113 protein-coding genes and 5 tRNA genes (2 of these 118 cut by a window edge) are annotated in these 113,215 nt (G+C 55.2%); 18 read left to right on the top strand and 100 right to left on the bottom strand.

Annotated elements, in window-relative coordinates; translation table 11 throughout:
* Positions 1–972: the 5' portion of a 4-alpha-glucanotransferase gene (gene malQ, locus CFB04_RS09230; RefSeq protein ID WP_088534998.1), read on the bottom strand. It extends 594 nt beyond the left edge of the window; 972 of the gene's 1,566 nt are visible here — the first part of the coding sequence; its start codon is at positions 970–972; its stop codon lies off the left edge, out of view.
* Between the two features lie 65 nt (positions 973–1,037).
* On the opposite strand from malQ, the gene CFB04_RS18085 reads away from it, so the two are divergent.
* Positions 1,038–1,202 (top strand): hypothetical protein, encoded by a 165-nt coding sequence (locus CFB04_RS18085; RefSeq protein WP_088534999.1) that lies wholly within the window; start codon positions 1,038–1,040, stop codon positions 1,200–1,202.
* Here CFB04_RS18085 and ftsH read toward each other — a convergent pair.
* The 5 genes from ftsH to CFB04_RS09260 form a co-directional block, all read right to left on the bottom strand.
* Entirely contained in the window at positions 1,196–3,046 is a 1,851-nt protein-coding gene (ftsH, locus tag CFB04_RS09240) for an ATP-dependent zinc metalloprotease FtsH (protein WP_088535000.1), read from the bottom strand. The genes CFB04_RS18085 and ftsH overlap by 7 nt on opposite strands.
* A 62-nt stretch (positions 3,047–3,108) precedes the next feature.
* Complete coding sequence (gene cas6, locus CFB04_RS09245; protein WP_088535001.1) at positions 3,109–4,029, bottom strand: CRISPR system precrRNA processing endoribonuclease RAMP protein Cas6; 921 nt, start codon at positions 4,027–4,029, stop codon at positions 3,109–3,111.
* A 63-nt stretch (positions 4,030–4,092) separates the two neighbouring features.
* Positions 4,093–4,833: a succinate dehydrogenase/fumarate reductase iron-sulfur subunit gene (locus tag CFB04_RS09250; RefSeq protein ID WP_088535002.1), complete on the bottom strand. Its 741-nt coding sequence runs from the start codon at positions 4,831–4,833 to the stop codon at positions 4,093–4,095.
* A complete protein-coding gene (locus tag CFB04_RS09255) occupies positions 4,833–6,749 on the bottom strand; it encodes a fumarate reductase/succinate dehydrogenase flavoprotein subunit (RefSeq protein ID WP_088535003.1) in 1,917 nt (638 codons plus the stop codon). The genes CFB04_RS09250 and CFB04_RS09255 overlap by 1 nt, the downstream gene beginning before the upstream one ends.
* A gap of 9 nt (positions 6,750–6,758) precedes the next feature.
* Positions 6,759–7,424, bottom strand: a complete 666-nt coding sequence (locus tag CFB04_RS09260; RefSeq protein ID WP_088535004.1) for a succinate dehydrogenase cytochrome b subunit — start codon at positions 7,422–7,424, stop codon at positions 6,759–6,761.
* A 408-nt stretch (positions 7,425–7,832) separates the two neighbouring features.
* Here CFB04_RS09260 and tgt point away from each other — a divergent pair, with 408 nt between their 5' ends.
* Positions 7,833–8,948 (top strand): tRNA guanosine(34) transglycosylase Tgt, encoded by a 1,116-nt coding sequence (gene tgt, locus CFB04_RS09265; protein WP_088535005.1) that lies wholly within the window; start codon positions 7,833–7,835, stop codon positions 8,946–8,948.
* 29 nt (positions 8,949–8,977) lie between these two features.
* Positions 8,978–9,763 (top strand): nucleoside triphosphate pyrophosphohydrolase, encoded by a 786-nt coding sequence (gene mazG / locus CFB04_RS09270; protein ID WP_231934146.1) that lies wholly within the window; start codon positions 8,978–8,980, stop codon positions 9,761–9,763.
* Between the two features lie 103 nt (positions 9,764–9,866).
* Here mazG and rplQ read toward each other — a convergent pair whose 3' ends face one another.
* From rplQ to truA, 54 genes are all read right to left on the bottom strand, one after another.
* Positions 9,867–10,421, bottom strand: coding sequence for a 50S ribosomal protein L17 (rplQ, locus tag CFB04_RS09275; RefSeq protein WP_088535007.1), 555 nt, complete (start codon positions 10,419–10,421; stop codon positions 9,867–9,869).
* Between the two features lie 32 nt (positions 10,422–10,453).
* A complete protein-coding gene (locus tag CFB04_RS09280) occupies positions 10,454–11,476 on the bottom strand; it encodes a DNA-directed RNA polymerase subunit alpha (protein ID WP_088535008.1) in 1,023 nt (340 codons plus the stop codon).
* A gap of 32 nt (positions 11,477–11,508) precedes the next feature.
* Positions 11,509–12,135: a 30S ribosomal protein S4 gene (gene rpsD / locus CFB04_RS09285; RefSeq protein WP_088535009.1), complete on the bottom strand. Its 627-nt coding sequence runs from the start codon at positions 12,133–12,135 to the stop codon at positions 11,509–11,511.
* A gap of 32 nt (positions 12,136–12,167) precedes the next feature.
* Positions 12,168–12,563: a 30S ribosomal protein S11 gene (rpsK, locus tag CFB04_RS09290; protein ID WP_088535010.1), complete on the bottom strand. Its 396-nt coding sequence runs from the start codon at positions 12,561–12,563 to the stop codon at positions 12,168–12,170.
* Between the two features lie 22 nt (positions 12,564–12,585).
* Positions 12,586–12,954: a 30S ribosomal protein S13 gene (rpsM, locus tag CFB04_RS09295; protein ID WP_088535011.1), complete on the bottom strand. Its 369-nt coding sequence runs from the start codon at positions 12,952–12,954 to the stop codon at positions 12,586–12,588.
* Positions 12,955–12,978: 24 nt separating this feature from the next.
* The gene (gene rpmJ / locus CFB04_RS09300) at positions 12,979–13,092 is read right to left on the bottom strand and encodes a 50S ribosomal protein L36 (protein ID WP_088535012.1); all 114 of its coding nucleotides are present in this window, start codon (positions 13,090–13,092) and stop codon (positions 12,979–12,981) included.
* A gap of 22 nt (positions 13,093–13,114) precedes the next feature.
* Positions 13,115–13,861, bottom strand: a complete 747-nt coding sequence (map, locus tag CFB04_RS09305) for a type I methionyl aminopeptidase (protein WP_088535013.1) — start codon at positions 13,859–13,861, stop codon at positions 13,115–13,117.
* Entirely contained in the window at positions 13,858–14,520 is a 663-nt protein-coding gene (locus CFB04_RS09310; RefSeq protein ID WP_088535014.1) for an adenylate kinase, read from the bottom strand. The genes map and CFB04_RS09310 overlap by 4 nt, the downstream gene beginning before the upstream one ends.
* Positions 14,520–15,827: a preprotein translocase subunit SecY gene (secY, locus tag CFB04_RS09315; RefSeq protein ID WP_088535015.1), complete on the bottom strand. Its 1,308-nt coding sequence runs from the start codon at positions 15,825–15,827 to the stop codon at positions 14,520–14,522. The genes CFB04_RS09310 and secY overlap by 1 nt, the downstream gene beginning before the upstream one ends.
* Position 15,828: 1 nt before the next feature.
* Complete coding sequence (gene rplO, locus CFB04_RS09320) at positions 15,829–16,269, bottom strand: 50S ribosomal protein L15 (RefSeq protein ID WP_088535016.1); 441 nt, start codon at positions 16,267–16,269, stop codon at positions 15,829–15,831.
* Positions 16,270–16,289: 20 nt separating this feature from the next.
* The gene (gene rpmD, locus CFB04_RS09325) at positions 16,290–16,466 is read right to left on the bottom strand and encodes a 50S ribosomal protein L30 (RefSeq protein WP_088535017.1); all 177 of its coding nucleotides are present in this window, start codon (positions 16,464–16,466) and stop codon (positions 16,290–16,292) included.
* Positions 16,467–16,496: 30 nt separating this feature from the next.
* A complete protein-coding gene (rpsE, locus tag CFB04_RS09330; protein WP_088535018.1) occupies positions 16,497–16,985 on the bottom strand; it encodes a 30S ribosomal protein S5 in 489 nt (162 codons plus the stop codon).
* Between the two features lie 18 nt (positions 16,986–17,003).
* Positions 17,004–17,372, bottom strand: a complete 369-nt coding sequence (gene rplR / locus CFB04_RS09335; RefSeq protein ID WP_088535019.1) for a 50S ribosomal protein L18 — start codon at positions 17,370–17,372, stop codon at positions 17,004–17,006.
* A 20-nt stretch (positions 17,373–17,392) separates the two neighbouring features.
* The gene (rplF, locus tag CFB04_RS09340) at positions 17,393–17,932 is read right to left on the bottom strand and encodes a 50S ribosomal protein L6 (RefSeq protein WP_088535020.1); all 540 of its coding nucleotides are present in this window, start codon (positions 17,930–17,932) and stop codon (positions 17,393–17,395) included.
* A 25-nt stretch (positions 17,933–17,957) separates the two neighbouring features.
* A complete protein-coding gene (gene rpsH / locus CFB04_RS09345; protein WP_088535021.1) occupies positions 17,958–18,356 on the bottom strand; it encodes a 30S ribosomal protein S8 in 399 nt (132 codons plus the stop codon).
* A 29-nt stretch (positions 18,357–18,385) separates the two neighbouring features.
* Entirely contained in the window at positions 18,386–18,571 is a 186-nt protein-coding gene (locus CFB04_RS09350) for a type Z 30S ribosomal protein S14 (RefSeq protein ID WP_088535022.1), read from the bottom strand.
* A gap of 17 nt (positions 18,572–18,588) precedes the next feature.
* A complete protein-coding gene (gene rplE, locus CFB04_RS09355; RefSeq protein ID WP_088535023.1) occupies positions 18,589–19,128 on the bottom strand; it encodes a 50S ribosomal protein L5 in 540 nt (179 codons plus the stop codon).
* Between the two features lie 13 nt (positions 19,129–19,141).
* Complete coding sequence (gene rplX / locus CFB04_RS09360; protein ID WP_088535024.1) at positions 19,142–19,468, bottom strand: 50S ribosomal protein L24; 327 nt, start codon at positions 19,466–19,468, stop codon at positions 19,142–19,144.
* Between the two features lie 20 nt (positions 19,469–19,488).
* Positions 19,489–19,857 carry a 50S ribosomal protein L14 gene (gene rplN, locus CFB04_RS09365; RefSeq protein WP_088535025.1) on the bottom strand — a complete coding sequence of 123 codons (369 nt, stop codon included), beginning with the start codon at positions 19,855–19,857 and terminating at the stop codon, positions 19,489–19,491.
* A 26-nt stretch (positions 19,858–19,883) separates the two neighbouring features.
* The gene (rpsQ, locus tag CFB04_RS09370) at positions 19,884–20,129 is read right to left on the bottom strand and encodes a 30S ribosomal protein S17 (protein ID WP_088535026.1); all 246 of its coding nucleotides are present in this window, start codon (positions 20,127–20,129) and stop codon (positions 19,884–19,886) included.
* Between the two features lie 10 nt (positions 20,130–20,139).
* Entirely contained in the window at positions 20,140–20,328 is a 189-nt protein-coding gene (rpmC, locus tag CFB04_RS09375) for a 50S ribosomal protein L29 (protein WP_088535027.1), read from the bottom strand.
* Entirely contained in the window at positions 20,315–20,740 is a 426-nt protein-coding gene (rplP, locus tag CFB04_RS09380; protein ID WP_088535028.1) for a 50S ribosomal protein L16, read from the bottom strand. Before rplP ends, rpmC begins: the two co-directional genes overlap by 14 nt.
* A 19-nt stretch (positions 20,741–20,759) precedes the next feature.
* Positions 20,760–21,395: a 30S ribosomal protein S3 gene (rpsC, locus tag CFB04_RS09385; protein ID WP_088535029.1), complete on the bottom strand. Its 636-nt coding sequence runs from the start codon at positions 21,393–21,395 to the stop codon at positions 20,760–20,762.
* 24 nt (positions 21,396–21,419) lie between these two features.
* Positions 21,420–21,752, bottom strand: coding sequence for a 50S ribosomal protein L22 (gene rplV, locus CFB04_RS09390; RefSeq protein WP_088535030.1), 333 nt, complete (start codon positions 21,750–21,752; stop codon positions 21,420–21,422).
* Between the two features lie 28 nt (positions 21,753–21,780).
* Positions 21,781–22,062, bottom strand: coding sequence for a 30S ribosomal protein S19 (gene rpsS, locus CFB04_RS09395; RefSeq protein WP_088535031.1), 282 nt, complete (start codon positions 22,060–22,062; stop codon positions 21,781–21,783).
* 25 nt (positions 22,063–22,087) lie between these two features.
* Positions 22,088–22,912 carry a 50S ribosomal protein L2 gene (gene rplB, locus CFB04_RS09400; RefSeq protein WP_088535032.1) on the bottom strand — a complete coding sequence of 275 codons (825 nt, stop codon included), beginning with the start codon at positions 22,910–22,912 and terminating at the stop codon, positions 22,088–22,090.
* A 20-nt stretch (positions 22,913–22,932) separates the two neighbouring features.
* Positions 22,933–23,217, bottom strand: a complete 285-nt coding sequence (locus CFB04_RS09405; RefSeq protein WP_088535033.1) for a 50S ribosomal protein L23 — start codon at positions 23,215–23,217, stop codon at positions 22,933–22,935.
* A complete protein-coding gene (gene rplD, locus CFB04_RS09410) occupies positions 23,214–23,837 on the bottom strand; it encodes a 50S ribosomal protein L4 (protein WP_088535034.1) in 624 nt (207 codons plus the stop codon). Before rplD ends, CFB04_RS09405 begins: the two co-directional genes overlap by 4 nt.
* Positions 23,838–23,863: 26 nt before the next feature.
* Positions 23,864–24,493, bottom strand: coding sequence for a 50S ribosomal protein L3 (rplC, locus tag CFB04_RS09415; RefSeq protein ID WP_088535035.1), 630 nt, complete (start codon positions 24,491–24,493; stop codon positions 23,864–23,866).
* A gap of 29 nt (positions 24,494–24,522) precedes the next feature.
* Positions 24,523–24,831, bottom strand: a complete 309-nt coding sequence (rpsJ, locus tag CFB04_RS09420) for a 30S ribosomal protein S10 (RefSeq protein ID WP_088535036.1) — start codon at positions 24,829–24,831, stop codon at positions 24,523–24,525.
* 56 nt (positions 24,832–24,887) lie between these two features.
* A complete protein-coding gene (gene tuf / locus CFB04_RS09425; RefSeq protein ID WP_088535037.1) occupies positions 24,888–26,078 on the bottom strand; it encodes an elongation factor Tu in 1,191 nt (396 codons plus the stop codon).
* Between the two features lie 27 nt (positions 26,079–26,105).
* Positions 26,106–28,181, bottom strand: coding sequence for an elongation factor G (gene fusA / locus CFB04_RS09430; RefSeq protein ID WP_088535038.1), 2,076 nt, complete (start codon positions 28,179–28,181; stop codon positions 26,106–26,108).
* A gap of 30 nt (positions 28,182–28,211) precedes the next feature.
* Positions 28,212–28,682, bottom strand: coding sequence for a 30S ribosomal protein S7 (gene rpsG / locus CFB04_RS09435; protein ID WP_088535039.1), 471 nt, complete (start codon positions 28,680–28,682; stop codon positions 28,212–28,214).
* A gap of 20 nt (positions 28,683–28,702) precedes the next feature.
* Positions 28,703–29,074 carry a 30S ribosomal protein S12 gene (rpsL, locus tag CFB04_RS09440; RefSeq protein ID WP_088535040.1) on the bottom strand — a complete coding sequence of 124 codons (372 nt, stop codon included), beginning with the start codon at positions 29,072–29,074 and terminating at the stop codon, positions 28,703–28,705.
* A gap of 140 nt (positions 29,075–29,214) precedes the next feature.
* Positions 29,215–33,357, bottom strand: a complete 4,143-nt coding sequence (gene rpoC, locus CFB04_RS09445) for a DNA-directed RNA polymerase subunit beta' (protein WP_088535041.1) — start codon at positions 33,355–33,357, stop codon at positions 29,215–29,217.
* A gap of 80 nt (positions 33,358–33,437) precedes the next feature.
* Positions 33,438–37,550: a DNA-directed RNA polymerase subunit beta gene (gene rpoB, locus CFB04_RS09450; RefSeq protein WP_088535042.1), complete on the bottom strand. Its 4,113-nt coding sequence runs from the start codon at positions 37,548–37,550 to the stop codon at positions 33,438–33,440.
* Positions 37,551–37,709: 159 nt separating this feature from the next.
* On the bottom strand, positions 37,710–38,093 hold the full coding sequence (gene rplL / locus CFB04_RS09455; protein WP_088535043.1) for a 50S ribosomal protein L7/L12: 384 nt from the start codon (positions 38,091–38,093) through the stop codon (positions 37,710–37,712).
* A gap of 58 nt (positions 38,094–38,151) precedes the next feature.
* Positions 38,152–38,676 (bottom strand): 50S ribosomal protein L10, encoded by a 525-nt coding sequence (gene rplJ / locus CFB04_RS09460; protein ID WP_088535044.1) that lies wholly within the window; start codon positions 38,674–38,676, stop codon positions 38,152–38,154.
* A 217-nt stretch (positions 38,677–38,893) separates the two neighbouring features.
* Positions 38,894–39,595 carry a 50S ribosomal protein L1 gene (rplA, locus tag CFB04_RS09465; protein WP_088535045.1) on the bottom strand — a complete coding sequence of 234 codons (702 nt, stop codon included), beginning with the start codon at positions 39,593–39,595 and terminating at the stop codon, positions 38,894–38,896.
* 20 nt (positions 39,596–39,615) lie between these two features.
* Positions 39,616–40,038, bottom strand: a complete 423-nt coding sequence (gene rplK / locus CFB04_RS09470) for a 50S ribosomal protein L11 (protein WP_088535046.1) — start codon at positions 40,036–40,038, stop codon at positions 39,616–39,618.
* Positions 40,039–40,114: 76 nt separating this feature from the next.
* A complete protein-coding gene (gene nusG / locus CFB04_RS09475; protein ID WP_088535047.1) occupies positions 40,115–40,642 on the bottom strand; it encodes a transcription termination/antitermination protein NusG in 528 nt (175 codons plus the stop codon).
* Between the two features lie 11 nt (positions 40,643–40,653).
* A complete protein-coding gene (secE, locus tag CFB04_RS09480) occupies positions 40,654–40,839 on the bottom strand; it encodes a preprotein translocase subunit SecE (protein ID WP_088535048.1) in 186 nt (61 codons plus the stop codon).
* 32 nt (positions 40,840–40,871) lie between these two features.
* Positions 40,872–40,948 (bottom strand) — tRNA-Trp (locus CFB04_RS09485).
* A 37-nt stretch (positions 40,949–40,985) separates the two neighbouring features.
* Positions 40,986–41,135, bottom strand: a complete 150-nt coding sequence (gene rpmG, locus CFB04_RS09490) for a 50S ribosomal protein L33 (RefSeq protein ID WP_088535049.1) — start codon at positions 41,133–41,135, stop codon at positions 40,986–40,988.
* A gap of 71 nt (positions 41,136–41,206) precedes the next feature.
* Positions 41,207–42,397 carry an elongation factor Tu gene (gene tuf, locus CFB04_RS09495; RefSeq protein ID WP_088535050.1) on the bottom strand — a complete coding sequence of 397 codons (1,191 nt, stop codon included), beginning with the start codon at positions 42,395–42,397 and terminating at the stop codon, positions 41,207–41,209.
* Between the two features lie 72 nt (positions 42,398–42,469).
* A tRNA-Thr gene (locus CFB04_RS09500) sits at positions 42,470–42,545 on the bottom strand.
* Between the two features lie 12 nt (positions 42,546–42,557).
* Positions 42,558–42,634 (bottom strand) — tRNA-Gly (locus CFB04_RS09505).
* A 111-nt stretch (positions 42,635–42,745) separates the two neighbouring features.
* Positions 42,746–42,831: transfer RNA gene (locus tag CFB04_RS09510), tRNA-Tyr, on the bottom strand.
* Positions 42,832–42,877: 46 nt separating this feature from the next.
* A tRNA-Thr gene (locus CFB04_RS09515) sits at positions 42,878–42,953 on the bottom strand.
* 91 nt (positions 42,954–43,044) lie between these two features.
* A complete protein-coding gene (locus tag CFB04_RS09520; RefSeq protein ID WP_088536765.1) occupies positions 43,045–44,901 on the bottom strand; it encodes a YgiQ family radical SAM protein in 1,857 nt (618 codons plus the stop codon).
* A 144-nt stretch (positions 44,902–45,045) separates the two neighbouring features.
* Positions 45,046–46,086, bottom strand: a complete 1,041-nt coding sequence (gene argC, locus CFB04_RS09525) for an N-acetyl-gamma-glutamyl-phosphate reductase (protein WP_088535051.1) — start codon at positions 46,084–46,086, stop codon at positions 45,046–45,048.
* Between the two features lie 249 nt (positions 46,087–46,335).
* The gene (gene rpsI / locus CFB04_RS09530) at positions 46,336–46,728 is read right to left on the bottom strand and encodes a 30S ribosomal protein S9 (protein ID WP_088535052.1); all 393 of its coding nucleotides are present in this window, start codon (positions 46,726–46,728) and stop codon (positions 46,336–46,338) included.
* A 33-nt stretch (positions 46,729–46,761) separates the two neighbouring features.
* On the bottom strand, positions 46,762–47,190 hold the full coding sequence (gene rplM / locus CFB04_RS09535; protein WP_088535053.1) for a 50S ribosomal protein L13: 429 nt from the start codon (positions 47,188–47,190) through the stop codon (positions 46,762–46,764).
* Between the two features lie 63 nt (positions 47,191–47,253).
* Positions 47,254–48,015, bottom strand: a complete 762-nt coding sequence (gene truA, locus CFB04_RS09540; protein ID WP_088536766.1) for a tRNA pseudouridine(38-40) synthase TruA — start codon at positions 48,013–48,015, stop codon at positions 47,254–47,256.
* 129 nt (positions 48,016–48,144) lie between these two features.
* On the opposite strand from truA, the gene CFB04_RS09545 reads away from it, so the two are divergent.
* On the top strand, positions 48,145–48,516 hold the full coding sequence (locus tag CFB04_RS09545) for a hypothetical protein (protein ID WP_088535054.1): 372 nt from the start codon (positions 48,145–48,147) through the stop codon (positions 48,514–48,516).
* Positions 48,517–48,558: 42 nt separating this feature from the next.
* Here CFB04_RS09545 and CFB04_RS09550 read toward each other — a convergent pair whose 3' ends face one another.
* Together CFB04_RS09550 and CFB04_RS09555 are read right to left on the bottom strand one after the other, a co-directional pair.
* Positions 48,559–48,900 (bottom strand): transcriptional regulator, encoded by a 342-nt coding sequence (locus tag CFB04_RS09550; protein ID WP_088535055.1) that lies wholly within the window; start codon positions 48,898–48,900, stop codon positions 48,559–48,561.
* Between the two features lies 1 nt (position 48,901).
* Complete coding sequence (locus CFB04_RS09555) at positions 48,902–49,183, bottom strand: DUF6516 family protein (protein WP_088535056.1); 282 nt, start codon at positions 49,181–49,183, stop codon at positions 48,902–48,904.
* A 321-nt stretch (positions 49,184–49,504) separates the two neighbouring features.
* Between CFB04_RS09555 and CFB04_RS18225 the strand changes: the two genes are divergently transcribed.
* Complete coding sequence (locus tag CFB04_RS18225) at positions 49,505–49,654, top strand: type II toxin-antitoxin system RelE/ParE family toxin (RefSeq protein ID WP_197692504.1); 150 nt, start codon at positions 49,505–49,507, stop codon at positions 49,652–49,654.
* An 11-nt stretch (positions 49,655–49,665) separates the two neighbouring features.
* Here the strand turns inward: CFB04_RS18225 and CFB04_RS09565 are convergent, their stop codons facing one another.
* Positions 49,666–52,272, bottom strand: a complete 2,607-nt coding sequence (locus tag CFB04_RS09565; RefSeq protein WP_088535057.1) for a DEAD/DEAH box helicase — start codon at positions 52,270–52,272, stop codon at positions 49,666–49,668.
* Positions 52,269–54,671 (bottom strand): site-specific DNA-methyltransferase, encoded by a 2,403-nt coding sequence (locus CFB04_RS09570; protein ID WP_088535058.1) that lies wholly within the window; start codon positions 54,669–54,671, stop codon positions 52,269–52,271. Before CFB04_RS09570 ends, CFB04_RS09565 begins: the two co-directional genes overlap by 4 nt.
* Before the next feature lie 145 nt (positions 54,672–54,816).
* On the opposite strand from CFB04_RS09570, the gene CFB04_RS09575 reads away from it, so the two are divergent.
* A complete protein-coding gene (locus CFB04_RS09575; RefSeq protein WP_088535059.1) occupies positions 54,817–55,179 on the top strand; it encodes a helix-turn-helix domain-containing protein in 363 nt (120 codons plus the stop codon).
* An 81-nt stretch (positions 55,180–55,260) separates the two neighbouring features.
* Here CFB04_RS09575 and CFB04_RS09580 read toward each other — a convergent pair whose 3' ends face one another.
* From CFB04_RS09580 to leuB, 5 genes are all read right to left on the bottom strand, one after another.
* Positions 55,261–55,854, bottom strand: a complete 594-nt coding sequence (locus tag CFB04_RS09580; RefSeq protein WP_088535060.1) for a Uma2 family endonuclease — start codon at positions 55,852–55,854, stop codon at positions 55,261–55,263.
* An 85-nt stretch (positions 55,855–55,939) separates the two neighbouring features.
* Positions 55,940–56,248, bottom strand: coding sequence for a nucleotidyltransferase family protein (locus tag CFB04_RS09585; protein ID WP_088535061.1), 309 nt, complete (start codon positions 56,246–56,248; stop codon positions 55,940–55,942).
* 113 nt (positions 56,249–56,361) lie between these two features.
* Positions 56,362–57,459 carry an aspartate-semialdehyde dehydrogenase gene (asd, locus tag CFB04_RS09590; RefSeq protein WP_088535062.1) on the bottom strand — a complete coding sequence of 366 codons (1,098 nt, stop codon included), beginning with the start codon at positions 57,457–57,459 and terminating at the stop codon, positions 56,362–56,364.
* A gap of 97 nt (positions 57,460–57,556) precedes the next feature.
* Entirely contained in the window at positions 57,557–58,576 is a 1,020-nt protein-coding gene (locus tag CFB04_RS09595) for an aspartate-semialdehyde dehydrogenase (protein WP_088535063.1), read from the bottom strand.
* A 220-nt stretch (positions 58,577–58,796) separates the two neighbouring features.
* Positions 58,797–59,888: a 3-isopropylmalate dehydrogenase gene (gene leuB, locus CFB04_RS09600; RefSeq protein ID WP_088535064.1), complete on the bottom strand. Its 1,092-nt coding sequence runs from the start codon at positions 59,886–59,888 to the stop codon at positions 58,797–58,799.
* A 172-nt stretch (positions 59,889–60,060) separates the two neighbouring features.
* Here leuB and CFB04_RS09605 point away from each other — a divergent pair, with 172 nt between their 5' ends.
* The 3 genes from CFB04_RS09605 to CFB04_RS09615 all read left to right on the top strand — a co-directional run bounded on the left by CFB04_RS09605 (position 60,061) and on the right by CFB04_RS09615 (position 61,018).
* Positions 60,061–60,309, top strand: a complete 249-nt coding sequence (locus CFB04_RS09605; RefSeq protein ID WP_088535065.1) for a ribbon-helix-helix domain-containing protein — start codon at positions 60,061–60,063, stop codon at positions 60,307–60,309.
* A complete protein-coding gene (locus CFB04_RS18230) occupies positions 60,306–60,521 on the top strand; it encodes a PIN domain-containing protein (protein ID WP_197692505.1) in 216 nt (71 codons plus the stop codon). The genes CFB04_RS09605 and CFB04_RS18230 overlap by 4 nt, the downstream gene beginning before the upstream one ends.
* Positions 60,522–60,799: 278 nt before the next feature.
* On the top strand, positions 60,800–61,018 hold the full coding sequence (locus CFB04_RS09615) for a hypothetical protein (RefSeq protein WP_197692506.1): 219 nt from the start codon (positions 60,800–60,802) through the stop codon (positions 61,016–61,018).
* Between the two features lie 331 nt (positions 61,019–61,349).
* Here the strand turns inward: CFB04_RS09615 and CFB04_RS09620 are convergent, their stop codons facing one another.
* The 4 genes from CFB04_RS09620 to CFB04_RS09635 form a co-directional block, all read right to left on the bottom strand.
* A complete protein-coding gene (locus CFB04_RS09620; protein WP_197692507.1) occupies positions 61,350–61,688 on the bottom strand; it encodes a hypothetical protein in 339 nt (112 codons plus the stop codon).
* Between the two features lie 663 nt (positions 61,689–62,351).
* Positions 62,352–62,738: a hypothetical protein gene (locus CFB04_RS17900; RefSeq protein ID WP_157698765.1), complete on the bottom strand. Its 387-nt coding sequence runs from the start codon at positions 62,736–62,738 to the stop codon at positions 62,352–62,354.
* 543 nt (positions 62,739–63,281) lie between these two features.
* On the bottom strand, positions 63,282–64,100 hold the full coding sequence (locus CFB04_RS09630) for a hypothetical protein (RefSeq protein ID WP_088535067.1): 819 nt from the start codon (positions 64,098–64,100) through the stop codon (positions 63,282–63,284).
* Between the two features lie 44 nt (positions 64,101–64,144).
* Complete coding sequence (locus tag CFB04_RS09635; protein WP_172825472.1) at positions 64,145–66,109, bottom strand: M4 family metallopeptidase; 1,965 nt, start codon at positions 66,107–66,109, stop codon at positions 64,145–64,147.
* A 570-nt stretch (positions 66,110–66,679) separates the two neighbouring features.
* Here CFB04_RS09635 and CFB04_RS09640 point away from each other — a divergent pair.
* The gene (locus tag CFB04_RS09640; protein ID WP_088535069.1) at positions 66,680–67,504 is read left to right on the top strand and encodes an IS630 family transposase; all 825 of its coding nucleotides are present in this window, start codon (positions 66,680–66,682) and stop codon (positions 67,502–67,504) included.
* A 238-nt stretch (positions 67,505–67,742) separates the two neighbouring features.
* Positions 67,743–69,143, top strand: coding sequence for an amidohydrolase family protein (locus CFB04_RS09645; RefSeq protein WP_231934147.1), 1,401 nt, complete (start codon positions 67,743–67,745; stop codon positions 69,141–69,143).
* Between the two features lie 380 nt (positions 69,144–69,523).
* Here the strand turns inward: CFB04_RS09645 and CFB04_RS09650 are convergent, their stop codons facing one another.
* From CFB04_RS09650 to CFB04_RS09665, 4 genes are read right to left on the bottom strand one after another with little or no spacing between them, the layout of a single operon-like run.
* Positions 69,524–70,381, bottom strand: coding sequence for a ChaN family lipoprotein (locus tag CFB04_RS09650; protein ID WP_157698766.1), 858 nt, complete (start codon positions 70,379–70,381; stop codon positions 69,524–69,526).
* A complete protein-coding gene (hpnI, locus tag CFB04_RS09655) occupies positions 70,378–71,520 on the bottom strand; it encodes a bacteriohopanetetrol glucosamine biosynthesis glycosyltransferase HpnI (protein WP_088535071.1) in 1,143 nt (380 codons plus the stop codon). Before hpnI ends, CFB04_RS09650 begins: the two co-directional genes overlap by 4 nt.
* Positions 71,517–72,116: a class I SAM-dependent methyltransferase gene (locus tag CFB04_RS09660; RefSeq protein ID WP_088535072.1), complete on the bottom strand. Its 600-nt coding sequence runs from the start codon at positions 72,114–72,116 to the stop codon at positions 71,517–71,519. The genes hpnI and CFB04_RS09660 overlap by 4 nt, the downstream gene beginning before the upstream one ends.
* Positions 72,117–72,126: 10 nt before the next feature.
* The gene (locus tag CFB04_RS09665) at positions 72,127–74,796 is read right to left on the bottom strand and encodes an MMPL family transporter (protein WP_369833127.1); all 2,670 of its coding nucleotides are present in this window, start codon (positions 74,794–74,796) and stop codon (positions 72,127–72,129) included.
* A gap of 303 nt (positions 74,797–75,099) precedes the next feature.
* On the opposite strand from CFB04_RS09665, the gene shc reads away from it, so the two are divergent.
* The 4 genes from shc to hpnH all read left to right on the top strand — a co-directional run bounded on the left by shc (position 75,100) and on the right by hpnH (position 81,236).
* Positions 75,100–77,139, top strand: a complete 2,040-nt coding sequence (gene shc, locus CFB04_RS09670) for a squalene--hopene cyclase (protein ID WP_088535074.1) — start codon at positions 75,100–75,102, stop codon at positions 77,137–77,139.
* A 118-nt stretch (positions 77,140–77,257) separates the two neighbouring features.
* Positions 77,258–78,241 carry a hopanoid-associated sugar epimerase gene (gene hpnA / locus CFB04_RS09675; protein ID WP_088535075.1) on the top strand — a complete coding sequence of 328 codons (984 nt, stop codon included), beginning with the start codon at positions 77,258–77,260 and terminating at the stop codon, positions 78,239–78,241.
* Positions 78,242–78,263: 22 nt separating this feature from the next.
* The gene (gene dxs / locus CFB04_RS09680) at positions 78,264–80,177 is read left to right on the top strand and encodes a 1-deoxy-D-xylulose-5-phosphate synthase (protein ID WP_088535076.1); all 1,914 of its coding nucleotides are present in this window, start codon (positions 78,264–78,266) and stop codon (positions 80,175–80,177) included.
* A gap of 60 nt (positions 80,178–80,237) precedes the next feature.
* The gene (gene hpnH, locus CFB04_RS09685) at positions 80,238–81,236 is read left to right on the top strand and encodes an adenosyl-hopene transferase HpnH (protein WP_088535077.1); all 999 of its coding nucleotides are present in this window, start codon (positions 80,238–80,240) and stop codon (positions 81,234–81,236) included.
* Between the two features lie 90 nt (positions 81,237–81,326).
* Here hpnH and CFB04_RS09690 read toward each other — a convergent pair whose 3' ends face one another.
* The 19 genes from CFB04_RS09690 to CFB04_RS09780 all read right to left on the bottom strand — a co-directional run bounded on the left by CFB04_RS09690 (position 81,327) and on the right by CFB04_RS09780 (position 109,852).
* Complete coding sequence (locus CFB04_RS09690) at positions 81,327–83,348, bottom strand: methyl-accepting chemotaxis protein (protein ID WP_088535078.1); 2,022 nt, start codon at positions 83,346–83,348, stop codon at positions 81,327–81,329.
* Positions 83,349–83,359: 11 nt separating this feature from the next.
* Entirely contained in the window at positions 83,360–84,169 is an 810-nt protein-coding gene (locus CFB04_RS09695; RefSeq protein WP_088535079.1) for a substrate-binding domain-containing protein, read from the bottom strand.
* Between the two features lie 144 nt (positions 84,170–84,313).
* Positions 84,314–86,362: a methyl-accepting chemotaxis protein gene (locus CFB04_RS09700; protein ID WP_157698767.1), complete on the bottom strand. Its 2,049-nt coding sequence runs from the start codon at positions 86,360–86,362 to the stop codon at positions 84,314–84,316.
* Positions 86,363–86,585: 223 nt separating this feature from the next.
* Positions 86,586–88,235, bottom strand: a complete 1,650-nt coding sequence (locus CFB04_RS09705) for a methyl-accepting chemotaxis protein (RefSeq protein ID WP_088535081.1) — start codon at positions 88,233–88,235, stop codon at positions 86,586–86,588.
* 427 nt (positions 88,236–88,662) lie between these two features.
* The gene (locus CFB04_RS09710; protein ID WP_172825473.1) at positions 88,663–92,214 is read right to left on the bottom strand and encodes a DUF748 domain-containing protein; all 3,552 of its coding nucleotides are present in this window, start codon (positions 92,212–92,214) and stop codon (positions 88,663–88,665) included.
* 174 nt (positions 92,215–92,388) lie between these two features.
* Positions 92,389–93,987 (bottom strand): methyl-accepting chemotaxis protein, encoded by a 1,599-nt coding sequence (locus CFB04_RS09715; RefSeq protein WP_088535083.1) that lies wholly within the window; start codon positions 93,985–93,987, stop codon positions 92,389–92,391.
* 185 nt (positions 93,988–94,172) lie between these two features.
* On the bottom strand, positions 94,173–95,894 hold the full coding sequence (locus CFB04_RS09720) for a methyl-accepting chemotaxis protein (protein WP_088535084.1): 1,722 nt from the start codon (positions 95,892–95,894) through the stop codon (positions 94,173–94,175).
* 33 nt (positions 95,895–95,927) lie between these two features.
* Entirely contained in the window at positions 95,928–96,434 is a 507-nt protein-coding gene (locus tag CFB04_RS09725; RefSeq protein WP_088535085.1) for a chemotaxis protein CheW, read from the bottom strand.
* A gap of 203 nt (positions 96,435–96,637) precedes the next feature.
* A complete protein-coding gene (locus tag CFB04_RS09730; RefSeq protein WP_088535086.1) occupies positions 96,638–98,332 on the bottom strand; it encodes a methyl-accepting chemotaxis protein in 1,695 nt (564 codons plus the stop codon).
* A gap of 62 nt (positions 98,333–98,394) precedes the next feature.
* Entirely contained in the window at positions 98,395–98,898 is a 504-nt protein-coding gene (locus CFB04_RS09735; protein WP_088535087.1) for a chemotaxis protein CheW, read from the bottom strand.
* A gap of 274 nt (positions 98,899–99,172) precedes the next feature.
* Positions 99,173–100,867, bottom strand: coding sequence for a methyl-accepting chemotaxis protein (locus CFB04_RS09740; RefSeq protein ID WP_088535088.1), 1,695 nt, complete (start codon positions 100,865–100,867; stop codon positions 99,173–99,175).
* A gap of 32 nt (positions 100,868–100,899) precedes the next feature.
* Positions 100,900–101,403, bottom strand: a complete 504-nt coding sequence (locus CFB04_RS09745; protein WP_088535089.1) for a chemotaxis protein CheW — start codon at positions 101,401–101,403, stop codon at positions 100,900–100,902.
* Positions 101,404–101,623: 220 nt separating this feature from the next.
* Positions 101,624–104,185 (bottom strand): EAL domain-containing protein, encoded by a 2,562-nt coding sequence (locus CFB04_RS09750; RefSeq protein WP_172825474.1) that lies wholly within the window; start codon positions 104,183–104,185, stop codon positions 101,624–101,626.
* Positions 104,186–104,260: 75 nt separating this feature from the next.
* Positions 104,261–104,899, bottom strand: a complete 639-nt coding sequence (locus tag CFB04_RS09755; protein ID WP_088535091.1) for a response regulator transcription factor — start codon at positions 104,897–104,899, stop codon at positions 104,261–104,263.
* A gap of 254 nt (positions 104,900–105,153) precedes the next feature.
* Positions 105,154–105,810, bottom strand: a complete 657-nt coding sequence (locus CFB04_RS09760) for a response regulator transcription factor (protein WP_088535092.1) — start codon at positions 105,808–105,810, stop codon at positions 105,154–105,156.
* Positions 105,807–107,822 (bottom strand): PAS domain-containing protein, encoded by a 2,016-nt coding sequence (locus tag CFB04_RS09765; RefSeq protein WP_088535093.1) that lies wholly within the window; start codon positions 107,820–107,822, stop codon positions 105,807–105,809. Before CFB04_RS09765 ends, CFB04_RS09760 begins: the two co-directional genes overlap by 4 nt.
* A gap of 278 nt (positions 107,823–108,100) precedes the next feature.
* A complete protein-coding gene (locus CFB04_RS09770) occupies positions 108,101–108,670 on the bottom strand; it encodes a bifunctional 2-polyprenyl-6-hydroxyphenol methylase/3-demethylubiquinol 3-O-methyltransferase UbiG (protein ID WP_088535094.1) in 570 nt (189 codons plus the stop codon).
* An 11-nt stretch (positions 108,671–108,681) separates the two neighbouring features.
* The gene (locus CFB04_RS09775; protein WP_088535095.1) at positions 108,682–109,026 is read right to left on the bottom strand and encodes a phage holin family protein; all 345 of its coding nucleotides are present in this window, start codon (positions 109,024–109,026) and stop codon (positions 108,682–108,684) included.
* A 79-nt stretch (positions 109,027–109,105) separates the two neighbouring features.
* Positions 109,106–109,852 (bottom strand): sulfite exporter TauE/SafE family protein, encoded by a 747-nt coding sequence (locus CFB04_RS09780; protein ID WP_088535096.1) that lies wholly within the window; start codon positions 109,850–109,852, stop codon positions 109,106–109,108.
* Positions 109,853–110,111: 259 nt separating this feature from the next.
* Between CFB04_RS09780 and CFB04_RS09785 the strand changes: the two genes are divergently transcribed.
* Positions 110,112–110,711, top strand: a complete 600-nt coding sequence (locus CFB04_RS09785; RefSeq protein ID WP_088536769.1) for a chemotaxis protein CheD — start codon at positions 110,112–110,114, stop codon at positions 110,709–110,711.
* Between the two features lie 130 nt (positions 110,712–110,841).
* Complete coding sequence (gene bfr / locus CFB04_RS09790; RefSeq protein WP_088535097.1) at positions 110,842–111,309, top strand: bacterioferritin; 468 nt, start codon at positions 110,842–110,844, stop codon at positions 111,307–111,309.
* 68 nt (positions 111,310–111,377) lie between these two features.
* Here the strand turns inward: bfr and CFB04_RS09795 are convergent, their stop codons facing one another.
* The 3 genes from CFB04_RS09795 to CFB04_RS09805 all read right to left on the bottom strand — a co-directional run bounded on the left by CFB04_RS09795 (position 111,378) and on the right by CFB04_RS09805 (position 112,483).
* Positions 111,378–111,578 carry a cold-shock protein gene (locus CFB04_RS09795; protein ID WP_088535098.1) on the bottom strand — a complete coding sequence of 67 codons (201 nt, stop codon included), beginning with the start codon at positions 111,576–111,578 and terminating at the stop codon, positions 111,378–111,380.
* Between the two features lie 207 nt (positions 111,579–111,785).
* Entirely contained in the window at positions 111,786–112,109 is a 324-nt protein-coding gene (locus tag CFB04_RS09800; RefSeq protein ID WP_088535099.1) for a GYD domain-containing protein, read from the bottom strand.
* Between the two features lie 80 nt (positions 112,110–112,189).
* The gene (locus tag CFB04_RS09805) at positions 112,190–112,483 is read right to left on the bottom strand and encodes a hypothetical protein (protein WP_088535100.1); all 294 of its coding nucleotides are present in this window, start codon (positions 112,481–112,483) and stop codon (positions 112,190–112,192) included.
* A gap of 123 nt (positions 112,484–112,606) precedes the next feature.
* Here CFB04_RS09805 and CFB04_RS17905 point away from each other — a divergent pair, with 123 nt between their 5' ends.
* The gene (locus CFB04_RS17905; RefSeq protein WP_157698769.1) at positions 112,607–112,843 is read left to right on the top strand and encodes a hypothetical protein; all 237 of its coding nucleotides are present in this window, start codon (positions 112,607–112,609) and stop codon (positions 112,841–112,843) included.
* A 52-nt stretch (positions 112,844–112,895) separates the two neighbouring features.
* Here the strand turns inward: CFB04_RS17905 and CFB04_RS09810 are convergent, their stop codons facing one another.
* Positions 112,896–113,215 carry the 3' portion of a YbaN family protein gene (locus CFB04_RS09810; RefSeq protein WP_088535101.1) on the bottom strand. The gene runs 91 nt beyond the window's last position, so only the last 320 of its 411 coding nucleotides appear in the window; its start codon lies off the right edge, out of view; the stop codon is at positions 112,896–112,898.

Here is a 113,215-nt window from a genome sequence, read left to right on the forward strand (position 1 = left end):
AAAACCACGAAAATGATCTATCCGAACAAGATCATAAAGTTGCAAGGAACTCCTCAGCCGCTGGATCCACCATGAATACCCATCTGCAGCAATGGCATCCCAGTCGTATACCGGATTCCCCCATAATTGTCCGGTTTCACTGAAGTAGTCCGGGGGAACCCCTGCAACTACTAGAGGAAGTCCGCGTTCATCAAGCTTGAAAATTTCACGATGAACCCAGACGTCAGCTGAGTCGTAAGCAACAAAAATAGGAATATCTCCAAAAATATCAATGCCCAGATCGTTCGCGAAGCGTTTGACCTCACGCCACTGGCGAAAGAACTGCCACTGCATGTACTTCTGAACAAGGATCGATGTTCGAAGCTTGTCGGTATATTCCGCAATGGCAGACGGCAAACGCCGAGCAATTTCCTCAGGCCAATCGCTCCAGCCTGCTCCCTCAAAATGCTCCTTCAGAGCCATGAAAAGCGCATAATCCTCGAGCCAAACATTATCCGCGCAGAAATCTTCAAAGTCTTGTAGGTGATGCGAGTCGGAAGCTTCGATAAACCGCTGAGCAGCCCTGCTCAGCAAGGGATATTTCCAGGCCGCCACAGCAGCATAGTCAACCCGATCTTCACTTGCTAACTGAGGCTGGACAGGTTCTTCGAGATCCCCATCTGCGGCAACTGAATTCAAATCTATCAGGAGCGGGTTACCCGCAAAGGCGGAATAGCATGAGTACGGCGAGTTGCCGTAAGCTGTGGGGCCTAGCGGCAGAACCTGCCAAAGCGACTGCCCTGCCTCGTGAAGGAATTTCAGAAATTTGCGGGTCTCTTCTCCGAGCGTTCCGATGCCTCCGTGTCCGGGCAGGGAAGTTGGATGCATCAGGATGCCGCTCTTTCGTTTCATCTTCATGAATACCTCTCTCTGCAGTAATCTATCCGTCTTGAAAATATTAAAGTGCTCTTGTAAGCAAAACGCCGGTCTCATCTCTCTTTGCGGAGGAAGGGAATTGTGATAATAAAAAATGAAACGACGCAGAATCAGGAGAACCTATGGAAACGGTAAAGACTGCAATGTTCGAAACGCTGATTGAAAGCGCCCAACCAGACGGAATGGGGGGATACGTTTTTACCCTCGAAGGAAAGAGCTACCATATCAAAGATACGCTTGAAATATCCAAGATTGCACAGAACCATGGCTATATCATCATCTACTGATTGGAAGCGATTATGGCGTCTACCCGTGCTCCATCGAGAGTTTCCTCCTGGAGCAGCGCTTCTGCCAGCGCATCGAGCCTTCTTCTGTTCCCCGAAATAATATCGGAGCTGCACTTTTCGGCGTTTGCAATGATTAAAGCTATTTCCTGATCTATGAGCCACGCGGTCTGCTCGGAAAATGTCTTTTCCTCAGCAAGCTTACGTCCGAGAAACGGGTGTTCCTCTCCCCGACTGAACGTCATCGCCCCGACTTTGTCGCTCATCCCCCACTGGCAAACCATTTTTTCCGCCAGGTCCGTCACCGTCTTCAGATCATTTTGTGCTCCGGTCGATAGATCACCGAGAACAAGTCGTTCGGCAACGCGTCCCCCTAGCGCGACGCTAAGTCTCTTCATCAAGTATGACTTCGAGTAATGATATCGATCGTCGTCCGGCAACTGCTGCGTCACACCCAGAGCCATACCCCGGGGAATAATCGTGACTTTGTGAACCGGATCGGTCCCAGGCAACAGCTTTGCAACCAGAGTGTGTCCAGCTTCGTGTAAAGCCGTTATACGCTTCTCCTGGTCGCTGATGAACATGCGCCGCTCTCCACCCATCAATATTTTATCCTTTGCCCTCTCCAGATGATCTGAAGTCACCTTGGGAAGATCCTCCCGTGCCGCAAGTATAGCAGCTTCATTGACTAGGTTCTCGAGTTCCGCACCAGTCATCCCCGGTGTCCCTCTTGCAATGACACTTAAGTCAACCCCCTCGTCAAGCGGTATCTTTCTGGTATGAACCTTGAGGATTTGCTCCCGGTCCCTCCAGTCGGGGCGGTCAATTACGATGTGGCGATCAAACCGTCCTGGACGAAGGAGAGCCTGATCAAGCACGTCTGGACGGTTTGTAGCCGCCAGCACCACCATTTCCTCGTGAGGATCAAAACCATCCATTTCGGAGAGAAGCTGATTGAGTGTCTGCTCCCTCTCGTCATGACCTCCACCGAATCCGGCCCCACGGCTTCTCCCGACTGCATCAAGCTCATCGATAAAGATAATGCTCGGCGCTTCTTTTCTTGCATTTGTAAACAGGTCGCGTACCCTGCTGGCCCCGACTCCAACAAACATTTCGATGAATTGAGATGCAGCTATGCTGAAAAAAGCGACTCCAGCCTCCCCGGCAACTGCCCTTGCAAGAAGGGTCTTCCCGGTCCCCGGGGGGCCGACTAAAAGTACGCCCTTTGGCACCTTACCGCCGATACGCTGAAATTTCTTAGGATTTCGGAGGTAATCCACTACCTCCTTCAACTCTTGTTTCGTATTCTCCATTCCGGCAACATCAGCGAAGGTTACGGTTATCCGTTCAGTGCTGCTGTAAAGCTTGGCACCCGATTTTGCAAAACCGCCAAGCATTGATCCGGGTCCCTGAGACCTCATACCACGCATGGCAAACCACCAGACACCAATAATGAATATCCACGGGAGGAGATAGAGAAGTATGCTGGCAATTGGAGACGTTTCTGTGGGAGTGGCTACAACATCAACCTTTTTTGCCATAAGCTCCTGCATCAACGAGGGGTCCTCCATGGCAGGCACCACGGTGACAAAAGATGTCAATTCACCTTTACCCCCTCCTTGTTGAGCGGGAATGACTGCTGTTTTGGTTTTGAACTCCCCCTTTACTGCAGTTCCCTTAAAAACAACCTTCTTCACATTATCGGCGGAGAGTTCTTGGCGGAAGCGGCTATAGCTGATTTCACCTGACTGGCCTGATGCCTGACGTGAAACGGCACTATAAAATATGTCGAAGACGACAATGAGGATTAACATCACCAACAGCGGCTTCCATATCGATTGCCCCATCTATCCCCCCAAACGCGCTCCAGATACAGTGTACCTACAATCACCTGGTTGACAATAGCAGCTCATGAAGTTGTCTTCCCGAGCCTATATGCCCCAAAACCAAATGAAGCCCCTTTTCCAAGATGAAGATATTCGCCTGCTGTCAAAAAGGGATAAAGGTCATAAAAATCTCCCACTAAGAGCCCACTACCGACAAGGCCAGAAACATTCCTATTCCATCCGCGCCACTTGAAGTCAGACTTTAGCCAGGAGACCTGCGCGCTCTGATCTGCAAGCCACCGAAAATCATAGTTTAGCTGTACACCCCCATAATAATAAGTCAGCGAACTGATGCGTCGCAGCAATGATCTCAAAAACATTGATGCATCAAGATAACGTGATATAGTACCTTTCCGTACAATCCTCAAAGGCGTTAGGAGCGTCAACCGTAAAGGGCTTTCTGGAAATATAACGTTTGCTACAAGGCCCTTAAGGCTCATCACCTGTAGATTGTCCAAGTGCCCTTCTGAAGCCGAAACAGACAGAACCGGATAACGCTCCCCCCGATACCCTGCAGTTTCAACTTTATTGATAGATGCGGCTTTTATCGATGGATGAGGTTCGAGCTGTTCGAGCATACGCTGCATGGCTCGAAGGTATACCGAACAGTCATTAATGGCGTTGCCAACGAGAGTGAGCCCGATCTCAAAGGTGATTCCCCGATTCGGTGCAGGGGGTAGAATGGGCATATCGAAAACGAAGGGAAGAGGAGGTTTCTGATGCTTTCTGACAGCCTCGACATCAGAACTGAGATCCTGAGAGAAGGCCCTGAAATAGGCGCAGTCCGACTTAACGGAACAATGACAGCAATTTTGGAAAGGGCAGCCCGAAAGGCGCCGGAATATTTCCTGGAACTGCTCGCGCATTGAGAACAAGATAAATTGATCTCCCACATTTGTGAGCAGCTCTGCCGTGAGGAACACCTTAACTAACGATAAGTCCATCCCCACCTCTAAAAAAAAAGGGCAGAGAAAAATCTCTGCCCTGATCACATGACAAAAAACGCCTTACTTGAAGATTGCTTTCTGATACTCGCGGTTGAGCTTCGCGATGAACTTTACGTTGATCCCTTTCGGGCATGCAGCTTGGCACTCATAATGATTGGTGCAATTTCCGAAACCGCATTCCTGCATTTCCTGGGTCATGCTCATAACCCGCTGTGCGGCTTCCGGCTTCCCCTGCGGCAACACTGCCAACTGAGCAACCTTAGCGCTCATGAAAAGCATCGCAGAGCCGTTGGGACACGCTGCTACGCATGCGCCACAGCCTATGCATTCTGCGGCATCCATTGCATAATCCGCATCAGGTTTGGAAATCAGCATTGCATTGCCATCAGGAACACCGCCGGTGTGGCACGAGGTGTAGCCTCCTGCTTGAATAATCTTGTCAAGGGCGCCACGGTCAACGGCGAGATCCTTGATAAGCGGAAAAGCTCTGGCCCTCCACGGCTCGATAAAGATACTGTCGCCGTCCTTGAAGGTGCGCATGTGGAGCTGGCATACAGTCGTCCTGTCCTGGCCACCGTGGGGAACCCCGTTAATGACCTGTGAGCACATCCCGCAGATCCCTTCGCGACAATCATGATCGAATGCAATCGGATCCTTACCTTGCTTGATCAGGTCCTCGTTCACCTCATCGAGCATCTCAAGGAATGATTGATCTGGGCTTACGTTGTGAGCGTCGTAGACTTCCAGTTTTCCCGGCTTGTTCGGCCCGCTTTGGCGCCATACGTGTAGTTTCAGGTTCATTATTTATAACTCCTTACCGCCAGATGGACGTTCTCGAACGTTAACGGCTCCTTGTGCAGTTCGGGTTCCGTGCCGACACCCTTGAATTCCCATGCTGCCGCATAGCAGAAGTTCTCGTCGTCGCGCTTTGCCTCTCCATCCGGCATCTGATGCTCGACACGGAAATGCCCGCCGCACGACTCATCTCGATTAAGAGCGTCGCGGGTCAACAGCTCTGCGAACTCAAGGAAGTCAGCTACGCGCCATGCATTCTCCAGCTGCTGGTTGAACTCGGCACCCGAACCTGACACTTTCACGTTCTGCCAGAATTCCTCGCGAAGCTTCGGAATCTCAGCAAGAGCCTGCTTCAGGCTGGACTCGCTCCTGGCCATGCCGACGTTGTTCCACATGATCTTCCCGAGGCTGCGGTGGAAGTCGCTGACGGTGCGCTTGCCGTTGATGGAGATCAGCTTTTTGAGCTCCGCGTTCACATTTTCCACCGACTTCTTGAACTCAGGGTTATCAGCCTTTACCTTGCCAGGAGTGATCTTCGCCAAATAGTTGGCAATGGTGTAGGGAATAACGAAATAGCCGTCGGCGAGACCCTGCATAAGTGCGCTGGCGCCGAGTCGGTTTGCACCGTGAACAGAGAAATTGGCCTCCCCGAGAACGAAAAGCCCCGGGATGTTGCTCTCGCAGTTGTAGTCTACCCAGAGGCCACCCATCGAGTAATGGGGTGCCGGGTACATGCGCATCGGGCGCTTATAGGCGTCCTCGTCGGTGATCTTCTCGTACATCTCGAAGAGATTGCCGTAGCGTTCCTTGATGGTGTGCTCGCCAACGCGCTTGATTGCGGAGGCAAAGTCGAGGTAGACACCACGGCCACCCGGACCTACACCGCGACCGTCGTCGCATTGCTCTTTAGCAGCACGGGAGGCGATGTCGCGAGGAGCAAGATTTCCGAAAGACGGGTACTTCCGCTCGAGGTAGTAGTCGCGGTCATCCTCTGCAATCTCACTCGGGTTTTTACCAAGGTCCTCTTTCTTCTTCGGTACCCAACAACGGCCATCGTTCCGGAGCGACTCGGACATAAGTGTCAGCTTCGACTGATGCTCTCCGCTCTGCGGAATGCAGGTCGGGTGGATCTGCGTGTAGCAGGGGTTGGCGAAGAACGCGCCTTTCTTGTGTGCACGCCATGCAGCGGTAACGCTGCATCCCATTGCGTTAGTGGACAGGTAGAAGACGTTGACGTATCCGCCTGTGCAGAGCACGACTGCATCCCCGACATGCGTGCGGATCTCGCCGGTAACGAGATCGCGGACAGTTATTCCCTTTGCCTCGCCGTCGACCACAACAAGGTCGAGCATCTCTGCGCGGGGGAAGAGCTTCACAGTTCCTGCCTTCACCTGGCGGGAAAGAGCAGAATAAGCGCCCAAGAGGAGCTGCTGCCCAGTTTGGCCACGGGCATAGAAGGTACGGGAGACCTGCGCGCCGCCGAAGGAGCGGTTATCTAGATAACCCGCATAGTCGCGTGCAAAAGGAACGCCCTGAGCCACGCACTGATCGATTATGTTGTTGCTCACCTGAGCGAGGCGCCAGACGTCTGCTTCACGGGCACGGAAGTCGCCCCCCTTGATGGTATCGTAGAACAGCCGGTAGATGCTGTCACCGTCGTTCGGGTAGTTCTTGGAGGCGTTGATCCCACCCTGTGCAGCAATACTGTGCGCACGGCGGGCGCTATCCTGGTAGCAGAAAGCTTCGACATTATAGCCGAGCTCGCCAAGGCTAGCAGCAGCAGCACCACCTGCCAAACCGGTTCCCACTACGAGGATCTTGTACTTCCGCTTGTTCGCGGGATTAACCAGCTTCATTTCGAAGCGGTGCTTGTCCCACGTTTTTTCGATCGGTCCTTTTGGACATTTTCCGTCGAGTATCACTATAACCCCCTAACCTTTCAGTATGCCGGCGAAGATAAAAATTGGAATTGACGAGTATCCTAAGAGGAAAATGATGGAAAGCACCTTGCCGAGTTTCTGGAATGCCGGCTGTGCCTTCTCGTTGCTCCACCCCATCGTCTGAAAGAAGCTCTGGATGCCGTGGCTGAGGTGGAAGAAAAGAACAACCATCGCCGCAACGTATATCAGGGCAATACCCCCCATCTGGAAGCTGTTGGTCACCATACGGAATACGTCGAAACGACCCTGTGCATCTACCCCTTGGATGATATCGGGAGTTACTCGAGCTGTGAAATGTAGAACATGATAGACAATAAACCCTAGAAGAAGAACACCGGTCCAAATCATGTTTTCACTAGAAAAGTTCGCCTTGATCCGGCTTTTTACAGCATAAGCGTCCGGATTGGCAGCGCTGTTCTCCAGCGTCAACTGTATCCCGAAGAATACGTGAACAGTCAGAAGGGCGAGCATCGCCAGGCGGAAAACCCAAACAAGCGGCCCAAGATCGTGGAGGTGTTTTGCGTAAGAGTTGATGCCGTCAGGCCCGATGAAGATAGAGGAGTTACCGAGCAGATGAACAATAACGAAAAGCACCATGAGCTGGCCTGTAATTGCCATCAGAATCTTACGTCCTACCGTGTGTTGAAGTAGTTGCATAATGTCATCCCTTTACTGTTATTTGCGCATTACCCACAAGGGCAATCCGTACGCCTTGAATGACTACCGTCGGTAAAAACCCTTTGGGGCACCGACTCCGGGGGGCATGGGCAGGGGGCCCGCGCCAACTGGCAAATGTTTGCATTGTCTTCACTCCTTGGGAAAGCGTTATTACTATCGGAATCAGCTTTGTTAGCCAAACAATGCTTAAACATTAGACATTTCCAATTTAGGGAATTGTATACTGTATACTAAACGTCGTTTTAGCAAAATGCAACAATAAATTGATCTTGGTTAACCATAAATATGGCTCTAGCGCGCTAGAGACGGCCAGCTCCAAAACCACTATGCTTCAGGTGACGTATATTCCGCCTGCAATTTTAGACATACAATGCTATAGTGCCTGCCATGAAATTCAAACTACTCCAGAAGGACAAAAAGACAGCCGCTCGGCGCGGAACACTGACTACACCCCATGGCACTATTGAGACGCCTATCTTCATGCCTGTAGCTACACATGCCGCCATGAAGGCAATGACCCCTGTTCAGGTAGTGGCTACAGGAGCTCAGATCATCCTCAGCAATACTTACCACCTTCACTTGCGCCCTGGCGAGTCACTCGTCAAGAAGGCTGAAGGTTTACACAAGTTTATGGGCTGGGATAAGCCAATCCTCACAGACTCAGGTGGTTTCCAGGTTTTCTCTCTACCGAACAAGCGGATCACGGAGGAAGGTGTTTTCTTTAGACATGAGGTTACGGGAGAAGAAGTTTTTCTTGATCCTGCCAGTGCAATGAAGATTCAGGAGGATTTGGGAGCAGACATCATCATGGCCTTCGACGAATGCATCCCATATCCCTGCGATCGAACCTACGCTGAGCGCTCTACACGCAAGACCATTCGTTGGGCAAAACAGTGCAAGGAATCTCATCAGAGCCAGAGCCAAGCACTATTCGGAATAATACAGGGTAGCGTCTTTGAGGACCTCCGTGTGTTGTGCGCACGGGAACTTGTAAGGCTCGATCTTCCAGGATACGCAATAGGGGGCGTAAGTGTAGGAGAAGGGCTGGAACTGTTAAAGCAGGTTGTCAGTGTCACCGCCCCCCATCTTCCTGAAGACAAACCTCGGTATCTCATGGGCGTGGGACTTCCCGAAGACATTCTGGAGAGCGTCGAACGTGGAATGGATATGTTCGACTGCGTAATTCCTACTCGATATGCCCGGAGCGCCACGCTATTCACTAACCGTGGTAGAATCAGGCTGACCAACAAAAAATACCGTCGTGATTTCTATCCCATTGACCCGAACTGCGGCTGTTACACTTGCCAAACCTTCACAAGGGCCTACCTCCACCACCTCTTCGTTGCCAATGAGGTTCTTTCCGCCATACTGGCAAGCATTCATAACGTCACCTTTTACCTTACTATGATGCAAGGCATTCGCAACGCCATCGAAGAGCAGCGCTTCTCCGAATACAAGCGTTCCTTCCTAGAGTCATATCTTGCAGGAGAGCATAAAGCGTAGAAGATGCGAAAACCTAGATGGAGTCAAGAATGAATGAAAATACAAATTTCTACCGGCTAGTTGAAATAATGAGACTTCTCCGAAGTCCCGGTGGATGCCCTTGGGATGCAGAGCAAACTCACGAGAGCCTTAAAAGGTATCTTGTCGAAGAAACTTACGAGGTGATTGAAGCGATAGATTCAGGCAATCCAGAGCAACTTAAGGAGGAGCTGGGTGACCTGATGCTTCAGCCTGTGTTTCATGCTGCCATCGCTGCAGAAAAGGACATTTTTACGATCGAGGATGTAATCGAGACAATCTGCGAAAAGCTCATTCGGCGCCACCCACACGTATTCGGTGATCTTAAGATTGGAAGCAGCGCCGCTCAGATAGAAAACTGGGAGAGGATAAAAGAAGCAGAAAAAGGAGGAGAAAAAAGGTCTGCCCTTTCAGGAGTTCCTCCCGGCCTCCCTGCCCTGCTGAAAGCGCAAAAGATATCAGAAAAAGCGGCACGTGCTGGCTTTGACTGGGATGAAACAGATCAGGTCATTGCCAAAGTACACGAGGAGCTACATGAGTTGATGGAAGCAATTTCTCAAGCGGACCATTCCATGATCGAGGCAGAACTGGGCGATCTTCTATTCGCAGTCGTAAATCTTGGAAGATTCCTTTCACTCGACCCGGAAAGTGCGTTAACGAGTACAATCAGCCGCTTCGTGCGGCGTTTTTCCTATATAGAGCAAATGCTTGAGACACGGGGCATCGACCTGAAAGAAGCATCCCTTGAAGAGATGGAGATTCTCTGGGTGGAAGCGAAGCTGGCAGAGAAAGGCTGATGATCTATAGCGTCATCATCGCGCAAGACTCCATTTTAAAGCCCATAATAAAAGAGGCTCTATCCGTATGAATAGAGCCTCTAACTGCGGGAAGCCAAGCAGGTTAATCCGCTTTAGCCTCACATTGCTCTTCAGCTTCTACAACTTTGGACACAACCTCGGGCGCCTCCGCTGTAGCCAAATCGGCGTTAGCCACAGGCTCTGCAGAAGCAACGGCAGCTTTGGCCACAGTCTCAGCTTTTTGCGTCTTGGCAGATGAAGCTTTCTTCGGCACTGGTTTTTTAGCCAGCTTTTTTTCTACCTGCTCTTCGACAAGCTCAATGATTGACAGTGGAGCGTTATCCCCCGGGCGTATGCCCAGTTTTATAATACGGGTGTATCCTCCCGGACGCTCCTTGTAACGCGGCGCAATAGTGGTAAAAAGCTTGGTGACAACTTTTTTGTCGCGGATGTAGGATGCAGCCTGGCGCATAGCGTGGAGATCCCCACGCTTCCCTAGAGTGATCATCTTTTCGGCTATTGAACGCAGCTCCTTTGCCTTCGCATCGGTCGTCGTAATCTTCTCATGGTTGAGAAACGAAGTGACCATGTTCCTGAACATGGCAACCCTGTGACTTGTGGTTCTCCCCAACCTTCTTCCCGCTTTGTTATGTTGCATGACCCCTGGTTCCTTTCTTCAGCCCTAGCGGATTATTCTTCTTCCTTGCGCTCACCGCGAATCCTGCGCATAATCTCGGGATCCGGGAAACCTTCCAGCTTCATCCCGAGAGAAAGGCCCATTTCGCCAAGGATATCTTTGATTTCGTTGAGTGACTTTCTGCCGAAATTTTGTGTCTTCAGCATTTCAGCTTCGGTGCGCGAAACCAACTCACCGATTAATTTAATGCCTGCGTTCTTGAGGCAGTTGGCAGATCGAACTGACAATTCCAATTCATCAACAGAACGGTAGAGATTCTCATTGAATTTTTCCCGTTCCTCTTCCGGCTCCGCCTCTTCGACCAGCTCGGTCTCCTCATCAAAGTTGATGAAGATTGTTAGCTGCTCTTTGAGAATTTTGGCCCCATAGGCAACAGCATCCTCCGGCCGGACGCTGCCGTCGGTCCAGACCTCCAGCGTCAGCTTGTCGTAGTCGGTTATCTGTCCCACACGAGCATTAGCCACGACGAAATTGACTTTGTGGATTGGAGAGAAAATAGAATCTATCGGGATAGTACCAACCGGAGCTTTCTCGTCGCGGTTACGGTCTGCAGGCACATACCCTTTCCCCATCTTCACGACCATCTCTACCTCAAGGTTGGCATCCTTGGAACATGTGGCTATATGATGATCGGGATTTAGTATCTCTACATTTGGGTCCGTGAGTATATCTCCAGCTTTGATAACTCCCTCACCACGATGAACTATCCTGATGATGCGCGGATCATTACCGTGCATCTTAAGCCGAACGCCTTTCAAATTAAGGATGATATCAGTTACATCCTCAGTTACTCCAGGGATGGCAGAGAATTCATGCAGCACGCCCTTTATTTTAACGGAAGTAATGGCAGCACCCTGCAAAGACGAAAGAAGAACCCTACGAAGGGAATTCCCCAGTGTAGTGCCAAATCCCCTTTCGAAAGGTTCAGCGAAAAACTTGCCGTACGTATCCGTTAACGATTCCGTCTCAGCCTGAAGTTTTTTGGGTCTGATCAGGTCGCGCCAGTTTTTATACATGTATTTCCTCCCTCAGGGGGTGTTGTCATCTGTTACTTCGAGTAGAGTTCGACGATAAGCTGCTCCTGAATCGGCATGGTGATATCTTCCCTTACCGGAAGCGCTTTGATGGAACCCCGATATGCGTCCTTTTGCAGCTCAAGCCACTGGGGAACGCCACGACGAACAACCCCTTCCAAGGACTCATTGATGGCAACAATTTTGCGACTTTTTTCCCGCAGCTCAACAACATCACCTGGACGCACGAGCATCGAAGGAATGGTGGCCTTTCTACCATTGAGGGTGAAATGACCGTGCTTCACTAGTTGGCGGGCTTCAGCGCGAGACGATGCAAAGCCGAGTCTGTAAACAATATTATCCATGCGGCGTTCAAGTAGAGACAGCAGATTCTCGCCGGTGACACCTTTCATGCGATCAGCTTCAGCAAAGTACCCGCGGAACTGCTTCTCAAGAATCCCATAGATCCGACGCACCTTCTGCTTCTCACGAAGCTGAACGCCATAATCGGTAACCTTAGCCCGTCCCTGTCCATGCTGCCCGGGGGCGTAGTTTCTACGCTTGATGGCACATTTGTCGGTGTAGCAACGCTCACCCTTCAGGAACAACTCCATGTTCTGCCTCCTGCACAACCTGCAGGAAGGTCCTGTATATTTAGCCAATTACGACCTCCTTTACTCTATGTTCCAGGGAATCAGACTCTTCTACGTTTTGGCGGACGGCAGCCGTTATGAGGGATAGGGGTAACGTCGCGGATAAATGTCACGTTGAACCCTGCTGCCTGTAATGCCCGCAACGCGGATTCACGACCAGACCCTGGCCCCTTTACGTAGACCTCAACACTGCGCATTCCATGCTCCTGGGCCTTTTTGGCACAGTCCTCGGCGGCAATCTGAGCGGCAAAGGGAGTACTCTTCCGAGAACCTTTGAATCCCTTACATCCGGAGGACGACCACGCAACGACGTTTCCGACGGGGTCGGTAATAGTGATCATCGTATTGTTGAAGGTAGCCTGAATATGCGCCACACCGGTGGGAATGTTTTTGCGCTCTTTTTTCTTTTTAACGATCTTCTTAGCCGGACTTGCCATTATTCCTCCAGGTTTCTATAAACTATTTCTTTTTACCAGCCACTGTGCGGGCCGGCCCTTTTCTGGTCCGCGCGTTGGTTTTGGTTCTCTGTCCACGTACAGGCAGACCTTTGCGATGCCGCAAACCACGATAACAACCAAGGTCCATAAGACGCTTGATATTCATCGAAATATCCCTGCGCAGGTCACCTTCAACCTTATGATTTTTATCGATGTTGTCACGAATACGCGCAACTTCGGCCTCTGTCAAATTGTCGGTCCTCGTATTATGATCGATCCCACATTCCGCAAGTATTTTCTGGGAGGTGGATCTACCAATCCCGAAGATGTAGGTAAGCGCTATCTCAACCCGCTTATTCCTTGGTAAGTCTATGCCAGCGATGCGTGCCAATGCCGTTCCTCCTGATGGTTGCTATTAACCTTGTCTCTGACTGTGTTTCGGAGTGTCGCAGATAACCCGCACGACGCCCTTGCGCTTGATGATCTTACATTTGACGCAAATCTTTTTGACTGATGCTCGTACCTTCATGACTCCCTCTCAATCCGAATATTTACAATTTCGTGAGTATCTCTGGTCCGTGCTCAGTCACGGCGACAGTATGCTCGAAATGCGCAGACAACCCACCATCACACGTAACAGCTGTCCACCCATCATCTAAAACCTTCACTTCAGAACCTTTCTCGTTAATCATAGGCTCTATCGCGAAGACCATACCAGGTTTCAGGCGAACGCCTTTTCCAGGAAGACCAAAATTAGGAATTTGCGGGCTCTCATGCAGCTCCTTCCCAATCCCGTGCCCGACAAAATCTCGAACCACAGAGAAGCCATGCGCCTCGACATAACTCTGGACGGCGTAGGATATATCGGACAGACGGTTGCCGGGTTTTGCAGCGGCTACAGCGGCGTCCAGAGACTCCTCTGTCACCTTCATGAGGAGCGTAGCCTTTTCGGTAACGTTTCCTATCGGCAATGTGATTGCCGCATCACCGTAAAAACCGTCAAAAACGACACCGAAATCTATACTCAGAATATCTCCGGAAGCCAGCAAATGATTGTTTGGCATCCCGTGAACCACTTGATCGTTTAAGGAGCAGCAAAGAGCAAAAGGATACCCACTGTACCCCTTAAAGGCAGGAATCGCCTTATGGCGCCTCGCCTCCCGCTCGGCCAGATCATTAAGCTCAAGTGTACTTATGCCAGGTTTTGCCTTTTCCCTGAGGACCTGAAGGGTCTCAGCAACTATTCTACACGGAATTTTCATCCTCTTAATCTCATCCGGAGATTTAAGAATGATCACGTGTTGCGCCCCTTGCCCTCTACTATACCCACAATCTCGCTTTGTATATCTTCTATTGAGCCCGTTCCCTGTACATTGCGCAGAAGGGACTCCTGACCGTAATAGGTTATAAGGGGTGCCGTCTGCTCCTCATACACCTCAAGCCTCTTACGTATTGTCTCTTCACGGTCGTCATCCCGCTGATAAAGCTCCCCTCCGCACTCGCCGCAACGATCGGGAACCTCAGGAGGATCGAAAGCTATATGGTACCCTTTCCCACAGGAACGACAGGTTCTTCTTCCAGTAATGCGGGAAAGCAGTTCCTCCTTATCTACAGATATTGAAATGACATGCTCGATGCTTTTCCCGGTCCGAAGAAGCACCTGCTTAAGCGCATCTGCTTGCTCAACGTTCCGAGGAAACCCGTCAAGTATAAATCCGCTAGAACAGTCCGGCTTAACGAGTCGCTCTTCAACAATGCCTATAACAACACTATCGGGGACCAGCGCGCCTTCGTCCATAAACTTTTTCGCTTGGATGCCCATAGGAGTTTGTTCTTTTACAGCGGCGCGCAGAATATCACCGGTAGATATCTGCGGAATCCCAAACCTCTTCGTCAGAATTTTAGCCTGGGTTCCCTTCCCTGCACCAGGAGGACCAAGAAGAATGCAGTTACACACTAACGCCTCCCCTTGATCTTCACGCCCTTCATAAACCCTTCATAACTACGAGTTATGAGGTGCGACTCAATCTGCGCAACCGTGTCCATCCCTACGCCTACAGCAATAAGGAGTGCAGTGCCACCGAAATAGAAGGGAAGATTGAACTTCCCAATTAAAATAGACGGCAGAACACACACCACCGATATGTAAATTGCGCCTGCAAAGGTTAACTTCGTCAAGACCCTATCAAGAAAATCCGAGGTTTCCTTGCCAGGGCGGATGCCTGGTATATAGCCACCATGCTTCTTCACATTTTCAGCTACGTCTACTGGATTAAAAGTTACAGCCGTGTAGAAGTAGCAGAAAAACACGATGAAGGCAACATAAAAAACATTGTACAGCCACGCACCAGGCGTCAAGCTCTTAGCTGCTGTCTGTACCCATGGAATGTTAATAAAATTTCCAATCGTGGCCGGAAAAGCGATGATCGAAGACGCAAAAATAGGAGGGATTACCCCCGCCATATTGACCTTCAGGGGCAGATGAGAAGTTTGAGCCCCGTAAGTTTTTAAACCTACAACACGCTTAGCGTAATGTATGGGAAGACGGCGCTGCCCACGCTCTACGAAAACTATACCTGCTACGACTGCAAACATTAGTGCCAATACGAAGAGAAGTACAAACAATGAGAGTTGCCCCGCCGAGAGAAGGCGGAAGCTGTTTCCTATAGCTGTCGGGATCCGCGCGACAATACCCGCAAAAATTATAAGGGAAATCCCGTTGCCGATACCCTTTTCGGACATCTGCTCGCCAAGCCACATGATGAATGCAGTTCCGGCAGTGAGCGTGATTACAGTCATGAGACGGAATCCCCACCCCGGATTCGGAACAACCAGCTCGCCAGCAGGGCCCCGCATGCTTTCCAGGCCAATACTGATCCCAAGCGCCTGCACAACACTAAGGACCACTGTGCCATATCTGGTGTACTGAATGATCTTCTTTCTACCACTCTCACCTTCCTTTGACAGCTTCTCAATCGCAGGGACAACAACGGTAAGAAGCTGGAAGATGATAGAAGAAGAGATGTAGGGCATAATTCCAAGCGCAAAAACGGTCAGCCGTTCAAGTGCACCGCCTGAGAACATGTCGAACAAACCGAGCAGGGTGCCCTGTGCCTGTTTGAAAAAATGGGCGAGCGCCTGTCCGTCAATGCCTGGTGTAGGTATATGACATCCTATCCTATACACTGCCAGCATGCTCAGCGAAAACAGGACCCGTTTTTTCAGCTCGGGAATCTTGACGATGTTCTGGAAGGCTTCGAGCAAACTATATCTCCTCGACGGTTCCGCCTGCGGCAGCTATCTTCTCACGGGCGGTGGCGCTGAACTTGTGAGCCTTGACTGTAAGTGCCTTAGTAAGTTCCCCTTTGGCTAGCACCTTGATTCCGTCACCGATCCTCTTTATGAGGCCGGCTTCTATGAGTGCCCCGGCATCTATCTTGCTGCCGCTCTCGAAAATGTCCAGTTGCCCCAAGTTAACGAGCGAATATTCCTTGCGGGCCAGTGGATTGAAGCCCCTTTTCGGAAGACGGCGCTGCATGGGCATTTGACCACCCTCGAACCCAGGCTTGACGCTGCCGCCGCTACGGGCTTTTTGTCCCTTATGACCCTTTGTAGCAGTCTTGCCGTGACCGGAACCAGTACCCCTGCCGATGCGTTTTCTGTTTTTAGATGCTCCTGCTGCCGGTTTAATGCTGTTGAGTTCCATTTATTTGCACCTCAAGGGGATTACTCTTCGATTTTGACCAGGTGAGATACCTTCCTGATCATTCCGCGAATCTCAGGGGTATCCTGTAATACCACTATTTTATTGAGCTTGTTGAGCCCCATGCCATTGAGGACCGCCTTCTGCTTGGGCGGTTTCCCGATGTGGCTTTTGATCAGTTTTATCTTGAATTCTGCCATTACCCGTTACTCCTTCGCATGATTCTTAAATTACTCAGCCATGCCCCGACGAGCCATAATCTCTTCCGGACTCCTCAAGCTCTTCAGACCGGCGAAAGCTGCTTTAACAACGTTATGGGGATTGTTCGACCCGAGACATTTGGCCAGAATATTATTTACGCCTGCTGATTCAAATACAGCACGCGCTGCCCCGCCGGCAATGACACCTGTACCTGCAGAGGCCGGCATCATAAGAACCTTGCCTGCTCCAAAGTGCCCTTCGATCTCGTAGGGAATAGTGTGTCCTTCGACGATAGGAACCTTGATAAGATTCTTCTTCGCCTGCTCCACCCCTTTCCTGATAGCCTCAGGGACTTCGTTAGCCTTGCCTAGTCCATAACCTACATGGCCATTACCGTCACCTACCACAACAAGAGCGGAGAAGCTGAAGCGACGCCCCCCTTTAACGACCTTGGCGACACGATTTATATGGACGACGCGGTCCGTCAGATTAAGTTCGCTGGGATTGATCTTAAGCAATTATCGCCTCCTTGTATCCTAAAAGGATAACCCTTTCTCTCGTGCGGCCTCGGCCAATGCTTTAACTCTGCCGTGGTACAGGAAGCCGTTCCTGTCGAAAACCACCGACTTAATGTCCTTGCCTAGGGCGCGCTCTGCTATGACAGCACCTACCTTGCGTGCCGCCTCAATATTGCCGGTGTACTTCAGACCGGAAGTGACTTCCTCGATAAGAGTCGATGCGGCAACGAGGGTAGCACCGGTAGTGTCATCCACAAGCTGGGCATAAATATGCCGCGCACTCTTGAAGACATTGAGCCGCGGACGATCGGATGTTCCGCGGATCTTTTTCCGGACCCTGACCTGTCGCTTGATACGGGCAGATTGTTTTTTTGCGAGAGAACTCAATGTGCTTCTCCTTGCCTTACCTATTTTTTACCGGTCTTTCCGGCTTTCCTCAGGATGGTTTCAGTGGCGTACTTAATACCCTTGCCCTTGTAGGGCTCGGGACCGCGGAAGGATCTGATTTTGGCAGCGGTTTGACCAACAAGCTCCTTATCAATGCCTTTAACCAGGATCTTGGTCATCTTATCAACTTCCACGCTGATCCCTTTAGGAAGCGGGAAGTTGATCGGATGTGAATACCCGAGGCTCAGATTAAGGACATCTCCCTTGGCTTCTGCACGGTACCCGACGCCATTGATTTCAAGAGCGGTCTCGAAACCTTTGGTTACTCCGACAATCATGTTATTGATCAGCGTCCTGGTTAGGCCATGAGCAGACCGCGATTGAATGTCGTTGCTGTTTCGCGTGACCTGAACGGAGCTATCGGAAATCTCGATGGCTACACAATCCATAACCTTGCGGGAAAGACTGCCTTTAGGACCTTCGACCTTAAACACCGAATCGTTGAATGCTATTTTAACCCCCTTGGGAACTTCAATGGGGCGTTTGCCGATCCTGGACATGCTGTTGCTCCTTCTTCCTGTATGATTACCAGACGGTGCAGATGATTTCGCCACCGACGCCGGCTTCCCGTGCTGCCTTGTCGGTAATGATCCCCTTAGAGGTCGAAAGAATCGCGACTCCCATACCGTTTTTAACACTGGGGATGGCATCGCTCTTTACATAGCGCCGCCCACCGGGCTTGCTGATCCGCTTGATCTCGGTGATGATGGAATCCTTCTCGTCGATGTACTTTAGGTAAACCCGGAGAATTCCCTGTTTCTGGTCAGCGATCACCTTATAATTCTTGATGAAACCTTCTGCTTTGAGAACTCCGGCAAGGCTTACCTTCATGTTGGACGATGGAATATCCACCTTCTGCAATTTTGCCATAACGCCGTTTCTTATGCGGGTCAGCATATCGGCAATGGGATCAGTCATCGACATCGATTAACTCCTCTTACGTGTACGTTTAATTACCAGCTTGATTTGATAACGCCGGGAATCTGCCCGTTGGATGCGAGCTTCCTCAGACAGATCCTGCACATATCAAACTTGCGGTAATATGCCCGAGGCCTGCCGCACAAGGGGCAACGGTTATATTCACGAACCTTGAACTTACTGCCTCGCTGCGCCTTGATTATCATTGATTTCTTAGCCACTGATTTCCTCCAGCCGTTTAATTCCTGAAAGGCATTCCAAGAAGTTTAAGCAAAGCCTTACCTTCTTCATCGTTTTTGGCATTGGTAACGATGGTGATGTTCATGCCCTTGATTTTATCGATTTTGTCATAGTTGATTTCCGGAAAGATCAACTGCTCCTTGATACCGAGCGAGTAGTTACCGGCACCATCGAACGCTTTGCCGGAAACCCCTTTAAAATCCCTGATGCGTGGAATTGCAACGTTGATCAGACGATCGAGGAACTCATACATCCGCTCCTTACGAAGGGTTACCATGCACCCGATGGGCATACCCTGACGCAGCTTGAAACTCGCTATGGACTTTTTTGCCTTGGTAATCACGGCTTTCTGTCCGGAAATGGCAGCCAGCTCTTCAACGGCAGAGTCTAGAATCTTGACATTCTGTATAGCTTCGCCGAGCCCCATGTTTATAACAACTTTCTCCAGTCTCGGAACCTGCATTACACTCTTGTAATTGAATTCCTTCATCAACCGGGGAACCAGTTCTGTATGATAAAGCTCCTTAAGCCTAGCCATTTACCCCTCCATCCTATTTATCGAAAGCTTCGCCGCACTTGGTGCAGACACGAGCCTTTTTACCATCCTCAAGAACGTTGATCTTTGTACGAACTGGCTTGCGGCATTTGCCGCAGTACAGCATGACGTTCGATATATGAATCGGAGCTTCCTTTTCCAGGATCCCGCCCGGCTCGTTACCACGGGCGCGGGTGTGCCGCTTGACGACATTGAGACCCTCGACGAGGACGCCGTCCTTTTTCGGGAGAATCTGTATGATTTTCCCGGATTTGTTTTTATCTTTGCCGGCTACCACCATGACGGTGTCGCCTTTTTTCACGTGCAGATTCTTGCCGAGCATCGTTGTCTCCCCGTCTATGATTAAAGTACCTCAGGGGCAAGGGAAATGATTTTCATGAATTTCTTTGCCCTGAGTTCCCTGGCTACCGGCCCGAAAATACGGGTTCCGACAGGTTCCTTCTGGTTATTGATGACGACGCCCGAGTTGTCGTCGAAACGGATATAGGAGCCATCTGGCCGGCCGATTTCCTTGGCGGTCCTGACGACGACAGCCTTTACCACATCCCCCTTCTTAACCTTAGAATTGGGGATAGCTTCCTTAACCGACGCTACAATTATGTCGCCGATGCTGGCATATTTTCTTTTTGAACCACCAAGCACCTTAATGCAAAAGAGCTTTTTGGCCCCAGAATTGTCAGCTACATCAAGTATGGTTTGCATCTGTATCATGAATAACTCCTAGCCTCTGCGGTCTTCTATATGATCTGTCTGACCTTCCAGCATTTGTCCTTGCTCAGGGGCCGTGACTCGACGATAACCACCTGATCGCCTACCTTGCACTGATTCTGCTCATCGTGCGCTTTATAGCGGGCTGACCGCTTGATGAACTTGTTGTACACGGGGTGTTTGATAATGCGGTCGACCTTCACCACTACCGTTTTATCCATCTTGTCGCTGACTACTACCCCGATCTGGGTTTTCCGATTGCCACGCTCGCTCATATCTGCCTCTCTAACCCCTCTTCTCGCGGAGTATGGTTTTCACCCGTGCTATGTCCTTGCGAATGGAAGACAGTTTAGCGCTGTTCTCCAAGCGTCCGGTATGGAGCTGGAACTTGAGATTGAAAAGTTCCTGGGTCAGGTCCTGCTCTTTCTTTTGCAGCTCGTCGCTGCCCATACTTTTAAAGTCATTCGCCTTCATAGATTTCCTTCCTCGAAACGAACTTTGTGGCGAGCGGCAGTTTGTTCGCAGCCAGTCGCAAAGCCTCGCGCGCTATCTCTTCAGACACGCCTTCCATTTCGTACAGGATCCTGCCAGGCTTGATGACACAGACCCATGAATCGGGAGAGCCCTTTCCCTTGCCCATACGAGTTTCGGCAGGCTTAGCGGTAAGCGGCTTATCAGGAAAAATACGGATCCAGATCTTGCCGCCCCTTTTTATGTAACGGGTCATCGCGATACGCGCAGCTTCGATCTGACGGGAATCCAGCCAGCAGCACTCAGTGGCCTGAAGTCCGAAGTCACCGAAAGCAAGGGAGGTACCGCGGCCTGCAGCGCCTGTCATTCTCCCTTTCATCTGCTTTCTATGTTTAACTCTCTTGGGCATTAACATCGCAAGCTTACTCCTGTTTCTATTTTTGACCGGGCAGAATCTCACCTTTATAGATGAGGACTTTAACCCCGATGATACCGTAAGTCGTCTTAGCTTCGGCAAAGCCGAAATCTATATCGGCCCGCAGGGTGTGAAGAGGTACCTGGCCTTCACGATACCATTCGGTTCGTGACATCTCGGCACCACCGAGGCGGCCTGAGCAGGTGATGCGGATTCCCTTGGCACCGAATTTGAGAGCAGACGTCACACTCTTCTTCATGGCGCGCCGGAAGGCAATCCTGCGCTCCAACTGCAGAGCTATGTTTTCCGCAACAAGTTGGGCATCCAGTTCAGGCTTCCTGACTTCCTGGATATTTAGATAAACCTCTTTGTCCGTGAGGTTTGCCAGATCCTTCTTCAGGGTCTCCACCTCCGAACCTTTCTTACCGATGATAAGGCCCGGTCGAGCAGTATAGATATTGATTTTGGCTTTATTGGCAGCCCGCTCGATTTCGATCTTGGAAACACCAGAGTTATAAAGCCTCTTTTTCAGGAAGGTCCTCAGCTTCAGATCCTCGTGAAGAAGGTTGGAATAATCAGCCTTCGCGTACCAGCGGGAATCCCATGTTTTGATGACCCCAAGCCTGAAGCTTACAGGATTAACTTTCTGACCCAAACTACACCTCCGCCGTATTCTTGTTTACTTTTCAGCCAGCACAACAGAAATGTGGCTGGTCGGTTTTCTTATCTTACTGGCCCTGCCCATCGCGCGGGGCACGAAACGCTTCAGAACCGCGCCTCCATCAACCGATATTGTCTTGACGAAAAGACGATCTACATCGGAAACCCCTTTTTGCTCGGCGTTGGCCACTGCCGAGCTCAGCAGCTTGGCAACGAGTTTCGCCGAAGGCTGGGGTGAAAAACGAAGTATGTTGAGTGCGGACTGGATCCCTTTTCCGCGTACCATGTCCACAACCAGACGGGTCTTGCGAGGGGAGAGTCGAGCGAATGATAACTTGGCGCGTGCTTCCATGCGGAAAACTCCTTTTCGGGATTACTGCTTACTTCTTCTTCAGTTTGCTTTTCTTGTCAGCACCGTGCCCGTAAAAGGTTCTTGTGGGCGCGAACTCACCTAGCTTGTGGCCAACCATGTTTTCGGTAACGAAAACCGGAATGAATTTCTTACCGTTATGAACGGCCAGCGACAGCCCGATGAAATCGGGAGTGATCGTGGAGCGTCTCGACCAGGTCTTGATGATCTTTTTCGAGTTGGGACCCTCGGCTGCCACCTTATCAGCGAGATGCCCATCGACGAATGCGCCTTTTTTAATAGAACGTGCCATCTTTACAGTCCTTTATGCAGAGGTCTTATTTTGTCCGCTTCTTGACGATGAATCGACTCGAAGTCTTGTTGGTCCTGGTCTTGTAGCCCTTCGTCGGAATACCCCAAGGTGTAACCGGATGACGACCACCGGATGTACGGCCTTCCCCACCGCCGTGAGGATGATCTACCGGGTTCATAGCAACACCGCGGACCTTCGGCCGTTTGCCGAGCCAACGGGAACGCCCCGCTTTACCAATGCTGACATTCTCGTGATCGATATTACCAACCTGGCCGATCGTCGCCATGCACTCCTGAAGGACCATTCGCACCTCTCCCGAGGGGAGTTTAACCTGTGCGTACTTTCCTTCTTTGGCCATCAACTGTGCAAACGTTCCAGCGCTGCGAGCCAATTGAGCGCCTTTTCCGATCTTAAGCTCGATGTTGTGAATGATTGTACCAAGCGGGATAGCTTTAAGCGGAAGCGAATTACCTGGCTTAATATCAGCCCCTGCGCTTGATATTACAGTGTCGCCAACCTTGAGATCGAGGGGCGCCAGAATGTAGCGCTTTTCTCCATCTACGTAATTCAGAAGAGCTATGCGTGCACTGCGATTCGGATCGTACTCAATCGAGGCCACTTTCGCCGGGATATCTTTCTTGTCGCGACGAAAATCGATGATCCTGTACTTCTGCTTGTGCCCTCCGCCGATATGGCGCGAGGTGATCCGACCGAAACTGTTTCTGCCGCCAGTCTTCTTGAGCGTAACAAGCAGTGACTTTTCGGGAGTGCTGCAGGTTATTTCCTCAAAGGTTGAACAGGTCTGGTGTCTGCGCCCAGCCGACGTCGGTTTATAACTCTTGATGGCCATTTACGAACTCCAGTACGATTTTATACTTCAAAGAAATCGACGTTGCTCCCCTCCTTGAGGGTCACATACGCTTTTTTCCAGTTTGATCGCTTTCCAACGAACTTGCCGGCACGCTTCACCTTGCCCGCGACATTGACCGTCCGCACTGCTGCTACTTCAACCTTGAAAAGCTTTTCGGCGGCCTGCTTGATCTCGATCTTATTTGCATCACGATTCACCACGAAGGCGACAACATTTTTATTGTCTTTTTCAATGGTAGACTTTTCGGTGATGAGCGGCTTCTTGATCACGTCGTAAATAATCATGGCTGTAGAACTCCTTCAACTTTACGAACGGCGTCCTGCGTGAAGATGACATTCTTGTACTTCAGTATGTCGACCACATTGAGGCCATCCGACTTGAGAACTTTCACGTCCTTGATGTTCCTGGCGGAAAGCTCAAGGTTGCGGTTCGTGCCATCGATAATGACAAGGGCTTTTGCAACAGAGAAGCTGTTTAGAACCCCAGCGAACTGCTTAGTGGATATCTCGGCCAGGTCAAGGTTATTCATGACGGTCATTCTGTTATCCTTGTACAGGAGCGAGAGCGCAGACCGCAGTGCTGCCTTGCGAGCCTTCTTGTTCATGGAAAGATCGTACACTTTGGGCCGTGGTCCGAACGCAACACCGCCACCAGGGTAGTGAGGAGCACGGATTGAACCTTGGCGCGCACCACCGGTTCCCTTCTGGCGAAAAGGCTTCTTACCACCACCCGAGACTGCAGAGCGGTTCTTAACGCACACAGTACCAGCACGTCTGTTGGCAAGCTGAACCTTGACCGCTTCATGGATCAGATACTCCCTGACGTCACCGTTAAACACGGCTTCATTCAGCTCGATCTCCCCCACCTTTTCCTTCTTTATGTCAAATACATCTATCGTAGCCATAACACGCTCCAGAGATACTCTATTTACTAAGCTTTGACGCTGTCCTTGATCAGCACGAGGGCATTGGTCCCTCCAGGAATGGCGCCTTTGATCAGCAGGAGATTATCGGCAGCATCCACCCTTACGACCTTAAGCTTCTGCACGGTTACCTGCTCGTTGCCCAATTGTCCGGGCATCTTTTTATTCTTGAAAACACGCGATGGTGTTGCAGAACAGCCAATGGAACCGGGTGCCCTGTGAAAACGGGAACCGTGAGTCGAACGCCCCCCCTTGAATCCCCACCTCTTGACGACCCCCTGAAAACCCTTACCAATACTGGTTCCGGTGACGTCTATAACATCTCCCTCAGCAAAAACATCAGCATTGATGGTGTCGCCGACGTTATACTGGTCGATGTTCTCAACCTGCAACTCACGGAGGTAGTTGAAAGCGCCCTGGCCGGCATCCTTGCAGTGCCCGAGGAGTGCTCTCGTTGCCCTAGCAGTTTCCTTGGCAGCGAACCCTACTTGAATGGCGTTATACCCATCCCTCTCAACGGTCTTCTTCTGAAGAACCACACAGGGACCAGCCTCAACGACCGTCACAGGGATTCTACGACCATCCTCGGCGAAGATCTGGGTCATTCCCAGTTTTTTCCCGATTATACCCTTCTTCATGGCAGTCAGTCCTATCCTTGAATTCTCAGTTAAAGCTTGATTTCGACGTCGACGCCGGCCGAAAGATCAAGTTTCATAAGTGCGTCTACGGTCTGCTGGGTCGGGTCGAGTATGTCGATCAGCCGCTTGTGAGTCCTGATCTCGAATTGCTCGCGCGACTTCTTGTCGACGTGCGGCCCACGGAGAACGGTGTACTTATTTATGACCGTTGGAAGCGGAATTGGACCGGCAATCCGTGCTCCCGTTCTCTTAGCGGTATCGACAATCTCCCCAACCGATTGGTCGAGCAGTTTATGATCGTAGGCTCTTAAACGAATTCGTATTTTCTGGCTTGGCATCGCTTCCTCGTCTGCAGTTATTTCCAGCGAAGCGCCCTGCGCTCCGCATCAGGAATTTATTCGATAATTGAGCTGACCACTCCGGCGCCGACGGTACGGCCACCTTCGCGGATCGCGAAACGAAGTCCTTCGTCCATTGCGATCGGGGTGATCAGATTGATGGTGACGGCGATGTTGTCGCCGGGCATTACCATCTCGGTCCCCGCAGGCAGCTCGACAATACCCGTCACGTCGGTGGTGCGGAAGTAGAACTGCGGACGGTATCCGTTGAAGAACGGAGTGTGGCGGCCACCCTCTTCCTTGGTGAGTACATAGGCTTCGGCCTTGAACTTTGTGTGCGGGGTGATGGAGCCGGGCTTGGAAAGCACCTGACCGCGCTCGATGTCCTCACGCTTGACGCCACGCAGAAGTGCGCCGATGTTGTCGCCCGCACGACCTTCGTCGAGGAGCTTGCGGAACATTTCGACACCGGTGACGGTTGTCTTGGTTGTCGCCTTCATTCCGACGATCTCTACCTCTTCGCCTACCTTGACGATACCTCTCTCGACGCGGCCAGTGGCAACAGTACCACGCCCGGAGATGGAGAATACGTCCTCGACCGGCATAAGGAACGGCTTGTCGATGGCGCGCTGCGGCTCGGGAATGTAACTGTCCACCGCGTCCATGAGCTGCATGATCGCCGGCTCGGCCAGCTCGCCCTGCTCGCCGTTCAGTGCCTGGAGGGCGGAACCCTTGATGATGGGGATATCATCACCCGGGAAGTCGTAGGAGGAGAGGAGCTCCCGAATTTCGAGCTCTACCAGTTCGAGGAGCTCGGCATCGTCGACCATGTCGGCCTTGTTGAGGAAGACTACGATGTAGGGAACGCCAACCTGACGGGCAAGCAGGATATGCTCCCGGGTCTGCGGCATCGGACCGTCGGCTGCGGAGACGACCAGAATGGCGCCGTCCATCTGCGCGGCTCCGGTGATCATGTTCTTCACGTAGTCGGCATGGCCGGGGCAGTCCACATGGGCATAGTGACGCTTGTCGGTCTCGTACTCGACATGGGCGGTGGCGATGGTGATCCCGCGCTCACGCTCTTCAGGGGCGTTGTCGATCTGGTCGAACGCCTTGAACTCAGCCTGCCCCTTGCCGGCAAGCACTTTCGTGATGGCTGCGGTAAGGGTCGTCTTCCCATGGTCAACGTGACCAATCGTCCCTATGTTTACATGCGGTTTCGTTCTCTCAAATTTTGCCTTGGCCATGTCGGAACCCCTCCTTGGTAAAAATGTTTAACCTTTTACTTTCGCAATAATCTCTTCGGAAACCGACTTCGGTACCTGTTCATAGTGGTCGAAGGTCATGGTGTATGTGGCACGCCCCTGAGTGGCGGAGCGAACGTCGGTAGCATAGCCGAACATCTGGGCAAGCGGAACCATGGCAGTTACGACCTGAGCACCGGCTCGACTCTCCATCCCCATGATGCGGCCACGACGGGAATTGAGATCTCCGATGACATCACCCATGTACTCCTCGGGCACAACAACCTCAACGGACATGATTGGCTCAAGAAGAATGGGGCCAGCCTTCGCACAACCCTCCTTGAAACCCATGGAGCCGGCGATCTTGAACGCCATCTCAGAGGAGTCGACCTCATGGTAGGAACCGTCCACCAGAGTAATTTTGACGTCGACAACAGGAAATCCAGCCAATATACCAGTCTCGGTAGCCTCAAGGATCCCTTTGTCGACCGCAGGAATATACTCGCGCGGAACGACGCCGCCCTTGATGGCATCCACAAACTCATAGCCCTTGCCGGGCTCCTGAGGCTCGACCTCAAGCCAGACATGGCCATACTGGCCGCGCCCGCCGGACTGGCGAACGAATTTACCTTCAACCTTGACCTTTTTGGTGATAGTCTCGCGGTAAGCAACCTGAGGCTTGCCGACGTTGGCTTCCACCTTGAACTCACGCATGAGACGATCTACGATGATTTCGAGATGAAGCTCACCCATACCGGAAATAATCGTCTGGCCGGTCTCTTCGTCAGTCTTAACCCTAAAAGAGGGGTCTTCACTGGCCAGCTTGGCAAGGCTCGTCCCAAGCTTCTCCTGATCGGCTTTCGTCTTCGGCTCTATGGCAATTGCGATAACCGGCTCAGGAAACTCAATCGACTCAAGAATAACCGGATTGTCCTCGGGACAGAGAGTGTCTCCAGTGGTGGTATACTTCAGCCCCACAGCAGCAGCGATATCACCTGCATAGACTTCCTTGATTTCTTCACGCTTATTAGCGTGCATCTTTAGGATGCGACCGATACGCTCCTTCTTCTCCTTGGTAGAATTGTAGACATAGGAGCCTGAATTGAGAACACCGGAATAAACACGGAAAAAGCAAAGCTGCCCAACGAACGGATCGGTCATGATCTTGAATGCAAGCGCAGCAAACGGCTCTTCATCCGACGCTTTACGCTCAATCTCGCCACCCCGCTCGTCAACCCCTTTGATAGCAGGAATATCGACGGGAGAAGGAAGATACGCAACTACCGAGTCGAGAAGGTTCTGAACACCTTTATTCTTGAAAGAGGACCCGCAAATGACCGGACAGATCTGAATGTCGATGGTCGCTTTCCTGATTGCGTTGACAACCTCTTCCGTCGTCAATTCTTCGCCGCCCAGATATTTCTCCATCAGGGCGTCGTCATGACTGGCAACTTCCTCAATCAGCTTTTCACGGTACTCGTTGGCCTGGTCGAGCAGATCAGCAGGGATTTCCTCTTCATGGAATTTTGCCCCCAGCGATTCCTCGTCCCACACAATGGCTTTCATCTCAACAAGATCTATGACGCCCCTGTACATATCTTCAGCGCCGATGGGAAGCTGAATAGGCACGGGATTCGCCTTAAGACGATCCTTAATCATCGAAACCCCGCGGAAAAAATCCGCGCCGACGCGGTCCATCTTATTGATAAACGCGATACGAGGCACACGGTACTTATCAGCCTGGCGCCAGACAGTCTCAGACTGAGGCTCAACCCCGCCCACCGAACAGAAAACTGCAACAGCACCGTCAAGAACACGCAGCGAACGCTCAACCTCGATCGTGAAATCAACGTGACCAGGCGTGTCTATGATATTAATCCGATGGTCGTCCCAAAAACAGGTAGTCGCCGCCGAGGTAATGGTGATGCCCCGCTCCTGCTCCTGAGCCATCCAGTCCATTGTAGCGGTGCCCTCATGGACCTCCCCGATCTTGTGCGAAACCCCCGTGTAGTAGAGAATTCTCTCAGTAGTGGTGGTCTTGCCTGCGTCGATATGAGCCATAATCCCGATATTGCGGGTTTTTTCCAGCGAAACCAAACGTGCCACAACAAACTCCTTAGTACTTGTCTATATGAACTACCAGCGGTAGTGAGCGAAGGCGCGATTGGCCTCAGCCATTTTATGGGTATCTTCACGCTTCTTCACAGCAGCACCGCGATTATTGTAGGCGTCCAGAATCTCGCCAGCGAGCTTGTCGGTCATCGTCTTTTCAGAGCGATCATTAGCGTAGCGAATCAACCATCGCATCGCCAAAGAAGTCCGACGGTCAGCCCGAACCTCAACAGGCACCTGATAGGTGGAGCCACCAACACGCCGGGACTTTACTTCAAGCATCGGCTTAATGTTGTCGAGGGATTTTTTCAAAACCTTAACCGCCTCTTCATTGGCCCGCTGAGCGACAAGATCGAGAGCATTATAAAGAGCCCGCTCCGCAGTACTCTTCTTCCCGTCCAACATCATTATATTGACCAGCTTTGCAACGACCCGATCATTGTACTTGGGGTCGGGCAAAATAACTCGCTTGGCTACTTCTCTTCTCCTGGGCATATCAACCTCTCACGTAGTCTTTACTTGGGTCGCTTCGCGCCGTACTTGGACCGGCTCTTCATGCGCCCCTTAACCCCAACAGAGTCAAGGGTGCCGCGAACGATATGATACCTGACCCCCGGAAGGTCCTTTACCCTTCCACCCCTGATCAGCACAACAGAGTGCTCCTGCAGGTTGTGCCCCACCCCGGGAATATAGGAGGTTACCTCTATCCCGTTCGTCAGACGAACCCTCGCAACCTTGCGGAGCGCGGAGTTTGGCTTTTTGGGAGTGGTAGTGTAAACCCTCGTACACACACCACGCTTCTGCGGGCAGCACTTTAGAGCCGGGGCAGTCGACTTGTCTTTCTTACTCTCCCTGCCGAGGCGAATCAGCTGATTAATCGTTGGCATAAAAAATCCTTCTCCCACGAGCTTCTTTTTGGCAAAGGTACCCCCTCGCCGGAAGCGACAAAAGTAACAAGGAAGTATACACTTGTCAAGGTTTTTTTCACATTTTTTGGGGGAGGCGAACCTCCCCCTTATTTATATCCTTAAACAGCGACTACTTCTTCTTCGGTTTCTTCAGCAACTACAGGCAGTTCCGGCTCCTCAACCTGAAGCTTCAGATTACGGTATCGTGAAAGCCCTGTTCCGGCAGGAATCAACCTGCCCATTATTACATTTTCCTTCAGGCCGCGAAGGCTGTCAACCTTACCTTCGATGGCTGCCTGTGTCAAGACCTTTGTCGTCTCTTGGAAAGACGCGGCCGAGATGAAGGACTCGGTAGAGAGAGACGCTTTGGTAATCCCGAGGAGAAGCGGCTCCGCAATGGCAGGGCGTCCACCCTTCGCAAAAACCCTTTCGTTCTCATCCTCGAACACGTACCGCTCAAGCTGGTCGTCGATTAGGAAGCTTGTATCACCCACATCCTTGATTCGAACCCGGCGCAGCATCTGACGCACAATGGTCTCAATGTGCTTGTCATTGATCTTGACACCCTGTAACCGGTAAACCTCCTGAACCTCGTCCACCAGGTACTTGGCAAGGTCCTTCTGCCCTAGAACCCGTAGGATGTCGTGGGGGTTGGAAGAACCGTCCATGAGGGCCTCACCCGCACGTATGTGATCTCCCTCGTGAACGCTGATGTGCTTCCCTTTCGGGATCAGGTATTCCTTCTCCTCACCAAGTTCCGGCTTGACGATCACCTTCCGCTTCCCTTTGGCATCCTTCCCGAAGGAGACAACACCGTCGATCTCGGAAATGACGGCGTAATCTTTCGGTTTACGTGCCTCGAACAGTTCGGCTACCCTCGGTAGACCGCCGGTGATGTCCTTGGTCTTTGTTGTCTCTCGGGGGATCTTCGCTATGACGTCGCCTGCATTGACAAAGGAGTCATCCTGGACCGAGATATTCGCTCCGACAGGGAGGAAATAGCGCCCCATCATGCTCTCGCTGATCTTGACGGTTTTTCCGGAATCATCCTTGATTGTGATGCGCGGACGCTTGTCAGGGTCGCGGGATTCAATGATGACCTTACGGGAAAGCCCGGTGACTTCGTCCACCTGCTCTTCCATCGTAACAGACTCGATGATGTCTCCGAACTTGATCTTACCGGAGACCTCGGTGAGAATCGGCATGGTGTACGGATCCCACTCGGCCAGCGTCTCGCCAGGCTTGATGACGCCATCGGGCTGAACCTTGATTTTGGCCCCGTAGACGATGCCGTAGCGCTCCCGCTCTCTTCCGGTTTCGTCCACCACCGCCACTTCACCGTTTCTGTTCATTACTATGTGATGCCCATCGATGTTGACGACGGAATTGATATTGATGAACTTCACGCGCCCTTCGTTGCGGGCCTCCAGAGAAGTTTGCTCGGCGCGACGTGAAGCAGTACCACCGATGTGGAACGTACGCATCGTCAGCTGGGTGCCCGGCTCCCCGATTGACTGGGCAGCGATGACACCAACCGCCTCACCTAGATTCACCAGATGTCCGCGTGCGAGGTCGCGGCCATAGCACTTGGCGCAGATGCCGCGCCGACTCTGGCAGGTGAGAACCGAGCGGATTTTGACTCTTTCAAGTCCGGCATCCTCTATCCGCTTCACGAGGGTCTCGTCGATCTCCAGGTTCGATGGGACGAGGACCTCTCCCGTGACCGGATCAAGGACATCGTCGAGAGCAACACGGCCAAGAATTCGGTCACCGATGTGTTCGATTATTTCACCACCTTCGGTGAGCGCTGAAACAGTAAGCCCGTCGAGCGTACCGCAGTCGTCCTCGGTAATGATTGCGTCCTGGGCAACATCGACGAGACGCCTTGTCAGGTAACCGGAATTTGCAGTTTTGAGCGCCGTGTCGGCAAGACCTTTACGGGCACCGTGGGTAGAAATGAAGTACTGGAGAACTGTCAGCCCCTCACGGAAGTTTGCGGTGATCGGAGTTTCAATGATCTCACCTGACGGCTTCGCCATGAGACCCCTCATCCCGGCCAACTGGCGGATCTGCTGCGCCGAGCCCCTGGACCCCGAATCGGCCATCATGTGTATGGCGTTGAAGGACGGAACCTTCACTTCCTTGCCGTCCGGTGATGAGACAGTGTCGCGGGATAGGTTGTCGAGCATCTCCCGAGCAATCTCTTCGGTTGCTTTCGCCCAGATGTCGATTACTTTGTTGTAGCGCTCGCCATCTGTTATGAGTCCTTCGGTATACTGGTTCTGGATCTCCTTCACCTCTTCCGAGGCCGCCTCTATGATGGCCGGTTTCCCTTCGGGAATCACCATATCGTTGATGCTGATGGAGATGCCTGCAAGCGTGGAGTAACGGAAGCCGGTCTCCTTGAGCTTGTCAGCCAGGATGACTGTCTCCTTGTTTCCGGCAAGTCGGTAACAGACGTCCACCAGGTTGGTCAGCTCCTTCTTCGTCATTACCCGGTTGATCGTGCTGAACGGAACTGCAGCAGGAAGAATCTCGCGGAGCAGTATCCGGCCTGTAGTGGTTTCCATGATCTGCGGTAGCTCGTCGGTGGGGAGGTTCTTCATCCTCACCTTGATACGAGCCTGCATATCGATCTCTCCCGCGTCGAATGCGATCCGAACTTCTTCAGGAGATGCGAAGATCTTCCCTTCCCCGAGAGCAAAGTATTTGTCCCGGGTCATGTAGTAGATGCCAAGAACCATGTCCTGCGACGGAACGATGATCGGCTTTCCATTGGCCGGGGAGAGGATGTTGTTGGTGCTCATCATGAGAACCCGCGCCTCAACCTGGCTCTCGATGGAGAGTGGGAGATGGACGGCCATCTGGTCGCCGTCGAAGTCGGCGTTGAACGCTGTACAGACGAGGGGATGGAGCTGGATTGCCTTCCCTTCTATCAGAACCGGCTCGAAGGCCTGGATGCCAAGCCTGTGCAGGGTAGGAGCTCGGTTGAGCATAACCGGGTGTTCCTTGATGACCTCTTCGAGGACGTCCCACACCTCGGGGCGTTCTTTCTCCACCATCTTTTTTGCGCTCTTGATAGTGGTGACGAAGCCGCGCTCTTCAAGCTTGTTGTAGATAAACGGCTTGAAGAGTTCGAGGGCCATCTTCTTCGGCAGACCGCACTGGTGGAGACGTAGTTCCGGACCGACAACGATAACGGAACGGCCCGAGTAGTCGACACGCTTTCCGAGAAGGTTCTGGCGGAAGCGGCCCGATTTCCCCTTGAGCATGTCGGAAAGGGACTTGAGGGGACGCTTGTTGGGTCCTGCGATGGCCCTGCCGCGACGGCCGTTGTCAAAGAGGGCGTCAACCGCTTCCTGGAGCATCCGCTTCTCGTTCCGGATAATCACCTCGGGAGCCTGCAGCTCCATGAGTCGCTTGAGACGGTTATTCCGGTTGATGACTCGGCGGTACAGGTCGTTAAGGTCGGAGGTGGCGAATCGTCCGCCATCCAGAGGAACCAAAGGACGCAGTTCGGGAGGGAGAACCGGGATGCACTCCAGAATCATCCACTCCGGCTTGTTCCCGGAAGCTTTGAACGCCTCGACAACCTTAAGGCGTTTTGCGGTCTTCTTCCGCTTCGCTTCGCTGGTAGCCTCCATCATTTCAATGCGAAGCTGCTCGGCCAGTTTGTCCAGGTCAAGAGCCTTCATGCAGTCGCGAACCGCAGCTGCTCCCATTCCGGCTTCGAAACCCTGCTCCCCGTGCTCCTCCTTCGCCTTCAGGTACTGGTCCTCGGTGAGAGTCTCGGCTAGGGTCATGCCCGTATTTTTAGGATCAGTTACTGCGTACGCCTCGAAGTAGAGGACGCGCTCTAGATCCTTGAGAGTCATATCGAGAAGATTTCCTATGCGCGAGGGCAGGGACTTGAGGAACCAGATGTGGGCGACAGGGGTCGCCAGATCGATATGCCCCAGACGCTCCCGTCGCACCTTCGAGGGAATAACCTCGACGCCGCATTTCTCGCATACGATACCACGATGCTTCATCCGCTTGTACTTGCCGCAGTTGCACTCGTAGTCTTTGGTAGGCCCGAAGATTTTAGCGCAGAAAAGCCCGTCGCGCTCCGGCTTGAATGTCCGGTAGTTAATGGTTTCCGGTTTTTTCACCTCACCGAATGAACGTTCACGGATCTTCTCCGGTGAGGAGATGGATATCTTGATAGAAGAAAAATGGAGCGGATCTTTCGGCTTGTCGAAAAAGTTGAAGATATCTTCCAAAATCGTTTCCTCCCTTTGCTAGGAGTTGCTAGTTCAAAAGCATGGGTCCTATAGGTCGTATAGGACCCATGAGTGTTTTTTCAGTCTTCGTCGTTCTCAAGGAGCTCCACATCCAGACAGAGGGACTGGAGTTCCTTGATGAGGACGTTGAACGACTCGGGGAGGCCCGGCTCAAGAGTGTGCTTCCCTTTCACGATAGCCTCGTACATCCGTGTGCGCCCCGCCACGTCGTCCGATTTGACCGTGAGGAATTCCTGGAGAGCATATGCAGCGCCGTACGCTTCCATTGCCCACACCTCCATCTCACCGAGACGTTGTCCCCCGAACTGGGCCTTGCCACCAAGCGGCTGCTGCGTGACGAGACTGTAGGGGCCGATGGAGCGCGCGTGGATCTTGTCATCGACAAGGTGGTGGAGCTTGAGAACGTACATGACCCCGACGGTTACCTTGTGCTTGAAAGGATCGCCAGTCTTGCCGTCGAATAGGGTCACCTGCCCCGTGGCCTCGAATCCGGCTTTCCCCAGCATGTCCTGGATGCCGTCTTCGGACGCGCCTTCGAATACCGGAGATGCCATAGGCACACCACGTTTCAATCGCTTGGCGACTTTCTGGAGCTCATCCTCCTCAAGGGTATCGATGAAGCGGCTCATCTCCTTGTCATTGTACACTTCTTTCAGGTACTTTTTCATATTGGCCGCAGGAGAATTCTTCTCTAGCATCTCCTCGATCTTCCAGCCGATCCCCTTGGCGGCCCATCCCAGATGCGTTTCCAGAATCTGGCCCACGTTCATACGGGAAGGAACGCCAAGCGGGTTGAGGACGATCTCGACAGGCCGCCCATCCTCCATGTACGGCATGTCCTCTTCCGGCAGGATGCGGGAAACGACACCCTTGTTTCCGTGGCGACCCGCCATCTTGTCACCCACCTGGAGCTTGCGCTTGATGGCAATGTAGACCTTTACCATTTTGATGACGCCAGGAGGTAGGTCGTCCCCACGCTTGAGCTTCTGTATTTTGTCATCAAAGACGTATTTGATTATGTCGATCTGCTGGTGGAGGGTACTGAGCACCATCGCCACCTTCTCGTCGACTCCTTCCCCGTCGACCAGCGAAATCTCGTCCCACCGGTCCATCGGGACTGCGTTAAGGGCTTCGTCGGCAATTACCTTCCCTTTTGCTATCAGGACCTTGCCGTCCCTTCCTTCAAGACTCACCGCCGCGGTCTTTCCTACCAGAAGCTTCTTCAGTTTTCCAATGGCGGAGTCTCGGATGATGCGGATCTCGTCCTGCTCGTCCTTGCGAAGCTTCTCCTCTTCGGCCCGTTCGATGATTTCCGTACGGGTGTCCTTGTCGGCACCCTTGCGGGAAAAGATCTTGGCGCCGATGATGGTTCCTTCGACACCGGGTGGAACCCGCAGGGAGGTATCACGTACATCACCTGCCTTCTCCCCGAAGATAGCGCGGAGAAGTTTCTCTTCCGGCGACAGCTGGGTCTCTCCCTTTGGTGTAATCTTACCAACGAGGATGTCGCCGGGCTTCACTTCGGCGCCAATCCTGATGATACCCGATTCGTCGAGGTCCTTGAGGGTTTCCTCACCCAGATTGGGTATGTCGGAGGTGATTTCCTCCTTGCCGAGTTTTGTATCGCGAGCTACGCATTCAAATTCCTCGATGTGGATCGAGGTATAGCGGTCATCCTTGACCAGCTTTTCTGAAATTAGAATTGAGTCCTCGAAGTTGTAGCCGCCCCAAGGCATGAAGGCAACGAGCACATTCTGGCCGAGGGCGAGTTCTCCCATGTCGGTGGAGGGGCCGTCTGCTATGATGTCGCTCCGCTTCACATGGTCCCCGACCTTCACTACCGGCCGCTGGTTGATGCATGTGTTCTGGTTGGAGCGGGCAAACTTGATCAGGTTGTAGATATCAACGCCGGTGCCGGTCTCGTCGTATTCGTCCTCGTCTATCTTTACGACGATGCGGGAAGCATCAACCGACTCAACAACACCATTGTGGCGAGCTACTACGGAAACTCCTGAATCGCGGGCCACTACGCGTTCCATGCCGGTACCGACGAGGGGACTGTCAGCCCGCAGCAGCGGCACTGCCTGTCGCTGCATGTTTGAGCCCATGAGTGCGCGGTTGGCGTCGTCGTTCTCCAGGAACGGAATAAGGGAGGCAGCTACAGATACAAGCTGCATCGGTGCCACGTCCATCAGCTCAAGTTCATCGCGGTGAACCAGTACGAACTCTCCGGAACGACGGGCGGAAATGTACTCGTTAGAGAACTTTCCGTCCTTGTCCATTTCGGCATTTGCCTGAGCGATGGCGTGCCCCTCCTCCTCAAGAGCCGAGAAGAAGCGAACTTCGTTGGTGACCTTCCCCTCTTTTACGATCCGATACGGGGTCTCCACGAACCCGTGCTCATTGATCCTAGCATAGGTGGAGAGCGAGGCTATGAGACCAATGTTCGGCCCTTCCGGAGTCTCGATTGGGCAAACTCGACCGTAATGGGTCGGATGAACGTCGCGGACTTCGAAACCTGCACGCTCCCGGGTAAGACCGCCCGGTCCAAGGGCTGAAAGACGCCGCTTGTGTGTTACTTCGGAGAGCGGGTTTGTCTGGTCCATGAACTGGGAAAGCTGCGAGGATCCGAAGAACTCCTTCACCACAGCAGAAACAGGCTTCGAGTTGATCAGGTCGTGAGGCATGAGGTTTTCCACTTCCTGAAGGCTCATGCGCTCCTTGATCGCTCGCTCCATGCGTACAAGGCCTATGCGGTACTGGTTTTCCAGGAGTTCGCCGACGGCGCGCACCCGGCGATTGCCCAGGTGGTCGATATCGTCGATGTTCCCTTTGCCGTTCTTGAGGTCGATCAGGTACCTGACCACCTCGAGCACGTCCTCTCGCGTCAGGGTCTGGGTGTCGAGAGGGGTTGAGAGCCCGAGCTTGTGGTTCAGCTTCAGGCGACCGACAGCCGAGAGGTCGTACCTTTCCGGATTAAAAAAGAGGTTTCCGAAAAGGGCAACGGCGCTTTTGATAGTTGGCGGATCGCCGGGACGCAGTCTGCGGTATATTTCGATCAGGGCATCATCGGTTGTGCCGATCTTGTCGATGAGAATCGTGTCGCGGAACGACGAGGTCGCATGCAGGTTGTCTATGAACAGAAGCTTGAACGAATTTATTCCACGGGTTTTTATCTCTTCAAGCTTGACCTGCGTGATCTCCTCATTGCACTCGACGATAACCTCGCCGGTGGAGGGGTCGACGATATCGTGGCAGGAAAAGCGCCCGAGGACGTCCTCGGCCGTTATCGGTATCTGCTTTATATTGTGCTCTTCCATCTTCCTGATAGCGGCCTTCGTGAATTTCCGGTTGGCCTTCACGAGCACTTCACCCGTCTGCGGGTCGGTAATGTCTATGGCCGCCTTCTGATTGGTGAGGAGTTCCGGATCGGCGGTCTTCACCATCCGGTCGCCATCGAAGAAAATCTCCTCGCTCTTGTAGAAGTAGTTAAGCAGCTCTTCAGCGGAGTAACCCAACGCTTTCAGCAGAACGGTCGCCGGCATTTTGCGGCGGCGATCGATGCGCACATATAGGATATCCTTGTGATCGAATTCGAAATCGAGCCAGGAACCGCGGTAGGGGATGACCCTGGCGGAGTAGAGGACCTTGCCGCTGGAGTGCGTTTTACCCTTGTCATGGTCGTAGAAGACGCCGGGAGAGCGATGGAGCTGACTGACGATAACCCTCTCGGTGCCGTTGATTATGAACGTACCGTTCTCCGTCATCAGCGGGATCTCGCCGAAATAGACTTCCTGCTCCTTGATGTCGCGGATCGACTTGGCACCTGTTTCCTTGTTCAGGTCCCAGACGACAAGCCTGACCCGTACCTTCATGGGCGCAGCGAAGGTCATGCCACGCTGATGGCACTCCTCCACATCGTATTTCGGGGTTCCGAGGGCGTAGGAAACGTACTCAAGGGACGCGGTCTCGCTGAAGTCCCTAATGGGGAAAACGCTCTTGAAAACGGCCTCCAGGCCGCTGTTCTTTCTGGCTTCCGCGGGTATGTCAATCTGGAGAAATCTCTTGTATGAATTCTTCTGAATGTCGATCAGGTTGGGGATATCGATGATCTTCTTTATCTTGGCGAAGTTCTTGCGCAAAAGGGGGTTATTCGCAATTGAATAAGCCATATTTTCTCCTTTGGTGAATGCCGGAGCGACATCCGAACCACTTGGATTGTTGCGAAACTACGATGCAGGCAGGCAGTGGAAGGCGCCAACTACTAAAATAGAACAGCCAAGGCCGCACACCAGGCGGCCTTGGCTAGCATTGGGACAAGTTGTCGACGGTTATTTAATGTCAACTTCTGCGCCGGCCTCAACCAGCTGTTTCTTGGCGTCTTCGGCTTCCTGCTTGGAAACGCCGGTCTTTACAGGCTGCGGAGCGCCGTCCACGAGATCCTTGGCTTCTTTGAGGCCCAGGCTGGTGAGAGCGCGGACAACTTTGATGACGCCGATCTTGTTGGCACCGGCGGACTTGAGGATGATGTCGAACTCGGTCTTCTCTTCAGCAGGCTCTGCAGCAGCAGCAGGACCGGCAGCGGCGGCGACCGCCACAGGAGCGGCAGCAGAAACACCGAACTTGTCTTCGAGCTCCTTGATCATTTCGGAAAGTTCAAGAACGGTCATGTTCTCGATGAATTTGATTACGTCTGCTTTGGTGATGTCAGCCATTTGATGTTCCTCCATAGTCGCTGATTCTGTTAAGTTTACCCCGTTGGGGGATTTTTCTTTATTTGCCTTCTTTTTGGTCTCTTACAGCAGCAAGCGCGCGGACGAAGCCGCCCGGCACCGCAGCAAGCACTCCGACAAAGCTGGCGATCGGGGCCTGCATGGTCCCGAGAAGCTTCGCGACGAGTACCTCACGGCTCGGGAGCTCGGCCAGGGCCTGGACATCGCTCACGCTCATCGACTTGCCCGAAAGCACTGCTGCTTTCAGCTTGAGCGTCGAGTTCGGCTCCTTGGCAAAGCGCGACAGTACCTTGGCAGCGGCTACAGGATCGGTGTAGCTAAGTGCAATGGCTGTAGGGCCGGCGAAATGATCTGCCAGTCCTGCCTTGTCGGTGTCGCGGGAAGCGAGTTCGAGCAGGGTATTCTTTACAACCTTGTACTCGACGTCTGCTTTGCGCAGTTCGTTCCTGAGTTCGGTGGCCTTGCCAACAGTCATTCCGCGGAAATCTGCGAGAAACACTGCCTGTGCACGCTGCAGCTTCTCGTGCATTTCGGCGACGACCTGTTGTTTGCCTTCCTTGTTCATGCGCCATCCTCCTTTCTTTTGGTATGAGGGTCGATGACCCCGCCAAAGTCAGGGAGCTTCAGGAACAACTACTTTCCATCGACAACCGCAGTCTCGGCAGGCTTCGGATTCTCAATTAAGCAGCAGCTCCATTGCTGCTGCGCCTGCTGTCTGTGACTTTGGCAAAATTATAAATAGTCCTCTAGGTCGCATTGGTCCTATAAGGCCTATGAAACTTTTACAGCTGTGCGGCAACCTCTGTGGTATCAAGCCGTACCCCAGGCCCCATGGTGGAGGAGAGGGAAATCTTCTTGACGTAAGTTCCCTTGGCAGCAGCAGGCTTCGCCTTCATCAGCGCATCGACGAGAGCGATGATGTTCTCCTGGAGCTTGGTGCCGTCGAAGGACACTTTCCCCACAGGAGCATGAACGATACCTGCCTTCTCTACGCGAAACTCAACCTTGCCGGATTTCGACTCCTTTACCGCGCGACCCACATCGAAGGTAACCGTTCCGACTTTCGGGTTAGGCATAAGGCCACGGGGACCAAGGAGCTTGCCTATCTTTCCGACGACCCCCATCATGTCCGGGGTGGCGATGGCGGTATCGAACTCGAACCATCCCTCCTGGATCTTCGCAACGAGATCGTCCCCCCCTACGTAATCGGCGCCGGCTTCGCGTGCTTCCTTCTCCTTCTCGCCCTTGGCGAAAACAAGTACGCGAACATCCTTTCCAAGGCCGTTGGGGAGCACAACTGCCCCGCGGACCATCTGATCTGCGTGGCGCGGGTCGACACCCAGGCGGACGGCAACATCGACGGTCTCATCGAATTTGGCAAACGAAGCGGACTTGACCAGGTCTATGGCTTCGCTCAACGTATAGGCCCGGGCGCGGTCGACTTTTGCAAGGGATTCTGTTTTCTTCTTCGCAGTCTTAGGCATTTCTTCACCCTCTCTTGATCTTAAACTATCTCAACACCCATACTGCGGGCGGTTCCTTCGACGGTGCGCATGGCGGCTTCGAGGCTGGCTGCATTGAGATCCGGCATCTTCTTCGTCGCGATCTCCCGGACCTGGTCCTTTGTCAGCTTTCCGACTTTGTTCTTATTCGGAACCGCGGACCCACTCTCGATTCCGATAGCCTTCTTGATAAGAATAGGCACCGGGGGCGTCTTCGTGATGAAGCTGAACGAGCGGTCGGCGTACACGGTGATGACCACCGGGATGATCGTTCCCTCATCGGCCTGGGTCTTCGCGTTGAACGCCTTGCAGAATTCCATGATGTTAACGCCGTGCTGACCGAGGGCAGGGCCGATGGGGGGGGATGGATTGGCTTTCCCCGCCGGGATCTGCAGTTTTATGTAACCAGTGATCTTCTTCGCCATGTATCTGCTCCTTTTATCTGTTTCCTGAAGGCGGGGGGCCCCGGCGACCCTGAGGCGGGCGGGGCGTTTTTCCTGCCTATTGCTTTTCTACCTGCATGAATTCCAGCTCAACGGGAGTAGCCCTGCCGAATATGCTGACCATCACGCGCAGCTTCGCCTTGTCGGGCTTAACATCTTCGACCACGCCGGAGAAGTTGAGGAAGGGGCCATCGATTACCCTGACGGTCTCACCCACTTCGAAGAGCACTTTAGGACGAGGTTTCTCGGCACCCTCTTCTATGCGGCGGGTAATTTTCTGCACCTCCTCGTCGGGTATGGCGACCGGGCTGTTACCACCGACGAAACCTGTAACTTTTGAGGTCTCCTTCACCACATGCCACGTTTCGTCGTTCAGCTCCATATTGACGAGGATATAGCCTGGAAAGAATTTGCGCGATGATGTGCGCTTCTCTCCTTTTTTCAGCTCCACCACCGTTTCGGAAGGTATAAGTATCTCTCCGAAGGACTCCTGAAGCCCAAGGTTCTTGATCCGCTCCTGCAGAGAGAGCTTGACCTTGTTCTCGAACCCGGAATAGGTGTGGACACCGTACCATTTCAATGCCATAAACTCGTTCCTTACCCCAGTATGAGCCGCATAGTCTTGGCTAGAATCACGTCGCAGAACCCAAGGTAAAGGGAAATCAACACGACGATGACAACTACGACCCATGCGGTCGCTATTGTTTCCTTGCGTGTCGGCCAGGTAACCTTGCCCAGCTCGACCTTGACTTCTTCGAGAAAGCTCTTCGTTTTAGCCAGCACGGTCAGCTCCACTAAGGTTTGTATAATAAAAATGGCAGGCCAGGAGGGATTCGAACCCCCAACATCCGGTTTTGGAGACCGGCGCTCTAGCCGTTAGAGCTACTGGCCTGCAGACAATAGCCGCACAGAGAGCGCGGCCCAATCGGCTATTTCGTTTCCTTGTGAGGCGTATGGGTGCGACAGAAGCGGCAGTACTTCTTGAACTCAAGCTTCTGCGGAGTGTTTTTCTTGTTCTTTGTAGTCGTATAATTTCTCTGCTTGCACTCGGTGCAGGCAAGGGTGATGATGTCTCTCATTGCCGTCGTCCTTATTTAGCGGATAACGGAGGGCGCATCGTCATGACCGCCCTCCGCATTAAATGACAGAATTACTCGATGATGGCGCTGACCACTCCGGCGCCGACGGTACGGCCACCTTCGCGGATCGCGAAACGAAGTCCTTCGTCCATTGCGATCGGGGTGATCAGATTGATGGTGACAGCGATGTTGTCGCCGGGCATTACCATCTCGGTCCCCGCAGGCAGCTCGACAATACCCGTCACGTCGGTGGTGCGGAAGTAGAACTGCGGACGGTATCCGTTGAAGAACGGAGTGTGGCGGCCACCCTCTTCCTTGGTGAGTACATAGGCTTCGGCCTTGAACTTGGTGTGCGGGGTGATGGAGCCGGGCTTGGAAAGCACCTGACCGCGCTCGATGTCCTCACGCTTGACGCCACGCAGAAGTGCGCCGATGTTGTCGCCCGCACGACCTTCGTCGAGGAGCTTGCGGAACATTTCGACACCGGTGACGGTTGTCTTGGTTGTCGCCTTCATTCCGACGATCTCTACCTCTTCGCCTACCTTGACGATACCTCTCTCGACGCGGCCAGTGGCAACAGTACCACGCCCGGAGATGGAGAATACGTCCTCGACCGGCATAAGGAACGGCTTGTCGATGGCGCGCTGCGGCTCGGGAATGTAACTGTCCACCGCGTCCATGAGCTGCATGATCGCCGGCTCGGCCAGCTCGCCCTGCTCGCCGTTCAGTGCCTGGAGGGCGGAACCCTTGATGATGGGGATATCATCACCCGGGAAGTCGTAGGAGGAGAGGAGCTCCCGAATTTCGAGCTCTACCAGTTCGAGGAGCTCGGCATCGTCGACCATGTCGGCCTTGTTGAGGAAGACTACGATGTAGGGAACGCCAACCTGACGGGCAAGCAGGATATGCTCCCGGGTCTGCGGCATCGGACCGTCGGCTGCGGAGACGACCAGAATGGCGCCGTCCATCTGCGCGGCTCCGGTGATCATGTTCTTCACGTAGTCGGCATGGCCGGGGCAGTCCACATGGGCATAGTGACGCTTGTCGGTCTCGTACTCGACATGGGCGGTGGCGATGGTGATCCCGCGCTCACGCTCTTCAGGGGCGTTGTCGATCTGGTCGAACGCCTTGAATTCAGCCTGCCCCTTGCCGGCAAGCACTTTCGTGATGGCTGCGGTAAGGGTCGTCTTCCCATGGTCAACGTGACCAATCGTCCCTATGTTTACATGCGGTTTCGTTCTCTCAAATTTTGCCTTGGCCATGTCGGAACCCTCCGGATTTATCCTTTTTGCGTTTAAAGTATGGGGCAACAATCCCCTTATGGCTGAAAAAAATGGAGCCCACATCCGGACTCGAACCGGAGACCTCTTCCTTACCAAGGAAGTGCTCTACCTCCTGAGCTATGTGGGCACGATTGGAATTTGGAGCGGGAAACGGGACTCGAACCCGCGACCCTCAGCTTGGAAGGCTGATGCTCTAGCCAACTGAGCTACTCCCGCCTAGTTCCAGGTATATGAAGTTTTGTGAAGACGTCAGACCCGCCAACTCCCAGTACCGGCGACTCTCGTCTCCTGGGTGGCCGATCGTACCCGCGCCTTCTGCAGTTTGTATGGTGGAGGGAGGAGGATTCGAACCTCCGAAGTCGTCCGACGACAGATTTACAGTCTGTTCCCTTTGGCCACTCGGGAATCCCTCCAGACGAAGAAGCCGCTTCTAGCCCGGCATAGCGCCGAACGTTCAACTGGAGCTGGCGATGGGACTCGAACCCGCAACCTGCTGATTACAAGTCAGCTGCTCTACCAATTGAGCTACGCCAGCGCAACTTAACCTATACACGATGTACAAAGAACGTCAAGCAAACCGGTCCAGAAAACAGAAGCATTACCTATACAGAAATGATCCGACGCTGTCAACGTTTTTTTGCCGGAATTTTTCTTTTCCCTCTGCCGACTGCGACAGCAGCCTCAGCTCCCCCTGCTCCAGCAATCCTCCCATCGCGCTCGTTACCTCCGAGAAGCAGGGGCGCAGCATCTTCCCGGCCGCAGACACGAAGCGCTTCCAGAACATGCCGTCGCTCTTCCGCAAGATGGCAAAGTAGAAGTGACTTTTGCAGCCGCTTTTCCCTGTCCGTCCGCGCCACGTGCAGTTTGTTGCCGGAGAAGGGATCGATGCCAGTGTAGTACATGCAGGTCGAAAGCGTACCGGGAGTAGGCGTAAAATCCTGCACCTGCTCCACCCGGAGGCGATACCTCCCGAGAAGCAGTGCAAGCTCCACCATGTCTCCGAGGGTGCAACCCGGATGACCCGACATCATGTAGGGGATAACGTGCTGCCTTCTTCCGAGCCGTTCGCTCTCAGCCCTGAAGCGGGAGAGAAAACTTTCGAAGCGGGCGCGGCCAGGTTTCCGCATAAGCGCCGTCACCCCGTCCACAAGATGTTCCGGGGCTACCTTGAGAAGCCCACCCACATGATGCGCAAGCAGTTCGCCAAAATAAGCCGGCTGCTTATCGAGCAGGTCGTATCTGATTCCCGAGGATACGGCAATATGCTTTACTCCGGTGAGTCCACGCGCCCGTCGAAGAAGCCGTGCTCCCTTCACATCCCCGGCCTTGAGGTGAGGACAGGGAGACGGAGCAAGACAACTCCCTCTCCGGCAGGTCCGGCAGGACGCCAGACTTCCGCTCTCCATGCCGTACATGTTGGCGGTCGGACCGCCAAGGTCGCTGACGCTCCCACGGAACCACTCCGACTCCGTCAGACGCTTCACCTCGCACAGAACCGAATCCTCACTTCTGGACTGGATCGCAGTCCCCTGGTGCTGAGCTATAGCGCAGAAGGCACAGCCGCCGCAGCACCCCCGATGGGTGGTGATCGAGTTCCTTATCTGCTCCCATGCCGGAATAGGCTCTCTATACGATGGATGAGGTTTTTTCGTGAATGGAAGATTGTAGAGCGCGTCCATCTCCGTAGTTTCCAGAGGAAGCGCCGGAGGGTTGCTCACAAGACAGCGGTCGCCGTGCCGCTGCACGAGAGATCGCGCGCAGTGCGGATTCATTTCATGGGAAACAAGGATGAAGGCATCTGCGAATTTTCGCCGATCCGCTGAGACCTCCTCGAACGAAGGAAGATGTACCACCGGCTCATCGTCAGATTCCACAAACTCTTTCTGAATCCGTGCAGTCCCCCTGACCCCGGCGATATCCCTGAACGGCTCTCCCTCCCTCACCCTCTCAGCCAGCTCAAGAAGGGGCCGCTCCCCCATCCCATAGACGAGAAGATCCGCTTTGGAATCAAAAAGAATCGATCTCCTGACCTTGTCTTCCCAGAAGTCGTAATGAGCGAAACGGCGAAGGGATGCCTCGATGCCACCGATTACCACCGGGACGTCACGCCACGCTTCTTTTAGACGCGACGTGTAGACGATGCAGGCCCGATTGGGGCGCGCGCCGTGGCGGTTGCCGGGGGTATAGGCATCGTCGTGGCGAAGTTTGCGGGCAGGGGTATAGTGCGCCACCATCGAGTCCATGGCCCCCGCCGAAACGGCAAAGAAGAGCCTCGGGCGCCCGAGAACCATGAACGCGTCAACACTTCGCCAGTCGGGCTGAGGGATGACCCCGACACGGAACCCGTGCGATTCGAGCCAGCGGGCAAGGAGGGGAACGCCGAATGCCGGATGGTCGATATATGCATCGCCGGTTACGAAGATGACGTCGAGCTCATCCCATCCCCGCTTGAGTGCTTCTTCTTTAGTGATTGGTAAGAACATTTGGAAGTTGGCCACAGAGACTCAGAGAAAGACCGGTAGCAGGCTCAACTGCTTTAAACCCCATCTATGTAGATCCGGATAGTACAAAGTGCATCACGCTAAGCCCTCTCGGTCTTTCTGCGTCTCCGTGGAAGATCATTGGCTTCAGGGAAACAGTGCAAGCCCTTCCAGTCCCATATTCTCGGGGAAGCCGCACATAACGTTCATATTCTGCACTGCCTGCCCCGACGCCCCCTTGACGAGGTTATCGATAGCCGAGACAACGATGATCCGTCCCGTACGCCGGTCTACTGCAAGACCGATATCGCAGAAATTGGCCCCGCGAACGAAAGCGGTAGAGGGGAAGCTTCCCTCAGGGAGGATGCGTACGAAGGCCTCCCCTTCGTAGAACTCGCGATAGAGCGACACCAGCTTCCCGGAGCTGACAGTATTACGCGGTTGGCAATAGATGGTCGATAGGATTCCTCGATCCATCGGAACCAGGTGCGGTGTGAATGTAACACGGAGCCCGGTTCCCGCCAAATTCCCCAACTCCTGCTCAATCTCCGGAATGTGCCGGTGAAGACCTCCGACCCCATATGCCTTGTACCCGTCATTCACTTCGCAGTAGAGGTTGTCTACCTTTGCCCCACGCCCTGCGCCGGAGACACCGGAGGCGCTGTCGGCAACTATGCTGCAAAGATCGATAATCCCATTCTTCAAAAGCGGAGCGAGGCCAAGGATGATACTAGTCGGGTAGCACCCCGGGTTGGCTACCAGCTTTGCCTTAGCAATCTGGGCACGGTAAAGTTCCGGAAGGCCATATACCGACTTGTCGAGCAGCTCAGGGTTCAGGTGCGGCTCGTACCACGCCGCATATTCCTCTGCGCTCTTCAGCCGATAGTCGGCAGAGAGGTCCACAACCTTCTTCTTGAGCCGGAGAAAGGTGGGCACCACCTCCATCGCTGCTTTGTGGGGGAGAGCAGTGAAAACCAGATCGGCTTTCTCCGCAATCCTGACCGGCTCCAGGTTTTCCAGCACATGATCATACCGGTCCCGGACCGAGGGGAATATATCGGACAACCGCTTCCCGGCACTCTGTTCCGAAGTGATGCATGTTACCGCCACCTCCGGGTGACCATGAAGGATACGGACCAGCTCGATTCCCGTGTAACCGCTGGCGCCGACAATGGCAACTTTGAGCATAACTGTCCTCCGGTTTTTGGCAGTTTTGCATCCATGATATGGGATGTACCGACCAGAAAGGGACGCGAGATTTCCGTCAGATCGTCGCACCCGCAGGCTGGCCCAGCGGAGGCGTAGCAGCGCTACGCCGCACAAAAGGGATAGCCGAGGACGGCGGCGAGATGGCGGGAAGGTCGCGTCTCGAGTACAAGAAAAGGGAGGAATCCATGCGGACTCCTCCCCTCCTGTACATGCAGCATATCCGGCAGATTAACGCTTGGAGAACTGGAAGCTGGCGCGGGCTGATTTTTTCCCGTACTTCTTACGCTCCTTGATGCGCGAGTCCCGGGTGATAAACCCGGCTTTTTTCAGAGTACCGCGCAGGGCAGCATCGACTTCGAGAAGAGCCTTGGTGATACCATGCTTGATGGCGCCGGCCTGACCCGAATCCCCTCCACCCCGGACAGTGACGTAAATGTCAAACTTACCGACATTCTCGGTCAGTTCAAGAGGCTGGCGGACGACCATCTTGGAGGTCTCGCGGCCGAAGTAATCGTCGAGACTCTTGCTGTTGACGGTGATGGAACCGGTGCCCGGCTTGAGCCAGACCCTTGCTATGGAGGATTTCCTTTTGCCTGTGCCGTAGAAGCTGGTTGCTGCCATTGTCTCTATTCTCCTGAATGAAGTATCGATCTATTAGATGTTGAGAGCTTTGGGCTGCTGCGCCTTGTGCGGGTGAGCGCCGCCGCTGTACACTTTGAGCTTGCTCAGCATGTGACGTGCGAGCTTGTTCTTGGGGAGCATCCCCTTCACTGCCTTGCGGATCAGCTCTTCCGGCTTCTTGTCGAGAAGCTTGCCGGCCGTAATCGACTTGATCCCGCCGGGGAAACCGGAGTGGCTGTAATAGACCTTGTCGCTCAACTTGCTGCCGGTGAGAGCGATTTTCTCGGCGTTGACGACAATGACGAAGTCGCCGGTATCCACGCTGGGGGTGTAGGTGGCCTTGTTCTTGCCGCGAAGCACGTTTGCGATCTCGGTGGCGATCCTGCCGAGAACCTGATTCTCCGCGTCAACCAGATACCAATCCCGAACCACTTCAGTTTTTTTAGCAACTTGAGTCTTCATCGAACCCTCACAACTGGTAAAGTATCAAAAACCGTACAGAAGGGATGAACTATAGTTGACGCCTCAGATGTTGTCAAGGAAAAATTCAGAACCATAAAATACTTCCATGAGACACAGCCCCTGGGGTGGCGCAGTCATGCCAGCATTCACCCGTGCCTGCCCCGTGAGCAGTGCCGCAACAACATCCGGCGGCATCTTCCCCTGCCCGATCTCAGCCAGGGTGCCCGCCATGATTCGAACCATGTTGCGCAGAAAGCCTGAGCCGAAAACGTCGATGTGAATGAATTCACCACTCCGTACGACCTCCACCGAATAGATCGTGCGAACAGTGGTCCGGGCACTGCACCCGGACGCCCGGAACGCACAGAAATCACGCTCCCCTACGAAATGAACCGCCGCTTCCCGCATCAGGTCCAGATCAAGGGGCGCCTTGAGCTGCCAGGCGTACAGGCGACTCAACGGGGAGCGGTGAGGAGCGTTCACTATAGTATACCGATAATGCTTACCTTTCGCATCGGCACGGGGATTGAAATCCGCGTCCACCTCCGCAGAGCCTTGAACCTTTATATCGCAGGGGAGCAGGTTGTTCAGCCCGTAGGTGAATGCCCGGAGGGGAAGGTTTCGCTGCGTCCGGAATACGGCCACCATCCCCTTCGCGTGGACACCCGCGTCAGTGCGCCCCGAGGAATAGACCCTCACCTGCTCCCCGAGGAGCCGCTCCAGGGCCTCCTCCACCACCTGCTGGATCGATAGGCCATTCGGCTGCAGCTGCCATCCGACGTAGTTGGTGCCATCATATTCAAGGATCAGCTTGATGGTTCGCATGGGCGGGGAGTATAGCAGCATCGCCACCGGAATCCAAGCAGGGCGAACTGGAAAGGCATTGCAATTATCTCCCGGAAAGTCTACATAAACGGCTCACGCACATTCATCTCATCCTGCAAAGGAGGAACCATGACGCGCTATATCAACACCGATCGCATCGCCGCCGTCCAACTCACCACCCCCGCGGAGAATCCCCTCGTCACTGACGACACACGCCTCATGGACATCTGGTTCGACGGAGCCGCAATTCGCAAGCAGCTCTTCAAGAAAGTGAAGAAGACCGAGCAGGAACAGATGGCAGCAGATCTTGAACGAAAAGGCTTCATCCGCTCCGGAAACCTGCTCATTGATCCGAAGGCCGTGCTTTTCGCAGAGATGGAGCACGAAATCGTCGGCGGCCTCGTCACAATAGGGTTTCAGGACAACGGGAAACCGGTGGAACTCAAGGTTGACGCGAAGGCATTCAGTGAGCTGTGCGAGAGGCTGGGTGGTAAGGGGTAGTTCCTCTGAGGGAAGTCCTGGTTTTTATTGGGAGAGCGGCACTCACGCTGCTCTCAGCATGAAATCCACATGCACGGCGTCGAAGGGAAAGACGAGGAGGCCATTCTCGGTTTTCTGCAAAATTCCGGCTTTAAGGAGTACCTGAACATCGCCATGCACCGCCTTCACATCTCTCTCCATCCGGCGGGCAGCCTCACGTATCGTCATGGGGCCTGCCCCCGTCATAACCTTGAGCAGCTGCCAACGTTTGCCTGAAATTACCTTGAAAAGGAGCTCAGGCGAATCGAAACTGATAAACTCCCCCTGCGCTTCCCCCTTGAACGCTTGCAAAAACCTTCGGCTGCTTTTTTCCCGTGAAGCGATTTCCAGCGTTACCGTACGCATATCAGAACCTCCAATTGTCCACATCTCTCCAGAAATCGTCGAGCAGCGCCTGAGATGTAGTGAAAGCATATGAAGCCTCCTCCCCGCCTAGGTGCTTGTGGTCGCCCTTCCCCGCCTCATTGTCGTAACGCACCACGCACCGGCCGTCAACAACGAGGGCGAGACGACACTTGAAATTGTGATGACTCCCGGAAAGAGGCGAAGGAAGGCGCCAGACAACCATCTCCACAAACGCGGCTTCTGAAACGATGTGGCGCTCGTTGAGCAGCAATTCGGCTTTCATGTTGGAAACAATACCAACAGCATGGTGCGTTGTCAATATTTACAACAGGAGACTCACCAACTTGTAAAAAGGGTGCGGCCCTCTAGCTCACCATATCCGACCTAGTAAACGATACGGTGCGATACGCCCTCGCCGAATTCGAAGCAATCTTTCGGCATATTGGGAACGTGCCAAATAACCATGGGTCTCATACGAGGAGTTCGGCAAGGAACTGAAGAAGAATGGAAGGATATAAGGACTTCCTGAAGAAGTCGGCAGCCAAGGAGATCGAGACACTTCCGAAAAAAGGAGATCGTAAAGGTACTGGAGCGGATCGATTCAGTGCGCCACGGCCCTCCGGGGAGCGAGAAGCTTGGCGGACTCGATGTCTACCGCATCAGGCAAGGGCATTATCGGATCATGTATTCCATCGAGGATGATGCGCTCACGGTCTGGGTGGTGAAGGTAGGCATCGGCGGGAGGTATCGGTAAGTTCAACGAAGTCAAGTCAGGCTTGATAAGTCCTGCATCAAAGAAGATTTCCAGCCTTCATACCCACCATCAGCTATCTTGTCGAAGAAGCCGGTGTAATCCTGGGGGGAAAGGAAATAGAAGTGATACCGCCACGGCTCGCCCGCCTCGGTCAGCGCCGCATTCAGCCGCTCGAAGTGAGCCTTGCCGTCTCGAAACTTGGCTCTGTTGCGGTTATTGTCATCGCCATCCTGCTTGATCTCCACCACTAGTACATCATGGCACGCCTTGAGCCGGATAAAGAAGTCAGGATTGAAGAACTCATTCCTCGCATGGGTCTTGCCGGTTTTGGCAGGCTTGTAGGAATAGGGGAATGAGTAACAGCCTCGGTCAGGCGATTTGATAAACGAGCCGATCAGGTCACTTCTTTCAAACAGCAGATCACTGAACCTGCGTTCAGGTTCATGGCTGGCGTAGAGCACATTGACCGGCGTCTTGAATTTTGCGGCATCCACCTGATGCAGCCGTTTGACTATCTCCTTGATATTCTCCGGTGTCTCGTCACCAAATGCTTCAACCATTTCCGCCCACTTGCAGTACTGTTTCCACAGGTAGGCCTCATCCTTGTCGAAAGGTTTTGTGTCGCCATCAACATGGTAGACCGCCCCGTTCTCCTTGATCCGCCCTTCCGAAAAGGACTGTCGCATGGATTCACGATAGTCGATCGTCATCAGCGCCTTTGCCACATTGGCTTTCCGCGGATGCTCACGGTCAACATCCCGGAACAGCGGCCCAAAAGCCTGCTGCACCAGCGACAGATTTTCACGACTCAAAAACGTATCATCGTACCCACCTGACCGGAGTGCACCAGTAATCAGTTTCCTGATCCTGCTTTTCGGCCACTTCTCCCCAAGCTTCCTGTCCTTGTCGGCTATGAAATCATGCAGCATGCAGACTGCATACTCGATCTCGTGAACGTCCTCATGCAGCAGTTCAATAGCCAACTTGCCGCTTTCGGAGAAGGTGGAATACTCTGTGCTCTTGCGACTCTGGGGCTTCAGCGTCAGTATAATCTCCGTCGCCTTCTGTTTCTTCGTCTCCACAGTCTTATCCACCAGCTCGTAACTCAGGTTGTGGAGGGGGAACACGTACTCATCGCGCCTGCTGTCGTAGCCCCAGGAAAGCGTATTCTCCACCTCCAGCACATCTCTCAACAGGTTAGCTATCTCCGCCGACCAAGCTTCGTGGTTCGTCACCTTTAACAACGGACGCGTATCCAAATTTGGCGGGACCCGCAGCCCGCGCCCCAGCACCTGTGCAATCAGGAGCTTCGAACCGAATGCACGGGAATCATGGGGAACAACTTGAAAGACGTTCTTTACATCCCATCCCTCGGTAAGCATGCTGACGGAAACGATCCATTCCACCGGACTAGAGGGATCATCCACACCCTTCAGGGCAGCAATGTTCTCCTTGCGTCGTTTGTCGGGCGAATCCTTGCTGTCCCGTGGACAATACGCCGCTTCCACTCGGGCCTTTGCTGCCTTGGCTGTAGGAATGCCCGAGGTGACCCAGATTGCCTTTTGCTCCGCATCAGCGCGGCTGATCTTCTCCTTCTTCACCAGGAAATCCACCAGCTGCTTCCATTGCTCGACGCACTCCGCAATATCCTTGGTGACGACAATGGATATCGGGCGGACCTTCGTGCCATATTCCTTCACGTTTCCCATGTGAACCGTGTGGATCTTGTCCCAGCTCTGCTTCTTATATGTCTCTTCCTGAACGTAATCAGGCTTCTTGACAACCTTGGCTTCCACGGCCTGCTTCAGGCCAAAGCGATAAATCACATCAGGAAAATAATCGTTACCGACATAGGCGGTACCGGTGACATGAAGCATATAGCGGAAATCATATCCAGCGCCTTTAAGGAAGAGCAACCACTTCTTCATGGATGACTCGTCGCTGTCATCAGGGCTGAACAGGTGGTGCGCCTCGTCGTTCAGCACCAGGGTCCGTTCCCCGTTCCCCCTGAAGCTGTCGGATATGGAAGAGCCGGCGTTGCCGTAAACCGCATGAATGTTTTCAATGCAAATATCACCGGGCTGAATGGTCTCATTCCCCCGCTTGATCCCTGGAATGGAAATCAGTGCCCCGAGTTCCTTCATGACCTCCGCCAGTCGAGGATCACCAGCCAGCCGATTGAATTTTTCCAGCAACCCATCCTCAATGGTCAGTGACGGGCACAGTACCAGTACCCGGTCCACCAGCCCTTCGGCCAGTGCAATGGCGGCAATGCCGTACATGAGGAAGCTTTTACCCCCACCGGTCGCGATATCCAGCGTCGCTGCCTTTCGGTCACGCAAAGGCATTTTTGCCAGAAAGGCGTCAATACTGTTGTCGTGGCGCGCAGCCAGTGTTTGGTTATTCTGCCAGTTTTCCCGGGCCAGTCGCTCCAGATCTGGATATTTTGGTGAGATGAGAAAGCGGATTGCCGTGCGGGCAGCGTCACGTAGAAAGGCGTAGTTGCCGGTATGAAGCAGATTGAGAAAAGCATCGTATTTGTGTACCAGCCCTTCGGTGGCATCGCTTGCATCATCCACCCGAAGGATTTGGTCAGTGATGCGGAATTGAACGCTCATTGAAAATCCGCCTTGCCGAATACCAGGGTCTTTTCGTTGCCGTAGCGGTCGCAGAGAATTACCATCATCTTCTCCCCCTTGAACTCCTCTTCAGGGATGCGAATTTCCAAAGCCTTTGCTTTTTCCAGCCCCCCTGCCGCCTTCAGCAGATCCTCGCCCCAAAATACCCGGTCCAGCCTGAAGACATCACCATCGTAGTTGAGATCGATCATAGCCATGGAAAAAGTTTCAAAGTTAGCGAAATCCTCAGGATCGGTAGTCAGAGTCTTCGAGCGGAATTCGCTCACATCCACGACCAGCTCGGGGAGCAGTCCACGGCGCTTCGCATGCGGTTTGTACTTCACCACCGGCTGTGAAATGAAATCAAAGCCGATAGCGTCAATGACCTCATTCACATCCGCCTCACGCATCGGCTGCTTGAGAGCACCCGGCTCCCGCTGCTGAATCAGGCGGAGAATGACCGAGATAGGCACCTTGAGAAAGACATACACCGCACCCACGCGCTCAATCTCGTCCTCGGCAAAGTCCATGGCAACAGTCGGCGCTATCACATAGAACCGTTCCCCCTTCCTGCCGCGCAGGATCTGCTGGAGATTATCCACGTAGCCGTAATCGAGGGTCAGGGTGGGGTGATCCGGGTAGTTCCAGACCAGAGCGGAATGGGTACCGATGTAACCATCAAGCTCCAGGCCGTAACGGCTATGAACTTCCTCACGCACGCCGAACAGCTTTAGGACGAAGGGGCGGTACTCCTGCCACGGCATCCCGCGCAGCGACTCCATGTCGTACAGCCCCGCGCGATACAAGGCAAACTCCTTCGGCGGCAGCGTTTTTTCCTTCTCGGGCTTCTCCTTCGGAGCGACCAACGAAATGCGGAACTCACGCCCGTCCACGGTGACGCTCTTTTCGCCGGGGCCGTCGTCCGGGCCTACGTCGTCAAGTCTGTCGGGAGAAATACAGAGATTGGTTTCAGGGCAGGCAATTGCGAAAGGCGTTCCCTTCTTCAGGAGGTCGTGCTTGGAAACAATCTCAGCCAGGTCAGCTAGCAGATCCAGCGTTACGTTGCATTCTCCATTTTTCGCTTTCTCAGTGATGAGGAGGAGGCCGGGGTGGCTTTTAAGGTGGTCGTTCCAGTCCGAAATACGTCCAGTAACAAGACGTTCGTCTGCTTTGGCTGATCCGATGTTACTGGTTAGAGTAAATAGCCGTTTCTGTATTGTGTAAATGGCTAGTTTACCGCAGTCAAAGGCTATCCATCGACGCCCGAGCTTTTCTGCAACCACCGGCGTAGAACCGCTGCCTGCAAAGCAGTCAATGACAATGTCGCCTTCTTTTGAAGAGGTTTTTATTATTCGTTCAAGCAACTTTTCTGGTTTTTGGGTAGGGTAGTTCGCTCGTTCTGCCGCCTGTGAGTTTACAGGGAATATGTCCAGCCAAAGATCCTGGACGGGCTGGCCTTGTACCTCATCAAGATAGCGTTTAATTCGAGGCACACCATTTTTTGTGTAGTAGAGGCGATCTTCTAACTCATAGCGCTGCATCGTTTCAAACGGACAACGCCAAATTTTTCTTATTTTCTTCCACTCATAATCATATCCACCACCTTTCAGCCCAGCTCCGACGAGGTCACCATCAGTAAATCTACGACCATCTTTGTCAACATGCTTATATCGTTCTTTTAGATGTACGTGTGAATACTGGCTGTACTGAGCCGAGAATACATTGGAATCTGATTTAGTATAAAACAGGATGGTGTCATGGACATTTGCATACGTTTTTGAGTCACTATGAGCAGATGTCCTCTTCCAGATAATTTCATTTTTAAAGTTATACTCTCCGAAGACTTCATCCATGATAGCCTTCATGTAGTGGATCTTTTTTACATCCAGATGAAGATAAATACTACCGTCATCGGCTAAAAGATCGCGGAGCAAAATGAGACGACGGCGCAGAAACTCGATGAACTGTGCCCCGAGAACCTTATCTCGATAAGCCTTCTCCTTGTCCTTCATAAAGTCCTGTTTCGTAGCAAAGGGAGGATCTATGTATATAAGTTTAATCTTGTCGCGAGTGCCAAAACGGTTAGCCCCCTGCTGATCGGCTAACAGTTCGCGCAAAGCCAGCAGGTTATCCCCCCACACAAGCAGATTCCGCCAGCCATCGCCATGTGGCCTGTCTTCGGCAAAGCGGCGCACCAGTTGCCACGGTGCCGCAGGCGTCTCCGCCAGCACCTGCTCCCGCTTCATCTTCCCGGCGTATTCCAGCCGGTACTCCTTGCCTACCTCGACGCTCTGCTCCCCCCCAGGGAACAGCTTCCCCCGCCAGTGCGCAGGTATCTGCTGCCCGGCCTGCAGCAAGCGTATCAGTTCATTTCGGTCGTCGTTATTGAGATTGGTCATCTTTTCCGGTTCTTTCCACGACCACTATTGGCAGGTGCAAGGAAGTGAACCAGAAAAATACACTTTAGATGTGTATGTTTCAATAGATTTTATATATCGGATGATGCGGTAGTTAAGCACAAAACAGGTCTGTTATAGTGCCGCCATGCCACGGAACAGGATCATCAAAAGCGGAGAAATCGGCGCGGCGATCAAAAGGCGCAGGAACGAGCTGGGTTATTCGCAGGAGTGGCTTGCAGAATTTCTTGATGTGTCGTACCAGCAGGTACAGCGATACGAAAACGGGATCAGCATGATCAACGTGGAGACTCTGCAGAAGATTGCCGGGGCGCTGTCCGTACCGGCAACCTTCTTCTTCAACACGGAGCGTCCGCACGTGGCGGCGGAGCCGTCACTCCCCTACCAATCTGCAGACGAAAAAGCCCTCCTGAAGCATTACCGGCAAATCCCCGCAAAGTCCGACAGGGAGCTGGTTGTAAGGGTCGCCCGCCTTGCTTCCAGAAAATGAACGCGGAGAACAAAAACGCAAAAAAGGCACGGAGCCAGTCCGTGCCTTTTTTATTCGAATAAAAAATTTTTTCTGCTCCCACTATTGCCCTAGTAGCGCGTCCCCCTCCTCCGGCGGAAGCTCCTTCCCTAAGACCTCCCACAGATTGAGCACCAGCTCGGGGAATATGGCGACGGGGAGAGTTTCCGTCCAGCCGATAACGTCCCCCGCTCCGTAGCGGCCCTCACTCAGCACGAACCGCTCCACCATGTCGTGCTCGGGATCGACAATCATGTATTCCCGCACGCCGAACCGCTCGTAAAGGGCTTTCTTCTCCCGCTTGTCCTTCACCCCCGTGGAGGGCGAAAGAATCTCCACCACCAGGTCCGGAGCGCCCTGCACATTGGCTTCAGTGAGCTTGCTTCCGTTGCACACAACCAGAATATCTGGCTGGACTACGTTGCTGTCGTCGAGAACCACATCGGTGGGGGCATATAAGACATTGCACTGTTTGCCTTTGAAGTAACTCCTGAACAGCGCGAATATGCTCCCTGACACTTCCTGATGACGTGTCGTCGGCGCCGGAGTCATGGCATATGCCTCGCCGCCGATAATCTCCCATCGCTCGTCGGAGGGCCATGTGAGGTAATCCGCATAGGTGAAGCGACCTCCAACTTTTCGCGCCGTGGGACCCATAGCTGCCTCCTCAGCAGTCGTGAAGCCTGCTTCAAATGACCTTATACCATGAGGTTGTCGCCATGTAAACGGTGGGTTTTTAAGACTAACCTGTCACAGTCCGCTGGATCACCTCATGCTCCGCCTCGATAATCCGCCGGAACAGCTTGCCCAAGGTGAACCAGTTGAATGCATGTATCATGAAAGGGAGGTCCGACCTCGAGAGTGCCTTTTTCAGGTCGGTGAATTCGAGCGGGTCGAGGAATCCGTCGGCGATGATCACGAGATCAAGATCGGAGAAGCGCTTGAGGTTGCGGCCGTGGACCCGGGAGCCGAAGGCCCATACCTCGTAGCAGGGGATGTGGGAACGCAGAATTTTCAGGATAGTTTCCAGGTCTGCTGGGTCGATGTGCATCGGAGGTGGAGAATCCTTTCATGATCTGCGAGTAAAAGCGAAAAAAGGGACGGGCCGTCAGTGCCCGTCCCTTTTCCTTTCTTCTGATGAAGCAGCCGCCAAGACTGCTCCTACTACTTCTCCATCAGGATACGCAGCATGCGGCGAAGCGGCTCGGCGGCCCCCCAGAGGAGCTGGTCGCCGCAGGTGAAAGCCTGCACGTACTGTGGCCCCATCTTCATCTTACGCACCCGTCCGACCGGAACGGTGAGGGTGCCGGACACGGCTGCCGGAGTGAGCTGCGCCAGCGAGTCCGCCTTGTTGTTGGGGACGAGCTTCGCCCACTGGTTGTCGTTGGCGATGAGGTTCTCGATGTCGGCTATCGGCACATCCTTGTTGAGCTTGATGGTGATGCCCTGGCTGTGGCAGCGCATCGCGCCGACCCGCACGCAGATGCCGTCGACCGGAATCGGCGACGAGGCACCGAGAATTTTGTTTGTCTCGGCAAAGCCTTTCCACTCTTCGCGGCTCTGCCCGTCCTCAACCTCACGGTCGATCCAGGGGAGGAGGTTGCCGGCCAGCGGAAAGCCGAATTCTTTTTTCGGCATTGCATCACCGCGCAGCTCTGCCGTCACCTTCCGGTCGATCTCCAGGATCGCCGACGATGGATTTTTCAGAAGATCGGCAACCGAGCCGTGGAGAACTCCCATCTGGGAGAGGAGTTCACGCATATTGGGGGCCCCTGCGCCGGATGCGGCCTGGTAGGTCATGGAGGAGAGCCACTCCACCAGCCCCGCGCGGAAAAGTCCGCCCAGCCCCATGAGCATGAGGCTTACGGTGCAGTTGCCGCCTATGAAGTCCTTCTGCCCTTGGGCGAGCGCCGCGTCGATGACGTTGCGGTTCACCGGATCGAGGATGATGACAGCGTTCGGCTCCATCCGCAAAGTCGACGCCGCGTCGATCCAGTAGCCGTTCCAGCCGCTCTTACGCAGCTCGGGATGAACCGCCTTCGTGTAGTCCCCACCTTGGCAGGTAAGGATCACGTCGAGCTTTTTCAACTCCTCAAGATCAGATGCGTTCTTCAGCGTCCCGGCGTTCATGGGGGCAGGCTGCCCCGCCTGGGAGGTGGAGAAAAATACCGGTTCGATCCCTGCGAAATCGTTTTCCTCCTGCATGCGCTGAAGGAGTACCGAACCGACCATGCCGCGCCAACCGATAAGTCCAACTTTCATAACCTGTTTCCTCTTCTATGTGTGATGTGGAAAAATGAATAAATAGCGTAACAACTATACATATAGGGGCCGAATAAGGGAAGCCCCTTTCTCTCGGCTACTTAAGGTACTTGGAGGCAAGCAGCTCGGCGACCTGCACCGCGCCGCAGGCCGGAAGCCGCACATTGTCGGCGGCCGTCCAGATATTCAGGGCGTTCTCCTCCGAGGCATCCTGCCGTATGCGCCCTGCATGGACCTGCTCCTCCCCCGTTGCGTCAACCGGCATCGGATACTCCCTGCTCGCCGGATCATCCACCAGGCGCACCCCCGGAGCCTTTTCCAGCATCTCGCGTGCCTTTACCACAGACAGCGGCCGTGTCGTCTGTACGTTGATAGATGCGCTGTCCCCGTAGAAGACCGGGACACGAACGGTAGTTGCGGTGACGCGGACGTTACCACCGAGAACCTTCTTCGTCTCATTGATAAGCCTGGTTTCCTCCCGCGTGTATCCCTCCTCCGCAAATCCATCGATTTGAGGGAGACAGTTGAATGCGACCTGGTGCGGGTAGACCTCTGCCGTCGCCGGCTTACCGTTTAGCAGCGACACGACCTGCTTCTGCAGCTCGTCCACCGCCTTCTTCCCAGTGCTCGAGACCGACTGGTAGGTCGACACGACGACTCGTTCGATGGAGGCGGCATCATCCAGCGGCTTGAGGGCCACTAAGAGCTGCATTGCCGCGGCTGAGGGGATGGCTATTATCCCCCTGGCCATGTATCCGGCTACAGCGTCGGAGTTCACGTCAGGAACTACCAGCGGCACGTCCGTCTCCATCCGCCAGGCAGCCGACGTGTCGATGCACAATGCTCCCGCCCGGACCGCGGCGGGACAGAACTCACGGGCATGGTCGCTGCCGGCGGCAAAGAAGGCGATGTTGATGCCGGTGAAACAGTCGGCAGTAAGTTCCTCCACCACGACGGCCTTGCCACCGAACTCGATGACCTCGCCCACACCCGCGCCCGCAGCGAGTAGCTTTAACGTGCCAACAGGAAACTCCCGATCCTTGAGACACTGCAGGATCTCCTTACCGATGATGCCGGTTGCACCGACAACTGCTATGTTCCACTTTTTTCCCGACATGTATTTCATTCTCCGCTGAGGGGAGGTTAAGGTTGAGGAACGTCCAATACCTTTACTTTTGACTAGTACGAGATGCGATTCCGGAAATCAACTTGTTTAGCTCATGATGCAAGGAACGCAGATCCGAATCGAGAGTTCCCCCTGTCTCCAGCTTTCTCCCTCAACCTCAACCTCAACCTCAACCTCAACCTCAACCTCAACCTCAACCTCAACCTTAACCTTAACCTAGGTTTTCCACGATAGCGTCGCCGATTTCCCGAGTATTTACCAGCTTCTCCCCGTCCTTCTTCTGGTAGATGTCGCGGGTACGGTACCCCTGGTCGAGGACCTTCGCCACGGCGTTGTCGATGGCGTCCGCCGCATCCACCATCCCGAAGGAGTAGCGGAGCATCATTCCCGCTGAGAGGATCTGGGCGATGGGGTTCGCAATCCCCTGGCCTGCAATGTCGGGGGCCGAGCCGCCGGAAGGCTCGTACATGCCGAAGGTGCCCTCAGCCAGCGACGCCGACGGAAGCATCCCGAGAGAGCCGGTCAGCATGGCAGCCTCGTCGGAAAGGATATCACCGAACATGTTCTCGCACAGAAGAACGTCGAACTGCTTCGGCCAGCGCACGAGCTGCATGGCGCCGTTGTCCACGTACATGTGTGTGAGCTCGACGTCGGGATACTCCTTGCCGATGCCGGTTACCACCTCGCGCCATAGGACCGAGGAGGAAAGAACGTTCGCCTTGTCGATGGAGCAGACCTTCTTGCCGCGCTTGCGGGCCGCCTGGAACGCCACGTGCGTGATCCGCTCGATCTCGGGGACCGAATAGCGCATGGTGTCGAAACCCACCCGCTCGCGTCCCGTCCCCTCGATCCCTTTCGGCTGGGCGAAGTAGATGCCGCCGGTCAGCTCGCGGACGACGAGGACGTTGAAACCGCCGGCGATGACTTCTTCCTTGAGGGAGGAGGCGCCGGTAAGCGAAGGGAAGATGATGGCGGGTCGCAGGTTGGCGTAGAGCCCGAAGATCTTTCGCAGCGGCAGAAGAGCGCCGCGCTCGGGCTGCTCGTCGGGGGGAAGAGTTTCCCACTTCGGACCGCCCACGGAACCGAAAAGGATGGCGTCGCTCGCCCTGCAGATGTCGATGGTCGTCTGGGGCAGCGCCTTCCCCTCGTTATCGATGCCTGCCCCGCCGACGTTGGCATGGGTCCGCTCGAACTTCACTTCGTATTTCTTCTCAACCGCGTCCAGCACGCGGAGCGCCTCGGCCATCACCTCCGGCCCGATGCCGTCCCCCGGCAGAACCGCCACTTTGTATGTCTTCGCCATATGGAATCCTCCTTTTTCGCATTAAATCTTGCGATATTATGTGCGGAGGTGGGAGGTGTCAATAAAAAAAGCCGGGGTCTCCCTTCAGGTTGAGCGGGTAGGACAAGGCGCCAGTCTTGATCGTTCCTTGATGCGCCTCGTTTCTGAAAATGTGTAAGCACTGGGGGAAGAAATGGTGAGGACACAAGTGCAACTGACCGAAGAGCAGGTAGCATCTCTTAAACATCTGGCTGCCGAGCAGCATGTATCAATGGCGGGAATCATCCGCAGAGCTGTGGACCTTCTGGCCCGAACACGCTTCGTCCCCGATGACAAGACCCGGCGGCAAAAAGCGGCAGCGGCGGCAGGCCGATTTCATTCCGGCTGCGGTGATCTTGCAAAAGAGCACGACCGGTATGTCGCGGAGGCGTTCCACAGATGAGCATATTCATCGACACCTCCGGATTTCTTGCCGTCCTCGACAGTGACGATAGCTGCCATGAAAAGGCAAGAGCAGAGTGGCTTAGGCTGCTGGATTCCGACCATGACCTGATATCCAGCAGCTATATCCTGGTGGAAACCATTGCCGTGCTCCAGAAAGATTGGGTTTGGAAGCGGTGCGGGTGTTCCAGGAAGATGTGGTTCCGGTGCTGAAGATTCTGTGGGTTGACGAGATCATGCACGTTGCGGGAATCAGTACCGTTTTATCCTCAAACAGAGAAAGCTTTCCCCCGTTGACTGTGTAAGTTTCGAGTCAATGCGGGTTGGCGGAGTAACGGCAGCCTTTACCTTCGATCGGCACTTTAAGGCGCAGGGGTTCGCTTGCGTTCCGTGATGTCCTATTTACATCTCTCACGAGGAAGAGCATCAGTACGCGTAATTCCTGAGAGAGCAGGAGAAAGCAACAATGAAGCACCCGAAGCTGGATAAAGATGAGCAGGAACTACTCGACTCATTCTACAGGGGTGAATGGACGTCGACGGGCCGACAAGAAGGCCGAAAAGCGGCGCTTCTCCAAGATCGCGCACCATACCGTCCGCAAGGACCAGCGCGTCAACATCCGCATCTCGTCCAAGCACTTGGAGGGGCTCAAGAAAAGGGCTATCGAGGAATATTCCTTACCAGACCCTTATTTCAAGCATACTGCATAAGCACCTTTCGGGGGCATTGAAGGACAGGGCGGCGTAGGGAGGTGGTATGCAGAACCGATGTTACTGACAGAGCCCGCATATGGCGGGCTCTTGTCATTTGCGTTCATTGTCTTGTCGCAAGTGGATCATCGGCAAATCCACCGTCTGCCTTTTGCTGATTCAAGAAGCCATGCAATTGCTCTTGTAATTATCGAACCTCTGAATGTCTCTGTGTCAGGTTTGCAGGCTTGCAAGCCTGACCCGACAGATCCACGACAGATCCCACATGGCTGACCCTATTCTTACTGCTGTTACTGTTCTTACTTGCGCCCACCTTAAAGGCAGAAAGCCTTCAATAGGCAATTATATAGTTGAGATCCTCACCATCCCCCCATCGGTTGCAAGTATCATTACCAACTATTGAAACTGTGTTTTTTGTTGATAACGCTGCAAGCAATACTGCCAGCTGTTGCTTACCGACTGTAGAGTTTTCATCTCTGATTATCCAATATCCGCCGGTAGCACATGAGGGTTTACCAACTGGAGTTCCAGCAACTGTAAAATACACTAAGCCGTCAGATGCTCTTACTATTATTGAACTAACCGTTCCATAAACTGATCCGGCCATACTTTCATTAGATATAAAACACGACAAAACCAAAGTTAGACATAAAACGGAGATAATTCTCATTTTGCCTGCTCCTTTCACTAATGATTTCAAACAAGTAATATGGCTACCCAAGTATCATGTGGAATCAAAATACGGGTCAAGTCTCCAAAACTCCGTGAGAGGTGGCCCCATCTTTTAGGACAGGTTGGCGGCCGGAATAAGGTGGATTGCCGTTGTCGTTATGCCGCCTCTTCCAGCCTGACCGTAAAGATCCCCTAAAAGGAGAAATACCTTACATTGGCTTCGGACCAAGGCGCGAAAGAGATGCAGTTTGCTGGCAATTGATCTCCATCGAAGTACATATCGGGTATAGGGGCGCCAGATGTTTTTGCTGCGAGCAAGGTGGCATAGATCGCCTTACAGGCTGCAGGGGAAGTGCTCCCCGCAAGAGAACCTGGGACCACCCAATCAGCATCAGTGCTGCAGATGTATACAGGCGTGTTCATACTGCTCAATCGAAGCAGCAATTTGCCTGGTTGGTGATAGGCAAGCGTCTGGACCGTTCCGCCGCAAACCACAGCTTCGGCGTAGGAGGCAGGCACTGCTAGCAGAACAACTAGTAACAACAAGGTTCCTGTTAAATTTCTCATTTTCACTCCTCCTGGTAGAATCTACCTTGTAACTTGCTTACCTGCGGTTTCAATCACCTGTATCTTGGTCCGACCCGCCGCTCGCCGGCTTCAGTTATCGAACAGTGATATAACCGATGTGACAGTATCCACTGCCATCCGTATTTACATTGACTCCCACTGTTAAATTAGAAATTTTAGCGGCCAGCAGAGCAGCAACATATGCTTTGTAATTGCTATCAGTGTCAAGTAGATAAGCCCAGTATTGCCCGTTGCAAATTACAGGGTTTCCCTCAAGCTGAATTCTAAAACCATAATTATGACCGCTTGTTACATCTACAACCCCTATCCTTCCGCTCACAGCTCCATCCCATGCAAAAGTAACAGACGAAGTACATACAAAACTCAAAAAAATACTTATGAATACCAAAGCATAATTTATTATCTTCTTGTGTTCTACACTTTTGAAAATAAAATTAGTGTGGACGGCAATATTTTTCATAATCTTCCTCCAGATAATAAACCTACAACTGGATGTCGTCATCTGTGAATATGGATTTGAATCTCCCTTGGAACAGATGCCCGCACCGCTTTCTCTGGATGTTCGTGTAGGTGGTATAGGAACTGTTTCTCTGATGCAAGCGGAAGGAGAGGGGTCAGCCCTCGACAAGAGACACCTTCCTGCTCAATCGCCTCTATCTCTCTTCTTAAAGGTCGTTCTCCGGAAACTCTTTTGGATAACCCTTTGGGTACAACTTCACTGCCACCGCATGAGTTATGCTGCCCCAACTGCTCACAGATCTGCCGGTTGTGGCTGTTGTGTATGTCCCATGTCCAAGGCTTACCCCTTTGCTACTCCCTTCTTAGAGGCTTGTTTTTGAAGGTCAAAAGAGGCTTTAAGGCTTGTAAACGGGTTAATCCTATATGTTTAACAGAAAAATTTCAGACACTTGTCTTGGTCCGACCCGCCGCTCGCGGCTTCTTCCCCCCCCTCCAAACACCTCCACACCTGGCGCGGCCTCAAGCCTGAGCCAAGAATGTCATTCTATTTTCTCCACAACGGCAACTTTTGAAGTATCTCACCAGTGAATGCATTTATTTCGTATGCCCATATAGTTTGTCCTGTCCACACTACATAGGGTGGATCAGCAATAACTAGCTTGTTTAAGGTGACCTCCTCGATATCTACTGGCACATTTTGTTGTTTATGATCCTTCTCAATAATTTGTTTGACATCATCTTCAGAAAGAGTGGTCTTCTTGGTAGCTTCGTAGGCCTCAGGTGGGACTGAGATTATCTCGGCCTTAACGCTGGTAACGTTATCTTGAGGGCCTATCGTAATTTGAATAGCGTTTCCTAGCGACAACCCATTAATGAAACGGTCAAAAATTAAGGTTACATATGTTCCGTTGCCCCCTTCGGCTGAGAATATCTTACTTTCTCGCATTTCAGTCGGTTTGGATATACCTAGCAATTCAGCCTCATCTTCCATAAAAGCCTTGGCAACGGCTCGTGCTCTGAGATGTCTGTCAGGCTCTTTTGCCAGATCGATAGCTATCTGCTTCTTCGGCACCATAGCCCCGCTGAGCCATACATTCCCAGAAAGCCCATGTTTAGTTTTCTTAACGTCAGACTCGGCGTACTTCACACTTGAATACTTACCTTTAACATGATCCTTGAACTTCTGAGGTGACTCATGTGGGTTATTCTTTTCTGTTGAGGAAGGCGCTCCCTTGTTGTCAACAGCATCTGCCGCAGGATCTCGAGATAAATCGGCACTCATGGCCATGGTAGCCTGCAGAAATGCACATGCCACCACACATATGATTCTCCTAATGTTCAAATTACTAGTCATTCTCTTCATACTCTTCTCCACTTGCTAATGTATGTACCGGATCCATGAAAACCCTAGAATAGCAATATCCCAGACATAAGTGCCGGAAGCGTAAGCCTGAACCACAGGGCCTGTGGCGTTGTAGTACTAGTTACGCCGACAGCTGCCCAAGCTTTATTGACCTGTTCAGCCTCAGTAGATCCTGGGTATAAATCCTCAGCGGCAATAATCATACCCTGTCTTGCTTCCCTGAAGGTAAAATCTGATCTTGGCGTAGATCGCTTCCATTTTTCTCGGCTTGACTTATATACAATTTGGATAGCTTTATCGATACCAATAGGTTGTACACCTTCTCCGCCCTCAGAAAGTATGTAGAACATTTTATTGAAGACGCCGGCATTTATGTAGGTACCGCATTCATTATTATCAGGTGTTGGAGTGCAAACGGATCCTGGCATTGTATAGCTCCAATTTTTTCCACCATAAAATGCAGCCTGAGGGGGCGATGAGTTTAACGGGTTTACAAAGTCATGTTTTGCTTGGCCCTGCCCAAAATCAAGCATCCAACTTCCGCCCCCTTGGGAACGCTGCTTCACAAAAATAGCCATACAATCAGCAAATGCTTCCTCCAAAGCCGCACCTTCCCCAAACGTTCCGATAGGCTGGTTATAACCTCGAATGAGTGATGCCCTGCTACTAACCGCATGAGCCCATTCATGCGCAACAACGTCTATGTTTGGAGGTGGTAATCCAACGCAGTACCTGACAGTCGAATCGGACGTCTGACTAGAATTATACCAAGAATAATAGGCCCTATTAGAGCATGGACTCCCATCTGCGTATTTTGTTTCTTCAACGATGTTTATCATGCTACGACCATCACCAGCAGGTGAAGGAAGGAGGAATGTTTTTAAGATATGTGCGTATACAATAGATGAATTTACATGTGCATCAATCGCTGATAGGTGTGTAGGATCATTCCATACATTATCTGAATCTTGCATTGGACCTGCGATGCCATATGCTTCGGTTGTGATAGAGGCAGTATCCTGCATTTCACCTCCCTCACCAATGACATTTTTAATGCCGCTTAATTTTTTACGCGTTGTTATATCTTTAAGCAAATAGTTTTTAGAACCAAAATCATAACAAGTATTAAATAATCTGTTGGATAAAACTATCTCTGGAAAACATTCCATTGAAGGACCATTAAAGAATTTACGTGTCTCTGAAAAAGGACCAATACTGTTACTATTGTAAGCTTGAACGCGCCAATGAAATACACCTAACTGGCCACTTAAGGGAGCGTCGGTTTGTAACCATGGCCATCCCAAATATGATGTCTTTATATAATACGTATTCCAATCAAAATTAGAGCGAGGAGATATTTCCAGCTTAAATCTTTCAGCACCCGGTACTGTTCCCCAAGTTAGATTAACATAGCTACCAGAAGTTGTTCCTGTAAAGAATCGATTGGGAGTGGTCAGTGGCGGAGCTGCAGTAACTGGCGGTACGGTTGGGGCAGGTGGATCAACAACTGGTGGTGGCGGATCATAGGTTATAGTGATAGTCCATTCATAAAAATAGCCCTCATGCCCATGGTACGCTGGGTTACAATTGGCATTGGGACAACCGTTACTTGATATCGCCATCGTAATTGACCAGCTATCATTTGGATTAGCATTTTCAAAATATTTACTGTCATTGTATGTATAATTCGGTGTGACGTATGCTGGTGTCCAATCATCCATGATCTCAATTGGCTGAACATCGGCTTTACTTTTCGACAAAGTTACTTTCAAACGATCATATGGACAGTGATGATAAGCGTAGACTACTTTCACATTTGTTATTTTAGCACCACTAGGTATGCCACTTACTGTTACAGTTGAGGTATGACTGCCAGGATTGTCAATATACACCGGTGTATTGAAGTATCCGCCCGTTTTTGATATAAAGTCCGCAACAGCAAGGGAATAGCTCATCAAGCAAAACACAATAACCAAGAATGGGATGTGTACCTTCCGAAAAACCTGCATACTCTTCCTCCTACACCCGCACAGCATAAAATGTTGTAAAAGACGCCCTGTGAAGAAGTGCTGGGGTCAGCCCTCGACAAGAGCCACCTTCCTGCTCAATCTCTCTATCTCCTCTTCTCAACAGGGCATTCTCCGCCGACTCGTTTCAGATTATCTGATGCTCTTCGCTGCCGCCTGAAAGCTCATATTTACTATATATGCATACCTCTCGGGTTGTGGCGGTTGTGGGTGTCTCATGCCTAGGACGGACCCCTTCTGTCCTAGTGTCCTAGAAGTATGCGGTGGTTTTATATCTGACATTTTTACCAGTCAATAAGGATACGCAAATAAGCAATAGTTAAGTTGTGTGCTTTCATATACTTACTCGCACTCTCTATCGCAGGCATTTTTTCAAGCATTCGCACTAGGTTACTCCTCCTCCTTGAAATGAAATATCTGCCACTGGCTGAGACATTTTTATGCAAGCCGCCGCAAAACTTGTCGCGATTTGGGTATTTTGATTGAGTAAAATATCTTTACCTTTCTCACACAACGGTTCAAAAGTCCTTCGACACCTGCTATATTCCCCCCATGGGAAAAACCAAAAATACCGAACAAGCCGGAAAGACGAGCGAGACAACCCGGCGCCACGCCATGCGCCGCCTCACGGCGGGAACAAGCCCCAGCCTTGTCGCCAAGGTTTATGGCGTCCATCGTTCGACCGTCTACAACTGGATCAAAAGGTATAAGGCTGGGGAGCTGGAAGGACTGAAAGACCGGCCTATCACCGGACGGCCGAGAAAGCTGGGGATTTCAGATGAAATGGCGGTATTCCGAGCGATAACCAGAAAGGACCCCCTACACTACAACCTGGAGGCGGCCCTCTGGACCGTTGACACGGTCCGCGACTGTATCCGGCAGAAGTTTTCGATCGAGGTGAGCAAGGTCTTAGTAGGACGGCTATTCAAAAAGCTGGGGTTGTCAGCGCCGGCGCCCCTGAAACGAATCTACCGGCTGAACCCGCGGCGGATCGAGCGGTGGCAGAGTGAGGAGTTTCCGACAATCGTGAAACTGGCCAGGCAAGAGAAGGCAACGGTCTATTTCACGTATGTAACGGAGGTAAAGTCGGACTGGCTGCGTGAGAATGAGTCGAGACCTCATCAAGGTCTCCTGATGATGTCGGCTATTACCGGCAAGGGCAGCATCCGGTTCCTCCTTTTAAAAGGAAAAAAACCCACATCGGACCGGTTCCTCAAATTCCTCGAGCGGCTGATACATGGCGCGAATAGGCCTATGTGGCTGATCGTGGACGGACATGAATATCAGCGTTCGCACCACGTCCTCAATTTCGTGGCGTCAACCCGTGGGCGCCTCAAGCTGATCTTCCTGCCGCTCTACAGGCCCGGGTACGACTAGGAAAGCTCCTGAAAATCTCCCTCTCTACGCTCCGGCTACCCCCAGCCACTGCGCATCGACAGAGCTGCCTTTTCACGCTCGCCGAGCCCGGCCACCCGCTCCCGGCTTCTGCTCCTCTCCAAACCTGCTACAATTTTCTCAGAACTGGACAAACTACGGCTGCACTTAGGGGCAGACAGTTTAAGCGATGTATTGGTTCAACGACGAGTGAAAAACGGGAGCCGGAAAGGAGGGTGCTGTGTCCGATTTCGAAAAAGAACAATTTCCCTTCCCCACGTCAATTCCCGCCGAGGATGGCATCATTCAGGGGCCGGAGCAGCGGCGAGTCGAAGGGGTGCTCCTTGATCTGGCGGATTCGCTTTCGAGCCGGCTCGGCATCTCACGCCGCCGGTTTCTCTCCACCGCCTCGGGAATGGCGGCGGCATTTCTCGCCATGAACGCCGTGCACGGTTCGCTCTTTTCCGTCGATCCCGCGGAAGCGGCCGACCCCAAGGCAGCGGCAGAGAGGCTTCGAACCTTGCACAACCAGTTCATCTTCGACGTTCAGACCCACTTCGTCAGCGACCGTTATACCGGCACCGGGCTTCTCGGACTTCGGGAACTTGCAAAGGAGTGGAATCCGGAGATCAAGGGGAGGCAGACACTCGAGAGCATCCGTTACGAAAACTACGTGAGAGAGGTCTTCCGGAAAAGCGACACAAGCGTGGCTCTCCTCTCCAGTGCTCCGGCCGACAATCCTGCATCCTGGTTCCTCCACAACCCTGAAATAATGGCCGCCCGTGAAAAGATCAATGCGGCGGCGGGTTCGCGGAGATTGCTGGCCCATGCGATCTTCACCCCCGGTCAGCCGGGATGGCTCGAGAAGCTGGACGAGGCAGCGGCGATGAAACCGGACAGCTGGAAGGGCTACACCCTCGGCTCTCCGTCAGGATCGAAATGGCCGTGGCGGCTGGACGACGAGGATCTCGTTTATCCGGCATATGACAAAATGCTGAAGGCGCAGATCCCCATTGTCTGCATACACAAGGGACTTCTTCCGAGCAGGCTGCGAAAGACGGGGACTCAGTGGCAATATGCGGGGCCGGGCGACATAGGCGGGGCGGCGAAAGCGTGGCCGCAGCTGACCTTCGTAATCTACCATTCCGCCATCCGATCGGGTTCTCCCCCGACCAGGAAGGAAGCGGCGCGGTTCGAAAAAACCGGCTACATCCCATGGGTATCGGAGCTGGCAAAAATTCCGGGGAAATGGGGCGTGACGAATCTTTACGCAGAATTGGGTTCGGTTTTCGCGGTCACCGCCATAAGCAATCCACGATACTGTGCAGGCATCCTCGGAACGTTGATCAAGGGATTCGGCCACGAGCGCGTTCTCTGGGGAACCGATTCGGTCTGGTACGGCTCCCCCCAGTGGCAGATCGAGGCACTGAGGCGGCTGGAAATTCCTGAAGATCTGCGCCGCAGGTTCGGCTTTCGGGAACTGGGACCGGCGGACGGGCCGGTGAAGAGGGCGATACTGGGAGGGAATGCCGCGCGTCTGTACGGCATCAAGGCGGAAACGGCATCGTACGGCCATGACAGGATCGCCGCATGGAAGCATCGAGAAGAAGGAGCCGCAGAAGCCCGAATGGCAGGTTACTAGCGCACGCGCGAACTCAGCTTCCTCGCCTTTAAGCGTCTCTCCCCTCGCCGCAGCCGAGTGAGTAAGCTCACTCGCGAAGAAGGCGGCACCCTGAGCGCAGCGAATTGTGCCGCCGCGCGAGAGACCGACGGAGCGAGGGACCCCCCCGAAGGGGGCAAGGCGTTGGGGTGCCCTTTTCTTTGCTTCCGTTTCTTTTGGGCAAGCAAAAGAAATGAAGTGGGGGCAAGGGGGCAACGCCCCCTCAGGCGGGTGATTACCACTAAGACACTAAGGGCACTAAGGAAAAACGTCGAATATCCTTGATATTCCTCGATGTTGCCGAGATCGTATACAGCATTAACCATAAACTTCAGCAGCTCCCCCACTGATCTCTGCCGTATTCAATACGCCACCACATAATCCGCATCCCCCCGCTTCAGATTCCTCATCGCCTCAGGCGACAGCATCGGAAGCACCACCTTGTACGGCATCGTCGTCAGCTGGGACACCTCCTCGGGGACCCCCCGCTTCATTGCGTGTCCCACACCGGTTACCACCACCATCACCCGCTCGGGGTTCTTCGTGAGATACTCCACCGCGAGCCACGCCATGGTCTGGTTGCGCACCGACTGCGCCTCACAGAAGTGTTCGAAGGAAGAGCCTCCCATGCCGTGTCCAAAATACATGTCGCGGACGAATTTCATGTAGGGAGTATCGATGCGGCAGGTAATACCCGGAGGGAGCAGCGACTTCTCTGCTTCGGTAAGGGAAGCGAAACCGCTGCGATAAACCTTCCGGGCTATCTCCTGGGGCACGTTGAGCCCTCTCATCGGTATTCCATGATTACGGGCATAGAGGAATATTGTGTCGTACTGCTCCCAGGAAATGGTCCAGTTCTGACGGTACACCTGCATGAAATCCAGTAGATCGATTTCTCGGGCTACCCACGCGTTGAGGGCCTGCTGGCTGGGCCAGCTGAACATCTCGATCCCTATTGCTACCTGCTTGCCCGCTGCCCGAAGGGCCTTGATCACCTCCAGCTGCAAGGCATGGTGAGTGCGGTCGTCGTGGAGTTCGCCGACGAATATGAGACGGTCGTTCTTAAGCTCACCGATCATCTCCTGGAACGAGACCAGCCGTCCGTCGGCCATGCGCCTGATCCCCCCAGTATCGAGCAGGGGAAACGAAGCGCACGAAGCAAGAACCACCAGCATCAACAGGCAGCACGAAACCTTCAGGATCGAGATCATCGGATTCATTCGGCTTCCGTCAGCTTGCCGCCGGGCAAAACCCGGAACAGGTGGCCGCGCCACCTGACCCGGCTGCCGAGGAACGAGAGCGCCCATGTGCCGAAGGAAAGGAGGTCGCGAAGCGGCAGGAGCCACAGATAACGGGGAAGAAGGCCGTCCCGGACGAAGCGGCGGCTATAGACGAGAGAGACGATGGAACGGACGAAATAAAGAAGTATGACGGCACCCCAGGCGGTCGCCGATCCATATTCAAGCAAAAGTGCCAGAAGAGCCGCCGGCGCAGGCTGGGTGATGCCGGACGCGAAGTAGCCGCCGGGGCGGCTCACCCGCATGGTGCGCGCCCAGCGAAGCTGCCGGGAGAGGACCGAGTCCAGCGACTCCCGGTGCATGATGCTTTCCACCCAGTAATCGGAGAGCTCCAGCCGGTACCCCGCCCGGTGGACCTTGTTGCCGAGCTGGTAATCGTCCGCCAGGTAATCCACGAGGGCCGGAAATCCGCCGATCGCTTCGAGAGCTTCACGCCGCACGGCCATGGAAGCGCCGAGAGCGAAGGATAACCCTTCCAGCCTGCGCGCCACCATCACGTTGGGTACCATCTCCGTGGTGAATCCGAGGGCCTCGATGGCGGTGGCCGCTCCATGGACTCCCCTGGTGCGGTAGAGGGAAGTTACCAGGCCAACCTGCGGGTCAGCAAAGGAAGCGCATACCTCCTGAAGGAATCGGGTGCCGACCCGAATGTCGCTGTCGCAGACGATGAGGATGTCATGCTTCGCCCTGGGGAAGGCATTGATCAGGTTACAGACCTTGTAGTTGGGGCCGTAGATGCGCCCGTCGATGACGAGGTCGATGTCGCGGTCGGGGAACTCCGCCATGAGCCGGCGAATGACCGGCACCACCGGGTCGTCGGCGGAAGCGGCGGCGAAGACGATCTGGAATTCCGAATAATCCTGACGGCAGAAGGAAGCGAAGTTCTCGAAGCTCTCCGCATCAACCCCCTTCACCGGCTTCAGGATGGTCACCGGAGCAGCCTCGCCATGGGAGCCTGCCGAACAGTTGTGTCGCCGGAAGAAGGGGGCGGCGCAGAAAAGGGAGAGGAGCGAGTAGGCAAGGGGGGGAAGGACAATGATAAACGGCAGCAGCCCGGTCATTTGGAGCCTCCCCGGGAATAGGCCGCAACCTTTTCCACCGAGAGGACGTATGCAGCCTTTTCAGAAACGTTGACCCGGGAACTTTTCCAGACAGAGAAGTCTTCGGAGGGAAGCGACTCTCCCCACGCCTCCACGGCAGCGCACTCCTCCGCCCCTCCCGGATGCCCCGGATAGAGCACCGCAACGAGAATCCCTCCCGGAGCGAGAAGCTCCACCGCCTGGGATAGGGCCGGAATGGTGGTTTCGGGGCGGGTGATACGGCTCTTGTCGCCGCCGGGAAGATATCCCAGGTTGAAAATCGCCGCCTGAAGGGGCCCTGCTACGAATTCCGCCAGCCGCTCGTGGCCGGAATCGACGAACTCCACTTGAGCGGTAGATCCTGCCTCCGCAAGTCGGGCCCTGGCCCGGCGAAGCGCCTCATCCTGAACGTCGAAGGACCAGACATGTCCGGTCTCCCCCACGAGAGAAGCCAGGAAAAGGGTATCGTGCCCGTTGCCGCAGGTGCCGTCAACCACCCGCCCCCCAGGTCCCACCCGATCCCGCAGCAGCATGTGGGAAAGGCCCACGGCATTGAGATGCCGCTTCTCCGGAGTCATGCGATCCCTCTCACGTCCGCTTACCGAAAAGTGTCAGCACCGCAGGCAGGACCAGGACAAAGGCAACCTGGCAGGCAAGCATTCCCAGCGACATAGCCGCGCCGATGCTGAAGACGCCACGGTGGTGAGCAACCATGAGCGCACCGAAACTGGCCATTATGGTGAGTGTGTTGAGGAGCACCCCGATGCCGGTGCTGCTGTAAATCACCTGAACCGGCGTCTCGTCCTCGCGCCTGTATCGGTTTACGATATAGATTCCAGAGTCCACAGCGATGCCGAGAACAAGAGGCATCACGATGATGTTGGCCGAGTTGAAATCGACACCCATAAGCCACATGCCGCTCACCATGAGGAGAACCCCCACCACGAGAGGAACAAGTCCGATTACGGTAAACCTGATGCTCCGGAAGGTGACGAAGAGAATGCCGACGATGGCAACGAAGGCATAGATGAACGCTCCCCGGTACGCGTCACGCAGGATGGTCATCGATTCGAAGACCATCACGGGTTCGCCGGTGGCGTGGGGGTCAACCTTGCGGACGTCGCCAATGAAGGCAGCCAGCGGCTCCCGGTCGAATATCTCCTCCTTCGGCGCCACCTGAAGCAGATATTTTCCCGTCCTCCCGATGAACCGCTCTTTCAGTTCCGCAGGGACGTCAGCCAGCGTGACAGGAGAGGCATTGAGGCTCTCCTTGAGAAGCCCGATCTTCGCCGGCAGCTCGGCGAACATCCCCCCCTGAAAATCCCGGAGCATCCCCAGCGCATTGGTGTTCCGCTGCTTCTCCAGCCTGGCAAAGAAGGCATCGAGGGTGGCGAGAAAAGCGCCTGCCTTCTCCGCCTCCGGCCTCTTCTCCTCATCGAGCCGCTTTTTGAGTCTCACCACGGCGTCCCGGAATCCCTCGAACACCGCCGGGAGCTCCAGCACCTGAAGATCCTCCTCGTAGGTCCCCGGCTTCACATCCGCCAGCTCCCTTCGCAGGTCCGCCAGGAGAGCCAGCTTCTTCTCCTGCTGGTCGGGAACGAAGGTGAACACGCTCACCACATGGTCGACCGTCGGGAGCGCCTCCAGAGCCCTGGTCTTCGCAGCGGCCTCCTCGGAGGAGGCTGCCATGACCACGGCAAAATAGCCCGAATTCTCCTTGCTCCGCATAAGCTTGTGTGCATACTCCACCGACTCCAGCCCCTTCGCCTGCATATTCATGAGGTTGTAATCGAAACGTACCCGACTTGCCGGGTAGAGGGAGATGAGACAGAAAACGGCGGTGACTGCGAGAAGAGTCCGCGGATATCCGAAAAGGATGCGCCGGTAGCCGCTGTCACTATCGACGGCTTTCCGAACCGGGGTCGCGACAGGAGACTTTCGGAACCGGGCCAGAAGCAGGAGCATTGCGGGAAGGACAGTGAAGGTAACGGCGACGCAGATGACGATGCCCCCGGCGGCGATAATTCCGAGCTCGGCGATACCTTTGAAATCGGTGAAAGCGAAGGTGAGAAACGCCGCGGCCACCGTAGCCGCCGCCATGATTATGGCCCATACGTTCCTGTCCAGGCCGGTCGCGATGGCATCCGGGTGATCCGCCCCCCCGACGAGCTCTTCCTTGTAACGCAGGACGATCTGGATCCCGTACTCGATGCCGATGCCTATGAGCATTATGGCGAACACCATTGAAAGAATGTTGAGATGTCCCACCGCAAGAGTCGCGAAGCCGAAGGAGAGGCAGATGGCCACGATGAGGGAGACCATGGCCGCAATGGTATTGAGGATGCCCCGAAAGGCCAGGAGCAGGAGGAGCACCGTGAGAACGAGTGAAATGACCGTGGCGATGGCAATGTCATGCTCACTGGTCGTCATCTCCTCGTGTTCGAGAACGGGAACACCCGTGAGCCCGACATTTACCCCTCTCAGTTCCGGCTGCTTCTGAAGCTTTGCAATCTCCGCCCTGACAATCCGGATCGTTTCCTCGGCAGGAACGAAGCTCGTCCGGTCCTTGACCGGCTGCACGGTCAGGATCTGCATCCTTCCCGCTCGCGCCATTGCGGATTCCTTGCCGTCCGCCCCGCGGAAAAAGAACTCCTCCAGCGACAAAGGCGCACTATCCTTGCCGCCGAACCTCGTAAGCCCCTCCCCCAGCTTGTCGAGCATGAAGAGAAGGCTTTCGAGGCGCTTCGGGTCGCCGTCTGCGATAGCGCGATCAGCTTCCGAAGTCAGGAAGGTAAAGAGGGTCTGCACCGAAGGAGCCGCAGCCAGCTCCTTGAGAACCGGCTTCGCCAGAGTCAGGTTGCGGTGCAGGTTTTCCAGGTCCGAAAGGGGAAGAAGAAGCAGCCCGTTCTGGCGGAAGAAGGGGAGCCCGAATGGATGGAAGACGTCGCGGACGTGGCGCGTCTCCCTTTTCAGCGCTTCGGCAAGCTCCGCCGCGAAACGTCCCACTTTCTCCTGGTCAGCCCCTTCCAGTACGACCACTATCTCCTCTGACTCGCCGAACTCGGCGAGCCAGCTCCGGTAGTCCCGGTGAAAAGCCGTGGTCTTGGGCATGAGATCGTCGCGACCCGTGAGGAACTCCATGCGCTGTTTGGTGTAGATCACCGAAAGGATCGAAAGAAACAGCGCAACCGCGAGAATCAGCCGCGGATAAGCTGCTACCGAAGCAAACAGACGTGATCGTATCTTGTTGGAGGTCATGCTCATCACTCACCTGAATAAAATATTATTATTGACAATTAATATGAATCCCTGTATTTGCCGGGATGTACAGTACAATTAGAGACGGCAAAGGCGGAAAGTGTGCAACCTACCATAGCCGGAGAGTTAAATCAACCGCGGCTTACCCCGGATAAGCCGCTGATTTACCTAGACAAAGCCGGCAGATTTTTAAAAAACGGTATACCTTTTTTTTAATTTGTGGTAGAAAGGCTGCTTATTTTTTAATTAAGTCATTGATTTTTCGAAGACAATGACCTGACGATTCACAGGAGAACCCGCGGCATGACCACTTCCAAACATCCCATCTCTCATGCGCTCACGTCCTTCAACGGCATCGTTATGGAGCCAGAGTCCGGTACGGCCGGCAAACAGGCAGGAAAGATCCATCACCTCCCCACATCACTCTGGAAAAAGCGGGAGGGAGAGGCAACGGACACGCTCGATGCAGCCATCGTGCGGACCCGAGACTTCTTCTTCCGCGAGCAGCTACCGGCAGGCTACTGGTGGGCCGAGTTGGAGTCCAACGTAACCATCACCGCCGAATACCTCATGCTCTTTCACTTCATGGGGATCGTGAACAGGGAGAAAGAGCGGAAGATCGCCAACTACCTCCTGAGCAAGCAGACCAAGGAAGGCTTCTGGGCCATATACTACGGCGGTCCCGGCGACCTCTCCACAACCGTCGAAGCCTACTTCGCCCTGAAACTCGCCGGCTATCCCGCCGAACACCCGGCCATGGCCAAAGCCCGGGCTTTCATCCTGGAGCAGGGTGGGATAATCAAGTGCCGGGTCTTCACCAAGATATTCCTCGCGCTGTTTGGAGAATTCGCATGGTTCGGGGTTCCGTCGATGCCCATCGAGCTCATGCTCCTCCCCAACTGGGCTTACTTCAACATGTACGAGTTCTCCAGCTGGTCCCGCGCGACGATCATACCGCTCTCCATCGTAATGACGGAGCGTCCCGTACGAAAACTCCCCGAGAGGTCACGGGTGCAGGAACTATACGTCCGGCCCCCCCGCCCCATCGACTATACCTTCACCAAGGAAAACGGCATCCTCACCTGGAAGAACATCTTCATCGGCGTCGATCACCTGCTGAAGATATACGAGAGCAACCCGATCCGCCCCCTCAAGAGCAAGGCGCTGGGAACCGCGGAGAAATGGGTCCTGGAACACCAGGAGCCGACCGGGGATTGGGGGGGAATCCAGCCCGCAATGCTCAACTCGGTTCTCGCCCTCCACTGCCTCGGCTATTCCAACGATCATCCCGCCGTGGCCAAGGGACTCGAAGCTCTCGCCAACTTCGCCATAGAAACCGAGGAGGGTCTCGTACTCCAGTCGTGCGTTTCCCCGGTCTGGGACACGGCCCTCGCACTGAAGGCCCTGGTGGATTCGGGAGTCCCGACGGACCACCCATCCCTCGTAAAGGCCACCCAGTGGCTCATGGACCGGGAGGTCCGGAAACCGGGGGACTGGAAGGTGAAAAGTCCGAACCTTGAGCCGGGGGGTTGGGCATTCGAATTCCTCAATGACTGGTACCCCGATGTGGACGATTCCGGCTTCGTCATGATGGCCATAAAAGATATCGAGGTGAAAGACCGGAAGGGGAAGGAAGAGAAAATCAGACGCGGCATCAACTGGTGCCTCGGAATGCAGAGCAAGAACGGAGGGTGGGGGGCCTTCGACAAGGACAATACGAAGCACCTCCTCAACAAGATACCCTTCGCCGACCTTGAGGCGCTCATCGATCCGCCGACCGTCGACCTTACGGGAAGAATGCTTGAATTGATGGGGACCTTCGGCTATCCTAAATCCCATTCGGCCGCGGTCCGCGCCCTCGACTTCATCAAGGAGAACCAGGAGCCGGAAGGTCCCTGGTGGGGTCGCTGGGGGGTCAACTACATCTATGGAACCTGGTCGGTGCTGTGCGGACTTGCCGCCATCGGTGAAGACCTGTCCCAGCCGTACATCAAGCGGGCCGTCAACTGGATCAAGTCGCGGCAGAACATGGACGGCGGCTGGGGAGAGACGTGCGAATCGTATCATGACCCGTCCCTTGCGGGTGTGGGAGAAAGCACCGCATCCCAGACCGGATGGGCGCTTCTCGCTCTCATGGCCGCAGGAGAGGCCCACTCTTCAACGGTAGCCCGCGGCATACAATACCTTCTGTCTACCCAGAAGCCAGACGGGACCTGGGACGAAGACCAATACACCGGCACCGGGTTCCCGAAGTACTTCATGATCAAGTACCACATCTACCGCAACTGCTTCCCCCTGAGCGCCCTTGGAACCTACCGTTCCCTTACGGGGAAGAAGATGTAACATACCCTCCGGCCCTGCAGGCGCGGTGGGCATTCGACAAGGGTAGGGGCGGACGGAGAGTTCGCCCCTACACACGTTTTCCCCTCCCGGCACTTCCGGAGAGAGAATTCGGAACATCATGAAAACGTTCGTTACGGGCGCCACGGGGTTCATCGGCGCCACCCTCGTACGGGAACTCCTCAAGGACGGACACGAGGTCCGCGTACTGGCTCGTCCCGGTTCCGATCGGAGGAATCTTCAGGGCCTGGATGTGGAAACATGGGAAGGTGACCTCCGTGACCTGCCCTCCCTGAAAAATGGCCTGACCGGTTGCCGCCTTCTCTTCCACGCCGCCGCCGACTACCGCCTCTGGACCCGCAACCCCTCGGAGATGTACGACAGCAATGTCACCGGCACGAGGAACATTCTCGAAGCGGCGCTGGAATGCGGCGTTTCCCGTGTCGTCTACACCAGTAGCGTCGGCACACTCGGCAACCCCGGCGACGGAACGCCAGGAACGGAAGATACGCCGGTATCTCTGGCGGACATGGTAGGGCACTACAAAAAGAGCAAGTTTCTCGCCGAGCGCGAAGCGCTGAAATTTCTGAACCGCGGCCTGCCCCTCGTCATCGTCAACCCCTCTACACCGGTTGGCCCCTACGATATCAAGCCGACACCTACCGGGAAGATCATCGTGGACTTCCTCAAGAGGAAAATGCCCGCCTACCTGGACACCGGCCTCAACATCATCGACGTGCAGGACTGCGCTCGCGGGCACATCCTTGCGGCGGCAAAGGGCAGGATCGGTGAAAAATACATCCTGGGGAACCGCAACCTCACCCTCCGGGAAATCTTCGTCACGCTGGAAGCGCTTACCGGATTGCCGGCCCCCCGCGTCCGCCTCCCCTACACGCCGATCCTCCTGGCTGCGTACCTGAACGAAGGCTTCTCCCGGTGCACCGGATGCGAGCCGATGATTCCTGTGGCGGGAGTACGGATGGCGGGTAAGTTCATGTTCTTTGATTCGGCGAAGGCGATGAACGAACTGGGGCTGCCGCAGCGGCCGGTAGAAGAGGCGCTCGATCGGGCCGTAACATGGTTCAGGCGCCACGGGTATGCCTGAGAGGAATCTGGAGGAGTCTCACATGTACAAGCTGCTCGAAACCATAAATGCACCCGGAGACCTGAAGAAGCTCTCGCCCGACGAACTAGTGAAGCTTGCCGACGAGATCCGCCGGTTCCTGCTGGACACGGTCTCGAAAACGGGGGGGCACCTCGCTTCAAACCTTGGAGCGGTAGAACTGACCATGGCCCTCCACTACTGCTTCGACTCCCCCCGCGACAAGTTTGTCTGGGATGTAGGGCATCAGGCATATACACACAAGATACTCACCGGGCGGCGCGACCGGTTTCACACGCAGCGCCAGTACCAGGGCATCAGCGGGTTTCCCAAACGAGCCGAATCCCCCCATGACGCCTTCGACGCAGGCCATGCCTCCACCTCCATTTCGGCCGGCCTCGGAATGGCAACGGCCCGGGACCTGGCCGGGGTGGACAGCAAGGTGATCGCCATAATCGGCGACGGCTCCCTCACCGGCGGAATGGCCTTCGAGGCGCTCAACCAGGCGGGACACCTGCGCAAGAACCTCATCGTCATCGTGAACGACAATGAAATGTCGATCTCGAAAAATGTCGGAGCCTTCTCCACCTTCATTTCCCGCAAACTCACCGGGAACCGCCTGCGGGAGCTGAAGCACGAGATGAAGGGCCTTCTGCAGAGCATTCCGGCAGTGGGAAACAACGTTCTCAGCTTCGCGCGCAAGGCTGAAAACTCGCTGAAGGGGTTCCTGACTCCCGGCACCCTTTTCGAAGCCCTTGGATTCGAGTACATCGGCCCCATCCAGGGACACGACCTGCCCCAGATGATAGAGATCTTCGAAAATGTCAGGTCCATGGAAGGACCCGTAATGATCCATGTTGTTACCACCAAGGGGAAAGGCTACACCCCGGCGGAGGAAAATCCGGACAGATTTCACGGAGTCGGCCCGTTCGATGTCGTCACCGGACGGCTCTCCTCGGGGAAGGGAACCAGCTGCTCCTACACAGCCATCTTCGGGGACACCCTCTTGAAACTGGCCGCCGAAGATCCCAAAATAGTGGCCATTACCGCCGCCATGCCGGACGGCACCGGGCTCTCCCCCTTCGCCAAAGCCTACCCGGAGCGTTTCTTCGACGTCGGCATTGCCGAGCAGCATGCGCTCACCTTTGCAGCAGGTCTTGCGGCGGAAGGCTTCAGGCCCGTCGCCGCCGTCTATTCATCCTTTACACAACGGGCATATGACCAGGTATTCCATGACATCTGCCTGCAGAAGCTACCGGTGACGCTTGCTCTGGACCGTGCAGGGCTCGTCGGAGACGATGGTCCGACACATCACGGCGTTTTCGACCTGAGCTACCTGCGCCACCTGCCGGAAATGACGGTAATGGCGCCCAAGGACGAAAACGAGCTGCAGCACATGATAAAGACCGCTGTATATGCAGGAAAGCCTGTGGCGTGCCGCTACCCGCGGGGCAACGGCTATGGCATCCCCCTGGATACCGAACTCCGAGAACTCCCCATTGGAGTGGGGGAACTGCTGGAAGAGGGGGAAGACCTCGTTATCGTCGCCGTCGGCATAACCGTCTATCCTGCCGTCGAAGCGAGCCGCACCCTCAAGGAGCGCGGGATCAGCGCTGCCGTCATCAACGCACGCTTCGTGAAGCCCCTGGACCGGGACCTCATCCTGAACTGGGCACGCAGGACAGGTTGTGTCCTGACGGTGGAGGAGAATGCGCTCCAGGGAGGCTTCGGCACCGCCGTGCTTGAACTGCTGGAAGAGGAGCGGCTCTTTAACGTGGCTGCGAAGCGGCTCGGGATCCCCGATCGCTTCATCGAGCAGGGCCCCCAGGCGCAGCTTCGCCGGGACCTGGGGCTCGATGCCGAGGGCATCGCCACGGCAGCGGAGGCGCTGGTTACCCGGCGCGGCGCGGGCACTGCTCAACTGGCGCTTGTAAAATAGGCATTTCTACGAGGGGCATATCCCTGTCGATGTACCGATACGAAAGGAAAGAAAGACTGCATGCGTTTTCCCTGGCGACTGAATTACGATCTGACAAAATACATCGTCCATTGCAAGATGAAGAAGATAGAGAAGGCCCCCCTCGTTCTGATGCTGGAGCCGACGCACCTGTGCAACCTGGCATGTTCCGGCTGCGGGCGCATCCGCGAATATGCCGATACTATCCAGGAAATGATGAGCCTCGAAGAGTGCCTGAAGTCGGTTGACGAGTGCCCCGCCCCCGTCGTCACCATCACCGGCGGCGAGCCCTTTCTCTACCCGCCCGTTTACGAACTCATCGAGGAAGTGCTCAAGCGGGGCAAGCACATCTACCTCTGCACCAATGGCCTTCTGCTGGAGAAAGCCCTCGACCGGATGCGCCCCCACCCCAACTTCACGCTCAACGTCCATATGGACGGCATGGAAGAGACCCACGACAGGATCCTGGAACGGAAGGGGACCTTCAAAACGGCCATCGAAGGTATCCGGAAGGCGAAACAGCTCGGCTTTCGGGTCTGTACGAACACGACGATCTTCAAGGAGACGAACCTTCTGGAGATCGAAATGCTCTTCTCCTACCTGCAGGATCTGGGGGTGGACGGTCTCCTCGTGGCACCCGGCTTCGGTTACGAGGCTGTGGGAGAGAAGTTATTCCTGGAGCGTCGCGAGATCGAAAAAAAGTTCGAGGAAGTGTATGAAATGAGCAAGCGGTTCCGCTTCTTTTCCACCCCCATGTACCTCAGGTTCCTCAAGGGGGAAAAGAAGCTGGAATGCACCCCGTGGGGGAACCCGACCCGCAATCCGCGCGGCTGGAAAGCCCCCTGCTACCTCATCACCGACGGACATTACCCGACCTTCCGGGATATGATGGAGAAGACCGACTGGAGCCGGTACGGCGTGGGCAAGGACGAGCGCTGCGCGCAGTGCATGATGCACTGCGGTTTCGAGCCGACGGTTGTGAACGAGATAGGGAAAAGCTGGAAGGATATCTGGGAAATGGTGGTGTGGAACCTGACTTAGTCAAAAGCGGGTTCCATGAAGTAAAAAAGCCGGGGCATCCATCGATGCTCCGGCTTTTCTCGTTTCGGCTGCGCCCGCGGGGGCGGAGGCTCACACCGCCGAAGGGTTGGGGACTGCATCTTCAACAGTCCTGAACATTTTTATCTCCTTGTGCAGCAGACCGATCTCATCGCTGATTTCCGTAATGGCAGCGGAAGCTCCCCGCAACTCGGCCAGAGTGCTCACATTCACCTGCACAACCTGCTCCAGAGACGAACGGATCGCGTCGTTGACCGCCTGCTGCTCGGATGAGGCCGACACAATTTCGGCGGTCTTTTCATTGGCAACCCCCAGGTTGCCGACAATCGAGTCGATAGTAGACGCCTGCTCCTCGGTGGCCCGCCGCGTTTTCTCGATCGCTTCGTTTATCGTGCCGATCCCTTCGATCAGACGTGCCGTACCGGCCTCCTGATCAACCGTCGCATCATTGAGGGCGGCGTTCACCTTCTGCAGTTCCCTGATCGCCATCAGGATCTGTTCGAGACTCCTGCTCTGGTCGGCGGTCGCCTGCTCGATCCGTTCGACCATTTCGGTCGATCTCCTCGAACTCTCCAGGATTTCCTCCAGCGCTCCACCGGCCTTGGCCGCCACCCGCCCCCCCTCGTGGACGATCTCCGAGGTCTGTTTCGTTTCCTGTACCGCGCTGCCTATTTCGTGCTGAATGGAGATGATGATATCCTCAATGTCCCTGGTGAAGTCGGCAGTCCTGTCGGAAAAATTCTTCATCTCGTTGGCCACCACGGCAAAGCTTTTTCCATGCTCCCCAGCCTGGGCTGCTATGATGGAGGCGTTGAGAGCAAGGAGCTTCGTCTGGTCGGTAATCTGCCGGATCACCAGGACAATGCCGGCTATGTCCTTCGACTTGTTCCCCAGCCGTGAAATGGAAGAGGTAAGGGCATCGACCAGGTGTTCGATCCTGTGCATGCTGGTCATGACCTCTGACACCGCACCCATACCCTTTTCGGAAATTACCCGGGTCGTATGGGCGCTCAGTTCGCTCGATTCCTTCACGACCGTCTCTATCTCCCTGACGGACGTGCTGGCGCTTTCCACGGAGGATGAAGCATCCTCCACCGCCCGCGACGCCTTCGCCGCCACTACCGCCACATTACGCGCCGAAAGGCCGAGCTCCACAACCGTCTTCTGATAGGTGGCCGCATTTACGTTCAGACTGTCGACCTCGACGGCTATCTCCGCCGAAGCGCCCCCTATCTCGGAAAGGGAGAGGGTGTTCTCGTTGGAAAGATCGAGAAGGCTGTTACTGTTCTCGATGATGTGTATCTGCGAAGCCGAGGCATCCTGAACCGCCATCGATATCTGTTCCGTCGATTCGTGCTGGCGGATTAGCCTTTCTTCCACGGCCTGGAAGTTGCCGGTAAGACGGATGGAGGTGCTGGCCACGCTCCCGGACAGAGACTTGATCCTGCTTATGTTGGAAGCGAGCCGCTCCACCAGGAAATTGAGGCCGTTGGCGATCAGGGATATTTCATCCTGCTGCCGGAACTGGACCCGCTGCGTAAGGTCCCCCTCGGTTATCCGGTCGAGACATCCGCTGATGACGGAGATCCGTCTCCCCACGTCACGGTTGAAGAAGTAGTAGATGAGCAGGCCGAGAACCACGAAAACCACTATCTGCAATACGAGAGTGGTGATCAGATGGTGGAACACCTTCTCCATCGAAGGGTCGAGGCTATAGCGAAGAACCAGCTTCCCGACCACATCCACTCCGGACCTCACCGGCAGTTCTATAATCCCTGTTTTCAAAGAGGCAACCGGGTTCTTTTTTTTGAAGACCTGTATGTTGTTCGCGTCGTGAAGTGAAACCTCCGAAACGTCCTCGTCCTTCACGACCTCGTCCATCACCATCCCGAGGTAGGTAAAATCGAATGTGGAAAGAGCGGTGGCGGAAGTGGTCGAGAGGAGCTTTGCGCTGAGGAGCGCCTTCTGGCGAGTTCCCTCCTCCATCTCCCCTTTGTCATGCCGGTAGGAAGAAAACAGAATGACGAACTGTCCGAGAAACAGGACGAGCAGGACCTGCAGAATGAATTTTTGCGATAGGGTCGCCTTAAGCATGCATCATCTTTTCAAAAGTTGAAATCGGCGGGTACCGCCTTGGATTTTCGTATAATGGCCTGCCCCTGGGGGGATTTGATGAAAGAAAGGAATCTTTTCACCCCCTCGCCACGGTTCTTCCCCAGCACCAGGTTGAGATGCTGGATGAGGGGCCAGTTCCTGATGGACGCTTCCGCATTCTTGCCGTCAAGGATTAACGCCTTCACCTTGCCTCCGCTGTGGACTATGGCATCGGCTTCAATGAACCCGATGGCATTCGGCTTCGTCAAGAGCGCAGCGAGCATGTCGGCCGTCTTGGGCAGCGACACCACCTCCCCCGACTCTTTCAGGTCGCTGAAACACTCTATCCCCCTTCGCAGCGCGGCCTTTGTCGAATCGCTTTCGGGGCGGGTCAGGGGAAGAATCCGGGCATCCGGCCCCGAAAGCTGCTTCCAGTTTGTGATCTTTCCCGTGTAGATGTCGCACAGCTGCCGGCTCGACAGCTGCCTGACCGGCACGGAAGAGTTCACCGCTATGATGGCGGCGGTCCTAGCGATTTCCAGCGGCAGCACGGGAAGCGCCTTCTGCTCCGGCGTCAGATCGGTGGCGGACATGGCTATGTCGACTCCCCCGTTCATCAGGGCGATGATCCCCCCCGGTTGCCCCAGCGACTTCTGGTTAACCTCGACACTATCGCCTGGATTTTTCTTCATGTAGGCTTTCGCGAGGTCGGTGACCAGTGGAATCATTCCGCCTGAACCGCCTATCCGGATCGTTTCCGCCCCTGCGTTGCCGGCAGCGGAAATTGAAATCAATAAAGCAATCAGAACGCCAACTTTCACTCGGAACTCCTTACCTGAGGGTTACAGTAGCTTATCGTGCAGATGCTCGATCACTTTAGGATATTCATGAATCCGAGGCCTTCCGGCCTTCCGATACCCGTGGTGGAAAAGACTTCATTTATGTGAGTGAGGCAGTCCCTTCGACTACACCGCAAGCCGGAACTGCCCGACTATGCCCTGCAACTCATCCGCGAGACCCGCAAGCTGCTGGGCTGCACCGGCGGATTCCTGAGCCCCCCGTGCCGACTGCTGCACCACCTCCGTTATCTGAAGGATGTTGGTGGCGACCTCGCTGGTCGTAGCCGTCTGCTGCTCCGCTGCGGTGGCTATCTGGCTTACCTGCATCGAAACCTCATTGATACGGGAGAGTATCTCCTCCAGCGCTTCTCCCGATTTCAACGCGGATGCGGCCCCCTTCTCCGCCTCCTGGACGCCGCTTTCCATGGCGCTCACCGCTTTTCGGGTCTCATTCTGTATCTCTACGATCATCTCCCCGATCTCTTTGGTCGCCCGCGTGGTGCGCTCCGCAAGGGCCCGTACCTCGTCCGCTACGACGGCGAAACCGCGCCCCTGCTCTCCGGCACGGGCTGCTTCTATGGCCGCGTTGAGAGCAAGCAGATTGGTCTGGTCCGCGATGTCCTCAATGGTGCCGACGATGTGCCCTATCTGCTCCGACCGCGCCCCCAGCGCACCGATGCTCCGGGAGGTTTCCCGGACCTGCTCCGCGATTGAGTTCATGCCTAGTATGGTTTCCTGCACGACCCTGGCGCCGTTGCATGCCGAATCGTTCGACCTGTCGGCGGCATCTGCCGCATTGCTGCAGCTGCGTGCGATGTCGGTGCTGGTTGCCGACATCTCTTCGCTTGCCGTGGCGACAGCTCCCGTCTGGGCCGCCACCTCCTCCGTCCCCGTCGCCATCTGCTCGGAAGTGACCCTCAGCTGGTCGGCGGCGGCGGATACCTGCCCCGCGTTCTCGGCGGTTTTGCGCATGATCTCGTTCAGCCGCGCTACCATCCGGCGGCAGGCGTTCTGCATCTCCCCTATTTCGTCACGACCACCCTGAGGCGGGTGCACCGTCAGATCCCCTTCGGCTATCCGTTCAATAATGACGGCTGTTTCCTTGAGCGGCGCCAGGAACTTTCTGATGGCACCCATGATGAGTATGCCGAGGATGACGCCGCAGAGGAGAGAAGCACCGAGAATGTAACGCTGGATGCTTCCGGCGGCGGCGTAGAGTTCACTCGTATAGCCGCTGCACGCGATGAGCCAGTCCCACTCCGCTGCCGTCGCGAAGATCGCGAATTTCTCCCGCTCGGCGGACTCGCCGCTGTTCTTCCACCAGTAGGTAAGATAGCCAGTCCGGGCATCCAGCATCTCCCTGAAGAAGGGCTTTCCCTGCGTATCCTTGAAATCGAGGACATTCTTGCCTATGTTTTTCGAGTCCGGGTGTATGGCGAACTCGCCTCTCGACTTGGTCCCCCCGCTGTCCAGCACATAGACATATCCGCTGTCACCGACCTTGATGGAGGAAAAGGTTTTCGTGAGCTTCTCCACCACCGCGTCGATGTTGTTTCCCACAAAAAGGGCGCCGACTACCACATTGCCGGCATCCCGGATCGGCAGGTATTTGGTCATGTAGTAGTGCCCGAACAGCTTCGCCTTGCCGTGATATGCCTCACCCCTCATGAGCGGTTCATATGCGGGATGGGAACTGCCGAGGGGAGTGCCGACCGCGCGTGCTCCGTCCTCCTTCTTCAGGGAGGTGGCGATCCTGATGAAGTCGCTCCCGCTGCGTACGAACACTGTCGCCACCGACCCGGTGTTCTGGGCGCTGAAGTCATCGACGTGACGGTAGCTGTCATTTACCTGTGCTCCGTCCAACCTGAGGAGCGGCGTATCGAGATCCCCCATACGGACCGTGCGGCTCGTATCGAGGGAAAAGCTCCCTCGATAATGTTGGAGGAGACCCGCCATCTTGACGTCCACGTCCCTAACCGTCGATTCGTGGGCAATGGAGACCATCTGGCTGAGTGAAGTGACCGTACCCTGGAGCTGCCGGACCGTCTCCTCCCGCAGCGCATCCTTTGCCTTGTGGGTGGCAAGCATCCCCAAGAGAGCGAAGCAGACCAGAATGAATGGAAGGATGATCACCAGAAGTTTGTTACCGAGGGAGAGAGAACGGAAAAACTGCATGCGCTGGCCTCCTTGTCCGTTGTTACGCATCTGAGACACGTTGTTCTATTTTTGATACTAAACTGATTTGATTGATCGGCTGCAGGCAGGGAAGCTTTAGGGTGAAAAGAAATATTTACAGCACCACCAATAAGAAATCTCGGCATGACGCCAAAGAAAAAGGGAGTGGGTTTTCCACACCCCCCGGTGAAATGAAACCGAATCTCAGAATGAAAGAGAGTGCCTAGGCTGAAAGCCTGAACTTCCCGACGACAGACTGCAACTCCTCAGCGAGGCCGGCAAGCTGCTGCGCTGCACTGGCCGATTCCTGCGCTCCCCTGGCCGTTTCCTGCACCACAGCGGTTATCTGCTGCATGTTGTTGCTGATTTCGCCGGTGGTCGCCGTCTGCTGCTCCGCTGCAGTGGCGATCTGGCTCACCTGTATCGTAACCGAGTTTATCTGCTCGAGGATATCCTGGAGTGCAACTCCGGATTTTGCCGCCTCCTCGGTTCCCCGCTCAACGTCCTTCACTCCTTCGTTCATGGCGGCTACGGCACCTTTTGTTTCCTGCTGAATCGCCTTGATCATCTCACTTATTTCCTTGGTGGCCTTCGTCGTCCGTTCTGCAAGCGCCCGGACCTCGTCGGCAACTACGGCGAACCCTCGTCCCTGCTCCCCGGCCCGTGCAGCTTCAATGGCCGCATTGAGGGCCAGCAGGTTCGTCTGATCGGCAATATCCTCTATGGTGCCGACAATGACGCCGATCTGGTCGGAACGGGTACCGAGACTGTCGACTGTCTGTGCTGAATCCTTGACTCGCCGTGCGATTCGATCCATCAGATTCACCGTTTCCTTCACGACGGCTGCGCCGCTTGTTGCGGCGCTATCGGATCGCTGAGATCCCTCTGCGGCCAGTCCGCAGTTATGTGCGATCTCCTGTGAAGTAGCCGCCATCTCTTCTCCGGCCGTCGCCACGGTGCCCGCCTGTGCAGCCACTTCTTCAGCCCCCGTCGCCATCTTTTCGGCGCTCGAAGAAAGCTGGCTCGCCGCAGCCGCAACCTTTTCCGCACTGACCTTTATTTTACCGATCACTCCTGCGAAGGCTCCGGCCATGTCATTGAATGAACCGGCTATCTCTCCCATTTCATCCTGTGAGTCCACTGAAGCGCGAGCCGCTAGATCGCCGGCGGCGATGGAAGCTGAAGCGTCCGCCAGGCTCTTTGTACTGCGAATGAGGGATCTGACGATGAAGAAGCTGATCGTCGCGCCGGCAAGCGAGGCCACGACAATGCCTGTAACGATCGCCAGCAGCATCGAACGATAGTGCGATTCCGCAGCGGCAAATTCACGCCGCGCACTCTCCTGCTTGTTCTTCAGGAGCTTTTCGAGCCCTTCATTGGCGCTGACGAAGAGAGGATTTATCTTTGCGAGGGTCAGCCTGACACCATCATCGTAACGCCCTTCAATAATCGCCGCCCTGGTCGGAAGAAGGCCTTCCTGAACGAACCGCTCTCTGCTCGCCTTGAACTCCTCGGCAAGCTTCTGCTCTTCCTCCGATTTGGGTAACTTGGAGTACTCCGCCCACAACCTGTTGATCTCCTCGATGTTCTGCATCACCTTCTCGGTGTGCGTGTTCAAGGGATGGTCATGGAGCTTGCTCGTCTCCATCCGCTCGTCATGCTGCAGGGAGAGCAGGAGCTGCACCCGGTTGTCGCGCATGAGTCCCATGATCTTTCCGAATTCGATGGCAGAAGTCAGCTCCTCGTTATACATTGCCTCAAGAGCTTCATTGCTGAGTTTCATTCCCCGGAGGCCGAGAGCGCCCACCACTACTAGAAGAAGCACGAACATTGTTACGACCGCAATCAGTTTGGACTTGATACTCAGCTTCATAGATTTCTCCTGTCATGGATAACCAAGGAATCCCTTCGCACACTCTTGAGGTCTAGCGGCAGCCGTACTCCTTGTGAAAGTTAAAGGCTTCGAGCGCGATCCTCAGCATGCTACTTGGCAGCTTGCGTTGCAGTGATAGTCACTGCCATTGTTCAAGGATCCGCATCGGACAAAAAAGCTACAAAAGCGATACGTGTTTCTTACATCTGATGCAGTGAAAAATTTTTCGGTACCGCTACGCGATGACTTAAGCAAAGAGTAAAAAAAGTTTACACACTAGAAGGCGGGATAATGCGAAGAGCTTGCGGAAGGGCTTTAACGAGGCGGGGGCCAAGAAGACGAGTACGTAATTTTTTTTACACTCTCCTCACCCGGTGTTTCTTGGTAATGCCAAAGCAAGGTGGCTGCGGCTCAGCGAACCCGACCACTAATCTGCCACCGGCGTCAACTCGACGCGACTCGGCATCTCTTTCTCCCCGGCCGGCTCCTTGAAAATATCTCCCTTGCGGACCTGCACGCGCGCCGGATCGACTTTCCCCCTCCCCACGAGGTAATCGCGCACCGTCTCCGCCCGGGCGGCGGCCAGTGCCTGAAGGTCCTTCGTCCCCACCACGGTGTTGGCGAGGATCAGCTTCGTCATCTCGGCCTCGGGGAGGTCCTTTATCGTGCCGATGATGGTCCGGGGTTTGGGGAACTCCTCGGCGCGGTAGACGCGTTCCAGGTACTTTCCGTACTCCTCTTCAGGGATGCGGACGCTGTCGGGAGAGTCTCCGGAGCCTGCTTTCCCCGCTTCAACAAGCTGCCGGAGCTTCTCGCTCCTCATCTTCCTGTCCAGGTGCTCCCGGCGGATTCCTTCGGCGTCATGCTCCCGATCGACGTAGCCTGTGACTTCCACATTGAGTGCAGGGCGCTCCCGAAGAGCTGTAGCAAGCCTCTCCAGCTTCTCCCGCTCCTCCTTGCCGATAAACGACGTGCCGTAGCCGAAGGAGACGTTGCTGAAATCTCCCTTGCCGCCGAACATCGACTGAAGAAGCGTGAAGGGGGATCTTGCCGCTTTAAGCGCCAGATTCTTCACCATGCCGACCACTACATTCCAGAAGCTGAACTGGGGATCGTCGGTCCTCCCGGAAACGGGCAGGTTGAGGTGAATCTCTCCCTTTCTGTCCTTGAGCAGGGCGATGGCGAGCTTTACGGGGAGGCTCGTGGCACGTTCGCTCGGGACCTCCTTCCCCAGCACCAGTTCGTCCAGCAGGACGTTGTTGCTCGATTCGAGCCGCTTGTTGTCGATCCGGTACTGCAGGTTGAGAAAGAGCCTTCCCCTATCGAGGTTGTAGCCGAGGTAGGTCGCGGAATAGGGGGTGAGGGGGGGCAGCTCTATGTCCGAAAACTCCACCTTCAGGTCCGCAAAGAGATCCCCCCGCAGCGGATTGATCTGCCCTGTTATACGGAGCGGAGACTGGTTCTCCAGATTACCCCGGAGATCGACTTCGGCGCGGCTGGCCGGGTCGGAGTTAAGCCCGCTCACCCTCCCCCCCAGATTGAAAAGCGTAGCGGAATAGGGGCGTCGCAGATGAAGATCCGAGAAGTCGAGCACGCCATCCTGCATGACCATACGTCCCACTGCCATACTAGGTGCCGGCTCTCCCCTCCGGCCGCCTCCTCCTGCACCGGAGGTAGCCGTGCCTGCCGCCTCCCCCACGGGAGCGCTTCGCAGGTTTTGAACATTCAGGCTTCCATCCTTTCGGACAACTATCTTCGAAAAGTAGTGATTCAGGACCACATCGTCGATGAGAAGCGTGAAGGGGGAAAGGGTGCCGCTGATCCCATCGAGCTGAAGGTTCTCCCAGGTCAGCAGATCCTCCCCCGACGCGTCGAGACAGTGGAAGGAGCGGATAACGGCGGCTCCCCCGAAACTCCCCCCCCAACTCCCCTCCCTCCGGGCAAGGTTTACCCGTCCAGTGGCATCGAGACTTCCATCGGCCACCTCTACCTCTATGTTTTCCGGAAGGTAGGAAGCAGCCTCGACAAGAGGTAACCCCTTCGCTTCGAATGTTCCGCTGATGCCCGCGGGCTCCGGCAGGTATTCCCCGGAAGCCTTAAGCCTGCCCCCTTTCCCGTAGGAGGAAGAGAAGCTGAAGGCGACCTTGGTGCGGGAGGGGATGCTGACATTCTTCAGCATGAATCTCCCTTGCCGGAGCGCGAAATCGCGTCTCCCTTCCCCCGTACTGTCACGGAAGCGCACGCCTATCTTTTCTCCGTTAATGGTGCCGATGCTCGCACTGAAAGGCTTTTTCCCCTTCTGAGCCGCCTGGGTCCGCGCATCTCCGGACGTTTGCGGTTCTTTTCGCAGCAGCCGCAGCGGCGAGAGATTTCCGGATTCGTCCCGCGAAAAACTGAGATCGCTCCCGCGCACTCCTATCCGTTCGATATCCAGCTTGCGCCGGGAGAGGTCGAACCGCGCGCCCCTGGCCACCGCGCTCTGAAGCTTGAGTCCCTCCCCCGGCCCGAAAACGGCTGACAGGGAAGAAGCGTCAAGTTCCCCCTTCCCGATCCGAAGGCCTTCCCGGATATCGTACGACACCTCCCCCCTCATCGAGACGGTGCCCTTCACCGGCGCCGTAAGATACTCGGCCATATAGGGGTAGTAACGGGCCAGCGGAAGGTCGTTCAGCGTGACGGAAAGAGCGGCCGTCACTGGAGCCGAGGTAATTGTCCCCTCTGCGGCAAGCGTCTCCTTCAGCTTCGAAGTGCAGGAAAGAGCGAAGCGCGCAGGGGAACTCCCATCGGAAGAGTATCCGGTGAGGTCGACGCTGATGCCGTCGAGCCTCGTCTCGAACGGGCGGCTCGGCTTCCGGTCGTCAAAAAACAGGCGGCCGTCGCGAAGGCGCGCAGACAGGACCCGGAGCCGTGCCTCCCTTTTCGCCCCCTTCTCCTCTTCTCCGATGCGGTCTGCTTCTTTCTTGAGGCGCACCACGTTCCATCGCCCCTCCCGGCTCCTCTTCAGGTGCAGCTCCAGCCCCTGAAGATCCAGCGAGGAGAGGTCATAGCTCTTCCCGAACAGGTTAGCTTCCTTTACCGCTATAGTCCCCTTGCCAAGCGCCGCCAGCGGAGCTCCCCCCGCCTCCCTTATCCTGGCGCCGGCAAGAGTGGCGGTGCCCGAAAGGGAAAGCTCGGGCCTGCTCCTGGCGCCGACACGGTAGCGGATCTCTGCCGCCGTGGAGAGAGCCCCTCCATCCAGAGTAAAGGGGAGCTTCGCGGGGAGGTAGGCGGCATAATGCGGCAGCGACATGTCCCGCAGGTTGACCGCCACGGAAGCTTCAGCAAGGGAAGGAAATATTTTCAGCCTTCCCGCCAGCCCCACGGGAGCACCGTTGAGCAGTCCGGCGAAGCGCGGTGTGACGTACCGGTCCGCCATGTACGGCATGGTGCTGATAAAGGGGATGTCGATGGATAGGCTTGAGAGGGTATGGCGTTTGGGGGCTGGTAGGCCGCGGTCGGTGAATGAGACGATCCCCCGCCTTACGGTAATGTTGTTGATGGAGAAGCGGGCACTCTCCCCGGCGCTGCGCGGTGTTTTCGCGCCTGGCTCCCCATCCTCCCGTCGCTCCAGGATGTCTGAAAAGCTGTACCTGTTGGCGGCGGTGCGTTCAATGGAGAGACGGGGCGAGTCCACGGCCAGGCTGGAGACTATCGGAGCGCCCTTTATCAGTGAGCGGGGGCTGAGGGAGATTCGTGCGCTGCTGAAGGAGAGGAAGGTTCCGGGCCCCTCCTTCTCTGCCAGCCGAACATCCTGGTATCTGGCGCTCAGGGTGAAGGGGTTTACGGCGACGCTGCCGATGGTGAGTTTCCTTCCGGTAGCTTCCTCCACCCGTCTGATCGTCCCGTTCCTGATCAGCATCGGGCCCGCCAGGGCCGCCAGCAGGACGACTATCCCGAGCAGAACGAGGAGCGCGCAACTCACCCGCTGCCATCGTTTCATCACCCACTCCTCCCCCGTCATCACCAAGCGGCAGGTCAATTTTAACTGGTCCTGCAATCACAGAGGCTTCACAGCCAAATTGTTGCCGATAAGGAGGGCTTTGTCAAAAAGGGGATGGAGAGAGAAAGAAGCGGGGCAATGGACGTGTGCCCCGCTGGAGGTCTATTGGGTGACCTACGCCGCTAACTTGAACTTGCCGGTCAACCGTCGCAGCTCTTCGGCGATGCTGTTCAGCTGGCTGGCTGCAGCCGCCGATTCCTGGGCACCCTTCGCCGTCTGGTAGATGACCTCGGTGATCTGCTGAATGTTCCCGCTGATCTCGGTGGTGGTGGAGGTCTGCTGCTCTGCGGCGGTGGCGATCTGGCTTACCTGGGAAACGACCTCGTTGATCTGGGCGAGGATGTCGTCGAGGGCATTCCCCGACTGAGCGGCGCCTGCGGTCCCCTTCTCGACCTCCAGAACACCTTCCCCCATCGCGGCCACGGCGTTCTTCGTCTCACCCTGGATCGCCTTGATCATTTCGCCGATCTCCCGCGTCGCTTTCGTCGTACGTTCTGCCAGCGCGCGAACCTCGTCGGCCACGACGGCGAAGCCGCGTCCCTGCTCGCCGGCCCGTGCCGCCTCGATAGCGGCGTTCAGCGCCAGAAGGTTGGTCTGATCCGCGATATCTTCTATGGTGCCGATGATGGCGCCGATCTGGTCCGACCTTGCACCGAGGTTTTCAACAGTGTCGGCGGAAGCCTTGACGCATCCGGCAATCCGCGACATCCCCTCTACCGTCTCCTGCACGATTGATGAACCGCTCTGGGCAAAATCATTAGCCCTGTGCGCTCCCTCGGCTGCCATGGTGCAGTTCTGCGCAATCTCGCCTGAGGTAGCCGCCATTTCCTCTCCTGCCGTCGCTACCGTGCCTACCTGGGATGCCACCTCTTCCGTCTGGGTCGCCATCTGCTCCGCAGTCGAGTTCAGCTGGCTTGCGGACGCGGCCACCTGCGAGGCCATCTCGATAATGCTCGACATCATCCCGTTGAGGGTGTCGAGCATCCTGTTGAAGTTCTGACCCATGGTGCCAAGTTCATCGTTGGTCGTAATCCTCACTTTTGCCGACAGGTCTCCACCCGCCACCCAATCGATGACCGTACCAACGTTCTTTACTGCTTTAGTGATACCGCGAACGATCAGGAACGATACCGCCGCCACAAGCAAGGCGGCGAGAAAGGCTATGCCGATCTGGAGAAAAAGCAGGTTCTGGGACAGACTGTGCATCTCCTGTCGCGTCTCCTTCGCATGAGCGGCCGATAGCTCATCAAGCTTCTTCAGCTGCTCCCGCAGTTCATTGTCCGCCCCCTTGAGCGACTTGTCGACTGCGGCAATGTCGTCGCTGGCGCTCCTGGCTTCCACAAGAGGTTGAATGGAATCACGGTACTTCTCCTGTGCTGCGAAAGCGGCCTTGACGGCGGCTTTTTGCTCCTCACCCTCCGCGGTCTTCTGATACGCTTTCAGATGCCCCTCAATAGCACCGTTTGCCCTGCGGAACTCCTCGACATACTTCTCATCCTTGCGGAGCAGATAATTCTTGTATGCCTGGACGGCCAGCCCCAGCTCGTTTTCGGCAGAGTCGGCTGCGGACATCTGAGCAATATCAGTCTCGATAAGGTCTTCATACCCATGCCTCGTCGACATGCTCGTGTAACAGGCAACCGCTGTGGCCACCAGCAGCGCCGCCAGAGACACCCCGATTATTCCGTAAAGCTTTCCTCCGATGCTCTTCATTCCGCGCCTCCTGCATAAGATAATAAAAATGAGAAATCTTTCGCGTATACCATTTATCGGAGCCGTCAACCTTTACTTAAGTTATTAGCATATAGCTGTATATTAATACTTTCCCCAGCTCGGCACGCAAAAATGGGGCAGACTTTATCAGCCTGCCCCATCTGCTGCGGATATGACCTGACCGGTCAGAATTTCTCGAAGTCAGTGTCCATTGCATCGTCCCCCAGGTCGAATGCAGCCCCCCCATTGACTGCGGCGCGGGCAACCTTCCTCTCTTTCGGAACCTGATTCTGCGGGGCCGAGGCTGCCGGCTTCCTGAGCGTCTTCACTCTAGCCTGGAGCGATTCTCCTGTAGCTCTACGAACCGAAGTGCTTGTGTCCACCTTGAAGAAAGCGATGGAAGCCTGGAGCTGTTCCGCCTGGGAGGAGAGTTCCTCGGCGGTGGAAGACATCTCCTCTGCGGCGGAAGCATTCTGCTGTATCACCTGGTCGAGCTGCTGGATCGCCTTGTTGATCTGCTCCGCCCCAGTGTCCTGCTCGCGGCTCGCCGCACTGATCTCCTGCACGAGTTCGGACGTTTTCTGAATGTCCGGAACCATCTTCGCCAGCAGCTCACCGGCGGTCTCCGCGACTTCAACCGAGCTCGCGGAGAGCTCGCTTATCTCGGCGGCAGCCTTCTGGCTCCGCTCAGCGAGCTTCCGCACTTCCGAAGCGACGACTGCGAACCCTTTGCCGTGTTCGCCGGCCCGTGCGGCCTCTATCGCGGCATTGAGAGCAAGCAGGTTAGTCTGGCGGGCAATCTCCTCGATGATGGAGATCTTGTCGGCAATGAGCTTCATCGCGTGCACGGTCTCTTCAACCGCCACGCCACCTTTCTTCGCGTCGTCGGCGGATTTGACTGCCATTTTTTCCGTCTGGTGTGCGTTTTCGGCGTTCTGCCTGATATTGGAAGACATCTCCTCCATGGAAGAGGAGGCCTCTTCCGCTGCCGCCGCCTGCTCGGTAGCCCCCTGGGACATCTCCTCCGCCCCGCTTGAGAGCTGCTGGCTTCCCGAGGCGACATTGTCCGCGGCTCCCTTCACCTCCGCCACAACGTCCTTGAGCTTCGTCACCATCTGCCGCATGGCGGCCAGAAGCTGGGCGGTCTCGTCACGGCCGCTGGTTTCCACATTGACGGTCAGGTCACCCTCGGCAATGGAGTTGGCGGCGGTGACCGCCTCCGAAAGGGGCCTGGTGATGCTGCGGGTGAGCGTCACCGCTATCCCGATCGCCAGAAGCAACGCTGCCGCCATTACCGCCACCAGGATCGCCTTGATCCTGTCAACGAGCTTGTTCGCCTGTTTTTCCATATCTGCAAGGCGCTGGTCCGCAACCTTCGCATAGTCAGCTATGCCCGTCTCCGCACGGTGCGTTTCATCCTTGAACTGCCCTATGGCCTTGTTTGCATCGGCAGTGGTCGTGATGGCGCCGGCCGCTATCTTATCGCAGACACCGTTAAACCCCGCAGCGTATCCGTCCAAGTCCTTTCTGAGGGAAGCGATTGTCTCCCTGTCCTTGCTCACGTCCGAATCGGTGATTCCAGCAAGGATCTTGCTGATGCCGTTGAGGCGTTCCTGCCCCCGCTCCAGGGTCTCACTCCACTTCTTCCGGTAGTCGGCCACCTTCTCGGCATCCTGGATATTGATGAAGGCGTCCTTCTCGTAACGGCGGAGCTGGTTGATGTTGGCCCTGAGCCGCTGGCTGAACTCGACGATCTTGGCGTCGGTGTTGATCGATTCTTCAAGGAGCCTGTCCATCTTGCCGACCGCCCAGTACCCCACGCAGCCGACGGCCAGCAGAAAGAGCAGCACCGCCGCGAAGCCGGCCATCAGCCTCGTCCCGATCTTCATGTTTCCAAATGCGTTCATGTTTCCCCCTTCGTTCCGTCGCAAACGGCCCTTTTACTGGTTCACTGCGAGCCCGCCCGGTTCTTCGCCCCCACCCGCGAGGACCGCTTCATCACCGGCAAAGCAGGTATCGATGTCAAGGATGATGACGAAGCCGTCGTTACGCTTGCCCATCCCCTTGATGAATTCGGTGTTCAGTCGCGTGCCGATTCGCGGCGCACCCTGGATATCCTCCGGCTCCAGGTCCACCACCTCCTGCACGGAATCCGCCATGGCACCGAGTATGATGGTGTCCTCCCCCATCACGACTTCTATGATGATCACACAGGTCCCGATGGTTTTCTCGGTACGTGACATGCCGAATTTGAGCCGCAGGTCCACAACCGGCACCACACTGCCGCGCAGGTTGATGACTCCTCGCATATACTCCGGTGTTTGCGGCACTTTCGTAACTGAAGTAAAATCCATCACTTCCCGCACTTTGCCGATCTCAAGGGCAAAGACCTCCTCGTCCAGCTTGAAGGTCAGATACTGGGTCGATGCGCCCACCGCGTCACTCATCTTGCACTCCTTTCATAAGCCATTTCACATTCCAGGCTGCGTACCGGCTCTTTTCGGAATGGAAGAAAGCGCCTTAAGCAAAAAAAATGAAGCATTGTCACACAGGACGCGAAAGAATTAATGATTGCGGCGTTTTAGGAGAGAAAATAAAAAAACGGGCCCGGTTGCGGGCCCGCCTCTTGTGAGGAGCTTGAGGATGGGGGTCAGAAGCGCTCGAAGCCGGCGTCAATCTTGTCGTCACTCATGTTGAGCGCCGCCCCCTCCGCACCCACGGCAGCCCTTGTCACGCGGTCGTGGTACTGGTGAGCAGGGGGGGCCAGGTGCTTCACCTTCGCCTTCTTCGTCTGGTGCCCCTGTGCCGGAGCAACCGTACTGCTCCTGGCGCCCTGATTGTCCAGCCTGAAAAAGTCGATGCTGTTCTGCAGCCGCTCGGCCTGTGAAGCAAGCTCCTCGGCGGTGGAAGCCATCTCCTCGGCTGCCGCGGAATTCTGCTGGATTACCTGGTCGAGCTGCTGGATGGCCTTGTTGATCTGGTCCGCGCCGGAATCCTGCTCGCGGCTGGCGGCGCTTATCTCCTGCACGAGCTCCGCTGTCTTCTGAATGTCCGGAACCATCTTGGCCAGCAGCTCCCCTGCCGTTTCGGCTACCTCCACCGAATTGGCCGAGAGGTCGCTTATCTCGGCAGCCGCTTTCTGGCTCCGTTCGGCGAGCTTTCGAACTTCCGAAGCGACAACCGCGAACCCTTTCCCATGCTCCCCGGCCCTGGCCGCTTCGATTGCCGCATTGAGAGCCAGCAGGTTCGTCTGCCGTGCGATCTCTTCGATGATGGAGATCTTCCCTGCGATTTCCTTCATGGCATGGACCGTCTGCTCGACTGCAGTGCCCCCCTTCTTGGCGTCTTCGGCTGATTTCACGGCTATCTTCTCAGTTTCGTGCGCATTGTCTGCGTTCTGCTTGATGTTGGAAGTCATCTGCTCCATGGAGGAGGATGCCTCCTCCGCGGAAGCTGCCTGTTCCGTGGCCCCCTGCGACATCTCCTCGGCGCCGGAGGAGAGTTCCTGGCTTCCCGACGCCACGTTGTCGGCGGCTCCCTTTACATCGGTCACGATCTCCTTGAGCTGCTCCACCATCCCGTTCAGAGCGGCGGCCAGCTGTCCCACTTCATCCTTCCGATCGATCTCGATCCGCTGGGTCAGATCACCCTTGGCCACCGCCTCGGCAAAGGCTACGCCCCGCTTCAGCGGAAGACTGATCATCCGGGAAATCACGACACCAAGGAGAGCGGAGAGGATAACACCGAAGGCAAGGAAGGCCACCATCATGGCCTTTGCAGCCTTGGCCGTTGCGGTATTCTCGTCCGATTTCTTGCTGGCAAGCTCAATCTTCAGGTCGGCCAGCTTCTGAATATCTTCGTCCACCGCACGAGCCGCTCCGGTCATTGCCTGGCTGCGCATGTGTGCTACAGCTTCGCTGCTTCGGTTGGCCGAGGCCAGGGCCACGACTTTCTCCAGTTCAGGCTGGAATTTGACCAGAGACTCCTTAAGCTGGGCAAAGATCTTTTTCGTCTCCTCCGACACCAACGACTTCTCTATCTCCGGAAGGGCGGCATCTATCTTCCCCCGAAGTTCTTTGATCGTGGCGGCGTATCTGGCATTTTCCTCCGCCGACTCCGAAAGAGCCAGGTCACGATAGTTCACCCGGATGCGCTGAAATGCCACCGCAGCATCAAGGATCGGCGACATCGGTTTCGTATTCAGCTCGTACATCGCGGTGTCGGCCTTCTCGATCGTGTCGATTTTCACCATTCCCACAGCACCGATCGCTGCTGAAATCAGGGCCATCAGGAAGAAACTGACCAGCAGCTTGGAACCAATCTTAAGATCCACGAACCATTTCATGTAGCCTTCCTCCTTTATCTGCTCCGGTCGTACCGAATGAATGTTGTTGTGTTGAGGCCGGCTCAGCCGTTTACCGCCATTTCAGCGGATTCCGGCGACAGCCCGGCCAGGTCAATGTCTGAGAAACAGCGGTCGATGTCGAGAATGATGATGAAGCCGTCGCTGTGTTTTCCCATCCCGGTGATGAAGTCAGTGTCGAGCCTCGTACCAATCCGGGGGGCAGGCTCCACCTCTTCCGGCTGCAGGTCTATCACCTCCTGGACCGAATCGGCCATCGCCCCCAGGACCAGCGATTCCCCTCCGAGTTGCATCTCCACGATGATTATGCAGGTGTTGACGGTCTTCTCCGCATCGGCCATCCCGAACTTGCAACGCAGGTCGATGACGGGAACCACGTTCCCCCTCAGGTTGATGACGCCCCGCATGTAATCGGGGCATTGCGGTACCCTGGTTACGGTCGTAAAATCCATCACTTCACGGACCCTGCCGATCTCAAGGGCGAAAACCTCCTCATCCAGCCTGAAGGTAAGATACTGATGTGCTGCCGCAACCTCCGTAACCGCCATCCGGCACTCCTTTCCCTACGCGTCATCCCCCCGAAACTGGCAGAGGGAAGAGCTTGATCCTTTTTAGTTAACCTGAGTTATAGATTCGGCAGAAATAAGGAAGCGTGAATCAGGGATTTCCCGATGCGCACTAAGGATTAACGGAAATATTGCAGAAGGAGTGGATGAATGGAGAGAGAGAAACTGCCTGTGAATTCGAGGAGAAGCACGAAACGGAGCGGCCCGCTCCATGAAGAAGCGGGCCTGCTATTTGAGACTGCAAGCGGCGCGGCTCTTAGAATTTCTCGAACATGGCGTCCGTCTTGTCCTGATCCATATCGAAACTGATGCCGTCGCCGTTGGCGACCTGCTGCACCTGGACCTCCCGCCTTTTAACCTGGACATGCCCTGCTTTTGGCAGGGGGCGGGAAGCGGGGGATGCCGGCTTACGTACGGGCTTGACCGCCGCTCGCCCTCCGGAGCGCTCATCCAGCCTGAAAAAGGCGATTGTGCTCTGGAGCCGCTCCGCCTGGGAGGCAAGTTCTTCGGCGGTGGAGGCCATCTCCTCGGCGGCGGAAGCGTTCTGCTGGATTACCTGGTCGAGCTGCTGTATCGCCTTGTTGATCTGGTCCGCCCCGGTGTCCTGCTCCCGGCTCGCTGCGCTGATCTCCTGGACCAGCTCCGCGGTCTTCTGTATGTCCGGCACCATCTTGGCGAGGAGTTCCCCCGCCGTCTCCGCCACCTCCACCGAATTTGCGGAAAGCTCGCTTATCTCGGCGGCGGCCTTCTGGCTCCGCTCGGCAAGCTTCCTCACCTCGGAAGCGACCACCGCGAATCCCTTTCCGTGCTCCCCGGCCCGTGCGGCTTCGATGGCGGCATTCAGGGCGAGCAGATTCGTCTGCCGGGCTATTTCCTCAATGATCGTTATTTTTCCGGCAATATCCTTCATTGCATGGACGGTTTCCGATACGGCTTTCCCACCCTCCCTGGCGTCTTCCGCCGACTTCATCGCCATCCGCTCCGTCTGGTGAGCATTGTCTGCGTTCTGCTTGATGTTGGAGGACATCTCCTCCATGGATGAAGACGCTTCCTCCGCCGATGCAGCCTGCTCGGTCGCCCCCTGAGACATCTCCTCGGCGCCGGAGGAGAGCTCCTGACTCCCCGAGGCGACATTGTCGGCCGCCCCCTTTACATCCGTTACGACCCCGCGGAGCTTTTCAACCATCCCCTTCATAGCCTGCAGAAGCTGTCCTGTCTCATCCTTTGAAGGCACCTCGATCTCTACCGTCAGGTCCCCCTCCGACAACCGGGCCGAAACATCTACAGCCTGCCGTATCGGTGTTGCGATCATCCGTGCGATGGCTACGCCCAGTCCTATGGCTACCAGCACCCCTACGAACAGAACCCCCCACATCGTCGCTACAGTCCGCTTCATCGTAACCGAACTTTCATCCGATGCCGCTACTGCCTGTGAAAGCTTCATGTCCAGCAGAGCCGCGAAAGAATCATCAATCTCCTTCGCCAGCTGCCGCGCTTCGCCCTTCATGATGAGGAGTGCCTGGTCCCGCTCCCCCTGGAGCGCCAGGTCGAGCATCTTCTGCCGTACCGGATCATATGTACTGATACTCTTGCGTAGCTTGTCGAATTCCTTCCGGACCTCTGCTGCCGCAACCGATTTCTCGAATTTAGCAAGATCTTCCTCAATCAGCTTGTCCAGCTCCTTGATCGTGGCGATCCGTTGCCGCGCCTCCTCCTGGTTTGCCGCGAAGATGGTGTCACGCAGATTGACCCGGGTGCGCTGAAAGGCGACAGAGGCCTTCCCCATGGGACCTAATGGAAGCGCGTTCCGCTCAATCAGGATCGAGTACGACTGGTCAAGACGCTTCAGGTAGGTTACACCAACGACTCCGATCACCCCTGCGATCAGTGCCACAAGGCCGAATCCCGCCAGGAGCTTGTTGCCGATTTTCATGTTATAGAACCACTTCATCCATTTATCCTCCCTGCATAAATTTTAAAAAGCTACTCGTTTACAGCCTGCACCGAATCGGATTCCTGCTCCAGCCCCAGTTCATCCCCGATGAACACCCTGTCGATATCTAGAATGATGAGGAACTGATCATCATGTTTTCCCATTCCCCGGATAAAGTCGACGTCGAGGCGCGTGCCTATGCGGGGAGGCGGCTCGATCTCCGACGGCTCCAGCTCGATGACCTCCCGCACTGAATCGGCCATGGCGCCGATGACGACTCTTTCATCCCCCATGTCCAGGTCCACAATGATGATGCACGTGTTGACGGTGGTTTCCCCCGGTGCCATCCCGAACTTGCGCCGCATGTCCACAACGGGCACGACAGCTCCCCGCAGGTTGATGACGCCGTTCATAAAGTCGGGGGTGCAGGGAACTTTGGTTACGGTGGTGAAATCGAGCACTTCACGCACCTTGGCGATGTCGAGGGCGAACACCTCTTCTTCAAGGGTAAACGTAAGATACTGCCTAGGCTGCACTGATCTCGCTTCGTCCATGCCTTCCTCTCCTCCTGCATTTGTCCAAGTCCTGTAAGAGCCTCTTCGTCGTGCGGAGTGGAAGATAAATCAGGGTTTTCCCGAGCGCAGAGAGTAAAAAACCTGATTTTCAAGATTGTCGGGAGTAAGCCATCGGGTGCTGAAAAAGCAGGAGGGGAGAAGAAAGGGGGGAATAACTAGGGTAAGAAAGAAAACCGGTGGGGGCCTGGGGCTCTGCTTGTCAGGGGAGCGCTGAAAGGGGTTCCGGCGGTTGCTGAAGGCATGACTGAATGGAGGCGCATACCTCCTCCCCGCCCGGAAGCGCAGGCATTTGGAGAGGACGCACCAGTTGTTCCCGCAGGGCTTCCACGTTCAAGGGCTTGCTGAACAGGAAACCCTGCACCTCGCGACAACCGTTCCGGCGGAGAAAAGCGAGCTGGGCGTGGGTTTCCACCCCCTCCCCTACGACGTCGAGCCTCATGCTGCACGCCATGGCTACGATGGCCCTGGTGATGGCTGCGTCATCGGGGTCGTCGGGAAGATCGCGAACGAAGGAGCGGTCGATCTTGAGCCGGTCGATGGGAAAGCGCTTGAGGTAACTGAGTGATGAATAACCGGTGCCGAAGTCGTCTATCGCCAGGGAAATCCCCATCGACTTCAGTTCGTTGAGGGTTACGATGGTACGTTCTCCCTCCTCCATCACCGAGCTCTCCGTCAGTTCAAGTTCCAGGAAGGAAGCCTCCACCCCCGTCTGCTCGATTATCCGCGCCACCGTCTCTACAAATCCTGCATGACGCAGCTGCCGGCCGGAAAGGTTCACCGCCATCCGCAACAGGGGAAATCCCGAGGTATGCAGTTCCCTTAGTTGCCTCAATGCCTGGTGGAGAACCCATTCTCCGATGGGAATTATCAACCCTGTCTCTTCCGCCACGGGAATGAAGCTCGCCGGGCTGACAAGCCCGAGAGTGGGATGCTGCCACCGGATAAGCGCTTCCACCCCGGTTATCCGACCGGCTCCCAGATCCACCACGGGCTGGTAGTGCAGGATAAACTCCCCCCTGTCCAGGGCGCCGCGAAGATCCTGTTCGAGGGAAAGGCGAAGCCGGGAACGCTCCTCCATTCCTGCGTCGTAGTGGCGGCAGCAGGCGCGACCTGAGTCCTTGGCTTGATTCAGAGCCATGTCCGCGCGGCGAAGCAGGGCCTCTCCACGTGTTTCCCCTTCAACCGAGAACGCCACCCCGATGCTGGCGGAGATGTAGACACACCTGGCATCCAGGGAAAAGGGGTGAACGAAAGCCGCCTGCATCTTCTCCTCGATATCCGCCACGCGCGCCGCACCATCCATCAGAATGACGATGAATTCGTCCTCGCCGGTCCTGGCCAGAGTATCCTCCGGCTGCAGCATTTCCCGGAGCCGGTCCGCGACGCGGCGCAGAAGGCTGTCGCCGCTGCCGTACCCGAGGGTGTCGTTGATCGCCCTGAAGCGATCCAGGTCGAGGTGGAGTACCGCGATGGAGCGATGACAGCGGCAGGCCTGCATAAGCGCCTCGTTCAGGCGGACCTGCAGCATCTGCCGGTTGGGAAGCTCCGTCAGCGGGTCGTAGTAGGCAAGGCGCTCTTTCTCCCGCTCCCCAAGCTTTCTTTCTGTGATGTCGTCGAAGGTGACGGCGAAGTAACCATGCTTGGGACTGTAGGCATTTATTTCAAAATATTTTCCGAGGGGTGCGAAATACTTGTCGAAATGAACGGGGGCCCCTCCCAGCGCAACGGCGCCGAACACCCGAATCCACTCCTGATCGATTTCCGGAAGTGCTTCACGCACCGTCCGGCCCACGATCCTCTCCCGGCTCAGTCCCGTATGGCGCTCGAACGCAGGGTTGACCTCAAGAAAGCGGTAATCGAAGGGTTCTCCTTCATTGTCACAGATAATCTCGTGATAGGCGAACGCGTCCAGCATCTTCTCGAAGAGAAGTCCGTACCGCCGCTCGCTCTTCTGCAGCTCGGTCGTCCGCTCCGCCAGCCTCTCCTCGATCCGCATCAGGGACCTGCTGCGTCGAGCGGCTTCGCAGAGCCCGATCAGATATTCCGGATCGAATGGCTTGAGTATGTAGCCGTCCGCCCCCGCATGAATGACCCGCGCCGCTAGAGAGGGATCGTCGTCGACAGTGATGACCACGATGGCCATGGTGCCCGAAAGCTCCCTTACGCGAAGCAGCAGGTCCTCTCCCGACATGTCGGGGAGGTGATAGTCGATGACGGCCACCTCGGGGACTTCTTCGGCCAGGTATTCCAGAGCCTCCGCCCCGGTTGTCGCGGAGCTTGTCCTGAAGCCGTGGGTGGCGAAACCATCGGAGATGATCCGCGAAACGCACGGGCTGTCCTCCACAATCAGCACGCCGGAAGTAGCAGAATGCCGTTCTCCTTTCAGCAGGGCCCGTACCTGATTGCGCAGAGCGGCCGTCTTGAAGGGAAGGGGGAGGAAGGCATCGGCCCCCAGTTCTTCGGCTACCTGCTGGACATGTTCTCCCGAAAAAACAGTAGAAACGACCAGTATCGGAATATGGTTGCAGGAGGGGTACACGGGAGAACGGAGGAGGGAACAGAGCCGCCATCCGTCGATCCCCGGCATATGCACTTCGGTGACGATCAGATCGGGAGGTGTATCCACGGAAGAGAGAAGCCGCAGGGCATCGTCTGCATCCACGCAGGAATGGACGCCGAGGCCCTCCCTTTCCAGCACTGAAGAGACCAGCAGGCGCTGGACATGCTCCTGAATGACGACGACAGCTGTTTTCTTACCCATCCTGCAGCCACTCCTTGGCATTATATATCAGCACACCTGATGCAGCGTTACCGTTGCAGCTGAATCCCGCCCTGCCTAAAGGGAGGTAAGCCCCTCTCGAACGGCGAATTTGGTCAAGCCGGCGATATTATTGATACCGAGTTTGTCCATGATGTTCTGGCGGTGGGTCTCCACCGTCTTCACGCTGAGTTCCAGCAGGAAGGCGATTTCCTTGGTGTTGTTCCCCTCGGCGATCAGCTGAAGGACCTGCCGCTCCCGGGCTGAAAGAGTCGCGGCAGGCACCGGGTCTAGGGATTCATGGCGATCCGTCAGCAGGATTCCCGAAAGACGGACGCCGGCAGGAGTGTTCCCCTCCTTTACCGCACGGATGGAAGCCGCCAGGTCCCTGAAGGCGCACTCCTTGAGAATGTAGGCGTCGGCACCGGCACTGAGTGCATCCACAACCATTCTTCGGTCGGAATGCATGGAGAGCGCGATCACCCGGATGTCGGGGAACTCCGCGAGCAGCGCCCTGGTGGCCTCGATTCCGTTCATTCCCGGCATCGTTATGTCCATCAGCACGACATCCGGCCTGCACTCCCTGGCCTGCTGCAGGGCCGCCAGCCCGCTGTCGGCCTCGCCCACTGTGACCATGTCCGGCTCCTTCTCCAGGAGCGCCCGAAAGCCTTTACGGACCAGGGTGTGGTCGTCGGCAATAAGTACTCTGATAGTCATCTTACCCTTACCCTGAGCCGGACCTCCGGCTGAGCGCGATAAATCACCTGATAAGGGACTATTTTACATTTGTCGCTACGCTACGGTAATCAGGGCATACCTGACCCGGATGGTAAAAAAACCCTAGGAGGTTCTCGAAAAAGAGGCATCCCGGCCGAAGCCCTGCTACGCCGCCTTGCGGGTTTCTGCGGGTGCGGTGGTCGGTCTGTTTTTGAACAACCTGAGGTATCTAAAACCCTGCTTGTGACGTATCCTCAATGTAGAGAGGTGATGCCTTCCCGGATGGCGTATTTGGTAAGGTCCGCCACCGTGTAGAGGCGGAGCTTCTTCATTATCTGCTGGCGCTGCGTTTCCACCGTCTTCACGCTCACCTTGAACGCGAAGGCAATCTCCTTGGTGCTCTTCCCCTCGGCAACCATCTGCAGAACTTCACGTTCGCGCGGCGTAAGCACGGAAAAAGCAGATTCATTCTCCCCCTGAGCAGGGCTTCTTTCGATGTAGTTGTTGATGACGACGCCGGTTACGGTACGGCAGAGATATCTTTTACCATCCGCCACCGCCCTGATCGCTGCCACCAGTTCCTCGGCAGCGCTCTCCTTGAGCACGTATCCGTGTGCTCCTGCCCGCAACGCTTCAGAAACGAAACGCTTGTCGGAATGCATCGTGAGAACAATGACACGGGTACCCGGCACGTCGGCGACCAGTCGCCGTGTCGCCTCTATTCCATTCATGTCCGGCATGGTGAGGTCGAGCACAACGATATCCGGGCGCAGCCGTAAAGCCTCCCGCAGGGCGGCTTGTCCGTTCTCCGCCTCGGCTACAACCAGAAGCTCCTGTTCCTTCTCCAGGAGGGACCTTATTCCTTCCCGAACGATACGGTGGTCCTCCGCCAAAAGCACGGTAATGCTCATGCCGCCCCCCTCACCGCGGGATCAGCTTCCATAGTAAGGGGGACGGAAAGCCTCACGACCGTTCCCCTGCCTATCCCGGACTCGATGCGTAACTCCCCCCCCAGGTGCCCGATGCGCTGCCTGACATTGAAGAGGCCGAACCCGCCACCGACACCGCAGGTAGTGGGAGAATCGACGGCATGGAATCCTTTCCCGTCGTCGGCTACCTCTAGCTGAAGTGTATCAGAACCTGTCCGGATGGATACCCATGCTTCGGGAGTCTTCGCGTGCTTCACGCAGTTTATGAGAAGCTCGCGCACAACCTGGAAGAGCACTCCGCGCGCCTCCTCCCCCAGCAGCCGCGAGCCTCCATCATCGGACACCCGGACATGCAGGCCGTGCTTCTCCTTCAGCCAGTCCCCCAGCCAGTCGAGTGCCGCGCTGAAACCGAGTTCGTAAAGGACCGGCGGACTGAGCTGAAACGTAAGCGACCGCACATCACTGATCGAAAGCTCCAGTGCTTCCGCAAGCTCGGACACCAGAGGTTTCTTTTCCCGGCTCACAACCGTCGCCAGTTCGTCCAGCTTCATTTTTGCAAAAGCCAGCGTCTGTCCTACCTGGTCGTGCAGTTCGCTGGCGATCCGCCTCCGCTCCCGTTCCTCGGCAAGGGCAAGCCGGTCGGCAAGCTCAGAGAGCTGCTCCTGGTAGGTCTGCAATGTGCGTTCGGCCTCTTTCCGCTCCGTGATATCCCTGGCGATTCCCGTCGTCCCGATTATCGCCCCCTTCTCGTTGCAAAAGGGGGATTTGGCGGTCTCGAACCACCGCAGCGAGCCGTCACTGACTACAAGCAGCTCCTCAAATATCTGCGAGCACCCGGAGCTGATGACTTCGAGGTCTTTCTGCCGTATAGCCGAAGCCTGCTCCTGCGGCCACAGGTCAAAATCGCTCTTACCTTCGATATCGGACTGCCCCGAATTCAACAGCGAAGCCATGGCATTGTTGATCTTTATGTACCTGCCCTGGACATCCTTGAACCATGCGCAGTGGGGTATCGTGTCCAGGATCGCCTCCTGCCTGCTCTGCAGCTCCGCAAGCTCCTTCTCGGCCTGCACACGCGTGCTGATGTCGGTACCGACACCGCAAAGCAGCCGCCCGTCTCCCCCGTCATCCTCTATGACAAACTTGCTCATGAGAACGTGCCGGGCGGGTTCATCACCCAGAGCGAAGGATTCCACCGTCTGCAGCGGATGCCCGTCTGCAAGCACCTGCCGGTCGCTCTGCCTGAAATGCTCTGCGACCTCGGGGGGCCAAAGCTCCTCGTCCGTCCGGTTGAAGTAGGTCTTGATGCCGTTCTGCTCGTAGAAGTCGCGGCACCCCTTGTTCATGTAGACGTAGTGCCCATGGCTGTCCTTGATGAATGCGTATCCGGGCAGATGATCCATGAAAAGCGAAAACCGCTCTTCGCTTCGCCGAAGAGCCGCCTCCGCAGCCTTCCGCTCCCGGTCGTCGGCGTAGATCAGAAGGTAGGCAAACGGCACCCCCCCGTCACTGACCAGCGGCGCTGCCCAGACCGACACATCGATCTGCGTCCCGTCTCTGCGCCGGCGCTGCACATAGTATGACACCGGCTTTCCCTCACGGACCTTCGCCTGAAAAATGTCCTTCCACTCCTCCAACTGCTGCGCGGAAATGTACGGAACCTGTCTGCCGACCACCTCCTCGGCGCTCCAGCCGAAGAGGCTCTCGGTGGCGGGGCTCCAGACACGGACCCTCAGGTTGAGGTCGAGTACGACGATGGCAAGGGGGGCCTGGTGCACGAGGGCCTCCAGAAACCGGTTGGTTTCCTGAAGAAGCACCGTCCGCTCCTCGACCTTCTCCTCCAATTCCTCGGCGAGCCGCTGCAACTCGTGCTGAACCGTCTCTCTGAGACCGATCTCCCGTTGCAGCATCCGGCGCCGGTGCCTGGTAGAAAGAGCGAGCAGAAGGAATAAGAAACCACCCACGACATTCAATGCCAGAGAAGCGCCGCACAAGGGATTGTCCCCATAACGGGCAGCAAATACAGCCAGGGGAAGAACGGAGGCTGTCAGAAGGATTGCTGCCGGACGGGGATTTTCCAGAAATATGGCCGAAAGGGAATTAAATCTGCCGCTGAAGATAGGCTGCTCCGGTAGAGGTTATAGTCCAGGCAGGTTATCACAGACAGAACAAAAAAAACGAGGGGGGTTTTTGTTAGATATGACACAATAAAAAAGACTTATATTCAGAAAATACTTATAAAGAGAAGTTCTACATCCGTACACTCTCTCTATCAGTACTTCCTGAAGATGAGCTTGGCCGTTGGTGAAACCTCCTCCGGACGCTCTTCAGGAAAATGGACCGTACCGGCGTATGCGGCAAATAGTTCGTGCAGCTCTCCAGGCTGCAGCAGGTACTCCTTCTTATGGACTCCCGGAAGGGCCGGGGTATCGAGAATGGTGTCGAAAACGAGGAGCCCGCCTGCGGAAAGCGCCGCTACCATCGAAGGAATGAGTTCTCTCAGAAGGAAATTGAAGTTGATGATGAGGTCGTATGTCCCCTCCAGAGGGTAACTCGCCAGATCCGCATGCACAAAATCGATGGAAAGCTCTTCCAGCCGCGCCCATTGCCGGGCCTTGGCGAGGCCGGTCTCAGAGATATCCACCCCTGTAACACTGAACCCGTTTCGCGCGAGAAAGACACTGTTGCGACCCTCCCCGCAGGCGATGTCGAGAGCCTTGCGCCCCGGGCAGAACTCCATGATGAAGTCCATATGCTCCACCAGGTACCGGGAGGGCTTTTGCCCGAGATACCACTCCTCCTCGGTGTAACGCCGGTTCCACTTTATACGGTCTTCTTCCATGGGGGCGGATATCATTTTCGGACGATCAGGAGGTTTAACAGGAAACTGATGATGCTGAAAAGAAGGGCTGCAACGAACGCGCTCAGGAAGCCGGAGACCTGAAACCCTTTCACCAGCCATGCCGCCAGGTAGAACATGAATCCGTTGATTACGAGGGTGAAGAGTCCGAGGGTTAGCAGGTTGACCGGCAGGGTGAGAAATATGAGGATCGGCCTAAGAAAGGCGTTGAGGAGCCCGATCACAAGGGCTGCCACCAGCAGGGAAAGCCAGCGCTCCACGCTCACCCCCGGGAGGATGTAGGCCACCGCAAGGAGGGCGATGGCATTGGACAGCCATTTCAGTAGGAATTCCCGCATTGTCGTCTCCTTTTCCGTCACGTTTCGCCAGGAGTGTCGCCGAAATTGCCCGCCGCGTCAAGAGTCTGCCAATTTGCATTCAATCGGGAGAGACGAGCATGGTCCTCGTGCAGAGCACAATGATGACGATCCCGACAAGCACCATTACGATGCGGGGAGGAATGCGCCGGCAGAAGTATGCTGCAAGGGGGGCGGCCACGACTCCCCCGCTGATGAGCCCGAGGACTATACGCCAATGACCGATGCCGATGGTGAAGGAGAAAGTTAATACCGCGGCGAGGGAGACGAATATTTCGGCAAGGCTCACGGTGCCGATGACAAAGCGGGGCATATGGCCGCGGTTTAACAGGGTTGACGTAACGATGGGACCCCACCCTCCTCCCCCGGCACCGTCGAGGAAGCCTCCAGTCAGTCCCAGCACTCTTGTTGCCTTATCGATGGGGGCGGTGAACAGGGGAGTGCTGCGGACAGCCTTCAGGATGATGACGCCCCCCATGACCGCCAGATACCCTGAAACAATGAACCGCATATGCCATAGGGGCAGCAGCGTAATCGCATATGAACCTGCCACAGCCCCCATCGCGCCGAACAAGAGCAGCTTTCGCAGCAGAATGCGATCCACGTTTCCCATGAGGAGGTGGGAGAAACCTGAAGAAACCGCGGTTATCACCTGTGCCGTGTGAACGCTCGCGCTGGCCGCCGCAGGGGCAATCCCGGCACTGAGAAGAAACGTGGTGGAGATGACACCATAGGCCATCCCGAGTGCCCCATCTATCAACTGCGCCACAAAACCTATGAGGGCGTACTTGAGGAACGTGGGGTCCATTTCCGCTCCGGAGCAGCAGTCGGCTGAAGAATAGTTTCAGTCTATCATTGGGGGCGCGTCGTGCAATGAAAGCAGGTAATGGGTATATGACTGCTGCGTACGGTTCCCTGGAGAGAGAGCTGCCATCAAGCATGGGAGATAGGCGCTTAAGGGGAAAGTGACTCCTGCCGATGAAATCCGCATATTCTTATTTTACGAAACTGCGCGGAGCGGGAACCGGCCTGACCTTTACAGTGGCAGGCGTAACGACGGGTATTTCATGAAAATAGAAACCCTCCGCAGGTTCAAGCGGATCACAATCAGCCCTGGGGAGTTTTACGCCTCCGGTGAGCCGGTCATGATGACCACGCTCCTCGGGTCCTGCATAGCCGCATGCCTGTATGATCCCGTTGCACGGATTGTGGGCATGAACCACTTCCTCCTCAGCAATCACCGCTACGCCCGCAATATGGCGGTCACACTCTCCGAAGCCGGCCGCTACGGCGTCCAGGCGATGGAAATCCTCATCAACGAGATGATGCGAATCGGGGCCAGCAGAAAGAGGCTCTGCGCCAAGGTGTTCGGAGGAGCCACGATTCTCGGAAGCACCCAAGGAGCGGGGAATTTCGCCTGTGTGGGTGAGGTAAACTGCCGCTTCATACATGAGTTTCTCGAAAACGAGAATATCCGCCTCACCGCCGAGGATCTGGGTGGCGAAAAAGGAAGAGTAATCCATTTCTCCAACGGCGACTTCGCAGTCTATGTCCGGAAGATCAAACAGATCCAGAGCGAGCGGGTCGCCCGGCGCGACCGTGAGTGTTGGCTGAAGGCCATCGAATCCCAGGAGCTTACGATGCCCGACGTGGATCTGTGGCAGTAGCGTCCTGAAATCCTTCCCCCTTTCCTGTTTTCTCCTGCAAATGCGGTAAAATGTTCGTGGATTCTCAAATCGAGTGGCGCTCCTGCATCTGCCGGGGACGTGCACAAACTACGGACAAAGGAGGAGAAACATGAAGGGAAACGAGAGGATCATAGATGAGCTCAACGCGCGCCTGGCAGACGAAATAACCGCCGTCAACCAGTACTTCGTCCACGCCGAGCTTTTCGAAAACTGGGGTTACGGGAAGCTGCACGACATGACGCGCCAGCGGTCCATAACGGAAATGAAACACGCGGAAAAGCTGATCGAGCGGATCATCTTTCTCGACGGGCGGCCAATTGTCTCCAACCTGAACGAAATCAGGATCGGAAACGAAGTGCCGACCATGCATGAGCATGACAGGAAAGCCGAAGAGGTAGCCATCAGCCGCTACAATGACAGCATTCGCCTCGCCATGGAACTGGGGGACAACGGGACGCGGGAACTGCTCGTTTCAATCCTGAAGGAGGAGGAAGGGCACATCGACGAGCTCGAAGAGCAACTCGACCAGATCAGACAGATGGGAGTTCAGAACTACCTGTCGGGACAGATCGGGTAACAGACTAGCCTGGCACCTACAAAAAAAGCCCCGGTGACCCGGGGCTTTTCGATGTACGATCGGAACTATTAAATTCTCTGTACGTTGGCGGCCTGGAGCCCTTTCGGGCCTTTCACCACCTCAAAACGGACCGACTCCCCTTCGGCCAGGGACTTGAAGCCCTCACCGGTGATGGCCGAAAAATGAACGAAAACGTCCTCGCCACCATCCTGCTCGAGAAAACCGAATCCTTTGCTGTCGTTGAACCACTTAACCCTGCCGTTTACCATTGTCTGTTTCTCCTGATGCTGTGTTATTGATCCGGAAACCGGACCGTATCACCGGCTCTTACGATGCCGGGTGAATCTGAATGAAGCCGACTCAAAAAAAAACCCGAAACTCTCAAAGTCCGGGTCGGTTTCTTCAAAAGGCCAGGTAACTATAGCACAGTTAAAGCAAATGTAAAACAAAAAGAATTGAACCGGTCCGGAGCAGCATCAGCGGCCTGCGCCGGCAGGTTCCACGGCAAGATTCCTCACAAGTTCCTTATAGTTCTTCCATTGGGTTGCGGGCCAGAGTTCCGTTGTGGCATGGCCGAAGGTCCGGATAATGGTCGCCACCTTCATGGCGGTATCCAGATCAGGCGCCCCGAAAACATCCAGGTAATCGTATGGCCCCATGACTGCAAGGTTCTGTATCCACTCGACCCTCGGGCACTCTTTGCGGATATGGGCCATCGACTGTTGCTCCAGTTCCTCAAGAGCCCCCGGAGACCTGAGCGCGTCGGGGGAAAGGCGGGTCAGCATCACGAATATCATCATCTGCTCCTCCTTGTTGTCTTTACTCTACCCTCTTACGGTAAGTGTAGGAGGCGCAGGGTAAAGTGCAAGGGAGGAAGGCACTAGGTTTTCGGCTCCGTCCTCGTGATCACGCTCCGATGCTCGAGCCCCAGGAGAGCCCGCGCCTGCTTCATCGCCGCGGGAAAGCCCTCCCTGCTGCTGCGGTGGAGTTCGTTGGGCATCCCCTCTTCGTCCCAGGGCCAGCCCGTACGGACCAGCATGATGAGAACCTCTTCGAGCTCATCAACCTTGCTGGCCAGATCCTCCAGCTCAGAGAGAGCTTCATCAAGAAGAACCGCTGCATCTCCTCCATTCTTCATGGCGTTTTTCAGCCTTTGTACTGCAGTCGTGGGCATAGCGGTTTCTCCTTCAGGTGACTAAGCAAGCCGGATTAATGTTTTCAAAAAGAACGGCATGTGATATAGAAGGCGGCAGTTTACCCCCAAAAACGGAGGGAATCCAGGTCCGGAGGCAACGACATGATAAAACGGATTTATCTTTTGGCAGTAGCCGGTATATTGGGAACGGCGCTCCTGGCATCGGGCGGATGCTGTCACATGCACCGCAATCATGGGGCAGGCTCCTGTTGTCAGAAACCGTGCTGCGAGCAGCAATCCCAATGCGGCTGCGCAAAGGCTGCCGGCTGCACAAAGTGCATTCAGACGCAGAAACCGTGCAACGCCACCGATTGCCCCAAGGCAGATCAGAAAAACTAGACGATCTTCCGCTCCACGCAGCAAAACCCCGGCAGAAACCGCCGGGGTTTCCTCAGTCCCGGTGACGGAGTGTCGGGAGGCGGACAAGGTATACGGTTACACCTGCCGCAATGCAAAGCAACACTACCCGTAACCACGCCTTCGGAACGAAAAGAAACGCCGAGGTCGGCACGGTGATCCATATCATGCCGAGAGCTGATGCCTTCGCCCGCAGCGGAATCCCCGCCCCCTTAAGGTAATCGCGCACCAGCGGCCCCAGACGGTTGTGTTCTACAAGCCAAGTGTGAAGCCCTTCGGAACTGCGAGCGAAACAGAGAGCCGCCAGCAGCAGAAGCGGCACCGTCGGAACAAGCGGCAGAAATATCCCTGCCA

This window comes from Geobacter sp. DSM 9736 (genome assembly GCF_900187405.1).
In the GTDB taxonomy this organism is placed as follows: Bacteria; Desulfobacterota; Desulfuromonadia; order Geobacterales; family Geobacteraceae; genus DSM-9736.

What these genes read in the sequence shown, in the direction of transcription:
- tuf (WP_088535050.1), bottom strand. Translation starts at nt 42,397, where the DNA reads ATGGCCAAGGCAAAATTTGAGAGAACGAAACCGCATGTAAACATAGGG.
- CFB04_RS09710 (WP_172825473.1), bottom strand. Translation starts at nt 92,214, where the DNA reads ATGAAACGATGGCAGCGGGTGAGTTGCGCGCTCCTCGTTCTGCTCGGG.
- CFB04_RS09745 (WP_088535089.1), bottom strand. Translation starts at nt 101,403, where the DNA reads ATGGACGAAGCGAGATCAGTGCAGCCTAGGCAGTATCTTACGTTTACC.
- CFB04_RS09545 (WP_088535054.1), top strand. Translation starts at nt 48,145, where the DNA reads ATGACGCGCTATATCAACACCGATCGCATCGCCGCCGTCCAACTCACC.
- CFB04_RS09580 (WP_088535060.1), bottom strand. Translation starts at nt 55,854, where the DNA reads ATGGGTCCCACGGCGCGAAAAGTTGGAGGTCGCTTCACCTATGCGGAT.
- CFB04_RS09775 (WP_088535095.1), bottom strand. Translation starts at nt 109,026, where the DNA reads ATGCGGGAATTCCTACTGAAATGGCTGTCCAATGCCATCGCCCTCCTT.
- rplB (WP_088535032.1), bottom strand. Translation starts at nt 22,912, where the DNA reads ATGGCCATCAAGAGTTATAAACCGACGTCGGCTGGGCGCAGACACCAG.
- rpsS (WP_088535031.1), bottom strand. Translation starts at nt 22,062, where the DNA reads ATGGCACGTTCTATTAAAAAAGGCGCATTCGTCGATGGGCATCTCGCT.
- rplE (WP_088535023.1), bottom strand. Translation starts at nt 19,128, where the DNA reads ATGGCTAGGCTTAAGGAGCTTTATCATACAGAACTGGTTCCCCGGTTG.
- rplM (WP_088535053.1), bottom strand. Translation starts at nt 47,190, where the DNA reads ATGAAGACTCAAGTTGCTAAAAAAACTGAAGTGGTTCGGGATTGGTAT.
- rplQ (WP_088535007.1), bottom strand. Translation starts at nt 10,421, where the DNA reads ATGCAACATAACAAAGCGGGAAGAAGGTTGGGGAGAACCACAAGTCAC.
- rplP (WP_088535028.1), bottom strand. Translation starts at nt 20,740, where the DNA reads ATGTTAATGCCCAAGAGAGTTAAACATAGAAAGCAGATGAAAGGGAGA.
- CFB04_RS09770 (WP_088535094.1), bottom strand. Translation starts at nt 108,670, where the DNA reads ATGGAAGAAGACCGTATAAAGTGGAACCGGCGTTACACCGAGGAGGAG.
- rplX (WP_088535024.1), bottom strand. Translation starts at nt 19,468, where the DNA reads ATGCTCGGCAAGAATCTGCACGTGAAAAAAGGCGACACCGTCATGGTG.
- tuf (WP_088535037.1), bottom strand. Translation starts at nt 26,078, where the DNA reads ATGGCCAAGGCAAAATTTGAGAGAACGAAACCGCATGTAAACATAGGG.
- CFB04_RS09555 (WP_088535056.1), bottom strand. Translation starts at nt 49,183, where the DNA reads ATGAAAGCCGAATTGCTGCTCAACGAGCGCCACATCGTTTCAGAAGCC.
- CFB04_RS09570 (WP_088535058.1), bottom strand. Translation starts at nt 54,671, where the DNA reads ATGACCAATCTCAATAACGACGACCGAAATGAACTGATACGCTTGCTG.
- rplN (WP_088535025.1), bottom strand. Translation starts at nt 19,857, where the DNA reads ATGATACAGATGCAAACCATACTTGATGTAGCTGACAATTCTGGGGCC.
- CFB04_RS09635 (WP_172825472.1), bottom strand. Translation starts at nt 66,109, where the DNA reads ATGCAGGTTTTTCGGAAGGTACACATCCCATTCTTGGTTATTGTGTTT.
- CFB04_RS09640 (WP_088535069.1), top strand. Translation starts at nt 66,680, where the DNA reads ATGGGAAAAACCAAAAATACCGAACAAGCCGGAAAGACGAGCGAGACA.
- rplL (WP_088535043.1), bottom strand. Translation starts at nt 38,093, where the DNA reads ATGGCTGACATCACCAAAGCAGACGTAATCAAATTCATCGAGAACATG.
- CFB04_RS09630 (WP_088535067.1), bottom strand. Translation starts at nt 64,100, where the DNA reads ATGAAGAGAATGACTAGTAATTTGAACATTAGGAGAATCATATGTGTG.
- CFB04_RS09605 (WP_088535065.1), top strand. Translation starts at nt 60,061, where the DNA reads ATGGTGAGGACACAAGTGCAACTGACCGAAGAGCAGGTAGCATCTCTT.
- CFB04_RS09795 (WP_088535098.1), bottom strand. Translation starts at nt 111,578, where the DNA reads ATGGTAAACGGCAGGGTTAAGTGGTTCAACGACAGCAAAGGATTCGGT.
- rpsG (WP_088535039.1), bottom strand. Translation starts at nt 28,682, where the DNA reads ATGCCCAGGAGAAGAGAAGTAGCCAAGCGAGTTATTTTGCCCGACCCC.
- CFB04_RS09250 (WP_088535002.1), bottom strand. Translation starts at nt 4,833, where the DNA reads ATGAACCTGAAACTACACGTATGGCGCCAAAGCGGGCCGAACAAGCCG.
- CFB04_RS09730 (WP_088535086.1), bottom strand. Translation starts at nt 98,332, where the DNA reads ATGAAATGGTTCGTGGATCTTAAGATTGGTTCCAAGCTGCTGGTCAGT.
- CFB04_RS09735 (WP_088535087.1), bottom strand. Translation starts at nt 98,898, where the DNA reads ATGGCGGTTACGGAGGTTGCGGCAGCACATCAGTATCTTACCTTCAGG.
- CFB04_RS09595 (WP_088535063.1), bottom strand. Translation starts at nt 58,576, where the DNA reads ATGTCGGGAAAAAAGTGGAACATAGCAGTTGTCGGTGCAACCGGCATC.
- CFB04_RS09550 (WP_088535055.1), bottom strand. Translation starts at nt 48,900, where the DNA reads ATGCGTACGGTAACGCTGGAAATCGCTTCACGGGAAAAAAGCAGCCGA.
- rpoB (WP_088535042.1), bottom strand. Translation starts at nt 37,550, where the DNA reads ATGGCTTATTCAATTGCGAATAACCCCCTTTTGCGCAAGAACTTCGCC.
- rplO (WP_088535016.1), bottom strand. Translation starts at nt 16,269, where the DNA reads ATGGAACTCAACAGCATTAAACCGGCAGCAGGAGCATCTAAAAACAGA.
- CFB04_RS09650 (WP_157698766.1), bottom strand. Translation starts at nt 70,381, where the DNA reads ATGAATCCGATGATCTCGATCCTGAAGGTTTCGTGCTGCCTGTTGATG.
- CFB04_RS09755 (WP_088535091.1), bottom strand. Translation starts at nt 104,899, where the DNA reads ATGACTATCAGAGTACTTATTGCCGACGACCACACCCTGGTCCGTAAA.
- rpsK (WP_088535010.1), bottom strand. Translation starts at nt 12,563, where the DNA reads ATGGCAAGTCCGGCTAAGAAGATCGTTAAAAAGAAAAAAGAGCGCAAA.
- bfr (WP_088535097.1), top strand. Translation starts at nt 110,842, where the DNA reads ATGAAGGGAAACGAGAGGATCATAGATGAGCTCAACGCGCGCCTGGCA.
- CFB04_RS09715 (WP_088535083.1), bottom strand. Translation starts at nt 93,987, where the DNA reads ATGAAGAGCATCGGAGGAAAGCTTTACGGAATAATCGGGGTGTCTCTG.
- rpsJ (WP_088535036.1), bottom strand. Translation starts at nt 24,831, where the DNA reads ATGCCAAGCCAGAAAATACGAATTCGTTTAAGAGCCTACGATCATAAA.
- CFB04_RS18085 (WP_088534999.1), top strand. Translation starts at nt 1,038, where the DNA reads ATGGAAACGGTAAAGACTGCAATGTTCGAAACGCTGATTGAAAGCGCC.
- CFB04_RS09805 (WP_088535100.1), bottom strand. Translation starts at nt 112,483, where the DNA reads ATGCCCACGACTGCAGTACAAAGGCTGAAAAACGCCATGAAGAATGGA.
- CFB04_RS09520 (WP_088536765.1), bottom strand. Translation starts at nt 44,901, where the DNA reads ATGTTCTTACCAATCACTAAAGAAGAAGCACTCAAGCGGGGATGGGAT.
- rpmG (WP_088535049.1), bottom strand. Translation starts at nt 41,135, where the DNA reads ATGAGAGACATCATCACCCTTGCCTGCACCGAGTGCAAGCAGAGAAAT.
- hpnI (WP_088535071.1), bottom strand. Translation starts at nt 71,520, where the DNA reads ATGACCGGGCTGCTGCCGTTTATCATTGTCCTTCCCCCCCTTGCCTAC.
- mazG (WP_231934146.1), top strand. Translation starts at nt 8,978, where the DNA reads ATGAATGAAAATACAAATTTCTACCGGCTAGTTGAAATAATGAGACTT.
- CFB04_RS09665 (WP_369833127.1), bottom strand. Translation starts at nt 74,796, where the DNA reads ATGACCTCCAACAAGATACGATCACGTCTGTTTGCTTCGGTAGCAGCT.
- CFB04_RS09740 (WP_088535088.1), bottom strand. Translation starts at nt 100,867, where the DNA reads ATGAAGTGGTTCTATAACATGAAAATCGGCAACAAGCTCCTGGCGGGA.
- CFB04_RS09660 (WP_088535072.1), bottom strand. Translation starts at nt 72,116, where the DNA reads ATGACTCCGGAGAAGCGGCATCTCAATGCCGTGGGCCTTTCCCACATG.
- nusG (WP_088535047.1), bottom strand. Translation starts at nt 40,642, where the DNA reads ATGGCATTGAAATGGTACGGTGTCCACACCTATTCCGGGTTCGAGAAC.
- rpmJ (WP_088535012.1), bottom strand. Translation starts at nt 13,092, where the DNA reads ATGAAGGTACGAGCATCAGTCAAAAAGATTTGCGTCAAATGTAAGATC.
- CFB04_RS09760 (WP_088535092.1), bottom strand. Translation starts at nt 105,810, where the DNA reads ATGAGCATTACCGTGCTTTTGGCGGAGGACCACCGTATCGTTCGGGAA.
- CFB04_RS09565 (WP_088535057.1), bottom strand. Translation starts at nt 52,272, where the DNA reads ATGAGCGTTCAATTCCGCATCACTGACCAAATCCTTCGGGTGGATGAT.
- CFB04_RS17900 (WP_157698765.1), bottom strand. Translation starts at nt 62,738, where the DNA reads ATGAAAAATATTGCCGTCCACACTAATTTTATTTTCAAAAGTGTAGAA.
- CFB04_RS09780 (WP_088535096.1), bottom strand. Translation starts at nt 109,852, where the DNA reads ATGGACCCCACGTTCCTCAAGTACGCCCTCATAGGTTTTGTGGCGCAG.
- CFB04_RS09405 (WP_088535033.1), bottom strand. Translation starts at nt 23,217, where the DNA reads ATGATTATTTACGACGTGATCAAGAAGCCGCTCATCACCGAAAAGTCT.
- tgt (WP_088535005.1), top strand. Translation starts at nt 7,833, where the DNA reads ATGAAATTCAAACTACTCCAGAAGGACAAAAAGACAGCCGCTCGGCGC.
- CFB04_RS09785 (WP_088536769.1), top strand. Translation starts at nt 110,112, where the DNA reads ATGAAAATAGAAACCCTCCGCAGGTTCAAGCGGATCACAATCAGCCCT.
- CFB04_RS09620 (WP_197692507.1), bottom strand. Translation starts at nt 61,688, where the DNA reads ATGAGAATTATCTCCGTTTTATGTCTAACTTTGGTTTTGTCGTGTTTT.
- ftsH (WP_088535000.1), bottom strand. Translation starts at nt 3,046, where the DNA reads ATGGGGCAATCGATATGGAAGCCGCTGTTGGTGATGTTAATCCTCATT.
- CFB04_RS09705 (WP_088535081.1), bottom strand. Translation starts at nt 88,235, where the DNA reads ATGAAGCTGAGTATCAAGTCCAAACTGATTGCGGTCGTAACAATGTTC.
- rpmD (WP_088535017.1), bottom strand. Translation starts at nt 16,466, where the DNA reads ATGGCAGAATTCAAGATAAAACTGATCAAAAGCCACATCGGGAAACCG.
- rpsH (WP_088535021.1), bottom strand. Translation starts at nt 18,356, where the DNA reads ATGTCGATGACTGATCCCATTGCCGATATGCTGACCCGCATAAGAAAC.
- dxs (WP_088535076.1), top strand. Translation starts at nt 78,264, where the DNA reads ATGTACAAGCTGCTCGAAACCATAAATGCACCCGGAGACCTGAAGAAG.
- hpnA (WP_088535075.1), top strand. Translation starts at nt 77,258, where the DNA reads ATGAAAACGTTCGTTACGGGCGCCACGGGGTTCATCGGCGCCACCCTC.
- rpsL (WP_088535040.1), bottom strand. Translation starts at nt 29,074, where the DNA reads ATGCCAACGATTAATCAGCTGATTCGCCTCGGCAGGGAGAGTAAGAAA.
- CFB04_RS09690 (WP_088535078.1), bottom strand. Translation starts at nt 83,348, where the DNA reads ATGCTTAAGGCGACCCTATCGCAAAAATTCATTCTGCAGGTCCTGCTC.
- rplK (WP_088535046.1), bottom strand. Translation starts at nt 40,038, where the DNA reads ATGGCGAAGAAGATCACTGGTTACATAAAACTGCAGATCCCGGCGGGG.
- CFB04_RS09575 (WP_088535059.1), top strand. Translation starts at nt 54,817, where the DNA reads ATGCCACGGAACAGGATCATCAAAAGCGGAGAAATCGGCGCGGCGATC.
- rplF (WP_088535020.1), bottom strand. Translation starts at nt 17,932, where the DNA reads ATGTCCAGGATCGGCAAACGCCCCATTGAAGTTCCCAAGGGGGTTAAA.
- rpmC (WP_088535027.1), bottom strand. Translation starts at nt 20,328, where the DNA reads ATGAAGGCGAATGACTTTAAAAGTATGGGCAGCGACGAGCTGCAAAAG.
- CFB04_RS09750 (WP_172825474.1), bottom strand. Translation starts at nt 104,185, where the DNA reads ATGGGTAAGAAAACAGCTGTCGTCGTCATTCAGGAGCATGTCCAGCGC.
- rplC (WP_088535035.1), bottom strand. Translation starts at nt 24,493, where the DNA reads ATGAAGAAGGGTATAATCGGGAAAAAACTGGGAATGACCCAGATCTTC.
- CFB04_RS09260 (WP_088535004.1), bottom strand. Translation starts at nt 7,424, where the DNA reads ATGCAACTACTTCAACACACGGTAGGACGTAAGATTCTGATGGCAATT.
- hpnH (WP_088535077.1), top strand. Translation starts at nt 80,238, where the DNA reads ATGCGTTTTCCCTGGCGACTGAATTACGATCTGACAAAATACATCGTC.
- leuB (WP_088535064.1), bottom strand. Translation starts at nt 59,888, where the DNA reads ATGGCGAAGACATACAAAGTGGCGGTTCTGCCGGGGGACGGCATCGGG.
- cas6 (WP_088535001.1), bottom strand. Translation starts at nt 4,029, where the DNA reads ATGGACTTATCGTTAGTTAAGGTGTTCCTCACGGCAGAGCTGCTCACA.
- CFB04_RS09280 (WP_088535008.1), bottom strand. Translation starts at nt 11,476, where the DNA reads ATGTATAAAAACTGGCGCGACCTGATCAGACCCAAAAAACTTCAGGCT.
- shc (WP_088535074.1), top strand. Translation starts at nt 75,100, where the DNA reads ATGACCACTTCCAAACATCCCATCTCTCATGCGCTCACGTCCTTCAAC.
- CFB04_RS09725 (WP_088535085.1), bottom strand. Translation starts at nt 96,434, where the DNA reads ATGAGTGACGCGGTGGGCGCATCGACCCAGTATCTGACCTTCAAGCTG.
- rplA (WP_088535045.1), bottom strand. Translation starts at nt 39,595, where the DNA reads ATGCCTAAGACTGCGAAGAAGAAAACAGAATCCCTTGCAAAAGTCGAC.
- asd (WP_088535062.1), bottom strand. Translation starts at nt 57,459, where the DNA reads ATGAAAGTTGGACTTATCGGTTGGCGCGGCATGGTCGGTTCGGTACTC.
- rpsI (WP_088535052.1), bottom strand. Translation starts at nt 46,728, where the DNA reads ATGGCAGCAACCAGCTTCTACGGCACAGGCAAAAGGAAATCCTCCATA.
- CFB04_RS09615 (WP_197692506.1), top strand. Translation starts at nt 60,800, where the DNA reads ATGAGCAGGAACTACTCGACTCATTCTACAGGGGTGAATGGACGTCGA.
- rplD (WP_088535034.1), bottom strand. Translation starts at nt 23,837, where the DNA reads ATGGCTACGATAGATGTATTTGACATAAAGAAGGAAAAGGTGGGGGAG.
- CFB04_RS09720 (WP_088535084.1), bottom strand. Translation starts at nt 95,894, where the DNA reads ATGAACGCATTTGGAAACATGAAGATCGGGACGAGGCTGATGGCCGGC.
- CFB04_RS09800 (WP_088535099.1), bottom strand. Translation starts at nt 112,109, where the DNA reads ATGATGATATTCGTGATGCTGACCCGCCTTTCCCCCGACGCGCTCAGG.
- rplJ (WP_088535044.1), bottom strand. Translation starts at nt 38,676, where the DNA reads ATGAACAAGGAAGGCAAACAACAGGTCGTCGCCGAAATGCACGAGAAG.
- CFB04_RS17905 (WP_157698769.1), top strand. Translation starts at nt 112,607, where the DNA reads ATGATAAAACGGATTTATCTTTTGGCAGTAGCCGGTATATTGGGAACG.
- argC (WP_088535051.1), bottom strand. Translation starts at nt 46,086, where the DNA reads ATGCTCAAAGTTGCCATTGTCGGCGCCAGCGGTTACACGGGAATCGAG.
- CFB04_RS18230 (WP_197692505.1), top strand. Translation starts at nt 60,306, where the DNA reads ATGAGCATATTCATCGACACCTCCGGATTTCTTGCCGTCCTCGACAGT.
- CFB04_RS09700 (WP_157698767.1), bottom strand. Translation starts at nt 86,362, where the DNA reads ATGCAGTTTTTCCGTTCTCTCTCCCTCGGTAACAAACTTCTGGTGATC.
- rplV (WP_088535030.1), bottom strand. Translation starts at nt 21,752, where the DNA reads ATGGAAGCACGCGCCAAGTTATCATTCGCTCGACTCTCCCCTCGCAAG.
- rpsQ (WP_088535026.1), bottom strand. Translation starts at nt 20,129, where the DNA reads ATGAGCGAGCGTGGCAATCGGAAAACCCAGATCGGGGTAGTAGTCAGC.
- CFB04_RS09585 (WP_088535061.1), bottom strand. Translation starts at nt 56,248, where the DNA reads ATGCACATCGACCCAGCAGACCTGGAAACTATCCTGAAAATTCTGCGT.
- truA (WP_088536766.1), bottom strand. Translation starts at nt 48,015, where the DNA reads ATGCGAACCATCAAGCTGATCCTTGAATATGATGGCACCAACTACGTC.